Annotated in this window: 109 protein-coding genes and 1 tRNA gene (1 of these 110 running past the window's edge); 75 read left to right on the top strand and 35 right to left on the bottom strand. The window is 61.1% G+C overall.

Annotation, left to right across the window (positions count from 1 at the left end; genetic code table 11):
- From BLP10_RS00550 to BLP10_RS00515, 8 genes are all read left to right on the top strand, one after another.
- Window positions 1-576, top strand: the 3' portion of a protein-coding gene (locus BLP10_RS00550) for an ABC transporter ATP-binding protein (RefSeq protein ID WP_091128090.1). The gene continues 549 nt to the left of window position 1, outside the view; the window shows 576 of its 1125 coding nt (coding positions 550-1125); its start codon lies off the left edge, out of view; it ends in the stop codon at window positions 574-576.
- A 57-nt stretch (window positions 577-633) separates the two neighbouring features.
- Window positions 634-882, top strand: a complete 249-nt coding sequence (locus BLP10_RS00545; RefSeq protein WP_091128086.1) for a twin-arginine translocase TatA/TatE family subunit — start codon at window positions 634-636, stop codon at window positions 880-882.
- A gap of 61 nt (window positions 883-943) precedes the next feature.
- A complete protein-coding gene (tatB, locus tag BLP10_RS00540; protein WP_091128083.1) occupies window positions 944-1483 on the top strand; it encodes a Sec-independent protein translocase protein TatB in 540 nt (179 codons plus the stop codon).
- Window positions 1483-2289 (top strand): twin-arginine translocase subunit TatC, encoded by an 807-nt coding sequence (gene tatC, locus BLP10_RS00535; RefSeq protein ID WP_091128081.1) that lies wholly within the window; start codon window positions 1483-1485, stop codon window positions 2287-2289. Before tatB ends, tatC begins: the two co-directional genes overlap by 1 nt.
- A 103-nt stretch (window positions 2290-2392) precedes the next feature.
- On the top strand, window positions 2393-3754 hold the full coding sequence (gene serS / locus BLP10_RS00530; RefSeq protein ID WP_091128078.1) for a serine--tRNA ligase: 1362 nt from the start codon (window positions 2393-2395) through the stop codon (window positions 3752-3754).
- 1 nt (window position 3755) lies between these two features.
- On the top strand, window positions 3756-4517 hold the full coding sequence (gene surE, locus BLP10_RS00525; RefSeq protein WP_091128074.1) for a 5'/3'-nucleotidase SurE: 762 nt from the start codon (window positions 3756-3758) through the stop codon (window positions 4515-4517).
- Between the two features lie 10 nt (window positions 4518-4527).
- The gene (locus tag BLP10_RS00520) at window positions 4528-5208 is read left to right on the top strand and encodes a protein-L-isoaspartate O-methyltransferase family protein (protein WP_091128070.1); all 681 of its coding nucleotides are present in this window, start codon (window positions 4528-4530) and stop codon (window positions 5206-5208) included.
- A gap of 124 nt (window positions 5209-5332) precedes the next feature.
- Window positions 5333-6394 (top strand): peptidoglycan DD-metalloendopeptidase family protein, encoded by a 1062-nt coding sequence (locus BLP10_RS00515; protein WP_091128065.1) that lies wholly within the window; start codon window positions 5333-5335, stop codon window positions 6392-6394.
- 238 nt (window positions 6395-6632) lie between these two features.
- Here the strand turns inward: BLP10_RS00515 and BLP10_RS00510 are convergent, their stop codons facing one another.
- Entirely contained in the window at window positions 6633-7508 is an 876-nt protein-coding gene (locus BLP10_RS00510) for an ATP-binding protein (protein ID WP_091128061.1), read from the bottom strand.
- Between the two features lie 274 nt (window positions 7509-7782).
- Here BLP10_RS00510 and yajC point away from each other — a divergent pair, with 274 nt between their 5' ends.
- The 5 genes from yajC to BLP10_RS00485 all read left to right on the top strand — a co-directional run bounded on the left by yajC (window position 7783) and on the right by BLP10_RS00485 (window position 11951).
- On the top strand, window positions 7783-8067 hold the full coding sequence (gene yajC / locus BLP10_RS00505) for a preprotein translocase subunit YajC (protein WP_244510371.1): 285 nt from the start codon (window positions 7783-7785) through the stop codon (window positions 8065-8067).
- 90 nt (window positions 8068-8157) lie between these two features.
- Window positions 8158-9765: a protein translocase subunit SecD gene (gene secD, locus BLP10_RS00500; RefSeq protein WP_091128056.1), complete on the top strand. Its 1608-nt coding sequence runs from the start codon at window positions 8158-8160 to the stop codon at window positions 9763-9765.
- 12 nt (window positions 9766-9777) lie between these two features.
- Entirely contained in the window at window positions 9778-10716 is a 939-nt protein-coding gene (gene secF, locus BLP10_RS00495; RefSeq protein WP_091128052.1) for a protein translocase subunit SecF, read from the top strand.
- Window positions 10717-10720: 4 nt separating this feature from the next.
- Entirely contained in the window at window positions 10721-11107 is a 387-nt protein-coding gene (locus tag BLP10_RS00490; RefSeq protein ID WP_091128049.1) for an Mth938-like domain-containing protein, read from the top strand.
- Between the two features lies 1 nt (window position 11108).
- Window positions 11109-11951 carry a phytoene/squalene synthase family protein gene (locus BLP10_RS00485; protein ID WP_091128046.1) on the top strand — a complete coding sequence of 281 codons (843 nt, stop codon included), beginning with the start codon at window positions 11109-11111 and terminating at the stop codon, window positions 11949-11951.
- A 128-nt stretch (window positions 11952-12079) separates the two neighbouring features.
- On the opposite strand, the gene trmFO is transcribed toward BLP10_RS00485, so the two are convergent.
- The gene (gene trmFO / locus BLP10_RS00480) at window positions 12080-13498 is read right to left on the bottom strand and encodes a methylenetetrahydrofolate--tRNA-(uracil(54)-C(5))-methyltransferase (FADH(2)-oxidizing) TrmFO (RefSeq protein WP_091128044.1); all 1419 of its coding nucleotides are present in this window, start codon (window positions 13496-13498) and stop codon (window positions 12080-12082) included.
- Window positions 13499-13578: 80 nt separating this feature from the next.
- Between trmFO and BLP10_RS00475 the strand changes: the two genes are divergently transcribed.
- A complete protein-coding gene (locus BLP10_RS00475; protein ID WP_091128036.1) occupies window positions 13579-14337 on the top strand; it encodes a glucose 1-dehydrogenase in 759 nt (252 codons plus the stop codon).
- A gap of 127 nt (window positions 14338-14464) precedes the next feature.
- Here BLP10_RS00475 and BLP10_RS00470 read toward each other — a convergent pair whose 3' ends face one another.
- From BLP10_RS00470 to BLP10_RS00455, 4 genes are all read right to left on the bottom strand, one after another.
- Window positions 14465-14620, bottom strand: a complete 156-nt coding sequence (locus BLP10_RS00470; RefSeq protein ID WP_091128033.1) for a DUF1127 domain-containing protein — start codon at window positions 14618-14620, stop codon at window positions 14465-14467.
- A 323-nt stretch (window positions 14621-14943) separates the two neighbouring features.
- A complete protein-coding gene (locus BLP10_RS00465; protein ID WP_091128030.1) occupies window positions 14944-15828 on the bottom strand; it encodes a calcium-binding protein in 885 nt (294 codons plus the stop codon).
- A gap of 185 nt (window positions 15829-16013) precedes the next feature.
- Window positions 16014-16295 (bottom strand): porin, encoded by a 282-nt coding sequence (locus BLP10_RS00460; protein WP_091128027.1) that lies wholly within the window; start codon window positions 16293-16295, stop codon window positions 16014-16016.
- Window positions 16296-16346: 51 nt separating this feature from the next.
- The gene (locus BLP10_RS00455) at window positions 16347-16895 is read right to left on the bottom strand and encodes a DUF2231 domain-containing protein (RefSeq protein WP_091128024.1); all 549 of its coding nucleotides are present in this window, start codon (window positions 16893-16895) and stop codon (window positions 16347-16349) included.
- A gap of 211 nt (window positions 16896-17106) precedes the next feature.
- Here BLP10_RS00455 and BLP10_RS00450 point away from each other — a divergent pair, with 211 nt between their 5' ends.
- Window positions 17107-18258, top strand: a complete 1152-nt coding sequence (locus BLP10_RS00450) for a GGDEF domain-containing protein (protein WP_091128021.1) — start codon at window positions 17107-17109, stop codon at window positions 18256-18258.
- A 23-nt stretch (window positions 18259-18281) separates the two neighbouring features.
- Here the strand turns inward: BLP10_RS00450 and BLP10_RS00445 are convergent, their stop codons facing one another.
- Window positions 18282-19091 (bottom strand): class I SAM-dependent methyltransferase, encoded by an 810-nt coding sequence (locus BLP10_RS00445; RefSeq protein WP_091128019.1) that lies wholly within the window; start codon window positions 19089-19091, stop codon window positions 18282-18284.
- Window positions 19092-19309: 218 nt separating this feature from the next.
- On the opposite strand from BLP10_RS00445, the gene BLP10_RS00440 reads away from it, so the two are divergent.
- The gene (locus tag BLP10_RS00440; protein ID WP_091128016.1) at window positions 19310-20104 is read left to right on the top strand and encodes a bestrophin-like domain; all 795 of its coding nucleotides are present in this window, start codon (window positions 19310-19312) and stop codon (window positions 20102-20104) included.
- Window positions 20105-20135: 31 nt separating this feature from the next.
- Here the strand turns inward: BLP10_RS00440 and uvrA are convergent, their stop codons facing one another.
- Both uvrA and BLP10_RS23805 read right to left on the bottom strand, forming a co-directional pair.
- Window positions 20136-23102, bottom strand: a complete 2967-nt coding sequence (gene uvrA / locus BLP10_RS00435) for an excinuclease ABC subunit UvrA (protein WP_091128012.1) — start codon at window positions 23100-23102, stop codon at window positions 20136-20138.
- Between the two features lie 213 nt (window positions 23103-23315).
- Window positions 23316-24524, bottom strand: a complete 1209-nt coding sequence (locus BLP10_RS23805; protein ID WP_091128008.1) for a calcium-binding protein — start codon at window positions 24522-24524, stop codon at window positions 23316-23318.
- A 243-nt stretch (window positions 24525-24767) separates the two neighbouring features.
- On the opposite strand from BLP10_RS23805, the gene BLP10_RS00425 reads away from it, so the two are divergent.
- Entirely contained in the window at window positions 24768-25292 is a 525-nt protein-coding gene (locus tag BLP10_RS00425) for a single-stranded DNA-binding protein (RefSeq protein WP_091128004.1), read from the top strand.
- A 93-nt stretch (window positions 25293-25385) separates the two neighbouring features.
- On the opposite strand, the gene BLP10_RS00420 is transcribed toward BLP10_RS00425, so the two are convergent.
- Window positions 25386-26411, bottom strand: a complete 1026-nt coding sequence (locus BLP10_RS00420) for a calcium-binding protein (protein ID WP_091128001.1) — start codon at window positions 26409-26411, stop codon at window positions 25386-25388.
- Window positions 26405-26587, bottom strand: a complete 183-nt coding sequence (locus BLP10_RS00415; RefSeq protein ID WP_091127988.1) for a hypothetical protein — start codon at window positions 26585-26587, stop codon at window positions 26405-26407. Before BLP10_RS00415 ends, BLP10_RS00420 begins: the two co-directional genes overlap by 7 nt.
- Here BLP10_RS00415 and BLP10_RS00410 point away from each other — a divergent pair.
- The 3 genes from BLP10_RS00410 (at window position 26586) to BLP10_RS00400 (ending at window position 28680) form a co-directional block, all read left to right on the top strand.
- On the top strand, window positions 26586-27698 hold the full coding sequence (locus BLP10_RS00410) for a M20 family metallopeptidase (RefSeq protein ID WP_091127985.1): 1113 nt from the start codon (window positions 26586-26588) through the stop codon (window positions 27696-27698). The two genes, BLP10_RS00415 and BLP10_RS00410, sit on opposite strands and share 2 nt — an antisense overlap.
- A gap of 98 nt (window positions 27699-27796) precedes the next feature.
- A complete protein-coding gene (locus tag BLP10_RS00405; RefSeq protein WP_244510336.1) occupies window positions 27797-28168 on the top strand; it encodes a GNAT family N-acetyltransferase in 372 nt (123 codons plus the stop codon).
- Window positions 28168-28680, top strand: coding sequence for an RNA pyrophosphohydrolase (locus BLP10_RS00400; protein ID WP_091127977.1), 513 nt, complete (start codon window positions 28168-28170; stop codon window positions 28678-28680). The genes BLP10_RS00405 and BLP10_RS00400 overlap by 1 nt, the downstream gene beginning before the upstream one ends.
- 28 nt (window positions 28681-28708) lie before the next feature.
- On the opposite strand, the gene BLP10_RS00395 is transcribed toward BLP10_RS00400, so the two are convergent.
- On the bottom strand, window positions 28709-28900 hold the full coding sequence (locus BLP10_RS00395; RefSeq protein ID WP_091127974.1) for a hypothetical protein: 192 nt from the start codon (window positions 28898-28900) through the stop codon (window positions 28709-28711).
- Window positions 28901-28930: 30 nt separating this feature from the next.
- On the bottom strand, window positions 28931-29569 hold the full coding sequence (locus BLP10_RS00390) for a MarC family protein (RefSeq protein ID WP_091127970.1): 639 nt from the start codon (window positions 29567-29569) through the stop codon (window positions 28931-28933).
- A gap of 69 nt (window positions 29570-29638) precedes the next feature.
- Here BLP10_RS00390 and BLP10_RS00385 point away from each other — a divergent pair, with 69 nt between their 5' ends.
- Window positions 29639-30493, top strand: a complete 855-nt coding sequence (locus BLP10_RS00385) for a protein phosphatase 2C domain-containing protein (protein WP_091127967.1) — start codon at window positions 29639-29641, stop codon at window positions 30491-30493.
- 1155 nt (window positions 30494-31648) lie between these two features.
- Window positions 31649-34342, top strand: a complete 2694-nt coding sequence (gene gyrA, locus BLP10_RS00380; RefSeq protein ID WP_244510370.1) for a DNA gyrase subunit A — start codon at window positions 31649-31651, stop codon at window positions 34340-34342.
- A 70-nt stretch (window positions 34343-34412) separates the two neighbouring features.
- Here gyrA and BLP10_RS00375 read toward each other — a convergent pair whose 3' ends face one another.
- Window positions 34413-34988 carry a hypothetical protein gene (locus tag BLP10_RS00375; protein ID WP_091127964.1) on the bottom strand — a complete coding sequence of 192 codons (576 nt, stop codon included), beginning with the start codon at window positions 34986-34988 and terminating at the stop codon, window positions 34413-34415.
- Window positions 34989-35274: 286 nt separating this feature from the next.
- On the opposite strand from BLP10_RS00375, the gene coaD reads away from it, so the two are divergent.
- The 7 genes from coaD to BLP10_RS00340 all read left to right on the top strand — a co-directional run bounded on the left by coaD (window position 35275) and on the right by BLP10_RS00340 (window position 39962).
- A complete protein-coding gene (gene coaD / locus BLP10_RS00370; protein ID WP_091127962.1) occupies window positions 35275-35775 on the top strand; it encodes a pantetheine-phosphate adenylyltransferase in 501 nt (166 codons plus the stop codon).
- A gap of 29 nt (window positions 35776-35804) precedes the next feature.
- Window positions 35805-36353, top strand: coding sequence for a peptidylprolyl isomerase (locus tag BLP10_RS00365; RefSeq protein WP_091127959.1), 549 nt, complete (start codon window positions 35805-35807; stop codon window positions 36351-36353).
- A gap of 52 nt (window positions 36354-36405) precedes the next feature.
- Window positions 36406-36867, top strand: coding sequence for a hypothetical protein (locus tag BLP10_RS00360; RefSeq protein ID WP_091127957.1), 462 nt, complete (start codon window positions 36406-36408; stop codon window positions 36865-36867).
- A 48-nt stretch (window positions 36868-36915) separates the two neighbouring features.
- Window positions 36916-37383 carry a peptidylprolyl isomerase gene (locus BLP10_RS00355; RefSeq protein ID WP_091127953.1) on the top strand — a complete coding sequence of 156 codons (468 nt, stop codon included), beginning with the start codon at window positions 36916-36918 and terminating at the stop codon, window positions 37381-37383.
- A gap of 63 nt (window positions 37384-37446) precedes the next feature.
- Entirely contained in the window at window positions 37447-38523 is a 1077-nt protein-coding gene (gene queA / locus BLP10_RS00350; RefSeq protein WP_091127949.1) for a tRNA preQ1(34) S-adenosylmethionine ribosyltransferase-isomerase QueA, read from the top strand.
- A gap of 57 nt (window positions 38524-38580) precedes the next feature.
- On the top strand, window positions 38581-39762 hold the full coding sequence (gene tgt / locus BLP10_RS00345; RefSeq protein WP_091127946.1) for a tRNA guanosine(34) transglycosylase Tgt: 1182 nt from the start codon (window positions 38581-38583) through the stop codon (window positions 39760-39762).
- 124 nt (window positions 39763-39886) lie between these two features.
- A tRNA-Lys gene (locus BLP10_RS00340) sits at window positions 39887-39962 on the top strand.
- A 183-nt stretch (window positions 39963-40145) separates the two neighbouring features.
- On the opposite strand, the gene BLP10_RS00335 is transcribed toward BLP10_RS00340, so the two are convergent.
- The 7 genes from BLP10_RS00335 to BLP10_RS00305 all read right to left on the bottom strand — a co-directional run bounded on the left by BLP10_RS00335 (window position 40146) and on the right by BLP10_RS00305 (window position 50217).
- Window positions 40146-41588 carry a porin gene (locus BLP10_RS00335; protein ID WP_175493709.1) on the bottom strand — a complete coding sequence of 481 codons (1443 nt, stop codon included), beginning with the start codon at window positions 41586-41588 and terminating at the stop codon, window positions 40146-40148.
- Window positions 41589-41744: 156 nt separating this feature from the next.
- Window positions 41745-43313, bottom strand: a complete 1569-nt coding sequence (locus BLP10_RS00330; RefSeq protein ID WP_091127941.1) for an aspartate:alanine exchanger family transporter — start codon at window positions 43311-43313, stop codon at window positions 41745-41747.
- A gap of 9 nt (window positions 43314-43322) precedes the next feature.
- The gene (pflA, locus tag BLP10_RS00325; protein ID WP_091127938.1) at window positions 43323-44144 is read right to left on the bottom strand and encodes a pyruvate formate-lyase-activating protein; all 822 of its coding nucleotides are present in this window, start codon (window positions 44142-44144) and stop codon (window positions 43323-43325) included.
- A 5-nt stretch (window positions 44145-44149) separates the two neighbouring features.
- Complete coding sequence (gene pflB, locus BLP10_RS00320; RefSeq protein ID WP_244510335.1) at window positions 44150-46495, bottom strand: formate C-acetyltransferase; 2346 nt, start codon at window positions 46493-46495, stop codon at window positions 44150-44152.
- 73 nt (window positions 46496-46568) lie between these two features.
- The gene (locus tag BLP10_RS00315; RefSeq protein ID WP_091129935.1) at window positions 46569-48215 is read right to left on the bottom strand and encodes an L-serine ammonia-lyase; all 1647 of its coding nucleotides are present in this window, start codon (window positions 48213-48215) and stop codon (window positions 46569-46571) included.
- A 234-nt stretch (window positions 48216-48449) separates the two neighbouring features.
- Window positions 48450-49289 (bottom strand): polyphosphate kinase 2, encoded by an 840-nt coding sequence (ppk2, locus tag BLP10_RS00310; protein WP_091127936.1) that lies wholly within the window; start codon window positions 49287-49289, stop codon window positions 48450-48452.
- Window positions 49290-49335: 46 nt separating this feature from the next.
- On the bottom strand, window positions 49336-50217 hold the full coding sequence (locus tag BLP10_RS00305; protein ID WP_175493708.1) for a bile acid:sodium symporter family protein: 882 nt from the start codon (window positions 50215-50217) through the stop codon (window positions 49336-49338).
- 283 nt (window positions 50218-50500) lie between these two features.
- Here BLP10_RS00305 and BLP10_RS00300 point away from each other — a divergent pair, with 283 nt between their 5' ends.
- From BLP10_RS00300 to BLP10_RS00230, 15 genes are all read left to right on the top strand, one after another.
- Window positions 50501-51607 (top strand): AraC family transcriptional regulator, encoded by a 1107-nt coding sequence (locus BLP10_RS00300; protein WP_244510334.1) that lies wholly within the window; start codon window positions 50501-50503, stop codon window positions 51605-51607.
- Between the two features lie 195 nt (window positions 51608-51802).
- A complete protein-coding gene (locus tag BLP10_RS00295) occupies window positions 51803-52576 on the top strand; it encodes a DUF2092 domain-containing protein (protein ID WP_091129927.1) in 774 nt (257 codons plus the stop codon).
- Window positions 52573-52872: a hypothetical protein gene (locus tag BLP10_RS00290; protein WP_091127933.1), complete on the top strand. Its 300-nt coding sequence runs from the start codon at window positions 52573-52575 to the stop codon at window positions 52870-52872. Before BLP10_RS00295 ends, BLP10_RS00290 begins: the two co-directional genes overlap by 4 nt.
- A 22-nt stretch (window positions 52873-52894) precedes the next feature.
- Window positions 52895-55072 carry a mechanosensitive ion channel family protein gene (locus tag BLP10_RS00285; RefSeq protein WP_244510333.1) on the top strand — a complete coding sequence of 726 codons (2178 nt, stop codon included), beginning with the start codon at window positions 52895-52897 and terminating at the stop codon, window positions 55070-55072.
- A gap of 131 nt (window positions 55073-55203) precedes the next feature.
- Window positions 55204-55656: a helix-turn-helix domain-containing protein gene (locus BLP10_RS00280; RefSeq protein ID WP_244510332.1), complete on the top strand. Its 453-nt coding sequence runs from the start codon at window positions 55204-55206 to the stop codon at window positions 55654-55656.
- Window positions 55657-55922: 266 nt separating this feature from the next.
- A complete protein-coding gene (locus tag BLP10_RS00275) occupies window positions 55923-56903 on the top strand; it encodes a phosphate acetyltransferase (protein WP_091127928.1) in 981 nt (326 codons plus the stop codon).
- A 3-nt stretch (window positions 56904-56906) separates the two neighbouring features.
- The gene (locus BLP10_RS00270; RefSeq protein WP_091127925.1) at window positions 56907-58115 is read left to right on the top strand and encodes an acetate/propionate family kinase; all 1209 of its coding nucleotides are present in this window, start codon (window positions 56907-56909) and stop codon (window positions 58113-58115) included.
- Window positions 58116-58132: 17 nt separating this feature from the next.
- A complete protein-coding gene (locus tag BLP10_RS00265) occupies window positions 58133-58642 on the top strand; it encodes a hypothetical protein (protein WP_091127922.1) in 510 nt (169 codons plus the stop codon).
- 36 nt (window positions 58643-58678) lie between these two features.
- Window positions 58679-61108 (top strand): DUF3141 domain-containing protein, encoded by a 2430-nt coding sequence (locus tag BLP10_RS00260; RefSeq protein ID WP_091127919.1) that lies wholly within the window; start codon window positions 58679-58681, stop codon window positions 61106-61108.
- Window positions 61105-61911 carry an enoyl-ACP reductase FabI gene (fabI, locus tag BLP10_RS00255; RefSeq protein WP_091127916.1) on the top strand — a complete coding sequence of 269 codons (807 nt, stop codon included), beginning with the start codon at window positions 61105-61107 and terminating at the stop codon, window positions 61909-61911. The genes BLP10_RS00260 and fabI overlap by 4 nt, the downstream gene beginning before the upstream one ends.
- Before the next feature lie 27 nt (window positions 61912-61938).
- Entirely contained in the window at window positions 61939-62196 is a 258-nt protein-coding gene (locus BLP10_RS00250) for a hypothetical protein (RefSeq protein ID WP_091127914.1), read from the top strand.
- 36 nt (window positions 62197-62232) lie between these two features.
- Window positions 62233-62715, top strand: coding sequence for a hypothetical protein (locus BLP10_RS00245; protein ID WP_091127911.1), 483 nt, complete (start codon window positions 62233-62235; stop codon window positions 62713-62715).
- The gene (locus BLP10_RS00240) at window positions 62708-63943 is read left to right on the top strand and encodes an HlyD family secretion protein (protein WP_091127908.1); all 1236 of its coding nucleotides are present in this window, start codon (window positions 62708-62710) and stop codon (window positions 63941-63943) included. The genes BLP10_RS00245 and BLP10_RS00240 overlap by 8 nt, the downstream gene beginning before the upstream one ends.
- Before the next feature lie 93 nt (window positions 63944-64036).
- The gene (locus BLP10_RS00235; RefSeq protein ID WP_091127906.1) at window positions 64037-64375 is read left to right on the top strand and encodes a phasin family protein; all 339 of its coding nucleotides are present in this window, start codon (window positions 64037-64039) and stop codon (window positions 64373-64375) included.
- Between the two features lie 250 nt (window positions 64376-64625).
- A complete protein-coding gene (locus tag BLP10_RS00230; protein ID WP_091127903.1) occupies window positions 64626-65069 on the top strand; it encodes a lipid-binding SYLF domain-containing protein in 444 nt (147 codons plus the stop codon).
- 12 nt (window positions 65070-65081) lie between these two features.
- Here the strand turns inward: BLP10_RS00230 and BLP10_RS23030 are convergent, their stop codons facing one another.
- Window positions 65082-65276, bottom strand: a complete 195-nt coding sequence (locus tag BLP10_RS23030) for a hypothetical protein (RefSeq protein WP_175493707.1) — start codon at window positions 65274-65276, stop codon at window positions 65082-65084.
- A 310-nt stretch (window positions 65277-65586) separates the two neighbouring features.
- On the opposite strand from BLP10_RS23030, the gene BLP10_RS23025 reads away from it, so the two are divergent.
- Window positions 65587-66303, top strand: a complete 717-nt coding sequence (locus BLP10_RS23025; protein WP_175493706.1) for a hypothetical protein — start codon at window positions 65587-65589, stop codon at window positions 66301-66303.
- A gap of 212 nt (window positions 66304-66515) precedes the next feature.
- Here BLP10_RS23025 and BLP10_RS00220 read toward each other — a convergent pair whose 3' ends face one another.
- The 4 genes from BLP10_RS00220 to BLP10_RS00205 form a co-directional block, all read right to left on the bottom strand.
- On the bottom strand, window positions 66516-67823 hold the full coding sequence (locus tag BLP10_RS00220) for an MFS transporter (protein ID WP_091127898.1): 1308 nt from the start codon (window positions 67821-67823) through the stop codon (window positions 66516-66518).
- A gap of 473 nt (window positions 67824-68296) precedes the next feature.
- Entirely contained in the window at window positions 68297-68743 is a 447-nt protein-coding gene (locus BLP10_RS00215; protein WP_091129920.1) for a hypothetical protein, read from the bottom strand.
- A 67-nt stretch (window positions 68744-68810) separates the two neighbouring features.
- Window positions 68811-69248, bottom strand: coding sequence for a hypothetical protein (locus BLP10_RS00210; RefSeq protein WP_091127895.1), 438 nt, complete (start codon window positions 69246-69248; stop codon window positions 68811-68813).
- A 207-nt stretch (window positions 69249-69455) separates the two neighbouring features.
- The gene (locus tag BLP10_RS00205; RefSeq protein WP_091127893.1) at window positions 69456-69881 is read right to left on the bottom strand and encodes a hypothetical protein; all 426 of its coding nucleotides are present in this window, start codon (window positions 69879-69881) and stop codon (window positions 69456-69458) included.
- A 393-nt stretch (window positions 69882-70274) separates the two neighbouring features.
- Here BLP10_RS00205 and BLP10_RS00200 point away from each other — a divergent pair, with 393 nt between their 5' ends.
- The 8 genes from BLP10_RS00200 (at window position 70275) to BLP10_RS00165 (ending at window position 77686) form a co-directional block, all read left to right on the top strand.
- Window positions 70275-70565 (top strand): hypothetical protein, encoded by a 291-nt coding sequence (locus BLP10_RS00200; RefSeq protein ID WP_091127889.1) that lies wholly within the window; start codon window positions 70275-70277, stop codon window positions 70563-70565.
- Between the two features lie 45 nt (window positions 70566-70610).
- The gene (gene cax / locus BLP10_RS00195; RefSeq protein WP_244510331.1) at window positions 70611-71756 is read left to right on the top strand and encodes a calcium/proton exchanger; all 1146 of its coding nucleotides are present in this window, start codon (window positions 70611-70613) and stop codon (window positions 71754-71756) included.
- Window positions 71757-71765: 9 nt separating this feature from the next.
- Window positions 71766-72194: a potassium channel family protein gene (locus BLP10_RS00190; RefSeq protein WP_091127884.1), complete on the top strand. Its 429-nt coding sequence runs from the start codon at window positions 71766-71768 to the stop codon at window positions 72192-72194.
- 311 nt (window positions 72195-72505) lie between these two features.
- On the top strand, window positions 72506-73210 hold the full coding sequence (locus BLP10_RS00185) for a L,D-transpeptidase (protein WP_425286928.1): 705 nt from the start codon (window positions 72506-72508) through the stop codon (window positions 73208-73210).
- Between the two features lie 260 nt (window positions 73211-73470).
- Window positions 73471-74727, top strand: a complete 1257-nt coding sequence (locus BLP10_RS00180; RefSeq protein WP_091127879.1) for an ABC transporter substrate-binding protein — start codon at window positions 73471-73473, stop codon at window positions 74725-74727.
- Between the two features lie 79 nt (window positions 74728-74806).
- Entirely contained in the window at window positions 74807-75685 is an 879-nt protein-coding gene (locus tag BLP10_RS00175) for a carbohydrate ABC transporter permease (protein ID WP_091127878.1), read from the top strand.
- 33 nt (window positions 75686-75718) lie between these two features.
- Window positions 75719-76531 (top strand): carbohydrate ABC transporter permease, encoded by an 813-nt coding sequence (locus tag BLP10_RS00170; protein ID WP_091127875.1) that lies wholly within the window; start codon window positions 75719-75721, stop codon window positions 76529-76531.
- 99 nt (window positions 76532-76630) lie between these two features.
- The gene (locus tag BLP10_RS00165) at window positions 76631-77686 is read left to right on the top strand and encodes an ABC transporter ATP-binding protein (protein WP_091127873.1); all 1056 of its coding nucleotides are present in this window, start codon (window positions 76631-76633) and stop codon (window positions 77684-77686) included.
- Window positions 77687-77870: 184 nt separating this feature from the next.
- Here BLP10_RS00165 and BLP10_RS00160 read toward each other — a convergent pair whose 3' ends face one another.
- From BLP10_RS00160 to BLP10_RS22715, 5 genes are all read right to left on the bottom strand, one after another.
- A complete protein-coding gene (locus BLP10_RS00160) occupies window positions 77871-79697 on the bottom strand; it encodes an ABC transporter ATP-binding protein (RefSeq protein WP_091127870.1) in 1827 nt (608 codons plus the stop codon).
- A 53-nt stretch (window positions 79698-79750) separates the two neighbouring features.
- A complete protein-coding gene (locus BLP10_RS00155) occupies window positions 79751-81187 on the bottom strand; it encodes an NAD(P)/FAD-dependent oxidoreductase (RefSeq protein ID WP_091127867.1) in 1437 nt (478 codons plus the stop codon).
- 78 nt (window positions 81188-81265) lie between these two features.
- Window positions 81266-81610 (bottom strand): RidA family protein, encoded by a 345-nt coding sequence (locus BLP10_RS00150; protein ID WP_091127865.1) that lies wholly within the window; start codon window positions 81608-81610, stop codon window positions 81266-81268.
- A gap of 99 nt (window positions 81611-81709) precedes the next feature.
- Window positions 81710-82333 carry a helix-turn-helix domain-containing protein gene (locus tag BLP10_RS00145; protein ID WP_091127863.1) on the bottom strand — a complete coding sequence of 208 codons (624 nt, stop codon included), beginning with the start codon at window positions 82331-82333 and terminating at the stop codon, window positions 81710-81712.
- 74 nt (window positions 82334-82407) lie between these two features.
- On the bottom strand, window positions 82408-82710 hold the full coding sequence (locus tag BLP10_RS22715) for a hypothetical protein (RefSeq protein WP_139165400.1): 303 nt from the start codon (window positions 82708-82710) through the stop codon (window positions 82408-82410).
- On the opposite strand from BLP10_RS22715, the gene BLP10_RS00140 reads away from it, so the two are divergent.
- From BLP10_RS00140 to BLP10_RS00125, 4 genes are all read left to right on the top strand, one after another.
- Window positions 82709-84400, top strand: coding sequence for a peptide ABC transporter substrate-binding protein (locus BLP10_RS00140; RefSeq protein ID WP_210183579.1), 1692 nt, complete (start codon window positions 82709-82711; stop codon window positions 84398-84400). The genes BLP10_RS22715 and BLP10_RS00140 overlap by 2 nt on opposite strands.
- Before the next feature lie 31 nt (window positions 84401-84431).
- Window positions 84432-85388 (top strand): ABC transporter permease, encoded by a 957-nt coding sequence (locus tag BLP10_RS00135; RefSeq protein WP_091127860.1) that lies wholly within the window; start codon window positions 84432-84434, stop codon window positions 85386-85388.
- Window positions 85385-86281 (top strand): ABC transporter permease, encoded by an 897-nt coding sequence (locus BLP10_RS00130; protein ID WP_091127858.1) that lies wholly within the window; start codon window positions 85385-85387, stop codon window positions 86279-86281. The genes BLP10_RS00135 and BLP10_RS00130 overlap by 4 nt, the downstream gene beginning before the upstream one ends.
- Window positions 86282-86398: 117 nt before the next feature.
- Window positions 86399-86752, top strand: a complete 354-nt coding sequence (locus tag BLP10_RS00125; protein ID WP_091127856.1) for a cupin domain-containing protein — start codon at window positions 86399-86401, stop codon at window positions 86750-86752.
- 434 nt (window positions 86753-87186) lie between these two features.
- Here the strand turns inward: BLP10_RS00125 and BLP10_RS00120 are convergent, their stop codons facing one another.
- On the bottom strand, window positions 87187-89049 hold the full coding sequence (locus BLP10_RS00120; RefSeq protein ID WP_244510330.1) for a C1 family peptidase: 1863 nt from the start codon (window positions 89047-89049) through the stop codon (window positions 87187-87189).
- A 341-nt stretch (window positions 89050-89390) separates the two neighbouring features.
- Window positions 89391-90308 (bottom strand): LysR family transcriptional regulator, encoded by a 918-nt coding sequence (locus tag BLP10_RS00115; protein ID WP_091127854.1) that lies wholly within the window; start codon window positions 90306-90308, stop codon window positions 89391-89393.
- 146 nt (window positions 90309-90454) lie between these two features.
- Between BLP10_RS00115 and BLP10_RS00110 the strand changes: the two genes are divergently transcribed.
- The 18 genes from BLP10_RS00110 (at window position 90455) to BLP10_RS00025 (ending at window position 109443) form a co-directional block, all read left to right on the top strand.
- Window positions 90455-91522, top strand: a complete 1068-nt coding sequence (locus BLP10_RS00110) for a PdxA family dehydrogenase (protein ID WP_091127852.1) — start codon at window positions 90455-90457, stop codon at window positions 91520-91522.
- A gap of 90 nt (window positions 91523-91612) precedes the next feature.
- Window positions 91613-92569, top strand: a complete 957-nt coding sequence (locus BLP10_RS00105; protein ID WP_091127849.1) for a Bug family tripartite tricarboxylate transporter substrate binding protein — start codon at window positions 91613-91615, stop codon at window positions 92567-92569.
- A gap of 168 nt (window positions 92570-92737) precedes the next feature.
- On the top strand, window positions 92738-93220 hold the full coding sequence (locus BLP10_RS00100; RefSeq protein ID WP_175493705.1) for a tripartite tricarboxylate transporter TctB family protein: 483 nt from the start codon (window positions 92738-92740) through the stop codon (window positions 93218-93220).
- A 47-nt stretch (window positions 93221-93267) separates the two neighbouring features.
- A complete protein-coding gene (locus BLP10_RS00095; protein WP_091129911.1) occupies window positions 93268-94758 on the top strand; it encodes a tripartite tricarboxylate transporter permease in 1491 nt (496 codons plus the stop codon).
- A gap of 49 nt (window positions 94759-94807) precedes the next feature.
- Window positions 94808-95887, top strand: coding sequence for an isocitrate/isopropylmalate dehydrogenase family protein (locus BLP10_RS00090; protein ID WP_091129907.1), 1080 nt, complete (start codon window positions 94808-94810; stop codon window positions 95885-95887).
- Between the two features lie 90 nt (window positions 95888-95977).
- Window positions 95978-96535, top strand: a complete 558-nt coding sequence (locus BLP10_RS00085) for a chromate transporter (RefSeq protein WP_091127844.1) — start codon at window positions 95978-95980, stop codon at window positions 96533-96535.
- Window positions 96528-97061 (top strand): chromate transporter, encoded by a 534-nt coding sequence (locus BLP10_RS00080; RefSeq protein WP_091127842.1) that lies wholly within the window; start codon window positions 96528-96530, stop codon window positions 97059-97061. Before BLP10_RS00085 ends, BLP10_RS00080 begins: the two co-directional genes overlap by 8 nt.
- A gap of 159 nt (window positions 97062-97220) precedes the next feature.
- Window positions 97221-97592, top strand: a complete 372-nt coding sequence (locus BLP10_RS00075) for a hypothetical protein (RefSeq protein WP_139165399.1) — start codon at window positions 97221-97223, stop codon at window positions 97590-97592.
- Between the two features lie 207 nt (window positions 97593-97799).
- A complete protein-coding gene (locus BLP10_RS00070; protein WP_091127836.1) occupies window positions 97800-99167 on the top strand; it encodes an ABC transporter substrate-binding protein in 1368 nt (455 codons plus the stop codon).
- Entirely contained in the window at window positions 99164-101068 is a 1905-nt protein-coding gene (locus tag BLP10_RS00065) for an ATP-binding protein (RefSeq protein WP_175493704.1), read from the top strand. The genes BLP10_RS00070 and BLP10_RS00065 overlap by 4 nt, the downstream gene beginning before the upstream one ends.
- Window positions 101065-102414, top strand: a complete 1350-nt coding sequence (locus BLP10_RS00060; protein ID WP_091127834.1) for a sigma-54-dependent transcriptional regulator — start codon at window positions 101065-101067, stop codon at window positions 102412-102414. The genes BLP10_RS00065 and BLP10_RS00060 overlap by 4 nt, the downstream gene beginning before the upstream one ends.
- 199 nt (window positions 102415-102613) lie before the next feature.
- Complete coding sequence (locus tag BLP10_RS00055; RefSeq protein ID WP_091127832.1) at window positions 102614-103936, top strand: ABC transporter substrate-binding protein; 1323 nt, start codon at window positions 102614-102616, stop codon at window positions 103934-103936.
- A gap of 70 nt (window positions 103937-104006) precedes the next feature.
- On the top strand, window positions 104007-105749 hold the full coding sequence (locus BLP10_RS00050; RefSeq protein WP_091127830.1) for an ABC transporter permease: 1743 nt from the start codon (window positions 104007-104009) through the stop codon (window positions 105747-105749).
- A gap of 28 nt (window positions 105750-105777) precedes the next feature.
- Window positions 105778-106875 (top strand): ABC transporter ATP-binding protein, encoded by a 1098-nt coding sequence (locus tag BLP10_RS00045; protein ID WP_091127827.1) that lies wholly within the window; start codon window positions 105778-105780, stop codon window positions 106873-106875.
- 13 nt (window positions 106876-106888) lie between these two features.
- Window positions 106889-107554: a phosphoglycolate phosphatase gene (gph, locus tag BLP10_RS00040; RefSeq protein WP_091127824.1), complete on the top strand. Its 666-nt coding sequence runs from the start codon at window positions 106889-106891 to the stop codon at window positions 107552-107554.
- Window positions 107555-107606: 52 nt separating this feature from the next.
- Window positions 107607-108236: a histidine phosphatase family protein gene (locus BLP10_RS00035; RefSeq protein WP_175493703.1), complete on the top strand. Its 630-nt coding sequence runs from the start codon at window positions 107607-107609 to the stop codon at window positions 108234-108236.
- A 110-nt stretch (window positions 108237-108346) separates the two neighbouring features.
- The gene (locus BLP10_RS00030; RefSeq protein WP_139165398.1) at window positions 108347-108715 is read left to right on the top strand and encodes a hypothetical protein; all 369 of its coding nucleotides are present in this window, start codon (window positions 108347-108349) and stop codon (window positions 108713-108715) included.
- Window positions 108716-109185: 470 nt separating this feature from the next.
- On the top strand, window positions 109186-109443 hold the full coding sequence (locus BLP10_RS00025; protein ID WP_091127816.1) for a hypothetical protein: 258 nt from the start codon (window positions 109186-109188) through the stop codon (window positions 109441-109443).
- 1289 nt (window positions 109444-110732) lie between these two features.
- Here the strand turns inward: BLP10_RS00025 and BLP10_RS00015 are convergent.
- Together BLP10_RS00015 and ftsH are read right to left on the bottom strand one after the other, a co-directional pair.
- The gene (locus BLP10_RS00015; RefSeq protein WP_091127810.1) at window positions 110733-111446 is read right to left on the bottom strand and encodes a Crp/Fnr family transcriptional regulator; all 714 of its coding nucleotides are present in this window, start codon (window positions 111444-111446) and stop codon (window positions 110733-110735) included.
- Window positions 111447-112304: 858 nt separating this feature from the next.
- Window positions 112305-113750: ATP-dependent zinc metalloprotease FtsH (gene ftsH / locus BLP10_RS00010; protein ID WP_091127807.1), on the bottom strand; the 1446-nt coding region annotated here is incomplete at its 5' end.

Raw genomic sequence — 113750 nt, 5'->3', positions numbered from 1 at the left:
GTGCTGCTCATGGACGAGCCATTCTCCAACCTCGACAGGCGCATGCGCGATGCGATCCGTGACGAGACCGTTGCAATCTTGAGGGAAACGGGGGCTACGACCGTTGTGGTCACCCATGACCCGGAGGAGGCCATGCGGATCGCGGATCGCATCGTGCTGATGCAATCCGGCACCATCGTCCAGCAGGGATCGGCGGAGGAGATTTATCGCCGGCCGGTCAATCTCTTCGCCGCGCGCTTCTTCTGCGATTTCAACGAGATCGAGGGCAACGTCCGCAAGGGGCAGGTGAGTTGCCCGGTGGGCGTATTCCCCGCGCCGGGTCTCGAAGACGGTCCCGCCATCGTCTGCGTGCGCCCTCAAGGCGTGAGGCTGAAGCCTCCGGGCTTCTGTCTGCCGGGACGTGTGGTGTCACGTCGCTTTCTCGGAGAGGTCGATTTGGTGCATATCGATGTTCCAGGTCTCGACCGGCCGCTCCAGGCCCGCGTTCACGATCCCGTTGACGTGAGAGAGGGACAGGATGTGGGCATCGAGGTTGAACCAAAGGATGTCCTTGTTTTCGCCGCGGCCGACGCATAGGTTGACCGCGAGTTCTTATTCCAAAGCCGCGCCTTGTTGAGGCGCAGGAGGATTGCCATGGGTGGCGCTAGTATTTGGCACTGGATCGTTGTGGGTTTGATCGTTGTACTGCTGTTCGGACGCGGCAAGATCTCCGACATGATGGGCGATGTCGCGAAGGGCATCAAAGCCTTCAAGAAGGGCATGGCCGACGACGATACGGCAAAGCCGGTGCAGCCTTCTGAGCCGGTTCGCACGATCGACCATCAGGCTGGCGCGACAGGCGCTCAGACGAATGCGGCGACGACGGATCACAAGGTCGGTTGAGTTCTTAGGTAGCGGCCACTTTCGTGGCTGCGGTGAGTAAAGGCAGGGTCGGGGCCACGCCATGTTGGACATGAGCTGGGGTGAGGTCATGGTGATCGGCGCCGTCGCGTTGATCGTGATTGGCCCGAAGGATCTGCCGCGCGCCCTGCGGACGGTTGGACAGGTCACAGGCAAGCTGCGCCGCATGGCGGCAGAGTTCCAGGGCCAGTTCAACGAGGCCATTCGCGAGGCCGAGCTTGACGACGTCAAGAAGCAGCTTCAGGGCGTGAACGACAGCGTCTCCAGTCTCAACAGCACGAGCTTCAACCCGATCCAGACGATCCGGGACGAGTTGAAGACCTCCATTGAGAAGCCGGTGTCCGAGGCGTCTGAACCTCCGGTGCCGCAGCCGACCGGCGACGCCTCGATCCAGGCTATCGTGGAAGGGCGCGCCCCTGCGCCGGCCGACCCACTGACCGAGCCGATGATCGACCTGCCGCCTCCGCCCATGGATGACCCGGCCGAAGCCATTGCCGAATCCCTGCGCCGTGAGGCAGAGATCGAATCCCAGAAAAAAGCCGCTGCTGCGGAAGCTCTAGAGAAACCGGACGCGAAAGCCTGATGACCACCGTTCCCGTCGAAGAGGATGAGGTCGAGTCATCGCGCGCACCTCTGATCGAGCACCTGACCGAGCTTCGCTCGCGCCTCATCAAGGCGATGATCGCGTTCGTCCTCATGTTCTTCATCTGCTTTGCGGGCGCGAAGTACATCTACAACGCGCTCGTGTGGCCCTATGTGCTGGCGGTCGGCTCCCCCGAGAAGGCGCATCTCGTCTATACGCACGGCCTTGAGTACCTGTTCACACAGATTCAGGTAGCGGCCTTCGGTGCGGGATTCCTGGCTTTTCCGGTCATCGCCGCCCAGATCTACAAATTCGTGGCGCCGGGCCTCTACAAGAACGAGCGGCGGGCCTTCCTGCCTTATCTGGTTGCGACGCCCATCCTCTTCGCCGTCGGTGCGGCCTGCGTATACTTCATCGCCATGCCGCTGCTCATGCGCTTCTCGGTCGGCATGCAGCAATTGGCGACGGACAGCGCGCCGTCCATCGAGTTTCTCCCGAAGGTCAGTGAGTATCTCTCGCTGATCATGACCCTGATCTTCGCCTTCGGCATCTGTTTCCAGCTGCCGGTGATCCTGACCCTTCTGGCTCGCGCCGGGATCATCGATTCGCAGTTCCTGAAGGACAAGCGGCGCTATGCCATCGTGATCGTTTTCGTGATCGCGGCGGTTCTCACGCCTCCGGATGTGATCAGCCAGTTCGCCCTTGCGGTCCCTACCTTGCTTCTTTACGAGGCGTCCATCTTCTCCGTCCGCATGGTGGAGAGGAAGCGCGCGGAAGCCGAGGCCGCGCGCGCGGCGGAAGAGTAGGGATTTCAAACCTCTCCGTAAGGCCGCTATCCTTGGCGTGAACAAAGGAGCGGTCTGTGCTAAGGCCAGGGCGCTTCATTCCAGCTGATCCGAGTCCAGTCCCATGCACGACATCCGTTCCATCCGCGAAAACCCCGCGGCCTTCGACAAGGGCCTCCTGAACCGGGGCATGGAGCCCCTGTCCGGGAAGCTGATCGCACTCGACGATGCCCGCAAGAGCGCGATTTCCGCCCTGCAGGCCGCCACCGAGCGACGCAACGCCATGTCCAAGGAGATCGGGCAGGCCAAGGCGAAGAAGGACGAGGCCCGCGCGCAGGAGCTCATGGCCGAGGTCGCCCGTATCAAGGAATCGATGCCGGCACTGGAAGAGGCCGAGCGCTTCGCGGAAAAGTCCCTGTTCGATGCCTTGGCCGCGATCCCGAACATTCCCAAGGACGATGTCCCGGTCGGAACAGACGAGACCGGCAACGTGGAGCGCCATCGCATCGGCACGCCTGCCACGATCAACAGCGCCAAGCAGCATTTTGAGATCGGCGAGGCCCTGGGCCTCATGGATTTCGAAACCGCCGCCAAGCTGTCCGGTTCGCGCTTCGTGGTTCTGAAAGGCCAGCTCGCCCGTCTGGAGCGTGCGCTCGGCCAGTTCATGATCGAGCTGCACACAAACGAGCATGGCTACACGGAAGTGAACCCGCCGCTGCTCGTGCGTGACGACACCATGTTTGGAACGGCGCAGCTGCCGAAGTTCGAGGACGATCAGTTCTGGGCCTTCCCCGGCAACTCTCTCGAACAGGCTGTCTCTGCTGCTCTCGACGGCCAGCCGCGCTCGACCGTGGAGAAGATGATCAAGGACAGCCGCTACGGCATGATTCCCACGGCGGAAGTCACACTCACCAATCTCGTGCGTGAGCAGATCCTCTCGGAGGAGGAGCTGCCCCTGCGCTTCACCGCGCTCACTCCGAGCTTCCGCGCCGAGGCAGGCTCCGCCGGTCGCGACACGCGCGGCATGATCCGCCAGCATCAGTTCGTGAAATGCGAACTCGTCTCGATCACGACGCCGGACACCTCCGCCGACGAGCATGAGCGCATGCTCACCTGCGCGGAGAACGTGCTGAAGAAACTGGAGCTACCGTTCCGCACCATGACGCTCTGCACGGGTGACATGGGCTTCTCCTCGACCAAGACCTACGACATCGAAGTGTGGCTTCCGGGGCAGGGCGCGTATCGCGAAATTTCGAGCTGCTCGGTCTGCTCGGATTTCCAGGCGCGCCGCATGAATGCCCGCTACCGCTCGGCCTCCGAGAAGTCCCCGCGCTTCGTGCATACGCTCAACGGTTCGGGCCTCGCTGTCGGACGTACGCTTGTAGCGGTTCTGGAGAATTACCAGAACGAGGACGGCAGCGTTTCTGTCCCGGCGGTTCTCCAGCCCTATATGGGCGGTCTCACTCGCATCGAACGTCAGGGCTGACATGCGTATTCTCTGCACCAACGACGACGGCATTCATGCTCCGGGGTTGAAGACCCTGGAGGCCATTGCCCGCCAGCTTTCCGACGACGTGTGGGTAGTCGCGCCCGAGACGGATCAGAGCGGCGTCGCACATTCGCTTTCGCTCAACGATCCCTTGCGCCTGCGCGAGATCTCCGATCGGCACTTCGCCGTGAAGGGCACGCCGACGGATTGCGTCATCATGGGCGTGCGCGAACTGATGCGTGAGCACAAGCCCGACCTCGTGCTCTCCGGCGTCAATCGCGGGCAGAACGCGGCGGAGGATGTGACATATTCCGGCACCGTCGCTGGCGCCATCGAAGGCACGCTTCTCGGCATTCCGTCCATCGCGCTGTCGCAAGCCTACAGCGCGGGAAATCGCAATGCGCTGAGATGGCATTGCGCCGAACGTCACGGCCCCAATGTCATCCGTAAGATTCTCGATGCGGGGATCGACAAGGGCATCCTCGTCAACATAAACTTTCCTGATTGCGAACCGGAAGACGTGCAGGGCACATCCGTGGTGAACCAGGGGCAGCGTACGCAGGAGTTGTTGCGTCTCGACGCGCGTTTCGATGGACGCGGCAATCCCTATTATTGGATTGCCTTCGAGCGCGGGCCCTTCACGCCCGGCAACGGCACCGATCTATGGGCGCTCGCCAACCGGCGCATTTCGGTCACCCCGCTTCGCATCGACATGACTGACGAGCCGACGCTCACGCGCTACGCGCAAGCCTTCGATTAAGGCAGGTGCGATGAGACAAGAGCCTGTCTACTCAGAAGCGGGAGGACGCAACGAGCAGGAGGCCATCGACGTCGCATCGTTTCTTCTGTCTCTGCTCGCCAAGGGAATCCGCAACACGGAGCTGCTGCGAGCCATGGAGCTCGTGCCGCGTGATGTGTTCGCGCCGCGCCGCTTCCGCGATCTCGCCCGCAGGGATATCGCTCTGCCGCTTCCCTGCGGACAGACCATGACCGCGCCCGGTACCGTGGCATTGATGCTGCTCGCGCTTGGGGTCGAGCCGGGCCAGCGCGTTCTGGAGATCGGTACGGGCACCGGCTATGTGACGGCTCTCCTGACGCATCTCGGCGCGGAGGTGACGACGGTCGAGCGCTTCAACACCCTTGCCGAAAGCGCCGCCCAGCATCTCAAGATCGTCGAGGCGAACAAGGTGAAGCTGGAAGTTGGCGATGGCCTTGCCGCTCGGGTGCGTGATCGGTTCGACCGTGTTCTTCTCAATGGGACATGGCCCGATATTCCCTCGACGCTGACGTCGCTGCTCGGTCCTAGCGGACGCCTCGTAGGAGCCTTGCCGCAGGAGGATGGGCCGCGTCTCGTTCAGATCGATCGCGCGCCGGACGGCGAGCATAGCCGGATCCTGGGGGCTCCCTTGCGCATTACCCGGCTCGCCACCGGCATTGCGGCGACACTCTGATCGAATCCAAAAAATTTCGCGACACGGTTACGACATTTTTCTTGGCGTCAACCGTTGCTTAACCTGAACAGCGTTTTAATAGCCCAATCGAGTTGCGTGCGGTTGGGGTATTTGAGTTATGCGTATGCGTGTTGTTTCAGGGCATTGGGTCGCGGTGTCGCGGATTGCTCTGGTGAGTTTGATCGGTTCTGCGGCAGCCGCCTGCAGCGGCGACAGCACGCGGTTCGCGGAGAACCCCTTCGCCAATCCTTTCGCCAATAGCGAACGCGTTGCGCCTGGGACGCCCACGGCTTCCCAACCCGCTCCATCCTATGCTGCGGCTCCGACCCCGTCCGTTCACGCGCAAGCACTTCCCCCGGTGCAGGCTCAGCCCCTGTCCCAACCCGCGCGCATGGCATCGGCTCCCATCTCCGCTCCGTCCCAGCAGCCGCGCCCCATCGCTGCGGCTCCCGCTCCCGCTCAGCCTAAGGTTCGCTTCGTCGACCAGACCAAGGTGGCAACCGGTGAGCAGCCCGTTCCGTCCTTGACGCCCAGCCGCGTCCGCCCTGGCATGACGGCTCCGATGCAGGCCCAGGCTCCCGCCCCGGTTCAGCCCAAGCCCGCTCCGGTGCAGCAGGTCGCGTCCGCCGTCAACGAGCCCCTCGTGACCCCGGCCCGGCCCGTCGAGCCTCAGAAGGTTGCAGCCATTGAGCCGCAGCCGATGAAGCCCGCTCAGGTTGCGCCGCAGGCCGTTCCTGCCGCGCCGGCTCCCGCGCCCGTTTCTCAGCCCGAAGCGAAGGCACCGGTGGCCGAGCCCGAGCAGACAGCAAGCCTGTCCGCCGGTAATTTCCGCTGGCCTGCCCGCGGCCGCGTCATCGCCGGTTTCGGCGCGAATGGCGGCAACGAAGGCATCAACATCGCCGTTCCGGAAGGCACGCCCGTGAAGGCCGCCGAGGCCGGTACGGTGACTTACGCGGGCAGCGAGGTGAAGGGCTACGGTAATCTCGTGCTCATCCGCCACGATAACGGGTTCGTCTCGGCCTACGCCCATAACGGTTCGCTCAACGTGAAGCGCGGCGAGCAGGTGAAGCGCGGCCAGGTGATCGCCACCTCCGGCCAGACCGGCAACGTGACCTCGCCGCAGCTCCACTTCGAGATCCGCAAGGGCGCGACCCCGGTCGATCCGATGAAGCATCTCGCGGACTAAATTTCGCGGCAAAAGTTTGGATTGGCGTTCGAGACCCGAAGCCGATCAAGGCGAGGGGACGGTGGAGCTCAGCCACCGTCCTTTTGTCGTTATGAAAATGTCAGATCGCACCAATCTCATCTTGAGGAGGCGCGTCAGCGCCGTCTCGAAGGAGGGTTCAGAGTGCACTGAAGCCCTCCTTCGAAACGCAGACTTATGTCTGCTCCTCAGGATGAGGTTGGGTGTTTCCAGATTGGCTTTAAATCGCCTTGCCCAGCCGACCCGCCAGATCCTGAATGAACTGCCAGGCTGTGCGTCCCGAACGCGCCCCTCGCGTGGTGGCCCATTCGAGGGCCTCGGCGCGGATGGTGTCGCGGTCGGCTTCAAGGCCGAGATGGTCCACATATCCGAAGATCATGTCGAGATACTCGTCCTGACTGCACTTGTGGAAGCCGAGCCACAGACCGAAGCGGTCGGAGAGGGACACCTTCTCCTCGATGGCTTCGCCCGGATTGATCGCGGTGGAGCGCTCGTTCTCCATCATGTCGCGGGGCAGCAGGTGGCGGCGGTTGGACGTGGCATAGAAGATCACGTTGTCCGGCCGCCCTTCGATGCCGCCCTCCAGCACCGCCTTCAGGGACTTGTATGAGGTATCGTCCGCATCGAACGAAAGATCGTCGCAGAAGACGATGAAGCGGTGAGGGTCCGCGCGCAGCAGGCCCATGAGGTCGGGCAGGGTCTCGATATCCTCGCGGTGGATCTCGATGAGCTTGAGGGGGCGGGCGTCCTTGGCCTTCGTGGCGTTGATCTCCGCATGGACTGCCTTCACCAGGGAGGACTTGCCCATGCCCCGGGCGCCCCAGAGCAGGGCATTGTTGGCTGGAAGGCCCCTGGCGAAGCGCCCCGTATTCTCGGCAAGCTGGTCACGGACCCGGTCGATTCCCCGGAGTAAGGTCATCTCGACCCGGTTCACCTTCGGGACGGGAGCGAGGCGTCGCCCCGCCGCATGCCAGACGAAGGCGTCCGCCGCCGCAAAATCGGCCTGAGGTGAACCCGCAGGTGCCAGACGCTCCAGGGCGTCGGCGATGCGCTTCAGGAGGGCCATGGATTCGGGGGAGGTGAGGTCGGCGGGCATGGGGATCCGGCTTCAAGAAACGGTGAGAAGGCCGTGCTTAGCGCAAAAACCGCCCTCCGGTCCATGGAAGAGCCGCAATTGCACCTGCAGGAGCCTTGGGAAAGGCTTCTAACTTCATTGATTTCGCGGAGTCGATGGGTATAGTCCGCCCACTTCTAATCCCGTATGGCGCGGGTAGGCCCTCAAGGATGCCTGCCTCGCGCCTTTATCCATGGAGAGCCGCTTGTTCATTTCACCTGCTTTCGCACAAGGGGCCCCCGCTGCCGGGGGCGGAATGGATGCCATCATCCAGTTCGTCCCGTTCATCCTGATCTTCGTGATCATGTGGTTCCTCATCATCCGTCCGCAGCAGCGCCGGGTGAAGGCCCACCAGGAGATGATCAAGAACGTGCGCCGCGGCGATACGGTCGTCACCTCCGGCGGCATCATCGGCAAGGTCTCCAAGGTTCTTGAAGATTCGGCCGATATCGAGGTCGAAATCGCCGACAACGTGAAGGTGAAGGTGGCTCGCACCATGATCGCCGAGGTCCGCTCCAAGAGCGAGCCGGTGAAGGCGTAAAATCATGACCGGCCCTCGGGCACGAGCCCTTGAGGGCCGGTTCGCCGCACCGCATGTGCGGCAAAGCGTTTGAGAAAGGTTGAGCGGACGATGCTGCGCTTCTCGAAGTCGAAGATCATCACTACCCTGGCGGTCATCTTCATCGGCCTGCTGTTGGCAGTTCCGAGCATGATGTCCCGCGAGCAGCGCGAGGCATATCTGAATGCGGTTCCAAGCTGGGTGCCGTCCTGGCTCGTGCCTTCACGCGCCATCGTGCTCGGCCTCGACCTGCAGGGCGGCTCTCACGTCCTCCTCCAGGTGGACGAGGCGGATCTCGTGCGCGGTCAGATTACCCTTCTGCGCGATGACGTCCGCCGTATCCTGCGCGACACCCGCGTCGCCTCGCAGAACGGCATCCAGACGATTCAACGCGGCGTTCAGATCCGCGTGCCGAACGCCGCCGACCGCGAGCGCCTGATGCCGCGCCTGCGCGAGCTGGCGCAGCCGATCAACAACGCCGTTCTCGGCCAGACCGGCAATGCCAACATCGCCATCAACGAGACGCCCGACGGCGCGATTGCTCTGACGTTGACCGATGCGGGCATCAACGAGCGCGTCCGCCGCGCGGTCGACCAGTCCATCGAAGTCATCCGCCGCCGTATCGACGCCACCGGCACTGTGGAGCCGAGCATCCAGCGTCAGGGCGCGGATCGCGTTCTCGTCCAGGTGCCCGGTCTTCAGGATCCGCAGCAGTTGAAAGCGCTGCTCGGCGAGACCGGCAACCTTGAATTCCGCCTGCTCGCCCAGGGCGGCGCCACCGATGTGGACATGCTTCCCATGCGCGATGCGGGTGGCCAGCGTGTTCCCGTGGAACGGCGCGTGATCGCCGAAGGCGGGGACCTGACGGACGCTCAGGCCGCGTTCGATACGCAGACCAATCAGCCCATCGTCAATTTCCGCTTCAACATCCGCGGCGCGCAGCGCTTCGGCCAGGCGACGACGGAGAACCTGGGGCGGCAGCTCGCTATCGTTCTCGATAACGAGGTGATCTCCGCGCCCACGATCCAGTCGCCCATCACCGGCGGATCGGGCCAGATTTCGGGCAGCTTCACGGTCGAGCAGGTGAACAACCTCGCCGTGCTGCTGCGCTCCGGCGCACTGCCCGCCAAGCTCACCATCGTGGAAGAGCGCACCGTGGGCCCCGGCCTCGGACGCGACTCCATCGAGGCCGGAAAGATGGCGACTTACGTCGCCGGCATCTTCGTCATCATCTTCATGTTCGCCACCTACGGCGTGTTCGGCCTCATCGCCAACATCGCGCTGATCGTGCACGTGGGCCTGATCTTCGGCCTCATGTCGGTGCTCGAAGCCACGCTGACGCTTCCGGGTATCGCCGGCATCGTGCTCACCATCGGCACGGCCGTGGACTCGAACGTGCTGATCTACGAGCGCATCCGCGAGGAGGTGAGGGCAGGCCGCTCTATCGTCTCCGGCATCCAGGCCGGTTTCGACCGGGCCTTCGCCACCATCGTGGACTCCAACAGCACCATGGCGATTGCCGCCGTGATCCTGTTCTTCCTCGGCTCCGGTCCCGTGCGCGGCTTCGCGGTCGTGTTCATTCTCGGCATCCTCACGACGGTTCTGACCGCCGTTACCCTGACGCGCATGATGATTGCGCTCTGGTACCAGTGGATGCGTCCCAAAGTCCTTCCGTTCTAAGGAGTGAGTATCGTGCGCCTCATTCGCCTCTGGCCCGAAAACTCCCACTTCGACTTCATGCGCTTCCGGCGCTTCTCGTTCCCGCTGTCGGCTGTGATCTCCATCGCCACGGCAATCATGCTCATGACCGTCGGCCTGAACTTCGGCATCGACTTCACGGGCGGCACGCTCATGGAGATTCAGGCCAAGTCCGGCCAAGCCAACGTCGCCCAGATCCGCCAGACCGCCGAGGGCTTCGGCTTCGGCGATGTGGAGGTGCAGGAATTCGGCACGGCGGGGGAGGTTTCGCTGCGCTTCCCGACGCAGCCCGGCGGTGAGGCCGGGCAGGCGATGGTGGTGCAGAAAGCGCGAGACACGTTCGGAGCGGAGTACGATTTCCGCCGCGTCGAGACGGTGGGCCCGCGCGTGTCGGGCGAGCTCGTCCAGTCCGGCACCATCGGCGTCGTTCTCTCGGTGCTCGCGGTTCTGTTCTATCTCTGGTTCCGGTTCGAGCGCGAGCTTGCGGTGGCATCCATCATCGGCACGCTGCACGACATCGTGCTCACCATCGGCTTCTTCGTGATCACCCGTCATGAATTTAACATGACGTCGATCGCGGCGATCCTCACCATCGTGGGCTACTCGCTCAACGAAACCGTGGTGGTGTTCGACCGTACCCGCGAGCTCATGCGTCGCTACAAGACCATGCCGACGGAAGAGCTGTTGAACCTGTCGATCAACCACACCATGTCCCGCACGATCATGACTGCCGCAACCACGGCGCTGTCGCTGCTGGCCCTCGTGCTCTTCGGCGGTCAGGCGATTCAGGGCTTTGCCCAGGTCATGCTCTACGGCGTGGTGATCTGTACGTATTCGGCAATCTGCATCTCCTCGCCCATGCTGATCTATATCGGCCTGCGCGGATCCGAGACCGTGAAGGTGCCGGAGGGCAAAGCCGCAGCTGCGGAGTAAGATCATGAGCGGTGGCCGCCTGTATGACGGTTTCGTCCCCGGACGTTACCAGATCGATGCCTACGGCAATGGCGGCTTCCGCTTCGCTGACATGTCCCATCGCGGCTCGATCCTCGCGCTGCCGTCGGGCATCAAGGCTTGGCCTGTCGCTTACATCGGGGAGCTGACGGACGCCGTGCTGGAGCCGATCTTCGCCGAAGCGGAGGAGATCGAATTGCTGCTCCTCGGCACAGGCGTCGACGTCGCGGCCATTCCCTCAAGTCTGCGCCAACGCTTTCGTGAGGCGGGCATCGGCCTGGATGTGATGCAGACGGGGGCCGCCGCGCGCACCTACAACATCCTTCTGGCGGAGAACCGGAAGGTTGCCGCTGCCCTCATCGCAGTCGCTTAAGATGGCCGATCCCCAATCCAACTTCGCCCATTGCGAAGCGCTCGTGCGCGAGGCCGATCCCGATCGCTACTTCGCGAGTCTTCTCGCGCCAGCGGACAAGCGCCCTTACCTTCATGCGCTCCACGCGTTCAATTTCGAGGTCGCGCGCGTGCGGGAATCCGTGCGCGAGCCCATGCTTGGCGAAATCCGCCTGCAATGGTGGCGCGATGCGCTGCAGGGTGAGGCGAGGGGCGATGTGCGCGCCAACCCCATCGCCGCCGCGCTCGACGATGCTATCGTCAAGTTCCGTCTGCCCCGGCAATCGCTCGTGGATCTGATCGACGCCCGCATGTTCGATCTCTACGACGATCCCATGCCTTCCTTGAACGATCTCGAAGGCTATTGCGGTGAGACATCTTCGAGCCTCATCCAGCTCTCCAGCATCATCCTGAATGACGGCAAGGATCCCGGCACAGCGGATGCCGCGGGCCATGCGGGCGTGGCCTATGCCATCACCGGCCTGCTGCGGGCCTTCCCCATCCATGCGCGGCAGGGGCAGCTCTATATCCCCGTCGATATCCTCTCGCATCACGGCGTCGTGCGTGATGACATCGTGACAGGACGCGGAGGGCCGGGGCTGAAGGGCGCGTTGGCCGACATGCGCGCCATCGCGCGCCGCCATCTCGATCAGGCACGATCCCTGCGCCCGACAATCCCACCCGCGGCGAAACCGGCCTTCTCCCAGCTTGCGCTGGTCGAGCCTTACCTGAAGGCGATGGAAAAGCGCGATTACGATCCGCTTCATACGCCGGTGGAGATTTCGCAGATGCGGAGAATCTGGGCGCTCTGGCGCGGGCCGTTTTAAGGACAGGCGCTAGAGACTCAACGGTGTCATCCCCGCGCTGGCGGGAATGACAATGATGGTTCCGCGTAATTCTCATGATGCGATCCCGGGTTCTGCTCCGCAGCCCCGGGATGACATGCAGGCAGCGTTTACTCCGCAGCAGCTGGCATACGCGCTGCCGATAGCCACGCCGCGAGATCCTCCCGTGCGCGGTCCGTGAGCATCTTCTTCTTTGCAATCGCCTTGGCCGAACCGCGCAGGCGCTTGCCGTCTTCTGCCTTCGGCGCGGCATCGAGCGGCGGGAAGAGGCCGAAATTGACGTTCATCGGCTGGAACGAGCGCGGGCCTTCGTCGATGGTCTCGATGTGGCCGCCGGTGATGTGGTTGATGAGCGCGCCGAGCGCCGTGGTGTGCGGCAGCGGTTGGATCGGATGGCCGAGGCGCTCCGCTGCAGCGAAGCGGCCGGTCATGAGGCCCACCGCCGCGCTCTCCACATAGCCTTCGCAGCCGGTGATCTGGCCTGCGAAGCGCAGGCGCGGCATGGCCTTGAGACGCAGGGTCGGGTCGAGGAGCTTCGGCGAGTTGAGGTATGTGTTGCGGTGAATACCGCCGAGGCGGGCGAACTCCGCATTTTCGAGGCCCGGGATCATGCGGAAGATGTCGCCTTGCGCGCCGTATTTCAGCTTCGTCTGGAAGCCCACCATGTTGAACAGCGTGCCCAGTGCATTGTCCTGGCGTAGCTGCACGATAGCGTAGGGCTTCTTGTCGGGATTGCGCGGATCGGTGAGGCCGACCGGCTTCATGGGGCCGTGACGCAGGGTCTCGCGGCCACGCTCGGCCATCACCTCGATGGGCAGGCAGCCGTCGAAATAGGGAGTGTTCTCCTCCCACTCCTTGAACTCGGTCTTGTCGCCCTCGATCAGCGCGTCGATGAAGGCGTCGTACTGCTCCTTGGTCATGGGGCAGTTGATGTAGTCCTTGCCTGTGCCGCCGGGCCCGACCTTGTCATAGCGCGACTGGAACCATGCGATATCCATGTTGATGGACTCGCGATAGACGATGGGCGCAATGGCGTCGAAGAAGGCGAGCGAGGTCTCGCCGGTGAGCTTGAGGATCGCCTCCGCCAGCGCAGGCGAAGTGAGGGGGCCGGTGGCGATGATGACGGAGGACCATTCCTCCGGCGGGATGCCGCCGATCTCGCCGCGTTCGATCGTGACGAGCGGATGCGCTTCGAGTGCGGCGGTCACGGCATCGGAGAAGCCGTCGCGGTCTACGGCTAGCGCGCCGCCTGCGGGCACTTGATTGGCGTCGCCCTTGGCCATGATGAGCGAGCCCAATGTGCGCATCTCCTGATGCAGCAGGCCGACCGCGTTGGTCTCGGCATCGTCGGAGCGGAAGGAGTTGGAGCAGACGAGCTCGGCCAGCCCCTCCGTCTTGTGCGCATCGGTGCCGCGCACGGGGCGCATTTCGTGGAGAATGACGGGAACGCCAGCCTGCGCGATCTGCCAGGTGGCTTCCGAGCCGGCAAGGCCGCCGCCGATGACGTGAATGGGTTCGATTGTGCTCATGGTCATTCTCCTACGCGGCTTTGTTGACTCCCACAGGAGCCCTGGTCAAGCTGAGCCGATGCTTTTGAGAAGGTGGTGTCATGCAAGCTAAGCGGCCGGTGGTTCTTATTACGGGCGGCAGTCGGGGCATAGGTGCGGCGATAGCGCAGCTCGCGGCCGCCCGCGGCTATGATGTGGCCATCACGTATCGCTCGGAGAGCGCAGCCGCGGATGAGGTCATCGAAATCTGCCGGGCGGCAGGCGTGGAGGCGCTCGCCTTCCAGGGTGATGTTGCCCTCGAAGCGGATGTGCTGCGCATTTTCGACGAGGTGGAGGAACGTCTCGGCCCCATCTCGCACGTGGTGAACAATGCGGGCATCACAGGCAAGTCGGGCAAGCTCGCGGAGACGTCCGCCGAGACGATCCAGACTTGCATCGACATCAATGTGACGGGTGCGATCTATGTGGCGCGGGAGGCTGCGCGGCGCTTGTCGCAGAGCCGCGGTGGGCAGGGCGGTTCCATTATCAACATCTCCTCCGTGGCAGCCGTGCTTGGGAGCCCGAACGAATATGTCTGGTATGCCGCCTCGAAGGGAGCCATCGACTCTCTCACCGTCGGGCTGGCGCGGGAGTTGGCGACGGAGGGCGTGCGGGTCAATGCCGTCTCTCCCGGCATGACGCGGACCGATATTCACGAGCGCAGCACCCAGGATGTGGGGCGGCTCCAGCGGCTTTTGCCGTTCATCCCCATGAAAAGGATCGGAGAGCCGCAGGAGATCGCGGAGGCGGTTCTGTTCCTGATGTCGGACGCCGCGTCCTACATCACAGGGGCCATTCTGCCGGTGACGGGCGGACGCTAGCTTCAGGCTGCTGCCCCGTTTCTAGGCAGGAAAGCCTCTTTCGATGGCATCGCAAAAAACAGGGTCCTGAAAAAGAAAACGCCCGCTTGAGGCGGGCGAGAACCTTATGCTGCAGTGCAGCTAAATATTAGGCGACGGCATGCTCGCGAGCGATGCTTTCGATCTGGAAGCGGGAGATGCCGAGATCGTCGAGCTCGCGGTCCGAAAGCATGGACAGCTCACGGACGGTGTCGCGATAACGCATGTAGGCGCGGACTTTAGAGAGGATGTAGGACACGAACATTGGAAACTCCTTCAGTTAGCCGGCCCCTGTGACCGGCGGCCTTTGTTCTTGCTGTGTGCAATGCAGCATATAAGGGAGGGCGCTGCGAAAGAGGAGTGGTAATAATGTAGGTCTGTTATGCTTTAGTAGCATAGCGCCCTAATGTGCCGTTAATGGAGGTGAGTTTCTGGGAATGCCTTCCGATTGGGCATCCAAAACTTCCGCGAGGCTCCCAGCCTTGGCTTGGTATGAACCTCTCGCGGCGTTCCTCGCGCAGGCAAAGCCCCACAATGGAAGAGCCCCGACAGTGCCGGGGCTCTCACGCTTGGGCAGGAGCGGTCGCTCTAGAGAACGAAGAAATCGGCTTTCGAGATGCCCAACCCTGCGTTCAGTTGGGCAATCTTGATGGCGGCAATGCCACCTTTCCCATCGGCATCGTAGAGCAGAGCGCCGGTGCCCTTGTCGTAGATGATGCGATCCGTCGAATCCGCAGCGGCTTTACCGATCCTGAAAGCGGAGCCGGATAGCCAGCCATCCGGGCCGAGCTTCGTGAAAATCCTGTTGTCGAGCGCGATGGTGTCATCGGCAGGCTTGAAATCCGTGATCCTGTCGACGTTGTTCCGCGAGGGCTTCGCGTCGAACACGAAGTAGTCCCGGCCAGCGCCGCCGGTGAGGGTGTCATTGTCGAGGCCGCCGCTGAGGTAATCGCTGCCGCTGCCGCCGTTCAGAACATCGCGCCCGGTGCCGCCATAGAGATCGTCGTCTCCATGCCCGCCGTAGAGCTTGTCGCTTCCGGCGTCGCCGAAAAGGATGTCATCGCCGCCATAGGAATAGATCTGGTCGTTGCCGTTGCCGCCCCGGATCACATCCGCATAGTCGTTGCCGTAGAAGATGTCGTGGCCGGCGTTGAGCACCATGTACCAATCGTAAGCGTCAAGCTCGTCGGTATTGGTGTAGAGGTTCAGGTCCTTGATCAGAAGAACATCGGACCCGAAATTTTCATAGAGCAGATCGTGGATGACGATGTCGTAGCCGTTGCTGGAATACCAGGCGGTGTATTGATCGATCACATCGCTGCCGTTCACATCGAAAACGGCCGTGTAGCCATCGTCATAGGTGTTGACCGTTTCGATAAAGGGGTCGACCCCCACGAACGACCACCCGGACGGGCTGGTGCTCGACATGTTGAAGCCGACGCCGGCGGCATTGAACGCTTGAAAGATTGCCATGGTAGCCCATCCCGTTGAGTAACCTGATAACCTTAAGCTGAAGGAATGAAGCTGAACTTAAGCTGCACAGGCTCGACAGGCGTTTTTCAGCGTTAACGCTTCGTTACCGAGGCCAAGTCTTCCATGGGGAGGCTGGTTCGTTGCGAGATGCGCCGGACGTGGGGATGCTCGGAAGCGGCTGATCCTCAGCGCTGAACGCCCTGCACCCTGATGAAGGCGCGGACGGGTCCGTATTCGGTCTGCTTTCGCACATCCAATTGAACGCGTCCGCTTGCCTGGTTCGAGACGGTATCCTTTTTGCGGGTGCCGGAGCGAAGGATGGTGTCTGCGCGGACGCGGCCGCCGATGCGCACGCAGGTATCGGAGCTTTGCAGCATGGCGAACCCGGGAGGGCATGATGACGCTGCCAGGGCGGAGCCGCCTGAAGCCAGCAGGATTGCCGATAGGATGGGGGCCATGTGCTTCATGGCTTCCAGTCTAGCTGCTGTAAGCCATGAAGCAAAGATGAAAGGATATTGTTAAAGCGGGCCGGTGCCGGTACGCCGGTTATAGACCTCGGAGGTGCGATCCACTTCCACATGGTGGAACTGCTCGACCTGCGGGCTGTCGTCCTGGATCGCGCCGATGCGGTAGCGGTAAGCCATTTCACCGCCCAGCCAGCCGCTGAAGAGCAAGAGCAGGGTCTGGAGGCCGGAGAGCCAGATACCCCAGTCCTGAACGCCCGCTGCCGGGTCGCCCAGGCGAACGCCCACATTGATGAGGGCGACGCCCACGACCACGAGGTTCGCGATCATGTGGGCCCAGGAGATCCAGAGATTGCGCACGCGGTCAATGGAAACGAAATCGATCAGGCCCGGCACAGCCGCGACAAGCGCCGTCACGATGCCGCCGATGAGCAGCCAATAGGAGGCTTCGGCCCAGAACGGATTGCCGGTGCTCATGAAAGCAATATCGGTTGCGAAGGCGCCGATCAGGAAGGCGACGGGAAAGACGATCAGCATGTGATGGAGCGGGTGCCCGGCAATTGCTGCCGTGCTCTCGACCCCGTGACGGTGATGGCGGCCCATGAAACTCTCCCTATGAAGTATCGTGAAGAAAATGCCGCGCTTAAGGCTTCGGTTCCTGTACTAACTCTGGTTGCATAGACTATGTTTCATCGGTCCTGGGTCTGGACATCCGAAAGCTAATAGAAGATAGCACTAGCAATCATTCCCTAGGGTAAGGGGTGGCTAACCCTTTTACTGATGCACCAGACACCGAATCCTTGCAGCCTTCCCGATGACCCTAGACCCTGCCACCCTCAGCTTCGCCTTTGTTTTGCTCGCGGTCGTTCTCGGCGCATTGCTGCTGTTTTCCTGGAAGCTCAACCCTAAGGTTCATGCGCTTTCGTTATGGGGGGCGGCCTTTTGCCTCATCGCGGGTGGCTTCGCGGTAGCAAACATGGGCAGGGCGAGCGGGTCCTATTCAGCGCTGCTCGTCGGAAATGCACTGGGGCTGTTGTCGTACACTGCGCTTTACGGAGGGTGCAGGATGTTCAACGGCCGGCAGGGATTTGTCCCCGCCATGCTGTTTGGCCCGGTACTGTGGCTGGTGGCTTACCCCTTCATCTATGACGAGCCTCAATACCGTCTGATCATGGTTTCGCTGCTGACTGGCGCTTACGCTTGGGCCAGCGCATGGGAGCTTGCGCGTTATGCCATGCAGCCGCTCGCCTCGCAGCGTGTCGCCATTGCTCTGCTGATCCTCCTAGGCTTGCTGAACATCCTGAGGTCCGGGCTCGGTGTTTCTCTCACCTCGATCTCGTGGATCGACGCGTTGGCGGGCCGCTGGTCTTCGGAGATGGCACTGTTCCTGGTGGTCTTCACCCCGACACTCGCTTTCATTTTTCTCTCCATGGCCAAGGAAAGCGTCGAACTCGGCTACAAGCGGGCTGCCTACATCGACCCTCTGACAGGCATTCCCAATCGGCGCGCCTTCATGCTGCATGCCGACCAGGTGCTGAGGGATGAGGAAGGCAGGACTGTCAGCTGTCTTGTCTTCGACCTCGACAATTTCAAAAGCATCAACGACCGCTATGGTCATGAGGCTGGGGACAGAGTCCTGACGATGTTCGGGACGATCCTGGCCAACCATCTTCCGCACAAATCATTCGGGCGCCTGGGCGGCGAGGAGTTCGCCGCCATTCTGCCGATCGGGATGGAAGAGGCGACGGATCGGGCCGAAGCGGTAAGGTCGGCTTTTTCCAAGGCAGGGAAGGCCATGCTCGGCCCTCACGCTCAGGTTACGGTCAGCGTCGGTTGCTCCACATCAAGCCAAGCGACGGTCCAGGCCCTGCTGCAGGAAGCGGACCTTGCCCTCTACCGCGCGAAGAACACCGGGCGGAATGTGGTCATCTCGGCCCGCTCGCTGACCGCTCCGCAAGAAACGTGATGCTAGGATAGCCGCGAAGGCGGCTATCGATGGGTCGTGACGACGAGAGCCCTCATGCGGTTCTCGATGCTGCCATCGCCGAATTGCTTTACGAGCGCCTGGGTCATCGTCTCCGTGATCTCATCGAGACGCCCCGGCGCGCGGGCCTCGAGTTCTCCGCGAAGAGGCGTGCCCTGCGTGAGTCCCATTGCGATGTCGCGTGCCGTGGGAGCGCTCGTCACCTTGTCGATCGCTTCGATATGGACGTACTCGAAGCCCGCACGCTTGAGGTCTTCTACGATTCGATCCTCCTCGAAGTACCCGAAGGGCATCCGCTCGAAGAAGCGCGGCGGGTCGTCGGGAAACATTTCGACGGCCTGATCGGAGACGATCTTGCTGAGCTGGTTCTTTTCCAGGCTGTCCCAAACATTGAACAGGAAGCGACCTCCCGGCTTGAGCACGCGCCGCGCCTCCCGGAAAGCCGCCTGCTTGTCGGGAAAGAACATCGCGCCGAACTGGCAGACCACCGCATCGAAGGAGTTGTCCTCGAAGGGGATCGCCTGCGCATCCGCCTGGCGCCAGGTCACGTTGGGCGCCTGGAGCTTGGTCTGCGCCAGATCGAGCATGGCCTGATTGAGATCGGTGGCAACGATCTCGACCTTGGGCGGAAGCGTTTTGACGAGAGCCCGGGTGACGATCCCGGTGCCTGCTGCGGTCTCGAGAATTCGACCGGGCGCGACATCCTTGAGCCGTGCCGCAAGGTCTTCGGCAAAGGGCTGAAAGAGAAGAGATCCGAGATATTGTTCATAGATGGCAGGGATCGAGCCGGCAAAGGCTACATCGGTGGCGCTCATGGCCTCCTCCACCGTGAATGAAGCGCCATCATCCCGCCGAGAGGACAGCCGGGCAATAGTCTCAAAAGGGGCATTCGCGCATGAGGTTTCACCGCTGTCTTGCAAGGATTTGAGAGCAGCGCACCGTCGCGGATACGCCAAAAAAGCCATGGCTCCATGGAGCTCGGCATGCTTTTTTGCAGCAAGGGGCTGCCGGCCCCTGCGGCAGGGAGGCGCGCGTGACGTCCATTCTGCAATTGCCGGCATGGTTGGGAGCCATCCTCGCGATGCTGGCTGCGGTTGCGGCATCGGCCTTGCCGCTTGCCATCGTTCGCAGGAGGCTTCGCGACGAGATGTCTCCGTCGGCCCGCGAGGTGGCGGAAACGGTTGCCGTCCGCATCGGCACCATTCACGCCCTGATCCTGGCGCTTGTTTTCGCCGATGCCCAATCCACGTACACGAACTTGCAACGGGACGTCTCGCAGGAAATCGCGACGATCGAGCATCTGGCCATGCAGATCGACCAATGGAACGGCCCTGAAGCGAACCTTCTGCGCAGCGACCTTGCTCTCTATGTCGGCGCCGTCATGCAGCACGAATGGCATGCCGGAGCGCGCCCTCACGGCAGCAAGGAAGCGGCGCAGGCCTTTCACGAACTGGATATGAGCATTCTCGACCTAACGGCGGATACGCCGCGGCAGCAATCTCTCCGCACCCGCATGATCACGAACGCAGACGATCTCCAGGATCACCGGAAGGCGCGGCTTTCGCTGCTTCACCGTGGCCTGTCCAGCCTGTTCTGGTGGATGGCATTGACGGGGTTCGGCATCATCGCGGGTTTCTTCCTGGTGTTTCCGGCGACCCCCGTGCACATCGCCATTCTCTCCGTCTATGGAGCCTATACCGGTCTTGCGCTCTATTTCATCCTCGCACTGAGCCATCCCTATGCGGGCCCCGCAGCCATCGATACGACCCCTTACCAAGTGCTGCTCGATGAAGAAATAAAGGCGCCGAGGGTGACCTCGACGCCTTAGGATTTCGGCCTTCAGAATATGCAGGAAGCGGCTATTCAACCGCTTCCTGACGCATTGTCTTCTTCGGCTTCTTCGGAGCCTCCTTGGCGGGGGCTTCCTTCTTCAGGGGCCTGCGCTCCAGCACTTCCTTGAGGAAGCGGCCGGTGTGGCTTTCCTTGGACTTGGCGATGTCCTCGGGGGTACCCTCGGCGACGATCTGGCCTCCGCCGCTGCCGCCTTCGGGGCCCATGTCGATGACCCAATCAGCGGTCTTGATGACTTCGAGATTGTGCTCGATCACCACCACCGTATTGCCCTGTTCCACCAGCTCATGCAGCACTTCCAGGAGCTTCGCCACGTCGTGGAAGTGCAGGCCGGTGGTCGGCTCGTCCAGGATGTACAGCGTGCGGCCGGTGGCGCGCTTCGACAGCTCCTTCGAGAGCTTCACGCGCTGCGCCTCACCACCGGAAAGGGTGGTGGCCTGCTGGCCCACATGCACGTAGTCGAGGCCGACGCGGGCGAGCGTCTGCATCTTCTCGCGGATCGACGGCACGGCCTTGAACAGCTCGCGCGCTTCCTCCACCGTCATGTCGAGCACGTCGGCGATGGACTTGTCGCGATACTTCACCTCCAGCGTCTCGCGGTCGTAGCGCTTGCCTTTGCAGACATCGCAGGTGACGTAGACGTCCGGCAGGAAGTGCATCTCGATCTTGATCACGCCGTCGCCGGAACAGGCCTCGCAGCGCCCGCCCTTCACGTTGAACGAGAAGCGCCCCGCCTGATAGCCGCGCGCCTTCGCCTCGGGCAGGCCCGCGAACCACTCGCGGATCGGCGTGAAGGCGCCGACGTAAGTGGCCGGGTTCGAGCGCGGCGTGCGGCCGATGGGCGATTGGTCGATGTCGATGACCTTGTCGAGATGCTCGAGCCCCTCGATGCGCTCATGCGGGGCAGGGTGCTCCAGCGCACCGTTGAGCTTGCGCGCAACAGCCTTGTAGAGCGTGTCGATGACGAGCGTCGACTTGCCGCCGCCGGACACACCGGTGATGCAGGTGAAGGTGCCGAGCGGGATGCTTGCCGTCACGTCCTTGAGGTTGTTGCCCTTCGCGCCGACGACCTTCAGCATGCGCTTCGGATCGCGCTTGCGGCGCTGCGCCGGAACCTTCACGGACATCTCGCCCGTGAGATACTTGCCCGTCAGCGATTTCGGGTTCTTCATCACCTCGTCCGGCGTGCCTTCGGCGACGATCTGACCGCCATGGATGCCGGCGCCCGGCCCAATGTCGAACACGTAATCGGCCTGCAGGATCGCATCCTCGTCGTGCTCCACCACGATCACGGTGTTGCCGAGATCGCGCAGGCGCTTGAGGGTGCCGAGCAGGCGCTCGTTATCGCGCTGGTGCAGGCCGATGGACGGCTCGTCGAGCACGTAGAGAACGCCGGTGAGGCCCGAGCCGATCTGCGAGGCGAGGCGGATGCGCTGGCTCTCGCCACCCGACAGGGTGCCGGAGGAGCGGGCGAGCGTGAGATATTCGAGGCCCACATCGACGAGGAAGGTCAGGCGGTCGCGGATCTCCTTGAGAATGCGGCCCGCGATGTCATTCTGCTTCTTGTTCAGCTTCTTCGAGAGGCCGCCGAACCATTCGTGGGCGTCCTTTACGGACAATGCGGTCGCATCGCCGATGTCGGAACCGGCGATCTTCACCGCCAGCGCTTCGGCTTTAAGGCGCTTGCCGCCGCATTCCTCGCACGGCGTCTCGCTCATGAAGCGGCCGATCTCCTCGCGCGCCCAGTCGCTCTCGGTTTCCTTGTAGCGGCGCTCCAAGTTCGGGATCACGCCCTCGAAGGGCTTGCGAACCTCATAGGCGCGCATGCCGTCGTCATAGGCGAAGCGGATGGCTTTCTCCGTGCCGTAGAGGATCGCCTCCCGCACGTCCTCCGACAGCTCGGTCCAAGGCTTCGTCATGGACGACTTGTAGTGCTTGGTGATCGCTTCCAGCGTCTGCCCGTAATAGGGCGAAGTCGACTTCGCCCACGGCATGATGGCGCCGCGCTTGAGCGACAGCGTCTCGTCCACCACGAGCGCCTCGTCGATGCGCATCTCGTGACCAATGCCGCCGCAGGTGGGGCAGGCGCCGAAGGGGTTGTTGAACGAGAACAGGCGCGGCTCGATTTCCGGAATGGTGAAGCCGGAGACAGGGCAGGCGAACTTGGAGGAGAAGACGATGCGCTTGGGCTTGCCCTTCTCGTCCTTTTCATCCGCATATTCGATGACGGCGATGCCGTCGGTGAGCTCGAGGGCGGTCTCGAAGGATTCCGACAGGCGCGCGGCGATATCGGCGCGCACCACGATGCGGTCCACTACCACGTCGATGTCGTGCTTGAACTTCTTGTCGAGGGCAGGGGCCTCGTCGATGGCATAGTACTCGCCGTCGATCTTCAGGCGCTGGAAGCCCTTCTTCTGGAACTCGGCGATTTCCTTGCGGTATTCGCCCTTGCGGCCGCGCACGACGGGGGCCAGCAGGTAGAGGCGGGTCTTTTCCGGCAGGTCGAGCACCCGGTCTACCATCTGGCTGACCGTCTGGCTCTCGATGGGAAGGCCGGTGGCGGGGGAATAGGGAATGCCGACACGCGCCCAGAGCAGGCGCATGTAATCGTAGATCTCGGTGACGGTACCCACCGTCGAGCGCGGGTTCTTGGAGGTGGTCTTCTGCTCAATGGAGATGGCAGGCGAGAGACCGTCGATCTGGTCCACATCCGGCTTCTGCATCATCTCCAGGAACTGGCGCGCGTAGGCGGAGAGGGACTCCACATAGCGGCGCTGCCCCTCGGCATAGATCGTGTCGAAGGCCAGCGAGGATTTGCCAGACCCGGACAAGCCCGTGAACACCACGAACTGGTCTCGAGGCACCATCAGGTCGACGTTCTTGAGGTTATGCTCCCGCGCGCCACGCACGGAGATCACACGCGCATTCGGGTCTCCCGCCTTGGCGCGGTTGAACAAATCGTCGAGTTTAGCCATGGCCTAGCTTCAAGCCTTGTATGAGGGGAAGGCGGCCATCAGCGGCCGGTTCCGGGATATGTGATGCCTGACCTGCCGATGCAATGCGGCGGATGATTCCAGGTGTTTGATCCTAGAACAAAGAGGGTACGGCAAGCAAGCGGAGCCTTGTTTAGCGTGCTGCAATAGAAAAAGGCCCGCCGATGGCGGGCCTTTCAAGGTGGATAGCGTGGGTTAGGCTACGAAGACGAAATGGGAGGCGTTGAGGACAGCCTTGTTGGCCAGCGTCGTCACGAGTTGAAGATCGTAATTCAGCCCGACCCCATCGGCATCATAGTAGAGCTTGCCGTCGTCCGTGTCGTAGAAGAACTGAGCAAAGGTTGAGGCGGGTTTCGGATCGGCTCCGGAAACGACCGGGTTGGCCTTGTCGAAGACCGGCGCGACATATTTGTTCAGATTGTAATCGAAGTATCGGAAGTCGCTCATCTTGATAAGGAAGTAATCCTTGCCCGAGAAGTCCGCGATCGTGGAGCCCGAATTCCTCGACAGGGTGAACTGGTCGTCTCCCGCGCCGCCCACGAGAGTTACATTGCCATAGCCGCTCAGCTTGTCGTTTCCTGTGCCGCCATTGACGATGAATCCGCTGCCTGGGCTGCTGTCATAACCGTAGGCCCAAAGGGTATCATTCCCCGCGCCGCCGTTGATGACCCCGCCTTTGCCTTCACCGGAAATCCGGTCGCTGCCCTTCGAGCCTGTAACGACGCTTCCGATATCCATATCGTCGATGCTGACTGAAACCTTTTCGAACTGTCCGGCCTTGATGCCGCCATGACCGATATCGGCTGCCTTCTTGCCAGTGATTTTCGAGAAATCGATCAGGTACTTGGTGAGAGCGATCGAGCTTGAGTAGATTTGGACATTGAGAACATCCACACCCTTGCCGCCAAGGGCATAGTCCCCGTCATCGACTATCACTCTGTCGTTGCCGTCGCCGCCCAGGAGCCGGTCTTTCCCCGCTACGAAATCTACGCCGTAGGTATATTCACGGCCATCGAGAAGGTCGTTTCCTGCGCCGCCGGACAAGTTATCGTTGCCGAGCCCGCCAAACAGATCATCGTTGCCCGCACCACCGTCAAGGCGGTCGTTGCCTTCATCGCCGGACAGATAGTCGTTGTCGACGCCGCCATAGAGCCAATCATTGCCTGCGCCGCCATAGATATAGTCATCGCCGGCATCGCCATAGAGCTTATCGTTGCCCATTTCGCCATAGACGTAGTCGTCGTCGTCACCGCCCTTGAGGCGGTCATTGCCATCGGCTCCGTAGATGTAGTCGTTGCCGGCGCGGCCCTCGAAAGTGTCGTTGAACATCGAGCCGAAGAAATCGTCTTCTCCTCCGGTGCCCTTGATAGCTTTGGTTTTTTTGGTCAGGCGATAGGTGGTCATGGGTTTCCTCCAAAAGATGCTTTTTTAAATGTCATAACATTGCTTAATCCGCAACCGGGAATTGCACCCTCTGGAGCCTTTTAGCGGCTGAGGAGAAGTTCAAGACAACTCTCCTTCTTCCGTATGGAGAAGGAGCGGGGCGAAATCTAATCTGGGGACAGGTTTGCTCAGAATGGTCCGTCCGACTTGCCGCCCGGCGCCCTTGGCCCCAGAACACCCTCATGTGATTGAGGAGAGGCTCGGATGGCAGGCAGTGTGAACAAGGTGATCTTGGTGGGCAATCTGGGTCGCGACCCGGAGGTGCGCCGCCTGAACAACGGCGAGCCGGTGGTGAACCTGCGCCTGGCCACCTCGGAGAGCTGGAAGGACAAGGCGACCGGGGAGCGCAAGGAAAAGACCGAGTGGCACTCGGTGGTGATCTTCAACGAGAATCTGGCGCGGGTGGCCGAGCAGTATCTGAAGAAGGGCTCGAAGGTCTATGTCGAGGGCCAGCTGCAGACGCGCAAGTGGACGGATCAGAGCGGGGTGGAGAAGTACACCACCGAGGTGGTGCTGCAGCGCTTCCGCGGCGAGCTGACGATCCTGGACGGACGCTCTGGCGGCGGCGCGTCGGAGTATGGCGACGAGGAGGGCGGCGGCCAGATCAGCCGCGGCGGCGACTTCGGCCGCTCATCCCCCATGGAACGCAGACCGGCTCCGGCCCAGAACCAGGGCGGCGGTGGCGGTGGATCGCGCTACAACGACCTCGACGACGACATTCCGTTCTAGTCCCGGGTTTTGTTATCTTGAAAATTGCTGACGGCGCGGATCAGGCGATCCGCGCCGTCATCGTTGATGTCGGGTGTTCCCAGGCCTTGTTCGCTAAAGGATGAAATCGGCTCCCGTGAGGCTTGATGCCGTGATGTTCTCCAGCCTGATGTAATGGCTGGAGCCTGACAGCAGGATGACCGTGTAGCCACTGCGCTGGCCAATGGAGATGTCATCGAAGCTGGGAATGCGCCAAGCGCGTAGATCAATCTGATCGATGCCGGGTTCGTAGAACCAGATAGTATCCTTGCCGGATGCAATGTCGAACGCGAACACATCCCGGCCGCCGCCGCCATCCATCGTGTCGTTGCCGCGGCCGCCATTGAGATAGTCGTTGCCAAAGCCGCCATACGATGAGTCACCGTACAGACGATCATTGCCGTCTCCGCCATATAGCGTGTCGTTGCCATACGCGACGCTAGTGCCGGCTGTCTGAGCGTCGCCGTAGATGGTATCGTTGCCCGTTCCACCATCAATGAAATCCGAGCCGCCTCTCGCCTGGCCGTTGAGGATGACCGCGTCTCCATAGAGACGGTCGCTATTGCTGCCTCCATAGATGCGATCGTTGCCGCCGATGACGAGGCCGTACATCGCGAAGGCATCGCCATAGATGTGATCCGTGCCGCTTTCGCCATAGAGCGAATCGTGGCCTGCGATGGCGGAGTCCGTCATGAATTCCGCATCGCCATGGATCTCGTCATTGTATGAGCCGCCATATATCCTGTCGTTGCCGGCAACGGTGAAGCTGAACATCTCACGCGCATCGCCGAAGAGGGTATCGCTGCCATGATCTCCGCGAATGTAGTCGTTGCCACCGCGCGCGTAGCTCTTCATCGAGAGTGCATCGCCATAGATCGTGTCCCGGTCGTTGCCCCCTGAAATCCAATCCGCTCCACCACGTCCACGGCCACCCAATGTGACCGTGTCGCCGTAAATCGTATCGACCCCTTTATGGCCCAGGATCTTATCTGGGCCGCCCACTCGTGTGGAAATCAGGTTTCTGACATCGCCGTAAAGGCGATCCGCCCCGTCCGTGCCTTCAAGAAGGTTTCTGCTGAGAGTGCCGACTTTGACTACCATTTTTCAAAAATCCTTTTTGGGCCATGCTTTCGACCAATAAATAATATAACGTTAAAAATAAGGCCTGTCGCTGCGTCAAGTGCGCCTTGCGTGGCGACCGGCAGAAAAACCGCCGCCTTGATGTTTGCCCAAAGAGCCCTTACCCAGCCATCAGCCCATACAGTCAGCGATGCCATGACCTCTCATTCCCTCGACACCCTCTTCACCTGGATCCGTACCGAAAGCCCGACCCATGACGTGGCCGGGGTGAACCTGATGATGGATCTCGTGCTTGATCAGATGAAGGATGCGCCGGTGGCCATCGAGCGGATCAAAGGAGAGCAGGGACTCGGCGACGCGCTGATCCTGCGCGCCGGACCGCAGACGGACGAGCCTGCCATCCTGATCATGTCGCATCTCGACACGGTGCATCCGGTCGGCACGATCCAGAAGGATTTGCCGCTGCGGATCGAGGGCGACCGGCTCTACGGCCCCGGCGTCTACGACATGAAGGCCAGCGCCTGGTATTGCCTGGAGGCCTTCAAGGAGGTCGCCCGTAAGGGCACGGCAGCGCGCCCGATGATCTATCTGGTCACGCCGGACGAGGAGATCGGCTCGCCCATGACGCGGCCGATCATCGAGGATCTCGCCCGCCGCTCGGCTTATGCCCTCGTGACGGAGCCCGGACGCGACGGCGGCAAGGTCGTCACCTCACGCAAGGGCGTGGGGCGCTTCGACGTGCATGTGGAGGGCCGCCCGGCCCATGCGGGCTCGCGCCATGCGGACGGACGTAACGCGATCTATGAGGCCGCGCGCCAGATCCTCGCCATCGAGGCGATGACCGACTACGCCCGCGGCGTCACGACGACGGTTGGCATGGTGTCCGGCGGCACGGCGGTGAATACGATTCCCCAGCACTGCAGCTTCCCCGTGGACCTGCGCGTGGAGACCGTGGCCGATGGCGAGGCGCTGACCAGGGCGATCCTCGGGTTGAAGCCCCACAACCCCGATTTCAAGCTCACCGTCACCGGCGGAATGAATCGCCCGCCCTACGAGCGGACGGAGGGCACGTCGAAGCTGTTCTATCACGCCAAGTCACTTGCCGCCGAGATCGGCTTCGATCTCGTGTCCGCCCCCAAGGTCGGCGGCGGTTCGGATGGCAACTTCACCGCGGCGCTGGGCGTGCCGACTCTCGACGGTATCGGCATCGACGGGGACGGGGCTCATACGCTGCAGGAATACGGCGTCATTTCCTCCATCGCTCCTCGCCGGGAACTGGTGAAGCGCCTTCTGGAGACGCTGCGCTGATCGCGATTTCCGATCTGCGGGAGAGGCCGGAATTCACCGGCGCCGTTGCGGATCGCGTCTGGCGCGCCTTCTGGAAGGATAAAGGGCATCCGCTCGAGTTGCTCACAGGGCTCGTGCAGCAGAGCCTTGGGGCAGGGGACATTCCCACGTCTTTCGTCGCGCATGATGGCGAACAGTTCCTCGGAACCGTTTCGCTCATCGTCTGCGACGAAGAGGCAAGGCCGCAATATACGCCATGGATCGCAGCCCTCTGGGTCGAGCCCGAGCATCGCCGTGGCGGCATCGGAGCCTCCCTGGTGGACAGGGCCGCGGAATTCGCCTTCGGCACAGGCGCATCGCGGATTTATCTTCTCTCGCGCGAACGCCGGCGCGCCTATTATGAAGGCTTGGGCTGGACGGTTCTCGAGGCCGATGCTCCCGAGCCGGGCTTGCACATTCTGGTCAGGGATTCAGGCAAGGGGCTTGCGTGATGGAGCCGAGTACGGATGCGCAGTACCGCCCTAATGTGGGCATCGCACTCTTCAACGGAAGCGGTCAGGTGCTGATCGCGCGTCGCCTCGGCGACGATGGCCCTGAAATCATTGCGCCGGGGCATGAATGGCAGATGCCACAAGGCGGCATCGATGAAGGTGAGGATCCCCTGACGACCGCTTGGCGCGAGCTTTGGGAGGAGACGAGCGTCACGAACGCGGTTCACCTGGGCGAAACGCCGGATTGGCTGACCTACGATTTTCCGCCCTATGACGGCCCGCCGCATCGTCTCTCAAGATTCCGGGGACAGCGACAGAAGTGGTTCGCGTTTCGCTTCACAGGCGAGGAGCGCGAGATCGATGTCACGCTCGCGCACGAAGGCGCGCCGCAGGAATTCAGCGAATGGCGATGGGCCGAGCTTGCGGAGACGCCCGCGCTCGTGGCGCCGTTCAAGCGCAAGATCTACGAACACGTGGCGCAAGCCTTCAGACCGTTCGCAACGCCGCTCTGAAGGCAGGTCGCCAGGCGTTTGAACCGCCTCAGGCCTCGTCCGCTTCGTCCGGAAGAGCGAGTTCGGGATGCTTCTGGATCAGTGCCTTACGGTCGGCGGCGAGGGCATCCCATGTGCGTGCCATTTCCAGAAGCTGATCGCGCTGCGGTCCTTCCGGGACCTGCCTGGCGAGAACGCGGCATTCCTCTGCGTGCTTGCGGTATTCGGATGCTTTCTTCACGTCGTTCCCCTCGTATGACAGCCTTTACCTTTACAACGCGGCAGGGCGCAGGAGCGCCACCACGCCATCGATGATGAACTGCACCGCAAGCCCTGCGAGGATCACGCCGAGCAAGCGGCTCAGGACGATGTTGCCGGTCACACCCAGCATGCGCGACACCCGCTCGGCCGCCAGGAATACGACGAAGCATGAAGTCACGCCGAGCGCGATGAGAACCAGCAGAAAGCCCAGATAAACCGGATCGCCGCTGGCCCGTCCAGCCAGCAGGATGGTTGCCGTCAAAGCGCCGGGACCGGCCATGAGCGGAATGGCAAGAGGGAAGGCAGCAACATTGCGGATGTGATCCTCGGTGATGGCAATGTCGGCGGTGTGCTGCTTGCGCTCGTTGCGTCGCTCGAACACCATCTCGAAGGCGATCCAGAACAGGAGCAGACCGCCGGAGATGCGGAAGGCCGGGATGCCGATGCCGAGGAGCCGCAGGAGAACCTCGCCGCCGAGGCCGAAGAACGCCAGGATGCAGAAGGCGATGATCGCCGCCCTGATCGCGACGCGTTTGCGCTCGTCGGCATTCATGCCCCGGGTGAGGGAGATGAAGATGGGCGCGAGCGCCGGTGGGTCGAGAGTGACGAGAAGGGTCACGAGAGCGGCGGAGATATAGTCGAAGAGCATCGGCTGGACCTTGAAGACAGCTTTGCTTTATGGGGTGTCTGAACGGTTTTGGCGAGAGGGGCTGCAACGATGTTCACGATTTTGGACCGGATCAGCTGGCCCGGCCATCCCGACAAGGCCAATGAGGACATCTGCGGGGCGTCCCAGGATTGGGCCTGGGTGATCGACACCTCGATCTTTCCCGGCACCGCTCCGGTCATGCATCCCAAGAGCGATGCGACCTGGCTCGCCACCTTCGCGGACGAGCGCCTGTCGAACCTCGCGCCTCATGCGGAGGACGGCCCGGCCTTGATCCGGTACGTGATGGAAGAACTCCGCACCGCCTATCGTGCCGTTGCCCCGGAGGAACGGCACGAGTATTTCGTGTCCTGGCCGCTTGGGGCCATGACCCTCGTTCGCAGAAGGGAAAAGACCCTCGATGCCTGGACGTTCGGAGACACCACGGCCTTCGTTCGGCAACCCGATGGAACGGTCCTGACGCTGGGGGATGCTCCCGGGCTGCGTGACGCCGAATCCGCCAAGGCTGCCGAGTTGATGCAGGCGGCAGGCTCCCGCCCCACCGACATTCTCGACGAACCGGTCTTCCTGGCATGGCTGGGAGAGCGCCGCGAGCGGCAGAAGAGAAGCGGCATCCCGGCGGCACTCCTCAGCCTCAACCCAAGCGCTGTCGACCGCTTGAGGCATGAGAGCGTGTCCTGCGAGGACGGCACCACGATCCTCCTCGCCACCGACGGCTTCTCGGCCCTGGTCGACCTCTACGGAGCCATGGAGGCCAAGGCGATGATGGAGGCCGCCATCGCTTCAGGCCTGGAGCCTTTGGTTCAAAGGGCGCGGGAGATCGAAACGCAGGTCGATCCGGACGGAAAACTCTATCCGCGCTTCAAGCAGAGTGATGACACGACGGCGCTTTTGCTCAGGGTGTAAAAATTTTCCTCGCTCCTAAGGGGAGGGGCCGCGGGTGGAGCGCAAAGTCGGAGCGCGACCCGTCATCCAGAAAGCCCGACAGCCCGACAGCATCCCCTCTCCCGGGTGGGAGAGGGGCAGGGGGTGAGGGAAAGCCCTCTCCGGACAAGGCAGTCCCTCACCCGGAGCTGCGCTCCGACCTCTCCCACCCGGGAGAGGTCTTCCCGTGTCTAGCTGGTTTGAGCGCTCACCCGGTCGGTCGACCCCCACCCCTGCCCCTCCCCGCAAGGGGGAGGGAACCCGTGCCTTACCCAAGCACAGCAGCGGATGTTATGTTCTTACTTTGTTCTTGACTTTGGTCCTAACCTCGGCTATAGCTGTGGGCATCCGGCTCCAGGAGGGGCGCGCTCGCGAGGCGTCGTGAATGAGGGGAGCCGGAACGGTCCTGTGCAGGTGCTGACGCAGCGTCTGTGACGGGAGGCCCATCGCTGCAAGATGCGATGTCCGCCTAAACAAACCGTGCGCGAGGAGCCGTCGGGTTCTTCACACACTAGACACACGAGCCGGACGCCTCCTCGCGCCCTCCCTCGACCATCACCCTCGGAGCCACGCGCTCGCGAGGACACTCCCGCTTGCTCTTTGATCCAATGCCCATGAATGCCTTACTGCGTGGGAGGCGCGGGACGATGCTGCATAGGCTGCAAGCGAGTTCCTGGGCTCCAAGAGAGGACGAAAGCCATGGAGCTTGTGGCAAAACGCCGAAATTTAACAGAGATCAAGGAAATCAAGAGGTTGTCGGCGGCACCTCAATCTCATTCTCAAATCCGCCTTCGAGGAGGGAAAAGTGCCGCGGCCGGGGCGGGATGCGCCCTGTGCGGCGAGGGCCTTGTAAGTAATTGAAAATAAAAAGGCTTTTTTGCCTTTTCTTCTCTCTGGATAACCGCTCAAAAAACTTGAAAAACCTGCCGTTCTCCCCCATCTAAAGACTTGAATTTCAATTGGATTCGCGAGGCTGCCTGACGGCTTGACGAAGCGGCATCAAAAGCCGCCTCTCGCGATAAGGGCAGACCGTTTTAAGAAAGACCAACCTTGACCGATCCGAACGATATCCGCTCCGGCGGCCCCGGCGGGGACCAGCCGGCCAGCGACATCAAGCCGATTTCCATCGTCGACGAGATGAAGCGCTCCTATCTCGATTACGCCATGAGCGTGATCGTGAGCCGCGCTCTCCCTGATGCCCGCGATGGTCTCAAGCCCGTGCATCGCCGCATCCTCTACTCGATGCACGAGAACGGCTATACGCCCGACAAGAAATACGTGAAGTCCGCCCGTATCGTCGGTGACGTGATGGGTCAATACCATCCGCACGGCGACAGCGCGATCTACGACGCCTTGGTGCGCATGGCGCAGGACTTCTCGCTGCGCCTCATGCTCGTGGACGGGCAGGGCAATTTCGGTTCTGTCGACGGCGATCCTCCGGCGGCCATGCGCTACACCGAGTCCCGCCTGTCCAAGGCGGCGATGCCGCTCCTCGACGACATCGACAAGGACACTGTCGATTTCTCCCCCAACTACGACGAGTCCAAGGACGAGCCGTCGGTTCTGCCGGCGCGCTTCCCGAACCTGCTCGTCAACGGCGCCGGCGGCATCGCGGTCGGCATGGCCACCAACATGCCTCCCCATAATCTGGGCGAGGTCATCGACGGCTGCCTGGCCTATATCGACAATCCCGGCGTCTCCGCCGAGGAACTGATCGAGATCATCCCCGGTCCGGACTTCCCGACCGGTGCGCTGATCCTCGGGCGCTCGGGAGCGAAGTCCGCCTACACGACGGGCCGCGGCTCCATCATCATGCGCGCCAAGTCCGAGATCGAGGAGGTCCGCAAGGACCGTGAGGCGATCATCTTCACCGAGATCCCGTATCAGGTGAACAAGGCCTCGCTGATCGAGAAGATCGCCGAGCTCGTGCGCGAGAAGAAGATCGAAGGCATCGCCGACCTGCGCGACGAATCCGACCGCGACGGCATGCGCATCGTGGTCGAGATCAAGCGCGATGCCATGGCGGACGTGGTGCTCAACCAGCTCTACCGCTACACGCCGCTGCAGACGAGCTTCGGCGCCAACATGGTGGCGCTCAACGGCGGCCGTCCCGAGCAGATGACGCTCAGGGACCTGATCGCCGCCTTCGTCGATTTCCGCGAAGAGGTGGTCTCCCGCCGCACCAAGTTCCTGCTCAACAAGGCGCGCGAGCGCGCTCACGTGTTGTGCGGCCTGGCGATTGCGGTGGCGAACATCGACGAGGTGATCCGCCTCATCCGCACGTCGCCCGATCCGAACACCGCGCGCGAAGCCCTCATGGGCCGCGACTGGCCGGCTCACGATATCGCTCCGCTCATCGCGCTGGTGGACGATCCGCGTCACAAGATCAACGATGACGGCACCTATCGCCTGTCCGAGACGCAGGCCCGCGCGATCCTCGACCTGCGCCTGCAGCGTCTGACCGCTCTCGGCCGCGACGAAATCGGCGACGAGCTGTCGAAGCTCGCGGCCGAGATCTCGGACTACCTAGAGATCCTGCGTTCGCGCGCCCGCATCATGGGCATCATCAAGGACGAGCTCGTCGAGGTCCGCAATACCTTCGCCACTCCGCGCAAGACGCAGATCGTGGACTGGGATTCGGACCTAGACGACGAGGATCTGATCGCCCGCGAGGACATGGTCGTCACCGTGTCCCACGCCGGCTACATCAAGCGCGTGCCGCTTTCGACCTATCGGGCGCAGCGCCGCGGCGGCAAGGGCCGTTCCGCCATGTCGACGAGGGACGAGGATTTCGTCACCCGTCTCTTCGTGGCGAACACCCATACGCCGGTGATCTTCTTCTCGTCCGAAGGGCAGGCCTACAAGGAGAAGGTGTGGCGCCTGCCGCTCGCCGCCCCGAACGCCAAGGGCAAGGCGCTGGTGAACATGCTGCCGCTCAAGCAGGGCGAGCGCATCAACGCCATCATGCCGTTGCCCGAGGACGAGGCGTCCTGGGACAAGCTGGACGTGATGTTCGCGACGTCACGCGGCACGGTTCGCCGCAACAAGCTGTCGGACTTCGTGCAGGTCAATCGCGGTGGCAAGATCGCCATGAAGCTCGATGAAGGCGACAGCATCATCGACGTGCAGATCTGTTCCGAGCACGACGACGTGCTGCTCACCACGGCCAAGGGCCAATGCATCCGCTTCCCGGTGACGGATGTGCGCGTGTTCAAGGGCCGCGACTCCATGGGCGTGCGCGGCATCAACCTGGCAGAGGGCGACGACATCATCTCCATGGCGATCCTGCGCCACGTGGAAGCGACGGGCGAAGAGCGCGCCGCCTACCTCAAGATGCGCCGCGCTGTCATGGGCGAGCAGTCGAACGGCGATGCCGATGCCGGTGGCGACGATGCGGAGGAGACCGAGAACGGAAACTTCTCGCTCTCGCAAGAGCGCTACGCGGAGATGAGTGCGCTGGAGCAGTGCATCCTGACGATCTCCGAAAAGGGCTACGGCAAGCGCACGCTCTCCTACGAGTACCGCATCACCGGACGCGGCGGCAAAGGCATCACGGCCATGGCGGTCAACAACCGCAACGGCAAGCTCGTCGCCTCGTTCCCGGTCGAGAACGCCGACCAGATCATGCTCGTCACCGATGGCGGCCAGCTGATCCGCGTGCCGGTCGACGGCATCCGAGTCGTCGGCCGCAACTCGCAGGGCGTCACTGTCTTCTCCACGCGCGACAAGGAACGCGTGGTCTCGGTGGAGCACATCGAGGGTGAAGAGGGCGAAGACGATGAGGGTGACATCGAAGCCGGGGGCGATATCGCCGAGGGCGGCGAGGAATAAGACCTCGCTTCAATCCTCTCCCGAGACACATGAAAAGGGCGCCTATCGGCGCCCTTTTCTTTCAGGCTTTTTACTTGAGCAAACGCGCATATTCCGATGCGAACTTTTCAGCCAACTTCTCTGCATTCCGAGCGGAAGTAGTATAGCGGATCTTCACAAAGTGCTTTTTGGCAACCGTAATGAAGATGAATGAATCGCGCGTCGTTCCTCTTTGTGTGATCATCAAGTGCGCTTTGGCGTAAGGATTGGCGTCCGCTTTTGTTATGAGCTTGGCTTCCTGATAGCTGCCGGCTGAGACAGCAGTCTTGATGTCGTCCAGGGCCGAATCCCTTTGCTCGATGGAATTCTGACGGGCATTCGACGATGTCAGGTCATATCCTAAATCGTAGATGAAGATATCGACCCAACCTTCGCCTGGGGTTTCATAGCGAACGCTGAAGCCGAGGCCGGGAGTTCCGTAATCAGTCTTCAGACCACGCACGAGCCCGGCGAGCTTAGCAGGGAAGGGATAGCCATCGATCTGGACCACCTGCGCTGGAATCGGGCTGCGCGCAACCTCGGCTGCGGCCTGAGGGATATAGGCAGGGATCAGGAACAGACTGAGACAAAAGCTCCATGAGCTTAACAAGCGCAAGAAACGTGACATTGGACCCCCAAGTTTCCCGCAATGTAACTCAATTCATATGCGGGAGGGAGTCCTGTTCGTGCGGAACTATTCAAGGGCTGCAATTCAGCCCAAAACCACGTAGGCGCTCGAGACGGCGGCCGGGGCCAGAACGGCAACCGCGGTGGCGATGACGACGATGAGACGAACCATCATGGGAGGGCTCCTTAACCTTTCGTTAGGATGGTTATAGAGTGGCCCCTCAGGCTCGGCCGTGCGCCAACGCACGGCTTGCCCCCGGACTATTATCCCGCTACCCCTTGAGCCTATGAAACGCACCGCGCTCTATACCGGCAGCTTTGACCCCGTCACCAACGGCCATCTGGACGTTCTGCGTCAGGCTTGCGCCGTAGCTGACAAGATCATCGTGGCCATCGGCGTCCACTCCTCCAAGGCTCCGATCTTCGCCGCCGATGAGAGAGCGGAGATGCTGCAAGCGGTCTGCGGCCCGGTGCTGCAGGAGAGGGACGTCGCCCTTGAGGTCGTGACTTTCGGCGACCTGGCCGTGGATGCCGCCCGTCGGCATGGCGCGAGCCTGATCGTTCGCGGCCTGCGCGATGGTACGGATTTCGATTACGAGATCCAGATGGGGTCCATGAATGCCGCCATGGCCCCGGAAGTTCAGACAATTTTCTTTGCGGCCTCGCCTCCGGTCCGCCCGATTACCGCCACGCTTGTCCGGCAGATCGCCGCCATGGGGGGCGACGTCTCGCCTTTCGTGCCGGGCCTTGTCGCGGAGCGACTCAAGGCCAAATTCAAGCGGCCATAAAGTTTCCATCTCAAGGGAGAATCCAAACCATGAAGCGTTTGCTCGCAGCCTCTGTGCTCGTGCTGGCCGGCCTCGTTCCGGCCTTCGCCCAGCAGGCCAATGATCCGCAGAACACGATCTTCCTCGACACCAAGGACGGCCGCATCACCATCCGCCTGCGCCCTGATCTCGCGCCCAAGCATGTTGAGCAGATCAAGACGCTGACGAAGCAGGGTTTCTACGACGGCGTCGTGTTCCACCGGGTCATTGAGGGCTTTATGGCTCAGACCGGAGATCCCACGGGCACGGGCACTGGCAAGTCAGACCTGCCGAACATCCCTGCAGAGTTCACCAAGACCCAGTACAAGCGCGGCTCGGTCGGCATGGCCCGCTCGCAGAGCCCGAACTCCGCCAACAGCCAGTTCTTCATCTGCTACGAGGGCTGTGGTCCGCTGACCGGCCAATACACGCTCTTCGGCGAGGTCGTCGCCGGCATGGACGTCGCCGACAAGATCAAGAAGGGGAACTCTGCCGCCAACGGCATGGTCACTAACCCCGACAAGATCGTGAAGATGCAACTCGCTGCCGACGCGAAGTGAGTGCATGCCTTTGAGGCTCTCAACGGAAGCCAAGCGATGTTTCGTTGGTCTTATGCTTCTCGCAGCAAGCACTTCTCCGCTTGCCGCACGAGGATTGTCGCTGCTCGACGATCCTGCGGAGGAGCAGAGGAGATACGAGCCGTTGCCGAGCCTGCCTGAGAGCCTCAACGGCATCGTGCGGCCGCAGAAGGATGCTCCTGAAGTTCCGCGCATCGACCGGATACGCGACGTCTTCAGGGCAATCCAGGCCTGCTGGCGACCGCCCCGGGGCAGCGGATATTCGGGGCAGGAGCTGACGATCCGCCTGAGCTTCAAGCGCAGCGGCGAGGTTCTGGGTCTGCCGAAAATCACTTACTACAGGGCAGGCAGCGAGCCTGAACAGCGTGAGCCTTTCACGCGTTCCGTTCGAGAGGCATTCGTGCGCTGCACGCCCCTCCCATTCACGGATTCCTTGGGCGGCGCCGTTGCCGGGCGCCCCTTCGTCTTCCGTTTCGTCGATTCTCAGCCTATGTGACTGGGCGGAATATACACCACAACCGAACACATCGTTCAGGAGAACAAGATGGCCGATCCGGAGAACACCCTCATCCTGGAGACCACCAAAGGCCGTGTGGTCATCGAGTTGCGCCCCGATCTGGCCCCCGGCCATGTCGAGCGCATCAAGACCCTGGCTCGCCAGGGCTTCTACGACGGCGTCGCCTTCCATCGGGTGATCGAAGGCTTCATGGCCCAGACCGGCTGCCCCCACGGCACCGGCACCGGCGGTTCCGACCTGCCGGACCTGAAGGCCGAGTTCAATGCCGAGCCGCACGTGCGCGGCACCGTCTCGATGGCGCGAACCAACTTTCCGCACTCGGCAAACTCGCAGTTCTTCATCTGCTTCGACGATGCCCGCTTCCTCGACAAGCAATACACCGTTTGGGGCAAGGTAACCGAAGGCATGGAGAACGTGGACAAGATCAAGCGCGGCGAGCCTGTGAAGGATCCGGATCGCATCGTTTCGATGAAGGTCGCTGCAGACGTCGCTTAAGACAAATGACGATCTGTCGTCCCGGACCGCCTTCCGCGCCCGGGACGACAGACAGAAAGCTCCATGCGCGTCGACCTTTTCGATTTCGAACTGCCTGAGCAGAACATCGCGCTCCGCCCTGCGGAGCCGCGGGATGCCGCGCGCATGCTCGTCGTGCGGCCCGAGAGCCGACTTGAGGATCGGGTCGTCCGCGACCTGCCGGATCTGTTACAGCCGGGCGACGTGCTGGTGCTCAACGATACCAAAGTCATTCCATCCCGGCTCTATGGTCTGCGCGTGCGCGAAGAGACCGCGGCGCGTGTCGAGATCATGCTGCACAAGCGGGAGGGAGCGGATCGCTGGCGCGCTTTTGCACGCCCGGCCAAGAAGCTCAATGTGGGTGATCGCATACGCTTCGGTGAGCAAGCCGATAGCACGGCCTGCGAACTCGTGCGGCTCGACGCGGAAGTCATCGAGAAAGGCGAGGGCGGCGACGTAGCACTTCGCTTTTCGTTCTCCGGCCCCTTTCTTGACGAGGCCATCGCCCGTCTCGGCGAGCTGCCGCTGCCCCCTTACATCGCAGGCAAGCGCGCCACGGACGAGAAGGACAGAACCGATTACCAGACGGTCTATGCCAAGGACGAAGGCGCAGTCGCTGCTCCCACGGCCGGCCTGCATTTCACCGATGAGCTGTTCCGCCGTCTCGACGAGCGCGGGATCGCCCGACATTTCGTGACGCTGCATGTCGGCGCGGGAACCTTCCTGCCCGTGAAGGCGGACGACACCGACGAGCACCGCATGCATGCGGAATGGGGCACGATCACAGAAGCGACTGCGCAAGCTCTCAACCAGGCACGGGCGCGGGGAGGGCGGATCGTGGCAGTCGGCACCACCTCGCTGCGCCTGCTCGAGAGCGCCGCCCGCGAGGACGGGACCATCGCGCCTTTCTCCAGCGACACGGCGATCTTCATCACCCCCGGCTACCGCTTCAAGGCGGTGGACGTTCTGATGACCAATTTCCACCTGCCGCGCTCGACCCTGTTCATGCTCGTTTCCGCCTTTGCAGGACTGGATTGCATGCACGCGGCTTATGCTCACGCTATTGAGACCGGCTATCGCTTCTATTCCTACGGCGATGCGAGTTTGCTCTTCCGGCGTTGACGCTCCATCTCTGCCCTTCGTGCCCGCGAGGGCTCAAGCCGATCCCATGAGGACCGAATGACCACCGATCAGTTCACCTTTACCGTCAACAAGACAGACGGCATGGCACGCACCGGCGAGATCCGGATGCCGCGTGGCGTCATTCGCACGCCAGCGTTCATGCCCGTGGGCACGGCGGCCACCGTGAAGGCCATGTATCCGGACCAGGTGAAGGCGCTGGGGGCGGATGTGGTGCTCGGCAATACCTACCACCTCATGCTCCGTCCCGGGGCAGAGCGAGTGGCGCGACTCGGCGGGCTGCACAAATTCATGAACTGGCCCTATCCGATTCTGACCGACTCGGGCGGTTTCCAGGTCATGTCGCTGGCGGCCCTGCGCAAGGTCGACGAGACCGGAGTGACCTTCCAATCCCATATCGACGGCTCGAAGCACTTCATGTCGCCGGAGCGCTCGATCGAGATCCAGGGCCTCCTTGGCTCCGATATTCAAATGCAGCTCGATGAATGCGTCCGCCTGCCGTGCTCCGACGAGGAGGCCGAGCGAGCTATGCGCCTATCCCTGCGCTGGGCAGAGCGCTGCCGCATCGCTTTCGGAGAACAGCCGGGCAAGGCCATGTTCGGGATCGTCCAAGGCGGCGCCGTGGAGCGGCTTCGCATCGAGAGCGCTCGGGAACTCGCGGCTTTGGACCTTAAGGGCTATGCTATCGGAGGCTTGGCTGTCGGCGAGCCTCAGGATGTGATGCTGCGCATGATCGAAACGGTCGAGCCGCACATGCCTAAGGAAAAGCCCCGCTATCTCATGGGTGTCGGTACGCCCGACGACATCGTGGAAGCCGTGCGCCGGGGGGTGGATATGTTCGATTGCGTCATGCCCACCCGCGCCGGGCGTCACGGACAGGTCTTCACCAAACATGGTCGCATGAACCTGCGCAATGCGCGCTTCGCTGAAGACACCCGTCCTCTCGACGAAAGCTCGAAATGCACGGCCTCGAATACCTATAGCCGAGCTTACCTCCACCATCTTGTCCGCTCGAACGAGATCCTGGGCATGATGCTGCTGACCTGGAACAATTTGGCTTACTACCAGGAACTCATGGCGGGCCTTCGCAAGGCCATCGCCGAGGGCCGCCTCGAAGATCATATCGGCGAGATAAAAGAGGGATGGGCCAAGGGCGAGCGGGACGGCAAGGCCGAGATCGGACACCATGCCGACAACATCGCGACCCCTGCAGAGGGTTGAGAGAACTCTCCCGTTCTCCGTGGAAAAATGGCCTTTGATGTGTGGAGTTGAGAATTTCAGTCTTAAACCGGGGCTTTTCGATTGACCCATCGCCGAAGAGCCCCTATTTCGGGCTCACCCTCAGGAGCGCGTAGCTCAGCCGGTAGAGCATCTGACTTTTAATCAGAGGGTCCTGGGTTCGAGTCCCAGCGCGCTCACCAAACCTTTTCAAGCACTTGAATGCTGAATAGGTTTGGTCTGCTTCCCGGAAACCTGGACCTGGGAAGAGATAGGAAGCAAGCTCGACTGAGTGGGCTTTTCTCCTGCTATCGCATCAGTTCAACCACAGCTTGAACCCTTACTGCCGGAATCAGCGAAAATAATCCCTCGACGGTCTAAAGCACTCAGAAGTCGCGCTGGACGCGCAGGCGTCCCTCCCAGTTATCTTCCGAACCGGCTGATCGGAAGGTGCCGGTCGGAGCGCCGGAAGCCGTCGTGAGCGGGACGGCTATGCGTTGGCGGGGATCAAGTCTGATGTAGAGTGCTTCGACGCCGATCTGGAAGTTCTTTACCGGTGTCCAGATCACGTTGGCACCGACGCGATACTCGTCGAAGTCGACGAGACCTGTGGTCGTGCCGGCCGATCCATCGGCAAGCGTCGCAGCCGTTGTCGGTACCTCGTATCGCGCGCCTCCGGGCGCATCGAAGCGCATCCAGGATCCGAAGATGTTGGTCTGCCAGGTCGGGCTCCAGTTGTGATTGAGGCCGCCTGCAATGGCGTAGGCCTTGTTGGTCTTGAACTCGCCCGTGAACGGGTCGACAAAGGCATCCGTGAAGGGCAGTGCTAAGGAACCGGCGCTGATGAAGCCATTGTTGATCGCGCCCGCCTGACCGGCATTGAGATAGCCGATCGCCCCATCCGTATAGGCGGCCGAGAGCCATACGGTATCGCCCTCTCCGAGAGCCGGCACGTTCACATAGCCATGAGCCCCTAGCGCGAAGCCGTATTCCGTGTCTGCAAAGGTCGGATTGGGCAGGCCGGTGATCGGGTTCAGCACCGGTACGACGACCCCGCCCACCGTCGCGAGACCCGCCGACACATCGCGGATCTGGTGCAGGGCGGCGGAGAGCTGCACCTCGCCCCAGGTGCCGGTGTAGCGAAGGTTGCCGACGACATCCGGCATTCGCTCGCCTGCATAGGTCGAGGCAATCGGCGCAAAGACCGGACTTGTCGCCCCTGCACCGAACAAGGGAAAAAAGAGTTCGTTGTGAATCCTGCGCTCGGTCCCATCCTCAAGAGACAGAGTGGCCGAGAAGCCATTGCCGAATGAGAAGGTGTAGGCCAGCAGGTTCACCTCGGCGTTCGAGGGATCATCGAAGCGCAGATCGCCGAAGTTCGGGGCCGGTAGGTCTGGGCTCGTGAAAAACGAAACCGCACGACCGGCGGTCAGGCCGCCGAACTGGATGAAGGCCTGGGAAATCTCGGGGCTAGTGGAGCTGAACTCGTAAGCACCGGTGTTCCGGGTCATCTCCATGCGGATGTAGGTGCGCAGCAATCCGTAAGCCGTGGCTGTGCGGGCATCGAGGTTGATGCGGCCGCGGGCTCTAAAGCCGATCGCGTCCTGTGAACGCTCGAATGGTTCGAGATAAAGATACTCGGCGCGAACACGGCCGCTGACACGCAGGCAGGTCTCGGTTCCCGGAATGTAGAAGAAGCCGTCTCCGTGCGTGGAGCAGATTCGCACATATTCGACGGGGGCTGCGGTTTTCGCAGGAAGGTCGGCGGCTTGCGCGCTGCCGGTTATAATCGCCGCGCATCCAAGCAACAGAGTTCGGACAGACGCCATGGTGTAAACTCCAAGACTAAGCCCAGCCGTGCTGATGAACGATGAAGCAAGCGGGTAAACCGCGTCAAGTAAGCCTTCAAAGACTCGGGTCTGAGAACCCGAAAATTTCTTTCGACGTTGCTGAATGGCACCAGCCATCACGTGGTCCTTGTTGACTCAACTCAGGAGAACTTGGACGGCGATGATCTTCACGATGGTCATGCTCGGAAAGCAGATCGCATAGCCGATGTCCGTCCTCTCGGTCGGAGCCAGCCGCCCTGCGGCGACGACGATAGCGGGATTTCCGGTCGAGCCGGCGCAGACGCCGAGAAGATCGTCGAAAGGGATCTGCATCAGATATCCGCCGACCAGCACGATCAGGACCAGCGTGAGAAGCACGGCAGCGCCGCCGAGGAGGATCTGAACGCCGTTTGTGGCGACTGTCTGCACGAAGGGGCTGCCCGCGCCGATGGCGACCGATCCGATGAACACCGACAGGCCGAGGTTGCGCAGGACCAGGTTGGCAACCACCGGGATCTTCCAGCCTAGCGGTCCGGTGCGGCCGAGCCAGCCCAGAATGAGGGCCATGACGAGCGGTCCGCCGGCCACGCCGAGGCTGAAGGTGCCGCCACTTGGCAGGGGAACCGGGATCATGCCGAGCAGGAGACCCAGCGCGATCCCGACGCCGATTGAGACGAATGACAGTTCGGCATTGCCCTTGATGCTGTCGCCGAAGTGACGCTGGATCTCGGCCTTCCGGTCGCTGGGAACCGCCGCCACGATCAGGTCGCCGAACTCCAGCATCAGGTCGGCGGACGCCATGATGTCGCTGTCTCCCCGGCGGATATGAGAGATCAGGACGGGAAAGTCAGGAAGCGAGAGCTCATGCACATGCTTTCCAACGAAGGCGGCTTTCGACACGTAGACGCGCACCACGTCATAATTCGCCCGGTCACGGCTGATGCGCCCAGGATCCTCGTGCCCGATGGCGGCTTTTGCCCGCTCGATGCCAGCCGGAGAGCCGACCAGTAGCAGCCCATCCCCCTCATGAAGGACGGTTCCGGGCCTCGGCGGCGCATTCATGTGCTGCTGGCGTACCGCGACGATCTTGACGTCGGCCGGCAGAACGGAGGAGATCTCCTCGACCGTGTGGTCCTCGGTGGCTGCCTCGAGTGTCAGCTCGGCGATCCGAACATTCTGCGTTGGAGCCTTGAATACGGGTTTGAGCCAAGCCGCCATCATGGTCATCAGGACGATCGGCCCGATCACTCCGAAGGGATAGGACACCGAGTAGCCAATGGCGGGGTCTTGGTTGCCTGCTGCCGCGAGGGCTGCCTGGAGGGTGGGCGTGCTCGTGCCGGAACCGGCGAACAAGCCGGCCGCCGTAGCCATCGAGATGCCAAGGGGGCCTGCAAGCGCCATCGCGACAAGGAGCGACGCGATCACTCCTGCCGCTGCTAGGGCGATGTACTTGAGACCAGGCCCTTTGAGGCTCGCAAAGAACTGCGGGCCGTATTGTATGCCGACACCGTAGACGAACATCACGAGGCCTAGCGTGCCGACCAGCCCCGGAGGCGCCGCCTTCGGGGTGATGGCGCCGATGATCAGGCCGGTGAACAGAACAGCGCCCGCACCGAAGGAAACGCCGGCAATCGAGATCTGCCCGAGGGCATAGCCCGTGGCGATGGCGAGGAACAGCGCCAGCAGGGGCGAGGCTTCAAGCAGCGTGCGGAGGAGATCGAGCATCGGCTTCCCTCATCTTGCGCGGCAACCTGCCTCCCGGAACTGCCCAAGCACCCGCGCCACCAAATCAGGGGAGGGCATAGGAGTGTCGGAGAGCTGGTAGTTCAGGCCCATCGCCTTCCACTTGAAGGCTCCCATCTGATGAAATGGGAGGACCTCGACCCACTCGACGTTGCGCATCGGGGCGACGAAGCGGGCGATGCCTTCGACATTGGCAGGGGCGTCGGTCAGTCCTGGCACGAGCACGAACCGCACCCAGACCGGCTTGCCAATGGCGGCGAGGCGTTCAGCGAACTGCAGGGTCGGCTTGATGTCCTGCCCTACGACACGGCGGTAGGTCTCCGGATCCCAGGATTTGATGTCGAGCAGCACGAGATCGACCTGACGCAGATACTCGTCGTCGGCGCGCGTGCCGAGAAAACCCGACGTATCCAGAGCCGTATGGAGGCCCATTGCCTTGGCGGCGGCAAAGAGGCGCTTCGTGAAGTGCGTCTGAACCAGCGGTTCCCCACCGGATATCGTCAGTCCTCCGTCCATGGCCCGCAATGGCGCGGCATAGGCTGCGAGCGCAGTTTTGGCGCGCTCGAACGAGACGCGTGTGCCGTCTTTAAGGTGCCAGGTATCCGGGTTGTGGCAGTACAGGCAGCGCAGCAGGCAGCCGCTCATGAACACGACGACCCGGATTCCGGGGCCGTCGAGGGTGGATCCGGTTTCGTAGGAGTGGATCCAACCGAAGTCACCTCGAGGATCATCAAAGGTGGCCGTCTCTGGAGCGTCCGGAGAGCGCGCCTGTTGCAGGTCGTACCGGCTATGGGCCCAAGGCTCGTCGGCCATGCTTCTCACCCATCTCCATGGAAGGTGCGGCTGATCACGTCCATCTGTTGCTCGCGCGTGAGGCGGACGAAGTTGACCGCATAGCCCGAGACCCGGATCGTCAGCTGCGGGTACTTGTCCGGGTGCTCCATCGCATCGATCAGGGTGTCGCGGTTGAGAACGTTGAGGTTCATGTGGAACCCGCCTTGACCACAATAGGTATCGAGCACCTTCACCGCCTGCTTGATCTTCTCGCCCTGGTCGAGGCGATTAAGGCTCGGCGTGATCGACACGGTGTAGCTGATGCCGTCCTGTGCATCGGCATAGGGCAGCTTGGCGACCGACAGGCATGAGGCGAGCCATCCATGATTGTCACGCCCGTGCATCGGGTTTGCGCCAGGAGCGAACGGCTCGCCAGCCTTGCGGCCGTCCGGCGTATTGCCCGTATGCTTGCCGTAGACGACATTGCTCGTGATGGTCAGCACCGACTGCGTGTGGACGGCATTTCGGTAGGTCGGATGCTTGCGGATCTTTCTCATGAAGGAGGAGACGAGATCGGCCGCAATGGTGTCGACGCGATCATCGTTGTTGCCGTATTGCGGGTAGCCGCCCTCGATCTCGTACTCGACGATCAATCCGTCATCGCGGCGGATCGGCTTGACCTTCGCGTGCTTGATCGCCGACAGGCTGTCCGCGACAACCGACAGGCCGGCAATGCCGAACGCCATCGTGCGCAGGATCTGCTGGTCATGCAGCGCCATCTCCAGACGCTCGTAGTAGTACTTGTCGTGCATGTAGTGGATGCAGTTCATGGCGTGGACGTAAGTTCGTGCCAGCCACTCCATCATGGTGTCGAACTTTGCCATGACGTTATCGTAGTCGAGGACGTCGCCGGAGACGGGGGAAGCCGCTGGGCCGACCTGCTCGCCGCTGACCTCATCCCGTCCGCCGTTGATGGCGTAGAGAAGGCACTTGGCGAGGTTTACCCGCGCTCCGAAGAACTGCATCTGGTTCCCGATGCGCATGGCCGACACGCAGCAGGCAATGCCGTAATCGTCTCCCCAATAAGGACGCATCAGATCATCGTTCTCGTACTGGATGGACGAGGTCTCAGCCGAGACCTTGATGCAGTAGCGCTTGAAGCCATCGGGCAACTGCTTCGACCAGAGCACCGTCATGTTGGGCTCCGGGGCGGGGCCCAGATTCGTGAGCGTATGAAGCATCCGGAAGCTGGTTCGCGTGACAAGGGGACGGCCGTTCAGATCCATGCCGCCGACGCATTCGGTGGCCCAGTAGGGATCGCCCGAGAACAAGGCGTCGTAGTCGGGCGTGCGCAGGAAGCGGACGATGCGCAGCTTCTGAACAAGCTGGTCGATGAGTTCCTGGGCGCCCGCTTCATCGAGAGCGCCGCTCCTCAGGTCGCGTTCAATATAGATGTCGAGGAAGGATGAGATGCGGCCAATGGACATGGCCGCGCCATTGGCCTCCTTGATCGCTCCGAGATAGCCGAAATAGGTCCACTGCACGGCCTCGCGCGCATCTGCCGCTGGACGTGTGATGTTGAACCCGTAGTTCTTGGCCATCTCCGCCAAGTCGGCCAGGGCACGCATCTGCTCGGCCAATTCTTCGCGCTCGCGGATGACATCGTCGGTCGGCCACTTGGCGTCGAGAAGCGCCCGCTCGCCGCGTTTCGCCGCCAGCAATTTGTCCGTGCCGTACAAGGCCACTCGGCGATAATCGCCGATGATCCTGCCGCGGCCATAGGAGTCGGGCAGGCCGGTGATGATGTGGCTGCGCCGGCATGCCATGATCTCAGGCGTGTAGGCATCGAAGACGCCGTCATTATGGGTCTTGCGGTACTTGGTGAAGGTTTCGTGCACGATCGGGTCAGGCTCGAACCCGGCGGCCTTCAAACCGGCTTCGACCATGCGCAATCCGCCATACGGCATGATCGCGCGCCGGAAGGGCGCGTCGGTCTGCAATCCGACGATGACCTCGTTATCGCGGTCGATGTAGCCGGGTGCATGCGAGGTCATGGAGGAAGGTATCTTTGCATCGACGTCGAGGACACCCTTGCGGATTTCCTCCTGGAAGTACGGTTGCAGCTTTGCCCAGACAGCCTTCGTACGTTCACTGGGTCCGGATAGAAACTCCTCGTCCCCGTCATAGGGAGTGACGTTGCGCTGGATGAAGTCGCGGACGTCGACGGTGTTCTGCCAGCGTCCAGGCACGAATCCAGTCCATTCATGCACCGAAGCGGAGGCATCGGATGCGGGGGAGGCGCCAGCTCGGTGCCTTGAAGCCGGCTGCTCTCCGACATGTTGCTTCCGCGTCTTCCCAGACCTCTGCGCAGCAATGGCTTCACTGGGCATGATGGCCTCCTTCGGCAGCGTTTGGGACCTTCGTTGAACGCATCTTCAGCCGCTTGTGCAGCCGTTGCGAACCTCAGCAGAGCACCAGGTTCTGGGCCAAACCTGCCTCGCTCGTTTCCTTGTACTTCGGGTTCATGTCCTTGGCGGTGTCGGACAGCGTCTTGATCGTCGTGTCCAGATCGACACGATGTCGGCTAGCGATCTCGTTGGTGGCGATCATCGCGGCCGTCCAGGCCTTCACGGCCCCGAAGGCGCAGCGCTCGATGCAGGGCACCTGCACGTAGCCGGCGACTGGATCGCATGTCATGCCGAGGTGGTGTTCCAGGGCCGACTCGGCTGCATTCTCGATCACTTGCGGCGGCTGGTTCAGCACCTGCGTGATCAGAGCGGCCGCCATCGCGGAGGCGACACCGATCTCAGCCTGACATCCACCTTCTGCCGCGGCCAAAGTCGCGTTGTGCTTGCACAGATAGCCGATGGCCAAGCCGGCCAGCAAACCTTCCCGGATCTTGTCCATCGGCACCGCGCGGTCGCTTTGGGTCAGGGCGTAGACGACAGCTGGCATCACCCCAGCCGACCCGCCGGTGGGAGCCGTGATCACGAGATGGCCACGGGCATTCTCCTCGGAAGCCGCCAGGGCGAAGGCCGAGACCAGACCGATGGCGCGGTCGCTCATGTAGGTGTCGTCCATCGCCCGCTCGTGGACCGTGGCGGCCTTGGAATGAAGCTTGATCGGCCCAGGCAAAACGTCATCCTTGTAGGACAGACCGGTCTTCACCGTGGCGATCATCGCGTTGGCGATCTTGTCCAGGAACGCGTTGATTTCTTCCTCGCTCTTGCCGGACACGGCGATCTCGTTCGCCATCATGACATCGGCAACCGAAAGGTTGTTGGCCTCGGCGTGCTGGCGCAACTCCTTCATCGTCGCGTAAGGATACTTCGGCTGCCCTTTCTTAGGCGGCTCGTAGCCCTTCCACTCGATGAACCCGCCGCCGACCGAATAGTACTCCTGCTCGTAGAGAACCTTGTCGCCGGCCATGAGGCGTGCCGTCATGGTGTTCGGGTGAGGGAAGTCCCCCTTTGGCGCATCGTAGACAATGTCAGCCAGCGAGAGGTTGAACGTTTTGCTTCCGAGCTTCACCGGATAAGTCTGGTCCGGCTTGGCAATCATCTCGTCGAGGAAGCGCGGGTCCACGGTGGCGGGTTCCTTGCCCACGAGGCCCGCCAGAGCGGCACGCTCGGTGCCGTGCCCCTTGCCGGTGGCGCTCAAGCTGCCGAAGAGGTGAACCTTGAGGCCGCTGGCCTGTGCGAGCTGATCTGAGGGCAATTTCGTGCAGCGCTGGTAGAAGTCGTAGGTGATGCGCATCGGTCCGATCGTGTGCGAGCTTGAGGGGCCGGGGCCGACCTTGTAGAACTCGTCCGCAACAGTCATGACCGGCCCTTTCGACGACTTGACGACGTCGAGGTCGGGTGACAATGCCGAGCTCATCTTGAGGCCGGCATCGCCTCCTGCAGCTTCCTTCTTGGCCTGCTGCGCGGCAGCCTCCGTGGCGGCCTGCTGTGCGCGGGCCTCAGGAGCCCATGTCGTGCCGGTCATTACTGCTGCTGCGCCTATGGCAGCATGGCGTATGAGGAACGCCCGGCGGTCGATGCCTGACGGGAGGGTGATCGGTTCGGGCGATTCCGGAAACAGCTCGTCGTCCTTGCTGGAGCGAGTCATGAGCGCGTCCTCCTGCTCAAGCAACGGAGGCGCATCAATCTTGAGGCTCCTCCGCCCTCGTTCTGATGTGAAGCAGAATCTTTCTTCCTTCTGACAGCATCCTATGTCTGTCTGGGGCATGTGCTTGACTGAAGAGGACAAGCCTTTGACTGTTTAGGACAGCAGGTCTTCAAACATCGCCAACCGGTTCCGTGAATAGGACCGCAACTTCAAACTCATCTTCCGAGAAAAGCGTCAGTACCGTACCGGTACGATGTTATTCGAGGGCAGCCTAGTCTCGGCACCCTTCGGTCGCGGCTCCGCTTTCGGCACATTCGGGAGTTCGACTTTCACCTTCTTGTACGGGATCTGGCTGAGCATGTGCGCGATCAGATTGAGGCGTGCCCGGCGCTTGTCATCGGATAGAACGATGTACCATGGGCAGGCGGATGTGTCGGTGGCACGCAGCATATCCTGGTAGGCCCTCGTGTAATCCCACCAGCGCCGCACTGACTCGGTGTCCATCGGGCTGAGCTTCCAATGCTTGATGGGATCTTTGATACGATCGGCGAAGCGACGGCGCTGCTCGTCCTGGCTCACGTCGAGAAAGTACTTGAGCAGGATGATGCCGTTGTCCACGATCTCCCTCTCGAAAGACGGCACGAGGCGCATGAACCGTTCGTACTCATCCGTGGTGCAGAAGCCCATCACCCGTTCGACGCCAGCCCGGTTGTACCAGGAGCGGTCGAACAGCACGATCTCTCCGGCAGCCGGGAAGTGGGCGATGTAGCGCTGGATGTAGAGTTGGCTCCTCTCGCGCTCGGTCGGTGCCGGCAGCGCGACATGCCGGAACACACGAGGGCTCACCCGTTGCGTGATGCGGCTGATCACGCCGCCCTTGCCAGCGGTGTCACGCCCCTCGAAGATCACGATGATCCTTGCGCCTGTCGCCTTGACCCAGGTTTGCAGGCGCACAAGCTCGACTTGGAGCTGTCTCAGCTCACTTTCGAACTCCTTCCGCTTCATGGGCGTGGGATCGGCGTCCGCATGATCGTCGGCAGCCTTGTTCGCCTTCATGACATCTTGCCGGCTCATCGTCGTGCTCCTTTCCGATTGCATTCCATGACACCATGGACGTCCATCATGGCGCGCTCGCCTGCCGGTCCGGCCGTAACTCATCCGATGTGCGCCGCCACCACAGGGTGAGCAGGAACGACCCGAGGAGTTGCAACAGGCCATAGACGACGACCGTTGCGACCACCGGCGTTCCCGCGAAGGTGCTGGAAGCGATCACCAAGCCAAGGCCGACATTGCGGATTGAGGTTGTAAGAGCCATCGCCTTACGATCCGCGCTCCACCGGCCGCCGGCACTCCATCCGGCCGCAAGGCTGAAGCCCAGCAGGCTCAGCATGCCCATCATCCTCCCAGCTCGGACATCCAGCAGCTGTGGGAACTGAGACGTGAGGATAAGGACGAGAGCCGCTGCGTTGAGAACCTTGCCGACGGCGACAGCAGGACCTAGCCATCTCTTGGCCAGGTCCGGTCGTCGGTGGCTGATAGCGAGCCCGCAACAAAGGGGTAGAAGTTGTGTCACCATAATAGCTTCGACCATCGCAAAGGCGTGGAGCTGCAGGCCTGTCGCTTCCGTTGTGAGCGGGAGAAGAAAGAAGAGAAGCAGCGGCGCCACGACCACTGACGAGCCGGCTAGGATCACCATCAACCCAACAGCGGTTGCCGTGGCACCGCGAGCGAGGGCTGTCAGGGGAGGGCCATAAGGGGCCCCCGGGCACACCGCGAGAAGGAGAACTCCGACTGCGAAAGGCGGATCGCCGCCCACAAGGAGGATCAGGACAATTGCAGCTGCCGGGACGGCTACGTAATTGATCAGGCCAGCAGAGAGGAGTTGCTGCCCGTTTCCGGCGACACGGATGACGTCCGCAAGCCGGACGCCGAGCCCGGTGGCGAGCATCATCTCGATCAGGGTGACAGCGACGAGAACACTGATCAGCCGGTCCAGGCTCATCCGCATCCCTCCCTAGCCCGCCGCATCGGCCGAGCAGTGCTGGCCATCATGGCGTTGGTTGATCAGGCGGGCTTGACGGTTTGGGACAGACCCTTGACCGGATCGGACAGCGCGGAAGTAGCTTCCGTGAAATAGCCCCAATCTCTGGTTAAGCTGTGCGGTGCCTGAGAAGACTCTGGTTTTCGGTGATGCGTTCAGTTGCTGCGACCGTGCGATTTCGCACCGTGCAGTCGCGCAAGACCCATTAGCTTTCAGTGACGCTTGAGAATACGGCGAGGCGGCCATGACGATGATCAGAAGCATCGTGCCTCCGTCCACGAGTATCGGTCGAGAGAGCTCCTCAACAATTCCGCCAACGGTTCTGGCGGGCCCCGGGCGAACGCTGCCGCCTGGCTACATTCACCTGGGTGTCGCTAAGGAGATAGCCCCGACCTTGCGCGATTTCGGCATCGATCCCGATCCGATCATCCGCGAAGCGGGGCTCGACCCGCATCTGTTCGACGATGGCGCGAACGTGATCCCTCATGCGGCCCTGGGCCGGCTGCTCACGCTGAGCGTGGCGCGTACCCGCTGCCCGCACTTTGGGCTGCTGGTCGGCCAGCGCGCTACGATCCTGTCGCTGGGCATGGTCGGGCGTCTGATGCAGCACTCGGAGACCGTGGGCGATGCCATGCGAGCGCTCGTCTCCAACCTGAGCATTCAGAACCGAGGCTCCGTCCCATCGTTGATGATCATCGGCGACACGGCCCTGTTCACGTTCTCGATCTACCAGCCGAAGGCCGAGAGCGCGGATCAGATCTCGGACGGATCCCTAGCCGTCGCGGTCAACGCCTTGCGTGCCTTGTGTGGTCCCGACTGGAACCCGACCGAGGTTCTGCTGCCACGGGTCGCGCCACCTGATCAGGAACCCTACCGACGCCTCTTTCGGGCTCCCGTTCGCTTCAATCAGGAGACGGCCATCATCGTCTTTCCGACCAGTGATCTGAACTGCCGGATTCCCGGCGCCGACCCCGTTATGCGGGCCCTGCTGGAGGAACGGATCCAACAGATGAAAGGCGCCCAGAGTTCTCTCCTTTCAGACGACATCCGGCGCCTGCTGCGAACCCGGCTGACGAGCAAACACTGCTCGGCAGACGACATTGCCGATCTGTTGGCGATGCACCGGCGCACCCTCAGCCGTCGCCTCAAAGGGAGCGGTATGGGATACAGGGCCATTACGAACGAAATCCGCTTCGAGATCGCCCGCCAGTTGCTGCAGGATACCGCAGTGCCGCTGGGACAGATCGCGGCGGCGCTGGGCTATTCCGAGGCGAGCGCCTTCACCCGCGCCTTCCGGCGCTGGTCGGGCCGGACCCCCACTGCGTGGCGTGGCGAAGGTCATCCGGGCTGACGCGCCGACGGTCAAAACTGTCAAGAGATTGTCCCCACCGGTCAAGCACAGGATTCCGGTGGACCTAGAGTGATCCGACCGGCTGCCGATCCCATAAGCAGCAGCTCGGACGCTCCGCGGCTGTGCTCGCGCGGGATGGTCAGGGAGGATCGCACGATGAACCGAATGATCTGTTTGCGTCTTGGTGGTGTGCCCATGAAATCCGCGTTGGGCCTTCTCGCAGGCATGGCCGTCATTGGCGCATCTGCGTCTGCCGCGCGGGCGGAGGACGGTGCCGCTCAGAACATCCTGAAGGCCATGTCGGACTACGTCAGTCGTCAGGAAAACCTGTCCCTGAAGTACGATGCCGATGTCGAGGTCGTGACACCGGCCGTCGAGAAGATCCAGTTCAGCGCCTCAGGCGATGTCACCATGAACCGTCCGAACAAGTTCCGTGTCAGCCGAACCGGCGGCTACGCCGAGGTCGAGTTGATCTCTGACGGTTCCACCGTGACGGTCTTTGACCGCGGCGGCAAGAGGTTTGCCCAGGTGCCCGCCGCCGGTACTTTCGACGAGGTCGTTGACCGGCTCCGGAACGAGGCTCCGGTCGAAATTCCAGGGGCCGATCTTCTGCTGTCGAAGCCCTATGAGGAGCTGATGGCTGGGGTGCTAGAGGCCAAGCACATTGGTCGCGGTGTCGTGGAGGGTGTCGAGTGCGAGCATCTCGCCTTCCGCAATCTCGATACCGACTGGCAGATCTGGGTCGAGGTGGGTGACCGGCCGGTGCCCCGCAAATACGTCGTCACCAGCAAGGCGGTCGGTGCAGCGCCTCAGTACACGCTACGGCTCCGAGACTGGAAGACCGGCGTCAGTCAGGCACAGGACGCCTTCTCGTTCAAACCGCCGGAAGGCTCCAGCGGTGTTGCGATTACCATGCTCAACGACATCGATGACATCCCGGCCGGTGTCGTTCTCGGAGGTGCAAAATGAACATTCTCATATACGTGGGTCGTGCTGCGCTCGCGCTCATCGCCGGCGGTGCTGCTCTGCTCTGGAGCGGTGATGGTTTCCTTCCGTCCGGGCCGTTCATCAGTCAAGCGGAGGCGAGGGTGGGGCGCCCGGCGACGCCCATGAGCTATGCCGGCGTGGCGCGGCGGACCACTCGCCGGGCTGTCGCCTACGGAACGGCTGCAGGAGCCGCCGCTGCGGGGACATACTACTATGCCGCTCCGGGATGCCAGCAGGTTGTGAACGCCTACGGCCAGATCGTTTACCGCTGCCCGTAGCCAGCCATGATTGGAGCAGACGGTGGATGTAAGACGTCTCCAGGTCGTGGCCGGCGCCCTGTGGGGGCTGATGATCCTGACGGTTGTGTTTCGGGTCGGAGCCAGTCCCGCCTGCGCGCAGCCCGCCGCGGCTCCGGCTGCGCCGCCGCAGGTGCAGGAGCTTCTCAAGCTCCTGGATGATCCGGCCACCCGGACCTGGATCGATCAGCAGCGACAGTCAGCGGCTCCGCCACGCGAGCCCACATCCTCCGAGCCGCAAGGCATGGATTCCCAGATGCTGGCAACGCGGGTCGAGGCGTTGCGGGCGCATCTTGCCGCTCTTGCGGCGGCGGTGCCTCGTCTCCCTCAGGAGGCTGCGCGGGCCGCGGATCTGCTGGCACAGGAGCTTCGCAGCCGATCGCTCCTTGATGTCATGATCCTCATACTCGGCTTTCTTGGCCTCGGCGCCGGAGTCGAGTGGCTGTTCCGGAAGGCCACGGTCACTGCGCACGACCGCAGCGTCTTCCGTCCCGTGCAGACGGCGGCTGAACGTGTTCGAGTGACAGTCTCACGCATGGCGTTTGGCTTGGCCCATGTGGCTATCTTCGGCATTGGGAGCATCGGCGCGTTTCTCGTTTTCGATTGGCCGCCTCTGCTCAAGCGGATCGTGCTTGCCTATCTGTTCGCAGCTCTTCTGCTGCGGCTTGCTCTTCTGGGTGGTCGGATCCTGCTCGCGCCTGAGCCGGTGGGCTACCACGATCCCGCAGCTCTGCGTGTCATTCCCATCAATGATGGGGCTGCCCGATTCTGGTATCGCCGCCTGGTGCTGTTCGTCGGTTGGTTCACGTTCGGCTGGGCGACGGTCGAACTCGTGCATGCTCTCGGGTTTTCTCCCGACGGACGCAGGCTGGTCGCGTATGTCCTGGGCCTCGGCCTCCTGGTGCTGGCGGTCGAAGCCGTCTGGAGATGGCCGCTGTCCACCACTCTCGAGACTGAAAAGGCCGAACATCCTCCCCGGCACCATGTCCTTGGAACGTGGCTGCTGTCGCTCTACCTGGTCTTGCTGTGGGGATTGTGGGTTGCCGGACTGATGGGTCTGTTCTGGCTCCTGATCGTCGTTGTCGTGCTGCCCCAAGCGGTGAAGATCATGCAGCGTTCCGTCCGTCACTTGCTGCGGCCCTCTGAAAATGCGGAAGCCGACAATCAGGCCGGGTTGAGCGCTGTTTACCTGGATCGAGGCATCCGGGCGCTCCTGATCGTCGCGGCAGCCCTATTCCTGGCAGAGATTTGGAACGTTGATCTGGTCGAGTTGACCAGCCGCGACACGGTTGGAACCCGGCTGGTTCGCGGCGCGCTCAGCAGCATTGTCATCCTGCTCGTTGCGGATCTCATCTGGCAGATCGTGAAGACGCACATCGACCTGCGCCTGTCGCGCCTGCAGGCTGAGGCTCCTTCCGGCAGCGAGGCCGCCCTCAGTCAAGCACGGGTCAGAACCTTGCTGCCGATGTTCCGGATGGCGGCCTTCATCATTCTGGCCGCCGTAGCAGTGCTGATGACTCTCTCGTCCCTCGGAGTGGACATCGGCCCGCTGATCGCAGGCGCAGGCATTTTTGGCGTCGCCATTGGCTTCGGCTCGCAGACGCTGGTCAGGGACATCATCAGCGGGATCTTCTACCTGCTCGATGATGCCTTTCGAGTCGGGGAGTACATCCAGAGCGGCAGCTACAAGGGCACCGTGGAAAAACTGGGCTTCCGCTCGGTGAAGCTGCGGCACCATCGCGGTCCTGTTTTCACGATCCCGTACGGACAACTTGGGGCGGTAGAGAATATGAGCCGCGACTGGGTGATCGACAAGCTGACCGTCGGCGTATCCTATGATTCCGACTTCGACAAAGCGAAGAAGCTGATCAAGCAGATCGGCAAGGATCTGGCGGAGGATCCCGAGTTCGCGCCTCACATCATCGAGCCGCTCAAGATGCAGGGTGTCGAGCAGTTCGGCGATTACGGTATCCAGATTCGCCTCAAGATGATGACCAAGCCCGGCGAGCAGTTCGTTATCCGTCGCCGGGCCCTGGCACTGATCAAGAAGGCCTTCGACGAGAACGGGATCAGGTTCGCGTTGCCCACCGTGCAGGTGGCAGGCCGCGACGAGGCCGAGCCCGCCGCTGCCCGGCAGGCTCTTAAACTCGTCAAAGGAGCTCCACCCGAAGAGAGTGCATAGCTGAAGATCACGCCCGCTTTCCCGAACTGTCAAAAGAAAGTCCAAAGCGGTCAAGCAAGCGGATCGTGAGCGGATAAGATGAGTTCGGTTCTGCAGCGGCAGACCTGTCGGGAAGGGGAGAAGCGATGGAGATGCCATCCACCCGCAGGGCAGACGAGCCGGCACCAAGCGATTCCGGCCCGCTCACTGCGGATCTGCGCCGACTGCTTCGGACCGAACTGTTGAGGGATACCTGTTCCGCCGCTACGGTCGCCCGTCTCTTTTCGATGCACCGCCGCACGCTGACCCGACACCTGCGCACCGAGGGACTCGCATTCCGACAGGTGGCGAATGAGGTTCGCTTCGAGATCGCATGTCAGTTGCTGCAGAACACCGACATGGCGCTCAGTCAGGTTGCTGCAGCCCTCAAGTACTCAGAGCCGAGCGCCTTCACGCGGGCCTTCCGACGCTGGTCAGGGCAGACCCCATCGGCGTGGCGCGCCAGCCATCCCCCAGCCCTGAAAGTGCGGTTGCGAAAGGCGCACCGCTCTCGCGCGGATCGAGACTCCTGCAGCCTGCCGAGCCAGTCGGACAAGTGTATCTGATCTGACCATCGGCCTCTTTCAGGAGGAGGCGGACAACTCCGCTGCTCCTATTCCAGACCAAGCAAGACAGAGGCGGCGCTCATTTCCAGCCGGGCAGTCCCAAACTGTCAAAACGTTGGCTCATCGGGTCAAGCAGCGAATGCCGGGTGGATCATACTCGTCTCACCAAACAAGCCGGACAACCGCGACACCGGGCACGGGAGCCGATCCGGCGGCATGGGCGACCCATTAGGGCCGCCCACTGGCAGCACAGCGCGGAGGCAATCATGACGGTTGCGGTTTCAGCCCCAAACACGTCTCAGCAGGGACAGCGGCGGCACGAGAAATACGACCGGCTCATCACAACGGCCCAGTCGCTTCCCAAACTGAAGGTGGCCGTAGCTCACCCTTGCGATGCGGCCTCCATGGGTGCGGTGTTCGAAGCGGTCGAGCTCGGCCTGATCGAGCCGATCCTGGTGGGACCGCCAGACAAGATCCGCGCCGCTGCTGCTGCCCTCAACAGGGATATGCCTCCTGTCCGGATCGTCGAAGCCACGCACAGCCATGCGGCGGCCGACAAGGCGGTTGAGCTCGTCAAGGCTGGAGAAGCCGAGGCCCTGATGAAAGGCAGCCTCCACACGGACGAGCTCATGGGCGCCATAGTTCGGCGCGAAGGCGGCCTGCGGACCGCGCGCCGCATCAGTCATTGCTTCGTCATGGACGTTCCCGGCCATGAGACTGCGCTCATCATCACGGATGCGGCGGTGAACATCGCGCCGACGTTGGAGGACAAGGTCCACATCGTGCAGAATGCCATAGACCTTGCTCGCGCTCTCCGGGTCGATCCAGTGCGCGTTGCGATTCTGTCGGCAATGGAAACCGTCAATCCGAAGGTGCCCTCGACCATCGAGGCGGCGGCCTTGTGCAAGATGGCTGACCGCGGGCAGATCACCGGCGGCATCCTCGACGGTCCGCTGGCCCTCGACAATGCAATCGATCTTGGTGCCGCGGCGATCAAGAAGATCCAGTCGCCGGTAGCTGGCCAAGCCAATGTACTCGTCGTTCCCGATCTCGAAGCCGGCAACATGTTGGCCAAGAGCCTGACCTTCCTGGCCGATGCGGATGCAGCTGGCATCGTGCTCGGCGCCCGCGTGCCGGTCATCCTTACAAGCCGGGCCGACTCGACGATCACGCGACTCGCTTCCTGCGCCGTAGCCTCGCTCGTGGCCGACGCGCAGCGCAGGCAACTCGCCCTTCCGGAGATCTGAGCCATGACGCCCGTCCTCATCGTCCTCAACGCGGGATCATCGAGCCTCAAGTTCCAGGTCTACGACATGCTCGACGGCGCGGAGCCGCAGCTCGTGTGGAAGGGGCTCTACGAAGGCCTAGGGGACACCGCGCATTTCATTGTCAAGGACGCCGACGGGACGATCCTCGAGGAAAAGACATGGGTCGGGGGCAACCAAACTGGGCACGAGGAGGCGCTGATGCACCTCGTCTCGTGGCTGAGCCAGTTTCGGGAGGAGCGCAAGCCCGTGGCCATCGGGCATCGCGTCGTCCATGGCGGCGAGACCTTCTCTGCTCCGGTGCTGGTTGACGAATCCGTCGTCCAGCGGCTTGAGCTGCTGGTGCCGCTCGCGCCGTTGCATCAGCCGCACAACCTCGAGCCGATTCGGATCGTGCGCCGGCGCCTGCCGGGGATGCCGCAGGTTGCCTGCTTCGACACCGCCTTCCACCAGACCCAGTCCGACATCGCCACCTTGTTCGCCCTGCCGCGCGAGATGCGCGAGAGCGGCGTGCGGCGCTACGGCTTCCACGGTCTCTCCTACGATTACATCTCGTCCGTGCTCAAGGACTATGAGCCACGCCTTGCGGAGGGGCGGGTGATCGTCGCCCATCTCGGCAATGGCGCCAGCCTGTGCGCACTCAAGGATGGCGTCAGCGTCGCAACGACCATGGGCTTCTCGGCCCTCGATGGACTTCCGATGGGAACCCGCTGCGGCGCCATCGACGCAGGCGTCGTCTTCTACATGCTGCGGGAAATGAAGCTCAGTCCGGATGAGGCCGAAGGCGTGCTTTACAAGAGATCGGGATTGCTTGGCGTGTCCGGCCTCTCAAACGACATGCGCGTGTTGCGGGGCCATGCCGCGACCAATGCCGATGCCAAGCGTGCCATCGACATGTTCGTGTATCGCATCACGCGTGAAATCGGCTCACTCGTCGCAGCTCTGGGCGGCATCGACGGTCTCGTCTTCACGGCCGGTATCGGCGAGAATGATGTGGCGACCCGCGCTGAGGTAATGGCCGGTCTTGCCTGGACTGGACTCACACTCGATGACGCCATCAACCGCACCGGAGGCCCATGCATCTCTTCCGGAGACGGCCCCATGGCGTGGGTCATCCCCACTAACGAAGAACTCGTGATCGCTCGGCAGACGCGAAGCGTGCTCGGCGGCATGCAAGCCAAACTCGCATCCTGAACAGGGAGGTTGTTGTCATGGAAACGTTGAAGACCAGGCCAGACGAGAAGGCCCGACAGGAGCTTGCGGACGAGACGTTCATGTCGGCTGCGGATCTGCGGACCTACATGACCGAGATGCAGATGGCGAAGGCGTCCAAGTCGCTGGACGGCATGGACCGCGCCGAGAAGGCGCGCCAGGACCTGATCAAGCGGATGGCCGAGCCCATCGACCTGACGCCGGAGCGCCTGAAGGACATCCTGCAGCCGTTGAAGGCGAAGCTGAAGGCGGCGGCGGAGCGGGGTCAGACCGAGCTCATGGTGATGCGGTTCCCCAACACGCTGTGCACCGACCACGGCCGCGCGATCAACAACTCTGATCCGGCATGGCCCGACACCCTCACCGGGAGGCCGCGCCAGGCCTACGAACTGTGGCGCGACCAGCTCCGGGATGCCGGATTCAAGCTCAGCGCCTTGATCATCGAGTGGCCGGGCGGGATGCCAGGGGATGTCGGCTTCTTCCTCAAGTGGGGCGATACAAAACGCTGATCCTGTCCTGCAACCTTCGTTAGGTGGACGATGGCAATGCAAACTGCAACGCAACGGGTCGAACCAAAGGTCGAGCGCAGCGAGGACCGTGTCCAGTCAGGGTTGGAGCAACTCGCCCAAGCGCAGACGAAGGTCACGGAAGTCTACCAGGAGCGGTACGCGCAGGCCGCGCAGCGCTATCTCGATGCGGTGAGGGCCGCGAGCGAGCCATTGCGAGATGAGCCGTTCCGTGTGACGTCGCCGCTGGATGTCTTGCGTGATGTCAGCTCCTACTGGGTCGACTTCACCCAGCGCTCGATCCTGTTCTGGGACACGCTGCGCCAGCGTGGCAACAACTGGGTCGAGCACGAGAAGGCGGGCAAGCCGCCGCTGCTGGACTTCGACTGGCAGATGGTCGCAGATGCGCGCACCTTCGAGCGTCCTGTGAACTACGCTCTCGTGCGCATCGTCCCGCCGGAGGGCATCCAGACCGATCCCGAACTCCGACCCTTCGTCATCATCGATCCACGGGCGGGCCATGGTCCTGGCATCGGCGGATTCAAACAGGACTCGCAGGTCGGCGTAGCACTCAAGGCGGGGCACCCGGTGTACTGCGTGATTTTCTTCCCCGAGCCGATGCCTGAGCAGACGCTGGCGGATGTTTCTCGCGCTGAGGCCGAGTTCCTTCGCATCGTCGGCGGCCGCCATCCGAAGACTCGCAAGCCTGTCCTGTTCGGCAACTGCCAGGGAGGATGGGCATCCATGCTCGTCGGCGCTATGGAGCCTGACCTGGTAGGACCCATCGTCATCAACGGTGCGCCGATGTCGTACTGGGCGGGCAACGACGGCGAGAACCCGATGCGCTATGCCGGCGGCATGCTCGGCGGCGCCTGGCCTGCGCTCCTGGCCAGCGATCTCGGCGCGGGCACGTTCGATGGCGCCTACCTCGTCGAGAACTTCGAGTACCTCAATCCGGCAAACACCTACTTCGACAAGTACTACACGCTCTTTTCGAAGATCGACACGGAGCCGGAGCGCTTCCTGGAGTTCGAGCGCTGGTGGGGCGGGTTCTTCCTGATGAACAGGCAGGAGATCCGCTGGATCGTCGAGAACCTGTTCGTCGGCAACAATCTGGCCGATGGCGATGCCGAATGGTCCGAGGGACGCGCCTTCGACCTGCGGGCGGTCAAGTCGCCGATCATCCTGTTCGCATCACTCGGGGACAACATCACGCCGCCGCAGCAGGCTTTCAACTGGGTCGCCGACCTTTATCCGACCACGGAAGCTCTCAAGGCGAACGGGCAAGTGATCGTCGGTCTGATGCACGAGAGCGTTGGCCATCTCGGCATCTTCGTCTCTGGGTCGGTCGCCAAGCGCGAGTACACCCAGATCACCGACCTGATCGGCTACATCGAACATCTGCCGCCCGGCCTTTACGGAATGCAGGTCGAGGAGCAGAGCGACAACGGAAGCGTGCGCTACGACGTGCTTCTCACCGAGCGTCGGGTCGAGGACCTTCAGGTTCTGCAGAGATACAGCCGCAAGGACGAGATGCCATTCCAAGCAGTCGAGAAGACGTCGGAAGCGCTCGTCTCCGCCTATGAGACCTTCGTCCATCCTGCCATGACGGCAACCGTAACACCCACTGGAGCGGCCATGAGACGGGCCATGCACCCGCAACGGGCGCAGCGCTGGGCGGTGTCCGATCTTAATCCGTTCCTGTGGCCGCTGAAAGGCATGGCGGACATGGCGCGGGCGAACCGGGTGTCACGCAACAGCGATGGCCCGATGACCATGATGGAGCAATGGACCGCCGCTGTGACCTCCGCTTCATGGGACCTTTATCGAGACCTTCGCGATGCAACGGTCGAGAACACATTTTTCCGCACCTACGGTCCGGCTGGCATCGGCATGGCCGTGGAGGAGAAAGAGGCTGTTCCTGAGGAGCTCAACGATGTGCGGAATGCTCCGCCGGTGAAGGATGCGCTGACGCATATCGAGGAGGGCGACGCGACGAGGGGCATGGTCCGGGCGGCGCTCCTATTGATGAAGGCCGGCACAGGCCGACGCAGGCTATCGACCATGAAGCGCGCGCGCGAACTCGTTGGCAAAGAGATCGGCTTGCTCGATATGCCGGCGGAGGTTGCCCAGGCGATCATCCGTGAGCAGTCCTATATCGTCGACTTCGAACCGGTAAAGGCGCTCACCGCGCTGCCGAAGCTCCTGCGCACCTCCGCGGATCGGCGCAGGCTGCTCGATCTGCTCGACCGCGTCGAGGGCCGGATCGAGGCCAACGAGAAGCAGGTCACGCTGATGAGCGAGATCCGGCGCCTCCTCTCCGACGGTGACACAAGCCGCAAGACGGAAGCCGAGCCGATCACCGTGACGCTGGCAGACGGTAAAGCAGAGGTTCGTTCTGAAGCGATGGTTAGGCAGAGATCCGCCCGTCATGCACGCGACACCCGACGCACGAGGGCGAACCCATGAACGATGAACCGGCCAAAGTGGCCAGGACCGCTGTCCAGTCGAACATCCTCCACGGGAGGCGTGCTCTTGTCATCGGCATCGCCAACGAACATTCGATTGCCTATGGCTGTGCTCGGATCTTTCGCCAGCTCGGGGCTGAGCTCGCAGTCACGTATGTCAACGAGAAGGCAAAGCCCTATGTCGAGCCTCTCGCCAAGGAGCTCGGAGCCTCGATCTTCGCACCATGCGACGTGGCTCAGAGCGGACAGCTCGAGGCTGTCTTCGAACAGATCAGCGCGACTTGGGGAAGCCTCGACATCGCGCTCCATTCCATCGCGTTCGCGCCGAAGGAGGATTTGCAAGGACGGCTCGTCGACAGTTCCAGTGAGGGGTTCAAGGTGGCGATGGACATCTCCTGCCATTCCTTCATCCGCATGGCGCGACTCGCCGAACCGTTGATGCGCGAAGGCGGAACGCTTCTGGCGATGAGCTATCACGGCGCGAATAAGGTCGTTCCGAACTACAACCTGATGGGTCCGGTGAAGGCGGCGCTGGAGAGCGCCGTCCGCTACCTTGCCTATGAGCTCGGTGACAAACACATCCGGGTGCATGCCGTGTCGCCAGGACCGTTGAAGACGCGGGCGGCCTCTGGCCTCAAGGACTTCGACGTCCTGCTGTCCGAGGCCATCGAGCGCGCTCCCATCGGCGAATTGGTTGACATCGACGATGTGGGTCTTACGGCCGCCTATTTGGCGACGCCATTTGCGCGGCGGCTCACCGGGATGACCATCTATGTCGACGGCGGACTCAGTATCGTGGCGTGACAGGTCCAACGATTACGGGAGGTTTCAATGACCTTCATCCCTTTCGCATCGGGTTGGCGTGCAGGCATCGCGGCATTCCTTTTCCTGCTGGCTGGCGGCGTTATGGCCCAGGCGCCAGATTTGCAGACTCCGCAATCGCAAGGACAAAAGCCACGCCAGTCGGTTCAGCAGCAAAAAGACCCGCAGAGTTCCGCAAGTAAAACTCAGGCCGAGGCGGACCGAAGGTTCCGCGAAATGGACCGCCGGCTGAACCGCACTCTGCGCAGCGTCTGCAACGGGTGTTAGCGAAAAGCCGACCAGGAGGAGAGTGGGAGAAACGATATGAGCGTGTCACTTAACCCAGCGGCCCCTCATCACCTGCCGGTCTTCATCACCGCGCCCGGCGGAACCGATGTTCTGCTGGTGGCCGTGGCGGTGTTCCTGTTGCTCGCCGTGCTGGCGGTAGGGCTGCTGTTCCTGCGCCTGCACACCCTGCCGGAACGGATCGCCCACAGAGGCCACAAGCTGCAATTCGAGATCGTCGCCATTCTGGGCCTGCTGGCGCTGTTCACGCACGTGCATCTGTTTTGGGTGGCTGGGCTGCTGCTCGCTCTGATCGATATTCCCGACTTCGGCAATCCGCTGCGTCGCATCGCCGGATCGCTGGAAAAAATCGCCGGCATTCCCCCGGGCGAAGGTGCTGGCGAAGCTCCGGATGAGATCGGCGCTGCTCGCCCGGCCATTGAAGAATCGACTGAAAGTGCCGTCGAAGTGCCGAAAACCATCACTTTGCCCCGCATGCCGAAGGAGCGAACCCATGCTTGAGCTTCTTCTCTGCTCCCTGTTGACGATCCTGCCGGATTATCTCTACCGCCGCTATGGCCAAGGCAAGCGCATCGGTAAAGAGATTACCCTCTACTCGGTCTGGTTCGAATTGCGTTGGGGCATCGTGTCGTGCCTGATGCTCACCATCGGGCTGATCACGGTAGTCTTCTACAATCATCCGTCGACCACGAACGCCACTGCATACTTCCGCACTATTCCCGTTCTGCCCGAGACCAATGGGCGTGTGGCCGAGGTCTATGTCGATGGTGTCAGCGGCGAGGTTAAGCAAGGCGCGGCGCTCTTCCGTCTCGACAGCTCCAAGCAGGAAGCGGCCGCAGAGACCGCTCGCCGCAAGATCGCCGAAGTCGAAGCCGCGCTCGTTGTCGCGAAGACGGATATCCAAGCTGCCGAGGGCAAGATCGTGGAGGCCCGGAGCGCCTACCAGCAGGCGGTGGATGAACTGGAGACCAAGCAGGAGATCTACCGGCGCAACCCTGGTGCCGTGGCGACACGCGATATCGAGAAGCTGCAGGTCGCTGTGCAAGGCCGTCAGGGCACTATCGATGCCGCCACTGCGGCCAAGCAGCAGGCCGAGGCGCAGCTCTCCACACTGCTTCCCGCACAAAAGGCCAGCGCCGAAGCTGAATTGGCACAGGCTGAGGTGGACCTCTCGAAGACCGTCGTCCGGGCAGGAGTGGACGGGCGGGTCGAGCAGTTCACGCTGCGGGTGGGCGATATCGTCAATCCACTCATGCGCCCGGCCGGAGTTCTGATCCCGGAAGGGGCCGGACGGGGACGCCTGCAGGCGGGCTTCGGGCAGGTTGAGGCGCAGGTGATGAAGGTCGGGATGGTGGCCGAGGCCACCTGCGCGTCGAAACCCTGGACAATCATCCCAATGGTGGTCACCGGGGTTCAAGACTATATCGCCGCGGGTCAGATCCGCAGCGGCGAGCAGTTGCTGGACGCGCAGCAGGTCGCGCGGCCGGGAACCATCCTGGCTTTCCTGGAACCGCTCTACGAAGGCGGGTTCGACGGGGTCACCCCCGGCAGCAGCTGCATCGTCAATGCCTATACCAGCAATCATGAGGAAATCATCGCGCCTGAAACCAGCGCGATGCGAGGGCTCGTCCTTCACGCGGTGGATGCTGTCGGGCTTGTGCATGCCATGATCCTGCGCATCCAGGCGCTGCTCTATCCCATCCAGACTCTCGTGCTCGGTGGGCACTGACAGCAAGATAGACGGCAGGCTTCGCCCTCTGCCGTCTGGAGCAGGCGAGGGGCAATCCCTCAATGTCGGAGAAGCGTTCAAGGAGGACGATCCATGGCCACCATGTCAAAAAATTCAGGAACATCGGATACGCTGCGAAGCGGTGCTATTTTTACTGTATCAGACGACAGGACGCGCGCCCTGGCGAATGCCACGGAGACGTGGTTCGCCGCAGCCACCGAATGCCAGCGCGAGATGATGAGCTTCGTGTCGATGCGTCTGGAGAAGGACGCTGAGACCACCCGTGAGATGATGGGCTGCAGAAACGTCGCAGACGTGACTGCTATCCAATCCCGCTGGATGGAAGACACCCTGCGTGACTACAATTCCGAGATCGGCAAGTTGATGACCATCTGCACCAAGTCCCTGAATGGTGACGGTCGGACCAGATGATGGGTTCCAGCCATCGTGAAAGCCGAGCAGCCAGAGAGCTGAACATCGATTGGCTGGCATCGGTCCTGAAATGCCAAGCCGATGTCCTCTTGTGTCAAGCGCTAAGAGGGTTCGCGGTCTAAAAATGCGCAGAATCTGAGAGGCTCGCGTGACCGTGCATTCGGGCGACGGGCTTTTCACCAAAGGCTGGGCACTCGACAGGTTCCGGATTCGCCTCAGCCTATGAGAACGTGAGACAAGGGAGAGATCGATGCTCACAATCCGCAGCACTCTTCGTTATGGTCTGGTTACCCTTGCAGTGATGTTCGCATCAGGACCGGTGGCACCAGCATGGGCCGCGACAGGGACGGTCTACGTCGAGATCGCGAAAGCCGGGTTCATCGTCGGTGTCGGCGGCGGCAAGGGCACGCTCGTTTTTCAGGGACGACGATATCCGCTGAGTATCGGCGGCTTGAGTTTCGGCGCAACGATTGGGGCCTCGAAGGCCGATCTGACCGGACGCGCCTACAACCTGCGCCGGGCTTCCGACATCGCCGGTACATATACAGCCGTTGGCGTGGGAGCCGCCGCTGGCGGTGGCGCATCGAGCATTCGTCTGCAGAATGCGAGAGGTGTCGTCCTCGAGCTGCGGGGCCGCAACATTGGTCTGGAGCTGAACGCCAACGTAAGCGGCATCGAGGTCAGCCTGCGATGAGCCTCAGCAGCCTCAGCGGCCTGAAATCGCCTCCCTGACGTGGACCAGCTTGTTGAGCTTCTGCTGGTCCACGCCGAGTTCGCCGGCCCACTCACAGAGAGCAGAGTTGTAAAGCCGGGCGAGGAAGCGTGTCGGGTTGTCGGCGCTGCCCTTCAATCTCACGAGCTCGTTCAGGGCTTGCCTCAGCATCGTACGGTCCACCGCCATGGCCTCACCTGTTTCCCAGTTTTCGAAGCAAGCGAATCTGCGGTTAGTGCGCCCAGCCGTCAAAGGCTCAAAAGGCTTACGGTCCGCCTTCGATCCGCGCTTATCTTGAGTTCCCTGAAGCCAATACCTTGGTACCCCTGGCGAAGGCGCCGACGGCGGTGAGGGCCTCGCAACGTCTCTGGGTCTCAAAATGCCAAGCGCTTGTCCCAGACGATCAAGCACGTTCTCCGGATGGGAGCACAATGGTGGCTCAGTCCGGACAGCCTGCCTCGATTCATTCGGTGCACCTGTCGGAAAGCGGAGGATCATCATGAACAAGCTACTCTTGGCTCTGAGTGCCCTCGCAATAGGTGCTCTTCTGATCCCGGACGTTGCCGAAGCCCAACGCGGCGGACGCGGCGGTGGCGGCTTTGGAGGCGGAGCCCGTATGGGCGGGGGTGGATTCGGTGGTGGCGGAGGCGCCTTCCGGGGTGGGGGAGGCTTCCGCGGCGGCAGCTTCGGGGGAGGGTCCAGGATGTATATTCCTGGGAGCACTGGGAGCTTAAGAGGCGGGGCGATAGCCGCACGGCCCGGCGCACCGAGCCGCGTGGCCGGCATCCAGCCAGGAACCAGGGGCTTTCGTCAGGCCGCGATCAGCAATCCTAGCGGCCGTTTCGACAACCGCCCTGGCAACAGAGGCGACTACTTCGGCAATCGTAATGATTGGCGGTACGGCGTACGCCCGCCCGGCACGTGGGGCGGACGCTATCCCTACTATCGTGGGCGGTACCCCTATTATGGCGGCTACTATGGGCGCTATCCGTACTATGGAGGATGGGGACTGGCCACAGGAGCGGTTATCGGGGCAGCGGCCACGTATCCGTATTATGGCTATCCATACTCTACGTACCAAACGCCAGTGGCATCGGCCGCCGGCGGCTACTGCGTGACGCCAGCTCGAACCTGCGCTCTGACCAATCCCGCGCCCATCGGAGTCGGCTGCTCCTGCCGCACTCCGGGCGGGCGGGCCCGTGGCACTGTGCAGTGACCGCTTCGCACTAACGGACCACCTCCGAGCTGGATGACCATTCGGTTCCTCAGAGGCTGCGGATCACAACGGTTTCCTGGTGTCGGAAAACTTCCGGCACCAAGCTGTGTGCCTATGTCTGGGAACAGCAGTCTTGCCGGTCTGAGAGCGATGGTCTCGAATGGTCCAAGACACTTACAATTCGGCATAGGATTCGCGACACAGGTAAGCCGCTATGCTGGATTGGTTTCGGCCTGGGGATTATGCGGATTTCCAACCCGGTCGGCTTCCGGATCAATCAGCACAAATCCCACAAGCGCTCCCAGAATGACCAGAGCTCCCGCGATCAGGAGGGCTGTGCGGACCCCGTCCGCCGGATGAGCGCCGACGTCAACCATCATTCCTGTGACCACCGGGGCGAGGGGGCCAGCCAGCGTCGTGATCGCATTGGTGACACCGAGGACCGCCCCGCGCCGTTCGACCGGAGTGACCTCGGCAACCAGGACCGGTCCAAGCACGAACATCACGTTGCAGAGGGAGAAGGCGATCACGGTGCATACGATGACCCCCAGCGACCCTTCTGATTGGGCCAAGAGGATGACGATCAGACCAGCAGCGAGGGTGCTTGCGCACGCCACCGATCCGCATGCCAGCCGACTCGAGGCGCCGCGCCGCTTCAGACCGTCGGACAATATCGATATGCCAGGAAGAAGCACGATCTGACCGAGGGACACAAGCATCATGATCCAACCGGCCTGGGCCGGCGTGTAGCCGTAGGCCTGGGTCAGAAATGCCGGCAGCCAGACGACGGCCAACGTCAGTAGCCAATAGGCGCAGAAGCCGACAACTTGGACGCCGACAACCGTCCGGCACTTGAACAGGCGGCGGTAGGACAGATGGGCAGCAGATTCTCTGGAGCTGACGCGATCCGGAGTGACCGGGCCCTCGCGAGCCACCAGCAGCCATGCGACGCACCAAGCCAAGCCAATCGCTCCGAGAAAGCCGAAGGCGGCATGCCAGGACCACGCGGCAACAATGGTGACAATCAAAGGCGCCGCGATCCCGTTGCCAGCCAAGGCGCCGATGGCGATGAGACTGGTCGGGACAGCACGGCGTTCGTTCGGAAACCATTTGTAGGCAGCATGCAGCGCAACCGGGTAGGCAGGCCCTTCGCTGAAGCCGAGGGCGACCCGGTTTACAATTAGGGCTGCCACCGACACCGACAGCAGCATGGGCAACTGGCACAAGGACCAGATCAGCGCCAGCGCAGCCAGCACCCACTTGCTGGCGACGCGGTTCACCGCGAACCCGCCGATCACGCCTCCTACTGAGAAGAGGGTGAAGAAGCTCGTTGCGATGAGGCCGAATTCGGTGTGGCTCAACCCCAGTTCCTGCATGATTGGGACTGCGGCAAGGCCGAGCACCGCCCTGTCGGCGAAATTGATGAGCATGAACAGGAACAGCAGGCCCACGACGATCCAGGCATGGGTTCGATCCGCTCCTTCAGCCGCGAGCGTCGTCCGCGGGCGCACCTGCTCCATGGCCTCGCCCCTTCGTTGTCGGAATGTGAGAACTTGCCACAACCGTGCCATTGGCGCCATGGCCGTGGCTCCAGGCCAAGGCCCGCGTCCACGTCTGAGCCATGGAGCAGGGGATGTCAGGCCTGGCGCAGGAAGATCTCGAGGCGCCTATGCCCAGCAGTCAGGACACGATGGTCAGGCTCAACAGGCCAAAGCCGAGGAGCAATTCGCGCGCCATGTGTCGTGACGTGCGGTCAGTGGATCTTGCGGATCGGCTTCGCCCACTCTCGTTGGCAGAACACTGCTTGGGTGTGTGAGCTACCGCGTCGTCGCGATTTGTATGATGTGCCTCCCGACTTACGGCTTGGCATGGGCGAACGCGCCAGACGCCGACTTCACTGACACCATGGCCTGTAGTCATGGTCGGTGACGCCGCGTCTGAACGCGAAGAAGCGCGGTCGAGGGACTGGCCAGCTCCGACCTGCGGCACATCCTTACCAGTAGCGGCGGTAGGCCACGCGTGGTCCGACGTAGCGTGGGCCGTAGTAGCCCCGGTATGCGCCATAGTAGCGAGGTCCGTAATAACGGGGTCCATAGTAGACGCGTCGCGGGTAGTAGCGTGGGCCGTAATAAACCGGGCGCGGGTAATAGTAACGCGGCGCGTAGTAGCCGGGCCAGGGTCCGTAATAGCCATAGCCATAGGCTGGATACCCATAGCCGTAGGCTGGGTATCCATATCCATAGGCCGGGGCAGTGGCGGCCGCGGTGATCAGGCCCCCGAGGATGGCCCCGCCGACCAGCCCAGCCGCGACAGCCCCGCCGCCCCAGCCGTGATGATGGTGATAATAGCCGCGGTAGCCGCGCCCGTACTGAGCATCCGCAGTTCCGGCACTGCCGGTTACGATCAGGGCGGCAGCGGCGAGAGTTGCAAGTTTCCTCATGTCAGCCTCCATAGGCTTATGGTCTGCCCCCGCTATCGTTTCACATCACGCGCCGTCAGCATCGCGGCTACCGTCTCAGCCGCGACTTCTGTGTTGCACCGCCCTCTTCGCCGCCACCGGGAACCGTGTTGAGGCATAACCTGACCTGATTGTCGTCCGTGTCGCGCATGGTCAGGCAGACCTCCGCTTCTTCCAGGCAATCGGCCGGGTTGCCGTAGCGGATGCACAATTCCTCGCTTTGAGTCCGGATGGTGTTGATGAGGCCATAAACGAAGTTGCCGGCCCGGTCGGGCGGCGTCATCGGTTTGCGCGCCTCTGACTTGGTGCGCCCGGACCGCTTGGAAGCAGGCACGGTCGACTTTGAACCGATCTCGGACGCCAGCTGCGCCTGTCCAGGCATGGGATCATCCGCCAGGGCTGCAGTGGCGGAGAGGGACAGGCCCAGCAAATTCGCCGCCAGAACAGATACAATCCGTCTTTTCCGCACTGCCCTCACACCGATCATGGTCGCTCTCCGCTATGGTGCCCGATGTCGGTTCGCGTGAGCAGCCCATCAAAGGGGAACAGGGATAGGGCTGCGTCGCTCGCATGGCATCAAAGTACATCAAGCCGTCGGCTATGCTTGACCGCTTGGGACATGGCGTTGACACTTTAGGACGCGTTGTCGGCATTGCTGCAGAGGCTGGAACACTAACCGAAGCCGCTATTGCCGTTATCGGGAGCAGCGCTGATACGAAGTGCCGGTCGTGTCCTGCTCGTTGAAGTAGCGTTTAAGCGAGCCGTCTGGCTGAGTTGCCATCAGAACCCTGACCTCGTTGCCCGCCACGGCATTGGTGCAGCCGAGGACGAGACGCTGACGGTCTCCGGCTGGCCTGACCGATTTGATGCGGCACGACGCCTGGGGCGTTCTGAGGCGGTTGCCGGAGACGATGAAGGCAGGCGCGAAGATATCGACCGGCTTTTTGAACGTGGTCCCTTTCCCGGCTGATGAGTAAACCTCCGCACAATCCATGCCGCCTGACAGCCAGGCACCTTGGTATCCCGAGGGGCCTCCCTGCGCCATCGCGCCCGACACAGCTGCTGACGCGGCGATGCCAAGGCCAACCCCGGCGGTGCGGATGAATTCTGCTACTCGCATCGTGTCCTCCTGCCAACTAACATCCGTTCATGATCGTCCTGGTTGGAATCCTGCCGGCCAGGAAAGATCACTGTAAACGGGGCAGGGGGGCATGCTTGACTGGCGAGGACAATCTCTTGGCAGTTTGAGCCAGCGGTGCTGGGTTTATTGCCGCTTCTTTTCGGCTCCGGCGCGTTCCGTCGAAGTAGTGTTCGCCGCCGCCTCGACCCGACGATGCGGCATCAATCAAACCCATGGCCGCGAGGATCTTTGCAGATTGGGACAAAGTCGGCATCTCGTCAGAGTGCCATCCTGAGGGGTGCGTTTCCGGTCAAAACTGTCAAGAGATTGTCCCCTCCGATCAAGCACGATGGTCCGGGTGGGCTAGGGTGACGCTGAAAGGCAGAGAAGTCCATGAAGCCTCTTCTGGTGTCCATCGTTCTTGCCGGTTTCGCCACAGGCGCCATCGCACAGTCAGGCCCAACGACCCTTGGCATGACCTGCGCCCAAGCCAGAGGGATTGTGGCCTCGCAGGGTGCAGCCGTGCTGCGCACCGGTCCGACAACCTATGACCGCTATGTGCGCGATGGGACCTTCTGCGCGCTCCAGGAAACCGCACACCCGGCCTGGGTGAGGACAGCCGATATTCCGCAATGTCCGGTTGGTGGAGTGTGTCGCTCCGTCGGCATCGACAACGGGCCGTGAGGGGGAGACCGGCAGGCCTGCACACGAAGATCAAGGGGAGGGATCATGAGGGACAATCCGTATCCCACCGCACGTCCGATGCCCGAGGCATCCCTGTTCAGGGCATTCCCGATCAGGCCGTCTCTCCTGTGGCTGTTGGTCCTTGCGCCTGTCGCAGCCTTGTTCGACCACGCCGACGCCATCCCGGCCAGCGTAGTGTTCTTCTGCGCGGCTCTGGCCATCGTGCCGTTCGCCAAGCTCATCGTTCAGGGCACCGAGCAGGTCGCCGTCCATACCGGGTCGACGATTGGAGGACTCCTTAACGCCACCTTCGGCAACCTGCCGGAGCTGATCATCGCCATGGCAGCTCTGCGGGCAGGCCTATTGGAGATGGTGCGCGCTTCAATCGTCGGGGCGCTGCTCGCCAACCTGCTTGTGGCCCTCGGAGTATCTTTCCTGCTCGGCGGCCTGCGGCACCACAACCAAGAGTACAATCCGAACGCGATACGGGTCTATTCATCGACCATGGTACTGGCCTGGATCAGCCTCGCGCTTCCGAGCGCCTTCCACCGGGCCCTGGATTCGGAACCTCACCTTGGCGTTCATGCCACTCTGGATCTCGTCGTGGCAGTCGTACTGCTGGGCCTGTATGGGCTCTTCCTATTGTACTCCCTGAGAACCCACCCGGAGACCTTCGCCGAGCTGAATGCGCCTTCTGAGGAGAAAGGCGGGAAGCATCCAAGCCTCAGGTTGGGTATCGCGACCCTGTCGATCGCCTCTCTCGGCGCTGCTTGGATGAGCGAGATTCTCGTCGGTGCCGCCGAACAAGCCGGGCACACGTTGGGCATGTCGCAGATGTTCATGGGCGTGATCGTGCTCGCACTCGTCGGTGGTGCAGCGGAGTCCGGGTCGGCCATCGCCATGGGTCGGGCCAACCGTCCCGATCTCAGCATCGGTATCGCCTTGGGGAGCTGCGTGCAGATTGCGCTGTTCGTCGCGCCGATCCTGGTGCTGGTTGCACCCGTCATGGGACAGCCCCAGTTCCGGCTGGTGTTCTCCCAAGCCGAGATGTGGATGCTATTCGGGGCAGTCCTGCTCGGGGCAACCGTGACCACGACAGGCCGGTCCAATTGGTTCAAGGGCGCGCAGCTGATCGCGCTCTATTTGATTATCGCAACCATCCTGTACTTGATCCCGGCGGCTGCGCAGTAGGGCAGGGCAATGTTGCTGCAGCTTCTCCTCGGTGGGGCGGTCAGCCTAGGCAACATCGCCATCCATGCCGCTGTGATGACAATTGTCGTAAGCACTGCCCGCCGGGCGCTGAAGTGGGGACGGGGCCGGCCCCAAGTTTGGCTCGCCGCCGTCATGGTCTCAACCGTTGGGATCCTTATGGTCGCGCATGTGGGCGAGGTGATGGTGTGGGCGCTCGCCTATGCGATCCTGAATGTCGCTCCCCCCGGCGCCGATGTGCTCTACTTCGCATTCGTCAACTATGCGACCCTCGGCTATGGCGACGTGGTGCCGTTGGAGCGCTGGCGCCTGCTCGGCCCAATGGCGGCAATGAACGGCGCTCTCCTGTTCGGCTGGTCGACGGCAGTCATCTTCGAGGTGCTGAGGCAGTCCATGGGCATCCGCAATCGGAATGACTAACTCTGAATGTGTGAAAAGGCATGAGATGCCGCCGCGATATCATCAATGCCAATGGCCGGCTTTGTTGATCTATTGCCGCGATGCCGAGTCAAACCACGGAGGTAGACCCGTTGAGCGCCACGTGAAGTGAGATAGTGAGGCCAGGTGTAGCTTTCCGAATATTGTCCATGACAGGCTCCGCACAGCGGAGGCTCGGTCTTGCCAATCGAGCCGTGTAACGGCAATCTCAGCTCAACAAGAAGTTCAGCGGGTGGTTGCCGGAGCATTGTCTCGTCGGGCAACAGAACAAGGGAAACGGCCACATCATGACCATGAACAGCGCGAAGACTGTCTCCAGCAATAGAGACGATGCGACTTTGCTCGAGTGCCGGGTAGGGCTTCTCAGCCGCCGGTCGTTTCTTACTGGCTCGGCCGCTGGTATCGGCGCATTGGCACTGGCCGGTTGCGTGACATCCGATGGCATGAGCGTCGCCGAGGCTGCAAAGGTCTACGGGCCGGTGCCTAACGAGAAATTCCCGATCCCGGCAATCGATGTCAGCAAGGTCGATCCGAAATATTATCGCCGGACCGTTCGCTATGAAACCAAAGAGGCACCCGGTACAATCATCGTCGATCCCAGCAATTACTATGTCTATCGCATTGAGGGCGACGGGAACGCCACTCGCTATGGCGCCAATGTCGGGCGCGACGGATTCCGGTGGAGCGGGGAGGCTTATGTTGGGCGCAAGGGCGAGTGGGCAACATGGACTCCGCCCAGGGAGATGATCAAGCGCCAGCCGGAGGCGGCCAAATGGGCCCGCGGCATGCCCGGCGGACTCGACAATCCGCTCGGCGCGCGCACGCTTTATCTCTATCAGAACGGCGCCTACACGCTCTACACGATCTATGCCAGCCTCGATGCTGAATCGATTGGCAACGGCATCACAAGCGGCTGCGTGGGCCTGCTCACGCAGGACATGATGCACCTGTACGACCAAACGCCGGTCAAGACGAAGGTGATCGTCCTGCCGGCTTGAGCCACGGCGCTCGCCTTCTCCAGTTGCGCATGGAGCGGGATTGCGGGAACGCCGAGGGTGGGCCTCGGCGATGCAAGGGAGGCCCCGGCGCATATTCATAACATTGTTTCATTTCGTCGGCCGTGGCCTGCCCGTCGGTAGCGACGGCACTCCCGCATGCTGCAGTCGCAGAGCAAAGGCGCTGTCAGATCCTGTCGTCACCTGATATAGACACTGACGTTACGCAATCTGACGGATGTATCGGTCCGATGGGAGGAACAATGAAAACGACGTTGAAGCTCGGCTTGGCCATGGCCGTCACGATGGGTCTGAGCGGCGCAGCGCTGGCCCAGACGAAGGAGATCCGCGTCCTTCTGGCTAACCATCCGTATGGTGAGGTTCTCAAGGCCGCGATCCCGCAATTCGAGCAGCAGAGCGGCATCAAGGTCAATGTCGAGAGTCTGCAGGAAAGTCAGCTCACGACCAAGCTGACCACCGAATTCGCCACCAACTCGTCGTCGGTAGACGTATTTATGACGCGTCCGCTGCAGGACGGAAAGCTCTTCGCCAAGAACAAGTGGTACGAGCCTCTGGGCGGTTACGACTTCTCGGATTATCCGGCGAACACAGTGAGCATCGTGACCTATGACGGGCAGCCGAACATCGTGCCGCTGGTCACGGAATGGCAGGTGTTGTTCTACCGCAAGGACCTCCTCGAGGCCGCCGGCCTGAAAGTGCCGACGAATTTCGACGAGCTGACCGCCGCTGCGGAGAAGCTCAACACCGGAGGCCTAGCGGGCTTCGCATCCCGCGGGAAGGGTGCTGCGGCCGTTACCCAACTCTCCACCTTCGTCTACAATTTCGGCGGCAACTATCTCGACAAGGGTGTGGCGGTCTTCGACTCCAAGGAGGCGGTTGACGGGATTCGCTATTACGGCAAGCTCGTCGGCAGCTACGGCCCTCGCGGCGTGACCTCCATGTCGTGGGAGAATATCCTGCCGCTGTTCCAGGCAGGTCGCATCGCCATGTGGACAGACGCGTCCGTGTTCTACGGCCAGCTCACTGATCCGGCGAAGTCGTCGCTCGGCGCAGACAAGATCGGCATCGCCAACGTTCCAGCAGGGCCCAAGGCGAACTCCCCATTCTACGTGACGTCCTGGGGCATTGCCATGGCAAGCCAGTCGAAGAAGAAGGATCTGGCCAAGACCTTCCTTGAATGGGCGACCAGTAAGGAACTTGCCGCCAAGGCGATGGAGGCGAACATCACGATGGCGCGGACTTCGGTCTGGGAAGACAAGGCCGTTACCGCCAAGGTCGATCCCGGCCTCGTCGAGACGCGTGCCTTCGTGGCAAAGAACGGTAATCCGTCGGACCGGCCCTTCATGAGCGCCGTGGGCGAAGCCCGCGACCTGATCGGCGAGATCATCATCGAGTCGATCAACACGAAGGGCGAGTCTCCGCAGATCGACCAGATGGCGAAAGATCGTGCGGTCAAGGTGAACACGCTGCTGCGTGACACGGGCGAATACGGGCAGTAATGCTCTAAAAGTGCCGTGCCGCTTGGAAAGCGGCACGGCACAACCTGAATCATCCGGCTACTGCAACTCTCGGAAAGTCATGACTCAGAACAGCTATACGGACAGCAATATCCGCTGGATCTATCCTCTGCCGGCGATCCTCTTCGTTGCGCTGCTGATGGTCTTTCCTGTCCTCTACACCACCTATATCAGCCTGACGAACTGGACTCTGACCTCGGGTACGGCACCGTCCTTCATCGGCCTCTCCAATTATGGTCAGGTGCTGCTCGAGCCGCGCTTTCTGCAGGCCCTGTGGCGCACCTTCGTCTTCACGTTCTCCGCCGTGGCCGTCGAGGCAGTTCTCGGAGTCGCAGCTGCCCTGCTGCTGAACCGTGTCTTTGTTGGGCGGAGCGTGGTGAAGCTCCTGCTCTTGCTGCCTCTCGTTGCGACGCCAGTCGCCGTGGGCATCGTATTCAACCTTTTCTATGATCCGACGATCGGTCTGGCCAATTACGTTCTGGAATCTCTTGGGCTGCCGGGCAGCTCCTGGATTTCCCATGCCGACACGGTCCTGTTCTCCCTGGTGCTGGTCGATGTGTGGCAATGGACGCCCATGATCACGCTGATCGTGCTCGCCGGCCTCGCTTCTCTCTCCGACGAACCGGCTGAGGCTGCACGGATCGACGGCGCGAACGAGTGGCAGATCATCAGGCTCATCACGCTTCCGATGGTCATGCCGGTCATCGTCACGGCTGTAATCCTGCGCCTGATCGACGCTCTCAAGACCTTCGACATCATTTTCGCGATGACAGGCGGAGGTCCGGGCTACGCCTCGGAGACGCTCAACCTCATCGGCTACAAATACAGCTTCGAGTATTTCCGCATGGGTCAGGCCGCCGTCATCCTGATGGTGCTCTTTCTCATCGTGCTCGCGTGCAGCGTAGCGATCACACGCCTCGGCAAGCGCATCGAGCGTTAAGCAACGGCACTCAGCGCAGGATAAGAATATATCATGAAGGCAGTTGGACTCAGAATCCTGTTCTACCTCGCAGTGGTCTTGCTGGCCCTGATCGTGCTGCTTCCCTTCCTGTGGATGCTGATCTCCTCGCTCAAGACCCAGATCGACATCGTCGCCTGGCCGCCGAAATTCATCTTCAGCCCGACCCTTCAGAACTACTACAAGGTGTTCGGCGAGCAGGATTTCATCCGATATTTCATCAACTCGACCATCGTCGCGGTCTTCGCAGTGGGCGTATCGCTCTTGCTTGGACTTCCGGCCGCTTATTCCATCGCCCGTTTTTCTCAGCGTCGGCTCGCGATGGTTATCCTTCTGGCGCGGTTGATGCCGGGCATCTCGTTCCTGATGCCTTGGTACATCATTTTCTCCCGCCTTGGCCTGATGGACAGCTACGTGGCTTTGGTGCTGAGCCACGTTCTCATCACACTGCCCATCGTCGTCTGGATCATGTCGAGCTATTTCGAGACCATTCCCCTTGAGCTCGAGGAATCGGCGATGGTCGACGGCGCGTCGCGCCACTACATCTTCCTCAAGATCATTCTTCCCTTGTCAGGACCCGGCATCATAACGGCCACGACTCTGTCCTTCATCTTCTCGTGGAACAACTTTCTCTTTTCCCAAGTGCTCAGCATGGAAAAGACCAGGACCCTGCCGATCGCCGTGTTCAACTTCCTCTCCTATGCCGACATCGACTGGGGCGGGGTCATGGCAGCCTCTGTTGCGATCATGGCGCCTGCCTTGGTCCTGACTATGATCTTCCAGCGTTATGTCGTGAGCGGGCTGACCATGGGAGCCGTCAAGGGATAGTCCGACGCAGACTTCTCCCGATGGCTCGTCTTCCACTCCGACCAGCGGCGGTTGCAAACATGACTACATGCGCTGATGCGACAGCTAAGGATAAATAAAATGGCTTCACTCCAGATCGTCGACGTTCGAAAGGCCTACGGCCCGACGCGGGTCATTCACGGCGTGGATATTGCGATTGATGATGGGGAGTTCGTTATCCTGGTCGGGCCCTCGGGCTGCGGAAAGTCGACGCTCCTGCGCATGATCGCAGGGCTGGAGAGCATCACCGGCGGCGAGATCCGCATCGGTCCTCGGGTCGTCAACGATGTGCCGCCGAAGGATCGCGACATCGCCATGGTGTTCCAGAACTATGCGCTCTATCCGCATATGACGGTGGCGGAGAACATGGCCTTCTCGATGAAGTTGAGGAAGGCACCGAAGCCGGAAATCGAGAAGCGCGTCAGTGAGGCTGCCGAGATTCTGGGCCTAACCAAGCTGCTCGACCGCTATCCGCGCCAGCTCTCCGGCGGCCAGCGCCAGCGCGTGGCCATGGGCCGCGCCATCGTGCGCGATCCGCAGGTGTTCCTCTTCGACGAGCCGCTCTCCAATCTAGACGCCAAGCTGCGTGTGCAGATGCGCACCGAAATCAAGCAATTGCACCAGCGCCTGAAGACAACCACCGTCTATGTCACCCATGACCAGATCGAGGCCATGACCATGGCCGACAAGATCGTGGTGATGCATGACGGCGTTGTCGAGCAGATCGGCGCACCGCTTGAACTCTACGACCGCCCGGCGAACCTGTTCGTTGCCGGCTTCATCGGTTCACCTTCCATGAACTTTTTGAAAGGCCACCTGCAGGGAGGACGTTTTGTTTCGGACAGCGGCATCGCGCTGCCGGTAGCGAATGCGCCGGCTGCCTCGGATGGTAAGCCGATTATCTATGGTATCCGGCCGGAGCACTTCATCCTGGACGACACGAACGGGTTGTCCGCTGAGGTGTCGGTCGTAGAGCCGACAGGATCGGAAACACAGGTCTTTGCGAAATTCGCAGGCTCCGATGTCGTCGGGGTTTTCCGCGAGCGCGTCAATGCCAAGCCCGGTCAGCAGATTCGTGTGATTCCCGATCCCAATCTTGGGCATCTTTTCGACGAACAGACCGGCAAGCGCATCTGACCGCAGAAACATAGCTGTCATGTGCCTCCACAGGGCTGAGGCTCGCGCGCTCGCGCGATCCAGGCTCGACGGTAGACGCAACGCGACCGATCACTGTGTCGGATGACTGAAAGACTGCAAGTCGATTGTCATCCGACACGAGTAGCTCGCATTCGGCGCTAGGACTTGTGCATAATAAGGCAGTTTAAGAAGCCCATTCCTGACCCCACATCATCACGCTGTGCCCAGGCGATACTTCTCGGTATTGCCGGGGAGAGGGGACATAATCGGCTGCCCGGACCGGGCTACGGATCTCGGAATTAGAGACGGACTTTTTTGTATGTCTCTGCTCGGGATCGGCAACCGGCACAGCCTCAAGCAGCCGCTTGGTATAAGGGTGTTGTGGATTACCGAAAATCGCCTCGCGCGGTCCGATCTCGACGATCTCTCCGAGGTACATCACGGCCACACGGTGGCTGACACGTTCGACCACTGCCATATCGTGCGATATGAAGAGGTAGGCGAGCTTCATGCGTGCCTGGAGGTCAAGCATAAGATTGACCACCTGCGCTTTCACGGAAACATCAAGAGCCGACACAGACTCATCCGCAACGATTACGCTCGGCTCAAGGGCGAGTGCGCGCGCGATGCAGACCCGCTGCCGCTGGCCGCCGGAAAACTCATGAGGAAAGCGTTGAGCCATGTCCGGCGACAGCCCAACGTAATGCAAGAGTTCCGCCACCTTCTCACGGGCCTGCGAGCGACTGGCGAGGTTGTTTATGAGTAGCGGAGTGGCAATTGCGTCTCCGACATTCATGCGAGGATTGAGACTGGCAAAAGGGTCCTGAAAAATCATCTGAATCCGCTTGCGCCGCTCACGCAGAGCCTTGGCATCAAGCTGGAGAAGGTCTTCGCCGTCGAGAAGCACCGATCCGCCCATTGGTTGCTGCAGGCGCATGACAGATCGGCCGGTCGTCGATTTGCCGCAACCGGATTCACCGACGAGCGCGAGCGTTTCTCCGCGCTGCAGGCTGAAGGAGACATTCTCAACTGCGTGAACTCTGCCCTTTACCTTGCCGAAAAGGCCTGACCGGATTTCAAAACGGGTTGTCAGATTGGATACCTCGAGCACAGGCCGTTCGGAGGAGGCAACCGTGTCCGGTGTTTCGACAGGTACATCCGACTCGCCAGTGGTCTTGTCGACTACGGGAAAGCGCATCGGCCGCGCCCGGCCTTCCATCGAGCCGAGCTTCGGCACGGCCGATAGAAGCGAACGGGTATAAGGGTGTTTCGCCCGCGCGAAGATATCATCGGTGCTTCCGGCCTCAACCGATTCCCCATTGTACATCACAACGGTGCGGTCTGCGATTTCCGCCACGACGCCCATGTCGTGCGTGATGAAGAGGACGGACATGCCCTCTTCCTTCTGAAGCTCCTTGATCAGTTGCAGGATCTGCGCCTGGATCGTCACATCGAGAGCGGTCGTCGGCTCATCGGCGATCAGGAGTTTAGGCTTGCAGGCTAAAGCCAGCGCGATCATGACACGCTGGCGCATGCCGCCGGAGAAGCGGTGCGGATAATCATGGAAGCGGGACTTTGCGGAAGGAATGCGAACTTTCTCCAGCAGTCTGATCGTCTCGGCCTCAGCCTGGGCCCGCGACAGGCCGCGATGCAGGATCAGCGCTTCAGCGATTTGGAAACCCACCGTTAGGACCGGGTTGAGCGAGGTCATCGGCTCCTGGAAGATCATGGCGATCTCGTTGCCTCTGATGTCTCGCATCTCCTCGTTCGACAGCGTCAGCAGTTCCTTGCCGCCTAGCTTGATGCTGCCTTCGATCCGGCTGTTGTTCGGCGGTGTCAGTTGCATAATGGACAGCGCAGTGACGCTCTTGCCGGAGCCCGACTCGCCGACGACCGCGAGAGTTTCCCTTTCCGCCACGTCGAACGAAACATTGCGTACGACCGGCCTCCACACTCCATCGACGCGGAAAGCCGTGGTCAAGTTGCTGACGGAAAGGATCGGTTGGTTCATGATACCCTCACGGTCTTGTTTCATCGACGCGGCAAGGGCGTCGACTCAGGAACTCAGCGGGTGCCAATGCGCAGCCCGAACACACGGGGGATGGCGGCAGCGGCCTGCATCAGCAAGTTGGCCTTCGCACCCCGCTCGTCGGCTTCTTCGGAACCGATGATGCCCCAGCGAACAAAACGTCCGCCTGCCGTACGGAATGGTTCCGGCGGCAATGAAGGGACTTCACGCGTGCAGAGCGGAAGCGTCGACCATTCGTCTTTGACGCCGAGGACGAGGGACGCCAGGCACTGTCCGCCCATATAGGTCGGGTTCACACCGTGACCGGAATATCCGCAGCCATAATGGACGCGAGTTCCCGGCACCGTGCGGAAGAAGGGCAAGCGGTCGGCTGAGATGTCGATGCCACCACCCCAAATCTTCGCGACGGGAACGTTGGCGAATGTCGGCAGCAGGCGACGCAATGCCCGTTCGGCACGTGCGCCTGAAGCCTTGTCATGAGTCAAGCCGGGATCGGACGTGCTGCCATTATAGCTGATCGGGCCGGACCCTGAGCCCATCAGAACGCGCCCATCGACCGTCTTGCGGAAGTAATGGACGAACATCCTCATGTCAGCGAGGCCCTCGTCTCCATGCCAACCCGCTTCCTCGATCGCCTTGGGAGCCGGTTCCGTCATCAGAGCGAAGCTTGAGAACACGGTGACATGCGGCTTCACGTCAGAACGGCGCGCGAGTTCGATATTGGTCGCCAGCACAACATCCCGCGCTAGGATCTGGCCGTTCGGCGTCCTCACGCGGTTCGGAGCCCCAGTATCGAGGCCTGTCATTGGCGTGTTCTCGTAGATGGCTACGCCAGCTTCAATCGCAGCCTTACGCAGTGCACGCGCCAGCCGCGCGGGGTGGACATTCGCGCCTTCCGGCAGGAACAGGCCGCCACGGAATACCGGCGATTTGCAGCGCTGGGCGACCTCGGCAGGCGTTAGCGCATAGACGGTGTCCGGAACGCCGAGGCGCTTCGCGGTAGAGATGTAATTAGCAATCTTCGCATCCTGACCGGCTGATGCGGATACGCGCATGTTGCCGGCTTCCCGCCACCAGACATCGCGGCCCGGAGCGGTCGCGAAGCGGCGGATCGCATCCTGGGCCTTGGTACCGGCGCGCGCGACGGCGAGAGCGCCATCCGCGCCGATATTCGCTTCCATGCCTGCAAGGGCGGACCAATATCCGTGAACCTTGCCACCATTCTTGCCGCTGGCGCCTGAGCCACACATGGAAGCCTCGATCAGGGCGATGGATAGTTCAGGTGCGCGCTCCTTCAGGGCGAGAGCGGTCCATAAGCCAGTGAAGCCGCCACCGACAATCGCCACATCCGCATGGACTTCACCGGAGAGGGAAGGGGATGGCGCAGCGCCTCCTTCTGCTTTCATAGCATCCGCGAACCACCAAGAGGGGTCGCCTGGGGTGACGCTCGGAACGCGGCTATCGAAGGACATACTGCACCTTGCTGAAATGAAAGTAAGAATCAGGATTGGATGCGCCCGCAGCCTCGACCGCGGGCGCTCATCATTCGATCAGACGAGGCCTTGAACCTGGATTTCGACCAGGATGGCATCATGCGCGAGGCGGGCCTCTACCGTGGCGCGGGCCGGCGTGCATTTCGGATCCACCCAGGCTTCCCAGGCTTCGTTCATTTCATTGAATGAGCTGATGTCCTTCAGCCATACATTGCCCGTCACGAGGCGCGTCTTGTCCGTGCCGGCGAGCGCCAAGTAGTGATCAATCTGTGCAAGAATGTCGGCGGTCTGTTCCCGGACGCCGCCACTGCGGTCCTTCGCAGTCAGGCCCGACAGAAAAACGAAACCGTTGGCGACAAGGGCCTTGCTGAGACGGCCGGTATTCTCGTGACGTTCGATCATGTCAAAATTGCTCCAGTTGGGATTGGCTTATGCAGCCGTATGCACGGCGACATTCTTGGGGGAGGGCGGAAAGACTTCAGGCAATGGCAGTCGCCGGCCTTAAAGGTGCTTGTCCTGAATATTGATGATCCAGATCACCTTCGCCTCGATGTCATGGCGGTTCTCCAGCTTATGCGGGAGCGTGCTCTTGAATTGGAAGCTGTCACCGTCCGAAAGCTCGGCGACCTCGTCTCCGACCGTCAGCTCGATGCGGCCTGACAGAACGTAGCCGCCTTTATCGCCGGGGCCGCTCAACATCTCTTCGCTTTCCGCCCCAGGAGGCAGCGTCAATATCATGAAGCGTAGGTTCTCACTGCTGTTGGGCGAAAGGAGTTCCTTGGTGAGAAGCATCTTTCCGGCAACGATGCGCGGACGGTTGTCCTTGCGCCGCACGAAACTCAGGCTGTTGGGCGAAGGGCTCTGAACATCCTCGAAGAATTGCCAGAGGTTCACACCAAGGGCCGTACGGATCTTCACCAAGGTGCTGATTGAGGGGCTCGATGCTTCGCGCTCAATCTGACTGATGATGCCCGAAGAGACGCCGGCCTTGGCGGCAAGCTCAGCGATCGTCAGCTTCCGCTCTGTGCGCAGCTTGCGAAGTCTCTGCCCGATACCCTGCGATTGTTCGTCAGTGAGATCGGCTTCCAGATCAAAACTGGTCTTCGGATCGGAGGATGGCGACATGGCTCATAAATCCAAAATATTGAATATGACCCATACTCGCTAGCGGTGCATCCCGCAACAAACTTTAGTGGCGCCTAGTCCATTTTTTGTGTCAGTGCTTTCAATGCCTTGGATTTGACCATTCCTCCGGATGAATAATCGACTGGAGGGGCGACGATCAATATCTTGACGTCCTGTGCATTATAATGAATTGTTTGACGCAAGGGCAGGTCGGGCCGTGCGGCGTTTCCATGGAAGGTCGCGTCATACAAACGCTCGGCGCCCATTCTTGAGCGAGTGAGGCAATAGCGAATGCCATAGCCCGCTTTCAATCCGTCGCATGGGTCCGATGAAGCAATTGCTTCGCAACAGAATAAAAGGGAACGGAGAAACAGCATGTCAGATCGTTTCAAGGGCAAGAGCGGGTTTGAGCTAGCAATGCCGGCACTGCGTCGGCGCGACTTTCTCAGCCTGAGCGCTGCAGGCATTGCCGCATCCGTTGGGTTCGGCGCTCGCGCGCAATCGGGTACTGCCGTTCCTCCGCCACCCAAAGCCCCAAAAGGTCAGGTGGTCATTGGCCTTTCACAGGAGCCGAAATCATTCAACCCGCTGATGCCGGGCGTAGAGGTTGACGAAGTCGTTTGGACCAGCGTGTTCAGCTCGCTCTGGATGGCGGCTCCCGACGGTACGCTGGTGCCTGATCTTGCAGTGGCGGTGCCGAGCGAGGAAAATGGCGGCATCAGTGAAGGCGGGCTCGCCTGGACGGTGAAGCTGCGCGAAGGCGTCGTCTGGCATGACGGCGCGCCTTTCACGGCTGAAGACGTCAAGTATTCTCTCGAGCTGATCATGGCGCCCGGTTTCAAGAGCCGCACACGCGTCGGCCACGAACTCGTTCGCGACATCGTCGTGAAGGGCCCGCATGAGATCTCCTGGCGTATGGAACGCGCCTTCGCGCCGTATCTCGCCCAGCTCGCCAACACGCAGATCGTCCCCAAGCACATTCTGTCGAAGGCCGAGGATCCCAACACCGCCGCCTTCAACGGCAGCCCAATCGGAACCGGCCCATTCCGGTGGAGCGAGCGTCGTCCTGGCGACAGCATCACCTTCGTCGCCAACGAACGTTACCATGGCGATGGGCCTTATCTCGAAGGCGTTGTCCTCAAGTACATCCCCGACATGACCGCGCTTTATGCGCAGTTCAGGACCGGACAGGTGGACTTCGTTCCGATCTCGGGCATTCCCGCAAATTATTATGAGGAAGCCACCAAGCTCTCCGGACGCAAGGTCGCGGTCGCTCCGAGCGGCAACATCGAAGTCATCATGCCCAACCTAGAGCATCCGGCTTTCACCGAGAAGGCAGTGCGCCAAGCTCTCTATGCGAGCATGAATAAGGAGGCGATCGTCGATGCGCTCTATTACGGAGTGCCAAAGCCGACGGAATCTTACTCGCCGCGCGAGTCCTGGGCCTTCAATCCCAATCTGCCGAAGCATGAATACAGCATCGACAAAGCAAACAAGATCCTGGATGAAGCGGGTTGGAAGCGCGCCGGGCGCGGTATCCGAGAGAAGAACGGCAAGCGACTCGAATTCGCCCTTTCCACCACGACGGGCAATGCTCTGCGCGAGCAATGCCAGCAATTGATGATGCAGGATTGGCAACAGATCGGCGTGTCGATCAAGATCAACAATATGCCAGGCGCCGTGATCTGGGGCGACTTCTACGTACGCTCGCAGTTCGAATGCCTGCTGGTGGGTACAGCCTTCCGCACCGGCGTCGATCCTGACCCTGCACCGCGTTTTGCCAGCGACGCGATTCCGGTCAAGGGCGGCAGCGGTGGAAATTATATGCAATGGGTGAACGCCGAAGCCGACAAGCTGATGAAGGAAGGACAAGCGACCTTCAATCAGGAGAGGCGTAAGGAAATCTACTTCAAGGTCCAAGAGATCGTCCGGGAGGAACTGCCCATCCTGCCGATCTTCCAGTACGCGCCCCTCGAAGGCATCAAGGACGGCCTGATCGGCTATCAGCCCAACATCAACCAGCGTCAGAATGCCTGGAACCTGGGCAGCTGGTACTGGGCCCGCTGATTAAAATCGGTCGCGTTAGGAGCAATACCCCGTGAGCGGATTTCTCATCCGTCGCCTGCTGCAGGCGGTCGTGCTGCTGTTCATCGTCTCGATGATCGGCTTCGCAATTCTGCATTTGGCGCCCGGCGGCCCGCTTTCGCAATTTGCGGCAAGCGGAGATATGACTCAGGCTGATTTGGACCGCTTGTCGGCCCAGCTTGGCCTTGATCGGCCACTGCCGGTGCAGTATGTCGAGTGGCTCTGGCGGCTTCTCGGCGGGGATTGGGGTGTCTCCTATCGCGACCAACAGCCTGTTCTGAGGATCATTGCGGCGCATATCGGCCCCACAATGGAACTGATGCTGAGCTCTACGCTCTTGGCCATGCTGCTCGGCGCATGGATCGGCATCCTTGGAGCGATCAAGCGCTATTCGCTGTTCGACAGCCTTGCGACGATCGGTGCCATGATCGCACTCTCGATACCGACCTTCTGGTTCGGGCTCGTGATCATCTATGTCTTCTCCGTCGGGCTTGGCTGGCTGCCTGCCGGCAACCGGTACACGGTGGGAGACGGATCGTTCTTGAACCGTCTCCATCACCTGATCGGTCCCTGCATCGTGCTCGCGCTCGTCAGCACGGCCGTGTGGAGCCGTTATATGCGCTCTTCCATGCTGGAGGTCATCAACCAGGATTATATCCGCACGGCGAGAGCTAAAGGCCTGTCCGAACGCTACATCCTCGTGAGACATGCCCTGCGCAATGCTCTCCTGCCGATGATCACGATCACGGGCCTTCAGGTGCCGACGCTCCTCAGCGGAGCACTCGTCACGGAGACTGTCTTCACCTGGCCAGGGATGGGGCGGCTCTTCCTCGATTCCATCAGTTATCGCGATTATCCAACGATTATGGGCATCCTCATGCTGACGGCAATCATGGTCCTTCTCGGAAGCCTGATCGCCGACGTTCTCTATGGCGTCGCCGATCCTCGCATCGAAAGGAACGGGCAATGAGCGTCGTGACCCCAACATCGCCTCAAGCGGTTGCATCGTCTCCGCGCTCGCGCTGGAACTCTCCTGCCATCCGCCGTTTCCGGCGTCACAAGCTCGCTGTGTTTGGGGCAGCTACGATCACCCTCATGGTCGTCGCATGCGTCTTCGGACCCATGCTGCTGCCCTACAACGATACCTATATTGATATCCGCCAGCGGTTCGCGCCTCCCTTCTCTGGATCGCACATCCTCGGCACGGACCCACTAGGTCGGGATATTCTCGCACGTCTTCTCATGGCGGGCCGGATCTCTCTGTCAGTCGGGTTTTCGGCTATGGCCGTCAGCATAGCGATCGGCATCTGCGTCGGCGTTATTGCCGGCTTCTATCAAGGTGTCGTAGGCGCGGCGCTGATGCGCTTCGTCGATGCAATGCTATGCTTCCCTTCGATCTTCCTCCTATTAGCCATCTCGGCCCTGATAGAGCCTTCTGTTCCTTCCATCGTTCTCCTGATCGCGATGACGTCTTGGATGGAGGTAGCCCGTGTCGTCGAGGCCCAGATCCGCTCGCTCCGCACGCGCGATTTCGCCGTGGCCGCAGTGTCGATGGGGGCCAGCAATACGCGCATCATGTTCCGTGAGCTATTGCCGAACGCCATCGCACCTATCGTCGTTGCCGCGACACTGAACGTGGCCCATGCCATTCTGGCCGAGAGCTATATCAGCTTCCTGGGCTATGGCATCCAGCCGCCGACACCAAGCTGGGGCAATATGCTGGAAGGTGCGCAGAGCTACCTTACCAGCGCCCCCTGGCTCGCTATCCTGCCCGGAGCAGCCATCACGCTTGCAGTAACCAGCTTCAATTTCATCGGGGACGGATTGCGCGATGCGCTTGACCCAAGACTGGACCAGCGATGACTTGTCTGAATGCAAGACTTCCCTCGTCCCGGAGACGAGCAGGAGAGCTTTCGGCAAAGCGTCTGAAGCAGTGCTGATCCCATCGGTATTCACTCTCATCAACAGAACGGAGACGACGTGTCAAATCTCACATTCTTCAAGCTCGATGACCTTGGTGAAGCCCGTGATGGCGAGCCCCTTTCTGGGCGGCTGATTGATGGTAATCCAAGGTTCAAGACCTGGGACATTGAAACCTCTCCAGATGGTCGCGTCAGTGCAGGAGTGTGGGAAGCGTCACCTGGCGCTTACCGATCAATCAAGGGAAACACGTGGGAGTTCTGCTCCATTCTATCGGGTGTTTCCGAACTGACCGAAGACGGCAAGCCGACCGTGCGCCTTCAGGCAGGCGATACATTTGTGATGAAACCTGGCTTCGAAGGCACATGGCGCGTGATCGAGACCACACGCAAGCTCTGGGTCACCCAAGACTGAATGTCATAAGCTGGTGCCACAAAGACGCTCCGGTGTATGGGAAGGCTCGGCGAGCCCGTTGGCAAGAGACATGCCGACGCTCAATTCTTACCTCGGCCCAGCACCGTGGCGCAGGCGCGCCCGCTTCTTGCGACAGCAATGTAGCGGGTGCGAATTTCGTACGGCTTTGCGCACATCTAGAAAAGGCTGTGCATCAGCGCTGTGTCAGCAAGGACTGTTTCTGGGACACGTCGGAACTGGCTTGAATATTGGCTCCTGCAGTGAATAGCGGGCGTTCGCTAAGGGCACGGAGTCGGCAGAAGTGTCCCCGAGCCAACACTTGTAGGTCGCTTTAAGTGATGTGGTCAGTGCGCTATATCGGGGGCATCTTTCATGATGTGCGCCCTGATACTACGATATCATAAGAACTCACTCACAAACACGATCTCAGGCGACTAATAACCAGTCAGTTCATCGGCCTTTGGGGGATACGGTATAGGCTTTCCAAGAATCCTCGACATGATTGTCTCGAGAGTTGCGGGATCGTTGTCGAAGCCACCATGTGAGAGAGACGCCGTTTTCGCCCTGCCGCCAGTCGAGTAAGCGATCTCGAGCTTCGAGTGGGAGGGCATCTCTGGCGCATAGGCCTGCATTCCGGCAATTGGCGTGTTCGGCATTTGCTCATAGGCCCGAGAAACGAGATAGAGCAGAGAGCGGCTGTAGGACGGCAACAGAGGAACATTGGCGGACACGGTGTCGTTCTGCTCCAGTTGATCGGTCAGATTGTAGAGGTAAATCTTATCCTGCAGTTTCATCCCGGCTTTGCCGGTCAGATACGGCTCATAGTGATCCTTGAAGAATGCGATTGTGCAAGCCGGAGCCATCAGGTGGATCGTTCCTAGTTCAATCTTGTTCAGGTTGAACCGTTCCAAGGAGGAGAGCAGGTAGCCAAGCATGTTTGCGCCGGCGCTATGCCCGACGAGGTGGAGCTTGGGGCGTCGGCGAGCTTTATCGAGGCCGGACATCAAGGGTGACAATCCCTTGAACCCACCATCATACTCGGATCCTGGGCTGAAGGACATCAGCGCATCCTGTTTCATGTTTCGCCACGCGTAGGAACCAGTCTGCTTTCCGATGCCGGCCTCGAAGAACCAGTCGGACAACGCACCTCCAATACGGCCGACGGCTGGCGACCGTGATAGTTGGCCGAACACTTCGTCGATGAACCCCGAGTCCCACATGAGATGGAAATTGTAGAGGCGATTCCGGCCAAATATGTTGTTCCGCTTCCAGGTCGCAATACGCTGAGCTTCGGCCCCAAGCGAGTTCAGGCCGCCATGCGCATAAATGATGAGGTGCTCGTAGCCGAGATTGTCGTTCGCGTCGGCTTTGGTCAGGCGCTCGACAGTCTCCTGCATCTCAGTCTCTGTCGGCGAGCCATACTTTCCAGACGTGACGAGAAGTCCATCATCAATGTTAATGAAATGTCCGACGATATCGCCTCGTGTCGGATCATTGTAACTGAACAGACCCGTTGTACTCGTGGGCGTTGCGCTTGGAGCAGCCCCGAAGGCAGCGGGCGCGCGGACACCAAGCTGCAGAACCCACGCATCCATGATCGTGTTCGCCCAATCCGCATAGGTCCACTTGGCAATACCGTTCACTCCCCAATCCGGCCCCCAGGAATTCAAGACCCAGAAACCTGTGTCGTCGTATCCCACGATGGCGAAGGCATGGCCTCCAACGGGATCGCCACCGGGCTGGATGAGATCGTCTTTCGGGCTCTCCCAGCGCGAATGAATCTGCGCCGATGCGTAGATCACTCCAATTTCATTGAGCGCCGCATGGTAGTCGCTGATATCGGGCTGGAGACGGAAATAGGCGCCAAGCCGTGTTTCCCGCGCTTCCTTCGCCATAGCATAGGTAAGCGCCCAATCCTGGATCCCGGGCTCATCCGGCGCGATGGCATCAGAGCAGACACCGTTCTGGTAAAAACCTTTGATCGCTCCTCGCAGGCTAGACCCTTCATAGGCCGTGCCGTCCCATTCGTCGTTGCGCTTCGCCATCTCATAGAGCATGCGCGAACTCACCGGTTCTGGCCGTGCGGGACCGATTTCGCGGCACCGCAGGAAATCGATCACATGCGCCAGGGCAAAACCCGTGCAGCTTGAGTCCTGGCCTTGATCCCGCACGGGAAAAGCTATCCTCGGATAGATGCCGGAGTGAAGAGCTCTCAAGTGGGGAAGGTAAATACGGTCCCGAATGTCGGGCATATCGGGGAGGATATCGAGCACATGAGGTCCGAGTTTCTTGCGCACGCCGGCGAATTCGCGATTGCCAACACGGATCCCAGTGGGGACCGATGTCGATGTGCCTGCGTCGGTGGGGACGTTGTCAGCTATCGCTGTGAGAGCGGACTGGGGCGCATTGCGGATCCGGGCGGGTCGGGATGAAACATCCGTCCGGTTTGTTTCAAGCGATCCTTTACCGGAGTTTGATCGGGTTTTTGCTCGTGTCATGGCATCACCGCGGAAGTCGCCCCCAACACCATCATCTCACGCTCAAGCATAACCGTCGACCTGAGAAACTTGATTGCCCCAGCGAATGGTTTTTCCATGATCGATTGTTCCGACCCAGATGGGACTTTCCTTCTTGCCTTCTACCGTGACAATCGAGAGGCATATTTCCAGAAGGTCTCAGCCGAACTCGTGAGCCGTGCGCGTGGCCGAAATAGACGCACTTCGACGGAGATGTCCCATTCGGGTCCGCCTGCGCGGACGAGACGCCCGGCCTCAAGGTCGGGTTCCACGAGGCTGCGGATGACCCAGGCGATGCCAGCGCTGCTCTGCGCCATCTCGGCCAATAGGACTGCAGGTCCGATAAAACCCGGCTGAAGAAACGCGGGCTGCTCCTTGGTGGCGAGCGAACCCGTGACGATCCGGCCAATTCCCGACCCAGGGTGATACGTGAGGTGGGGGAGGGGTGTTTCAGTCGTGCCCGGCAATGCGAAGCGCGGCTTCAGGGCGTCAGCCTCATCTGGCGCGCTCACCGGCACGATTATATCCTCGCCGATGGAAATGGATTGAAAGCGCGAGGCTTGGAGCCTAGTCGGTGCGAGCACATGGTGGTGCGCAATCAGAAACTGTGCCTCACCGTCGATCAACATACGCTCGCAAGACGCCATATTCGCCGAGATCAGCTGCAGGTTCATGCTGGTGGCAGCTTCGGCCTGCACCTGGCGGAACCAGTGCGGGAAGAAAGTGATGGATAGCGCGTTTGTGACGGCAAAGCGCAGAGACTCGATCGCTGCGTGGGCCTCCTCCAACACGCGCTCCCGGCCCGCCGCAACACGATGCAGAATATCCTCGGCAATAGGACGAAAAGCTGCGCCTGCGCGTGTCAGCACCACGGTATGAGTGTTGCGCTCGAAGAGGGAAGTCCCGAGCCAATGCTCTAGTGCGCGTATGTGTCGGCTCAAGGCAGGTTGGGTGACATTGCGCTTCTCCGCGGCACGGGAGAAGCCGCCTGCGTCGATCACTGCAAGAAAATCCTTCAGCCAGCCAAGTTCAACTTCCATGTCGCTAACGTATCATTTCATGCCGGTTATGCATTACCCCGTCGAAACCATTGCGTCTATCAAAGTGTGAGCTACGGGTCGGAGCCATGTTCCGATCAACCTGATTTCTCAACAACAACAGATCTTTATCGATCTGGGATTTCAACATGACCTCTGCTCACGACTTCGCCAGCACTCGGCTTCAGAACGACAGCAGCGCTAAGCCGCGCATCGCATTGACCATGGGCGACTGTACGGGGATTGGTCCCGAGCAATGCGCCCGCATTCTTTCCGATGGTCGCATGAACAATGTTGCAAGAATCGTTCTGGTTGGCGACGCGCGCGTTCTGGAGCGTGGAATGCAGGATACGGGGGCGAGCTTCGAGGTGCGCCGAGTTTCCTCTGTCGAAGAGATAGATTGGAACGACGATACGGTTCCTTTGATCGATATGGGCAACACCGATCCGAGCACACTTCCACGCGGCTCCGTCTCACCAGAATCCGGCAAGCTGACAGGTGATACTCTGGCCCATGCCGTCGAGATTGCCAGCGAAGGGCATGTGGACGCAATTACATTCGCGCCTCTAAATAAGGCAGCGATGTTTGCAGGCGGGTGGAAATTTCCCGACGAACACAAGATGTTCGCCCATCTTTTAGGACATAAAACCTATTTCTCTGAAATGAACGTACTCGACGGTCAGTGGATGTCGCGGGTTACCGGGCACGTATCGCTTCGCCAGGCCATCGAAGAGATCACTCCGCAATCTATCTCCGATGCTGTCATGCTAGTGGATGAGATGCTGCGCAATGCAGGCATGGAGAACCCGCGAATCGCGGTAGCTGCGCTCAATCCCCATGCTGGCGAAGGCGGTCTTTTTGGGCGCGACGAGATCGAGATGATCGGCCCTACCGTGAAGGCGTTGATCGAGAAGGGGATCAACTGCTCCGGACCTTATCCTGCGGACACAGTCTATATCAGAGCGTTCAAAGGCGAGTTCGACAGCGTGGTCGCCATGTATCACGATCAGGGTCAGATCGCTACGAAGCTCAAAGGCTTCAACCGTGGCGTCACCGTTACTGCCGGTCTGAAGACAATCTTCACCACTCCGTCGCACGGCACGGCTTTCGATATCGTTGGAAAGGGCATCGCGACCACCGGCGCATTGGAATCCGCGATCACACTCGCAGCGACGCTCGCGACCAACCGGGCGCGCCGGGCACAAGCAGGGCGCTGACAATATACGAACACAGAAGATCACCGAGTAAGGTGGCGCATTTTAACTGGGTTGCCGCATGACGGCATTGAAACAACCACGGAGGAAGACATGAAGAAAGCTATGACAATCGTCGCTGCGGCAGCATTCGCACTTGCAGGCGCCGGTCCGGCTCTTGCTGAACTTAAGCGCCTGGAGATCACTGCTCCCGCAGCTGCTGGCGGCGGATACGATCAGAATGCACGCATCATGCAGCAGATTCTTCAGAAGGAGGGCCTCGCGTCGGGTGTCCAGGTTACCAACCAGCCAGGTGCTGGCGGTACCATCGGCCTTGCCAACTACGTTAATAATAAGAAGCGCACACCCACTCTCATGACGGGCGGTCTTGCGCTCGTGGGTGCCATCATTACCAATAAATCCACCGTAACATTGGACGATACCTATCCGTTGGCTCGGTTGAGTGCTGACTATCAGCCAATCGTCGTTGCAGCGGATTCTCCGTACAAGACGCTTGAGGATCTCATAGCCAAGTTCAAAGCCGATCCGGGCTCGATCTCCTGGGGCGGTTCCGGTCCTGGTAGCACGGACCATATGCTCTATGGCCTTCTTGCGAAGGCTGCGGGCGTTGAACCGTCGAAGATCAACTACGTGGTTCTCACCTCAGGCGGCGAAATGCTGTCGGGCGTCATGGGCGGCCATGTGACCGTCGGCACGGGTGGGTACAGCGAGCTTTCTGCTCAGATCAATACTGGAAAGGTACGTGCGCTCGCCATCTCCTCGCCGGAGCGGATCCCAGGCATCGACATTCCGACCTTTAGGGAGAAGGGCTACGACGTGGACTTGGTGAATTGGCGCGCGGTCTTTGCGCCCAAGGATCTCAAGGCAGAGGAAAAGCAAGAGCTCGAGCAGGCCATCGATAAAATGGTCAAGACCGAGGATTGGAAGGCGGCAGTCAAGCAACGGGGATGGAGCGACGTTTACATGCCCGCCGCCGAGTTCGGACCTTTCGTCAAGAAAGAGCATGCTCGAGCCGAGAGCCTGTTCAAGGAACTCGGTCTCCTGAAGTAGCTCTAGGCTACCGGGCTCACCCGAAGTGGGCCCGGTTCTTCTCCTATACCGGTTTGATCGTCGGCTGATGCCTTTCGTCATTCTGCATTGCCGGAAAAGGAGACCTGTCAGCGGTATAAATGCTGGGAAGATCATCGATGCACGATGATAATCAACGGAGGTCGACCGATGAACTCAGCTGCCAAAATCCAAACTGGGAAACTCGTTCTCGGAACAATCCTGTTTCTTCTCGCCATCCTCGTGGCAAAGGAGACGTTCTCGCTCACGCCTCCGACACAACAGGCAACGGTCGGGCCCGCCTTCTTCCCGCTGCTGGTTGCGTTTGGGCTCGTGATGAACGGCGCAGCTCTGTTCTGGCAGGCGCTACGCGGCAAAGCGAGTGAAGATCAGTGGATCCGTCACGACATGGCGCCAGTCCTGATCGTTCTGGCAGGGCTCGTCATCCAAATGGCTCTTCTGTCCATGGCAGGATGGATTGTGGGCACTACGCTGCTTTTTGCAACCGTCGCATGGGCCTTCGGCAGTCGCCGCACCATGCTTGATCTCACCATCGGGTTCGTGTTGAGCGCTGCGTCCTTCTACCTGTTCAACGAGATGCTTGGTCTTTCTCTGCCGCAGGGATGGATCGTCGACACGTTCATGAACGGTTGATCCTCTGTCCTACTTCCTTCGAACTATAGCGGGCATCTCGTGATATGATGGAAACGCTGCAACTACTCTTCCAGGGATTTGCCGTCTCTTTGGATCCCATGAATCTCCTTTGGGCGGCTGTGGGCGTCACTATCGGCACTGCTATCGGCGTGCTTCCGGGCATTGGTCCCTCGCTCACGGTGGCGCTCCTTCTACCCGTCACGAGCGCACTTGAGCCGACCGCTGCTTTCATCATGTTCGGTGGCATCTTCTACGGTGCCATGTATGGCGGCTCGACGACATCTATCCTCCTCAACACACCTGGCGAGTCGGGTGCCATCGTGACTGCCATCGATGGCCATGCCATGGCCCGCAAAGGGCGGGGAGCGCAGGCGCTCGCGACCGCGGCCATTGGCTCCTTCGTTGCGGGGACTATCGCCACTTTGGCCATGACATTCGTGGCTCCTGCCATGGTGTCGTTCGCACTTCTGTTCGGCCCCGCAGAATATTTCGGTCTCATGGTGCTGGCCTTCGTAACGGTCACGGCCGTCCTCGGCACAAATTTGGCACTCGGCATGGCTAGCCTCATGCTGGGGCTGACCCTGGGACTCGTTGGTATCGATAATCAGACAGGTGCTGCGCGCCTGACCTTCGGTATTCCGGAATTGCTCGATGGCATCGATGTCGTCATCGTCGCCGTAGGACTGTTCGCTATCGGCGAGGCATTATATCAGGCCTCACGCTACCGGTATGAGAAGGAAGAAATCTACGCGCTCAAAGGTTCTCTTTGGATGAGCAGAGAGGATTGGCGACGCTCGTGGAAGCCGTGGCTTCGGGGAACTATCATTGGTTATCCGATTGGCTCGTTGCCCGCCGGCGGCAGCGAGATCCCCACCTTCCTGTCGTATGTAGTCGAAAAGCGTCTTGCAAAGAATCCCGAGGAGTTCGGCCATGGGGCAATCGAAGCCGTAGCGGGACCCGAGGCGGCCAACAATGCCTCGGCTGCAGGCGTGCTCACACCTCTTCTTGCTCTCGGTCTGCCGACCTCTGCCACAGCCGCCATTATGCTTGCTGCGTTCCAACAATATGGATTGCAGCCGGGGCCACTGCTGTTCGAGAACGATCCTCAGCTCGTGTGGGGCATGATCGCAAGCCTCTATATCGGAAACGTGTTTCTGCTTCTGCTCAACCTGCCCATGGCAGGCGTGTGGGTGAAACTGCTGCTCGTACCCAAACCGTGGCTTTATGGCGGCATCTTGGCCTTTGCGACGCTCGGCGCTTACTCGCTGAACAACAACATCGTCGATCTCGTGCTTCTCTGGATCATTGGTATCGGCGGGTTCGGTATGCGTTTGCTCAATGTACCCGTCGCACCTTGTATTGTCGGCCTCATTCTGGGGCCTATGGCCGAGCAGCATTTCCGCCGTGCGCTCGCCATCAGTCAGGGCGACCTGTCAGTGTTCTACAATCCGATGACCCATCCACTGGCCGTGAGTCTTCTGGCGCTCGCTGCTGCCTTTCTTCTTGTGCCGTTGGTTCTGAGGCTGCGCCGGGCCTGAAACAGCTCCACCCTGCCATTCTTTACCATTGACGTTCTTGGAGTACGAAATGCCTGCCCCTCTCACAGTCGCTGTTCTGCCCGGCGATCACATCGGTCCAGAAATCACCCGCGCCGCAGTTCTGGCGCTTGAAGCCGCCAACGAGACCTATGGCCTGAACTTGCGCTTCGAGGAGCATATGGTGGGGCATGCGAGTCTTCAGGCGCATGGGACTACGCTCACCGACAATGTATATACGGCTGCCGTCGAGGCTGCAGGCATTCTCCTCGGGCCCTGTGACAATGGTGGCTATCCTGCGCCTAAGGATGGCGGCATCAATGTTCCCGGCAAGTTTCGCCATGATCTCGATCTTTATGCGAACCTGCGTCCTTCGCGCTCACATCGCAACGTCCCTCATGCGCGGCCCGGCCTCGATGTTCTGATCGTGCGTGAAAATTCGGAAGGCTTTTATCCGGATCGAAACATGTTCGAAGGCTACGGCGAGGTGATGCCGGTGGAGGGTGTGGCGATCTCAATGCGCAAGATTACCGCGCATGCTTCAAACCGCATCGCACGCAGCGCATTCGAATGGGCCCGGCGGCGGCGCAGCCATGTGACTGTCGTTACCAAGAAGCATATCTTTCGTATGACAGATGGGCTTTTCTACAATGAATGCGCGAAAGTCGCCGCCGAATATCCAGACGTGAGATGGAACTCATCCATTGTCGATGCCTTCAATGCCGATATTTACATGAATCCGGACCGCTACGATGTGGTGGTGATGACCAATCTATTCGGGGATATCATCTCCAATCTCTGCTCCGCACTCGCGGGTGGTCTCGGGCTTGGCGGTGGCGTCAACGCGGGCGTCAGCCACGCCATGGCCAACGCCTCTCATGGCTCTGCACCCGATATCGCAGGGCAGGACAAGGCTAATCCGATCAGTATGGTCATCTCGGGGGCGATGCTTCTTGGCTGGCTTGGACAGAAGTATGGAAGGGAGGACTTACTGGCGACCGAAAAGGCGATCGAGCGCGCCATCGACCGTGTTCTCGAAAGCCCAGAGACACGTACTATGGACGTGGGCGGTTATGCCTCCTGTAGTCGGTCCGCTGCCGCCATTGCGGATGCGATCCGACAAAAGATATAGGATCACGGAAACTGGGAGGGAGCCTGATGCACTCGATAAAGCCCCTTCAGGCCTCGCTGATGCTAGGCAAGGCTTGATCCCGGATATCTCATGACCCAGACCCCGGGCCCTGTTCCCCTCCTATCGCTATTTTTCGTGTTCTTCCGTGTAGGGCTTTTCAGCTTCGGTGGCGGGCTTGCGGGCTGGGTTCATCGCGAGGTAGTGGCGCAGCGCGGCTGGATGAGCGACGATGACTTTTTCTCCGGCTTAGCTCTTTCACAGATTCTGCCTGGAGCGAATGTTACCAATCTGTCGGTCTATATCGGCCAGCGGCTGCGCGGGCCAGCGGGGGCGGCTTGCGCTCTCGTCGGTCTTGTGATCGGTCCTTTTTTCGCGGTGATCGCCCTGGCCACCGCCTACGCCCAGCTTGCCACGATGCCTTGGATCCAGAACGCGCTTACCGGAGCGGCCGCGGCTGCCATCGGTCTTCTCCTTGTTGTGGCCGTCAAGGGCGCCCGGAACGCGAGCCGCAGGCTCGTGCCGTTTCTGATCCTGGTGGCGACCTTCGTTGCTGTGGGCCTTCTGCAATGGCCCCTGGTGCCTGTCGTGTTGGCGCTTGCCCCGCTGTCGGTCGCTTTTGCATGGTGGAAGGCATCCTCCAATGCGTGAGAGCGTGCTTTGGTCCCTGATCGTCGTCTTCGTGCCGTTCTCCTTGGTGTCGATCGGCGGAGGCCCCAGCATTTTCGCCGGCATTCAGCATCAATCCGTCGAAGTCTATCACTGGGTCACGGCGCGTGAATTTGTCGATCTCTTCGCCATCGCAAGGGCCGCGCCTGGTCCGGGTTCGATGCTCGTGACGCTGCTCGGCTGGAAAGTTGCAGGCTGGACCGGCGCGATCGTGGCAACGCTTGCATTGTTTGTTCCCTCATCTCTCCTTTGCTACGCCGTGACGAAGATGTGGAACCACTACCGCGGCCGCCATTGGCATACTGCCTTGGAAGAGGGCCTTGCGCCGATTGGGGCAGGACTGATCCTGGCTGGTGTGTTCGCCGTTTTCCGCATCGCAGGAGCGGGCATCATGTCCTGGGCAGTCGCAGGCATCTCGGCTGCGATCCTAGCATGGCGACCCAAGCTGAACCCGTTGATCCTGCTCGCTGGCGGCGCTGTCGCGTTCGCATTCTGGCACGGCATGTAATCTGTCCGCTAAGCTACGGAGGGGCGGCGGGTGATATTAAGCAGCTCCTGTTCAAGACCTCCGTGCGCTACCCTCGAAACCAACGGTTAACCTCAAAAGAGCATCATGTGCATACGTGAGTCAGGGACTGGGCGGGCCCTCATTCGGAGATGAATGCGCATGACTGAAAAGCCCCTCGATGAAGCCATCCAAGAAAAACTCAGCCTGATCTCTCCGACGCTGAAGGCGATACAGGCTGGTGGGGAGCAAGCCTATCTTGTTGAGCTTCAGACGCTCTTGAGAAAGAACCTGGCGAGCCTTCTAGCGCTTTTTGAACGCGATCCGGGTCTCGATGCCGCAACGACCGATCTTTATGCAGCTGCGGCCGCCATTGTGAAGGACACGACGGCAGCTTCTCAGCCATATGCTCGGAAACGGCGGCTGCTCCAGGAGGCGCAAATGCGGTTTAATGAAAGGATTGTATTGGCAACGCCTCAAGTGCGCAGATCGTCGGCCTCTTGGCGTCAGACCGAGCTTTTCCTGGCGGCATGAAATGGTTCGAGTCCAGTTGGGCCAATATCGACGACTGGACTCCTCCCATTCCACTCCATCACCTGAGAAGGCTGCTTTACCAAGGACTGAAGCTAAAGCTGCTCCATTGTCACGCTTATGAATATCTTCTGGCTTGAAGAATGACTTGCTCGTTTCGATCGTCTTTGGCCTAAGATACAGCGGACCTTCTGGACGCTGAACCTGTTTATGCTTCGCATTTTTATCGTTTGCCTTGCTGCGCTTCTTACCCAGGTGACTCTGGTGGGGACTGCCGTCGCGGCCGAAAAAGTGCGCATCCTCACATCCTTCCCGCCACAATTCTTCGAGCCGTTCCAGAGCGTCTTCAGGAAGCGCTACCCCGAGATTTCCCTAGAGTTCGTACAGCGCAAGACCACGACGGCGGTTGCCGACATTGTTGGGGAGAGGCACAAGGCGGACATCTTCTGGGCTTCTGCGCCGGATGCCTTCGAAATCCTGAAAAGGGCGAGCCGACTGACAGTGTTGAAACCGCGTGCCACGGGGGCGCCTGACCTTATTGCAGGCTATCCTGTGAACGATCCGGATCTGACATATCTGGGCTTCGCCCTGTCTGGCTATGGGTTCGTATACAATCCTAGCTACCTCAAGGAGCGAGGATTGCCCGTGCCCAAGGGCTGGAGCGATCTCGCAGCGCCTATTTATAGTGGGCACATCGGCATCAGTTCTCCGTCGCGGTCGGGCACGATGCACCTCATGGTCGAGGCGATTCTTCAAGTCTATGGATGGGATCGCGGCTGGGGCATCTGGTCCGAGATCGGTGGGAATCTCGCGACGGTGACGGCGCGCAGCTTCGGTGTCTCGGCGGGAGTCGCCCGGGGACGTTTCGGAGTCGGTCCATCAATCGACTTTCTGGCGAAGCCGGAAGGTATGCCGGAAGGATCGACCCGGTTCGCTCTTCCTGAAGAGACGCTGTTTGTGCCCGCCAGCATCGCGGTCCTGTCCGGTGCGACCAATCGTGACGGTGCAGAGCGCTTTATCGATTTCGTGCTGTCGCCTGAGGGGCAGGGCCTGCTCCTGAATCCTGCAGTCGCAAGGCTGCCGATCTCTCCAGCCGCCTATCCGGACACCGGGACGGCGGAGAACAACCCCTTCCAGCGCGAAGGCCTGTTTGCCAAGGGCTTGTTCGACGCGGGGCTCTCGGCTGCACGTTATGAGCTGGTCAATATCATCTTCGACGAGATGATAACCTTCCGGAGATCCGAGTTGGGGCGGATGTGGCGCTCTTTGCGCGCACTTGAAGCAACCTTGCTGGAGCGTTCCGACGCCGATGTGGCGAAGCTCCTGAGCGATGCGAGAAGGGCGCTGACGCGTCCGCCCCTTAGCGGAGCGGAGGCCATGGAGCTGGAACGCTGGAGGGGCCTCATGCGCGTAAGGCGCGGGCTTCCTACGCCGGAGCCTCAGGCCCAGCTTGAGGCCCGCATCAAGGTTCAGATCGAGGAGAATATGCAGCGGGCAGCACGCGCGTTAGCTGACGCGACGGCGATACTGGGCAATGCCTATCGGGACATACATGGCCAGGAGGTTGTGCGGCCATGATCCGAGCGAAACGACTTGGAATCGGCGGACGCCTCATCCTCGCCTTTCTTGCAGTCGGTGGGCTCGCGGTTGGTGCCTGCGTCGTGGGATGGCTGTCCTATGCTCGTCTGAGCGAGGAGCAGAACTCGGTTGCGAAAGCTCACCTCCCGGCTCTCGCGTTCTCTGCTCGCCTCGCCGAAGCCAGCGCGAGCGTGATCGCGAGCACACCCGATCTTGCGGTTGCAGAACGCCGTGAAGCCTATGACCGAATTCGCCAGACACTTGTCGAGCGTCTGGCCGCACTCCGTTCCGTTCTCAATGAGCGCAATGACGCGCACTCACTCTCGCCCGAGCTTCTTGTGGTAGCCGATGGCATCGAAACCAACCTCAAGGCCATCGACCAAGTCGCTGACCGACGTTTTCCCCTGCACGAGCGCTCACGTGAGATTGGCGAGGAGCTACGATGGCTCCAGGCGGATCTGATCGAGGAGATCGAGCCGCTCATCGATGATGCCCGTTTCAATATGGAATCGGCTATCGGCAGGGTCGCGCCGGGGGAGGCGGCGCAGGCGGGGCGCAGGACGTTGTTGGAAGAAAGCCGGAAGAGTGAAGCTCTCCTGACAATCAATGCCCATGCCAACCTGATCGTCGGTCTGCTGGGTCGCCTCGGAACCGTGCCGACCATTGAGGACCTTCGGGAGACGAGCAATTTCCTCGGTGAGATGACGGATCAGCTCGACCTGGAAACCAAGGCGCTCGCCACTTGGACTGACACGATCACCATCAGCCAAATGTCGACGCGTCTGCTCGCCATATCCGACCCGGCGTCCGGACTTGCCGCACTGAAGCGGGCCGAGCTCGAAGCCATCGCCGATGCGCAGGCCCTTCTCGCCGAGAACCGGCGTCTCGTGACCCAACTTGGCACGCTCGTGTCACAGGAGGTCAGCCGCACGGAAGCGATCGCACGCGGGGCGGCGGAGCGCTCTGCCGACGCTATCGTGATCGGGCGCAATCTCCTCCTGGCAATCGCTGTCGCTTCGCTCGCCATCACCATCGCAATCGGTTGGTTCTACGTTCGAAGGAATCTCGTCGCACGCCTTCAGGGGCTGACGCTCGCGGCGACGACCATCGCGAGCGGCCCCACAATGCCAGCTCTGCCGCCTCCCACCGACGATGAGCTCGGCGATCTCGCCAAAGCGCTGGCAGTCTTCAGGCAGACGCGAGACGATCTTGTCCAGGCAGCCAAGCTCGCCGCGCTTGGCCAGATGGCGGCGGGCATCAGCCACGAGCTCAATCAACCTCTCGCGGCGATCCGCTCCCATGCATACAATGGCGCCGTGCTGCTCCAGCGTGGTCGACCGGAGGAGGCGAGATCGAGCCTGGATCGGATCCAGGGCCTGACAGCCCGAATGGCAGAGCTGATCAAGCATCTCAAGCGCTTTGCCCGCCGCCCGGCGGCGGCCCTCGAAGCGGTGGACCTCCGTGCGGTTGTCGAAGGAGCCTTGAGCCTGTTCGAGCAGCGTCTCGACGAGGAAAAAGTTAGAGTGCGGATGAGCTTTCCAGAGATATCGCCGAGAGTTCTGGCTGAGGAGGTGCGGCTGGAACAGGTGATCGTCAACCTGATTTCGAACGCGCTCGACGTCCTTGAGGGACAGGCTGACCGTCACATCGATATCGGCGCCGAAGTCAGGGCTGACCGTGTCTGCTTGAGCGTGACCGACAACGGATCGGGAATCGCTGAGCAGCACCGTGCCAGCATTTTCGACCCGTTCTTCACCACGAAGCCCGCCGGGCTTGGGCTCGGCCTCGGCCTTTCGATGTCCTACAACATCGTGAAGGATTTCGGAGGAGACTTGATCTTGGCGACGACAGGCCCGACTGGCACGACCTTTGTGATCGATATGGTGGCGAGCAAGGCATGAGTTCAGAGGCGAAGGTCGTTTTGGTGGACGACGATCAGGAAGTGCTTGACGCTTACCGGCAAACGCTGGAGCTCGATGGGTTCGATGTTACCGCAGTTGGGTCCGCCAAGGCTGGGCTCAACATGCTGTCGCCTGATCTTTCGGCTGTAGTCGTGAGTGATGTTCGAATGCCTGGGCTTGATGGCTTCGGCCTTCTCGATGCCGTTCGCGCGATCGATCCCGATATCCCTGTCGTCCTTGTGACCGGCCATGGCGATGTGCCAATGGCCATCAAGGCGGTTCGGGCGGGCGCCTGGGATTTCATCGAGAAACCTGCCGATCCCGTGCGGCTCGTGGAGACAGTCAGGCGTGCCTCCGCGCATCGCAGCCTCATTCTCGAGAACCGAACGCTCAGGGCAGGGGCCACCGATCAGGACTCCATCGCCGGCCGGCTTGTCGGTCGCTCCGCCGCCATCGAACGGTTGCGGCGCACCCTTCAGACCCTTGCGGACGCTGAGGCCGACGTGCTCCTCCTCGGAGAGACGGGCACAGGCAAGGAGGTCGCTGCCCGCGCCCTTCACGATTTCGGTCGCCGGCGAAAGGGGAGGTTTGTGGCCGTCAATTGCGGCGCTATGCCGGAGACCATGATCGAGAGTGAACTCTTCGGCCATGAGTCTGGCGCCTTCACCGGTGCCCGTGAGCGACGGATCGGCAAGATCGAGCATGCGAGCGGCGGAACGCTCTTTCTCGATGAGATCGAATCCATGCCCATGCCGGCGCAGATCCGGCTGCTGCGAGTGCTTCAGGAGCGGACGATCGAACGGCTTGGATCGAACAAGGAGATCCCCGTCGATATTCGCGTCATCGCAGCTACCAAGGCGGATCTTACCGAACTCGCCGGTAAGGGCGCGTTTCGCGAAGATCTGGTCTATCGGCTGAACGTCGTCACGGTCCGCCTCCCGCCGCTTCGTGAGCGCCGGGATGATGTGCCCGTGCTCTTCACCCACTTTCTCCACCTCGCGGCTGCTCGCCAAGCCAGGGCGGTGCCATCACTGGACTCGTCATTCCTGGAGAGGCTCCAGCAGCAGGAATGGCCGGGCAACGTGCGCGAGTTGCGCAATGCCGCCGAGCGGTATCTCCTCGGCCTCGATGATGATGAGCCTCCTCAGCCGGAGCCGAGCCTCCATGGCGCGTTGACCCTTGAGCGGCAGATGGAGATCGCGGAGCGCCGCGTCATCGAGGAGACCCTCGCACGGTTCGGGTGGCGCATCGGCGCGACGGCGGAGGCGCTCGGGATTACCCGCAAGACCCTTTATTTGAAAATGAAGAAATACGACCTCGGGCGCCCAGAGGAGATCGAGGGCTGACGTTACATTCCTGACCCATGAGGGCAGGGAAGGTTACTGTTCTTTCCCATGCGTTAATCTGTTCGTCCGTTGCGTCTGGGGATTCCTCCTTGAAACGAATATTCTGCGATCCGGCATGGATTGGCACGTTTGTTGCATGGTGGAGTTCGGCCGCCCTCGCGCGGACCCAAGTAAAGAGCCATCATGTTGGAGGAAACTGATGCTACGCCATTCTGTCGCTGCAGCGGCACTGATCAGCACTGCCCTGTTCATGGGCCCTGCCTTCGCTCAGTCCGGCAAAGTCACCGTTGTAACATCGTTCTCAAAAGATGTGACTGATCCGTTCAAGCAGGCTTTCGAGAAGGCCCATCCGGGCGTGACCCTCGACGTGCAGAACCGTAACACGAACGCGGGCGTAAAGTTCGTCGAGGAGACGAAGGCGAACAACCAGGTCGATGTGTTCTGGGCCTCGGCGCCGGACGCCTTCGAGGTTCTGAAGGGTAAGGGTCTGCTCCAGAAGCACAAGCCGAAGGCTGAGGGCATTCCGGAAAAGATCGGCTCCTATCCGATCAACGATCCTGAGAATTATTATTCGGGCTTTGCGGCCTCGGGCTACGGCATCATGTGGAATGACCGCTATGCCAAAGCGAACAATCTGCCTGAGCCTAAGGACTGGCAGGATCTCGCCAAGCCGGTCTATCACGATCACGTAGCCATGGCGGCTCCCTCCCGCTCCGGTACGACGCACCTCACCATCGAGACGATCCTGCAGGGCGAAGGTTGGGAGCAGGGCTGGCGCACGCTGAAGGAAGTGTCCGGCAACTTCCGTCAGATCACGGAGCGCTCCTTCGGTGTGCCGGAGGCGGTTAATTCTGGTCAGGTCGGGTTCGGCATCGTCATCGACTTCTTTGCCTTCTCGTCTCAGGCCTCCGGGTTCCCCGTGAAGTTCGTCTATCCGACGGTAACCACCATTGTACCGGCCAACGTTGCTGTTATCGCCAATGCCCCGAATAAGGCTGGCGCCGAGGCATTCGTCGATTACTTGGTCTCTCCCGCTGGACAGGAAGTGCTGCTCGAGCCCAGCATTCGCCGCCTGCCCGTGAACCCGGCCGTCTATGCCAAGGCTCCTGCGGATTATCCCAATCCCTTCAAGGACACCTCCCTCGGCGCAAAGGTGAAGTTTGATGTGAACGTGTCCGAGAAGCGTACGAACGCGGTTGACGTTCTCTACGATCAGACCATCACCTTCCAACTCGATGCTCTCAAGGCTGCAACCAAGGCGATCCACGACGCTGAGACAGCGCTCGCCAAGAAGGACAATGCCGAGGGCAAGGCCCTGGTGAAGGAAGCACGCGATCTCGTGGCCGCCATGCCAATCTCCGAGCAGCAGGCTTCTTCGCCTGAGATCGCCGGTGCGTTCACCGGCGGCAAGGAGAAGGGCGCGCGTCAGGCCGAACTCGAGCAGCAATGGGCAGCCTTCGCCAAAGAGCGCTATCAGCAGGCTCAGGCCAAGGCAGAGCAGGCTCTGAAGCTCGCACGCTGACCGTTCCACTGGGCGGCTCGCAGAGGCGAGCCGCCCGCAATAGCCCATTTCGGACTCGAGGAGAGCGTCCATGGCTGGCGCCACGACCGCCGGGCGAGCGCATGCGCCGTCCGCGTCTTCCAAATATTTCAGAAAGCTGTCGGCGACGCCGGGGCAGATCGCCCTCGCGCTAGGAATTGCCGTATTTCTTGCCTTTTTTCTTATCGTCCCAGTCGGAACGGTGATCTATGTCGCCTTCACTGAAAAAGGGACCGGCGAGTTCACTCTCGTCAACTTCCTCGATTTCGCGCAGACGGATCTGTTCATCCGCTCGTTCTGGAATTCTTTCTACGTGTCCGCGATGTCGGTCGTCGTCGCGTCGGTTCTCGCGCTGCCGCTGGCCTACATCACCACACGGTTCGAATTTCGCGGTGCGATGCTGATCCAGACGCTGGGCTTTCTGCCGCTGATCATGCCGCCTTTCGTGGGCGCGGTCGCGATGCTGCTCCTGTTCGGCCGCAACGGTACGGTGAACCTGCTTCTCAACGATTGGTTCGGCATCAAGATTCCCTTCATGGAGGGGCTGAACGGAGTCATCTTCGTCCAGGCTGTTCACTATTTCCCATTCATCCTGATCAATCTCTCGGCCGCTCTGCGGAACATCGACAGGGCCATGGAGGAGGCAGCGCAGAATCTCGGCAGCTCCGGCTTCCGGCTGTTCCGCCGCATCGTCTTCCCGCTCGCCATGCCGGGCTATATCGCCGGTGCATCGCTCGTTTTCGTCAAGGTTTTCGACGATCTCGCAACGCCGCTCCTGCTGAACGTCAAGGATATGCTGGCGCCGCAGGCTTACCTGCGCGTCACGTCCATCGGCATTGCCGACCCTATGGGATATGTGATTTCCGTGGTGCTGATCTGCATGTCGATCCTTGCCATGTGGATTTCTGCGCGCGCCATGCGTGGGAAGGATTACGCCACGGTGCAACGCGGCGGCGGCGGCTTGGCGAAACGCCAGATGCGCCCCTGGGAAAGCGTGCTGGCCTATGGGGCCGTTCTGCTGATCCTATTGCTGGTGCTGGCACCGCATATCGGCCTGCTGCTGCTCTCCTTTGCGACCATCTGGTCCTTCAGCCCGCTGCCGGATTCATTCACTGTCGCCCATTACGGACGGGTCTTCGGCGAGAGCTTCGTGTACGTGAAGAACACCCTGATTTATGCCTCCATCGCAGGCCTGATCGACGTGGTTCTCGGCACTGCCATCGCTTATCTGGTGCTGAGGACGAAGCTCATTGGCCGCGAATGGCTCGACTGGGCAGCGACGGCCGCCCTGGCGATTCCGGGCGTCGTGCTCGGCATCGGATACCTGAGGACGTTCTATGGAGTGCAGCTTCCCGACGGCACGCCGCTTGCGACCCTGTGGATCATGATCGTACTGGCGCTGGCGATCCGGCGTCTGCCCTATGCTTTGCGTGCATGCTACGCCGCTCTGCAGCAGATCTCGGTTTCACTAGAGGAGGCAGCAGAAAATCTCGGCGCTACCAAGGTTCGGACAGTGCGGCGTGTCGTGTTGCCACTTATGGCAGGCGGAATCCTAGCAGGCTTCGTCACGAGCTTCGCAACTGCGGCAGTGGAACTCTCGGCGACCCTGATGCTCGTCCAATCAAACGCGGATGCGCCTCTCGCCTATGGACTCTACGTCTTCATGCAGTCGGCGGCCGGGCGTGGTCCTGGAGCGGCGTTGGGCGTCATTGCCGTGTTGCTCGTCGCGTTGTGCACCTTCGCGTCCCACCTGATCATCGAGAAAAGCCAGAAGGCAAAGGCGGCCGGACGTTGATCGCGTCTGGAACCGAGGAAACGACCCTATGAACCAGTCTCTCTCCATTTCCGAATTCGACACCAAAGCCGTTGATGTCGACATTCGTAATGTCAATTTGTCCTATGGTGCCAACCACGTGCTCAAGGGCATCAACCTGCACATTCGTCCCGGCGAGTTCTTCGCATTTCTCGGCCCGTCCGGATGCGGGAAAACGACGCTGCTTCGCCTCATTGCCGGCTTCAACCAAGCCGATGGTGGCGAAGTCCTCGTCGGCGGCCGGGACGTATCGCATCTTCCCCCTTGGAAAAGGGATGTGGGCATGGTGTTCCAGTCCTATGCCCTTTGGCCGCACATGACGGTGAAGCGCAATGTCGCGTTTGGCCTCGAAGAGCGAAAAGTTCCTCGGGCCGAAATCGAAAAGCGCGTTGCGGCGGCGCTGGAACTCGTTGGGCTCGCACATCTTGCCGATCGGCGTCCGTCCCAGCTCTCCGGCGGCCAGCAGCAGCGTGTTGCGGTTGCCCGCACCATTGCCATCGAGCCGAAGGTTCTCCTTCTCGACGAGCCTCTCTCGAACCTGGATGCCAAGATGCGCGTGCAGGTGCGGCGAGAGCTGCGTGACCTGCAGCAGCGGTTGGGCCTGACGACGATCTTCGTCACGCATGACCAGGAGGAAGCAAACACGATCTGTGACCGGATCGCTGTCATGAACGACGGGATCGTGCAGCAGGTCGGAACGCCTATGGAGCTTTACGAGAAGCCCGCTAACCTGTTCGTGGCGAACTTCCTTGGTACGGCGAACATCCTTCCGGGCCGAGTGGTGCGCGAGGGAGGAGAACGCTTCTTCGACATCGACGGCGGCGTCCGACTGCCGATCCCGGCTCACGTGGCCGTGCCGGAAGGAGCCAAGCTCGTCTTCCGGCCGCAGCATGCATCGCTGGGCAAGGGCGGGCAGGGCGATGTTCAACTGCCGGGCACGGTTGTTCATAGCGAGTTCCTGGGCTCTACCCTGCGCTACGTTGTGAAGATCGGTGTCGCGGAGGTCTCCATCGATACCCCGTTCCATTCGGGAGAGGCGCTTCATGAGCCCGGCTCGCCCGTCGAGATCGGCCTTTCCCTGCGCTCGGCCCTCTGGCTAGCCGCCTAAGGTGTTACATCGCATGTCTTCTTTGAAAGCCATCATCTTCGACCTGGACGGAACTCTCGTGGACAGCGCATGCGACCTCCGGGACGCAGTGAACGTCCTCTTGGCAGAGGAGGGTCTTCGGCAACTCGATCTTGATGAAGTCAAATCCATGATCGGTGACGGAGCCGCCAAACTCGTGGAGCGGGCCGTCTCGGCGACAGGAGGAGACCAGTCGCGTCTGTCCGCTCTCGTCGCCCGCTTCCTCCAGATCTATGAGGCAGATGCTACGCGTCACACGCAGGCCTACCCCGGTGTCCCTGAGACGCTGGCGGGCCTGCGCCGGCTCGGCCTTCCGCTGGCGGTGGTCACCAATAAGCCTTATGGGGCCACCATCGACATCCTGGAGGCGCTCGGTCTGCGTGCTTATTTCGATGCGATTGTCGGAGGGGACACGCTTCCAGAGCGCAAGCCGCACCCAGCACCGATCCTGGCGGCATTGGGCCGCTTAGGCATCGCGCCTGAGGCGGCGCTCATGGTGGGGGACAATTACCACGATGTGCAGGCGGCTCAGGCGGCCGGCGTGAGGGCCGTCGCAGTTACCTACGGCTACAGCCACAAGCCCCATGCGGAACTCGGCGCGGAACGCCTGATCGATACGATGCCCGAATTGCTGCCCATCGTTGCGGACGCCGCCTCGTAAGAATCCATAAGGGCTGGCCAAGCGGCAGAATCCTATCCTGGAAATGTGGACAATGAGACTGATCCTAGTGCGCCACGGGGAGACCGTGTGGAACGCAGAGCGCCGTCTGCAGGGTCATGCAGACGCTCCTCTGTCTCTTCGTGGCATCGAGCAGGCGCGGCGTGCCGCGAAGTTTTTTGAGAGCAGCCCCCCTCCCAACCGTGTTGTGTCTTCCGATCTGAGCCGGGCAAGACATACGGCAGAACTTCTTGGATTTACCGGCTTTGCGACCGACGATCGGTTGCGGGAGATGGATCTGGGTGATTGGACAGGCCGATGGATCGAGCAGATCGAAGCGGCGGATCCAGGCGCCTACCGAGACTGGCGTCTCGGAACCTACACGCCGCCACGCGGGGAGGGGTGGAAGCCGTTTCGCGAGCGCGTTGGCGCGGCGCTGGGCGATGCCATAGAGCGGTCCGACGGCGATGTGATCGTCGTTGCCCATGAGGGAGTGGTCAGGGCAGCTTGCGATGTGCTGGTCGGTCTAGCCCCGTCCAGCCTGTCGCCCATCGCTCCGGCGGCCATCACCATCTTCGACATCAATCATTCGCTGCAAACTCGCAGCACTCGCCTTGTGGCACTCAACATCACTATGTCACCGGACGACTTGAGAGTGCAGGGGCTGGATCACGCACCCGTCTAGCAGACGAACAGTGGTGGGTGCCGTTGCAGTTAAGGATGTTCCCAGAATTGGGTACCGCTCCGTCATGGGCGCTGTCTAAACTCGCCTGAACCTTTCAGAGGGGTTTGGGCATGAAGAGGTTAGTGACGGCCGCCGGTCCTGTGGAGGTCGCTCAGATGGACGGATATCTGATTGAGGAACGCCTCCTCGATCAGATCATGATCCAGGTCATCGACAAGGGCGGTGGAAATCTGGAAATCGCCTTCCATGAGAGAGATCGGCGCTACCTCTCACAATTCTCCGCCGAACAGATGGCTGGATGGCTGCAGGAAGCCATGCTTCACATCGAGGCGGCATGTCCGCTGGAGACACCCGATGGGAAACCGGCTTGGATTGCTGATGAGGCAGTGCCGAGAGTGAAGTCGTCCATCAAGGCCATGCGACCTGCGCGACAGGAGCACGATCTTCCCGCGGGCCTGGAGTTCTTGCTGCGGACTTAATTCGTCTTCGCTTCTCTACAGATGAACCGAATGGCTATGCCGTCATTGTCTCATCGCTGAGGAATGTTGCTCCTCGGCATGGCCGGGTTGCGGCCCCATCAAACGAGAGTATGACAATGGCTCGAACCAGCAAGGACGATACTTCACAGCCGAACAGACGACGGAAGGCGCCTGAGAAATCGGCATCCAAATCCATCTCTCACTCCGCCACGAAGAAGGGAGCTGGTGCTTCCAAGCGCGCCCAGCCCAAAGCCATGGCGGGTTCCCGGTCTGCGACGAAGTCTCAGGCTGTTCCCAAGAAAGCGCGATCTTCCGCAGGATCGCGCACTGCTGCACGGTCAACTTCCAGCACATCGCGATCACGCTCCACGACACAAGCCCGCTCTCGGTCCCAAGGCGGCTTGCTAAATCCGATGGCATGGCTCTCCACGCTTGAGACAACGCTTACTTCACCGCAAGCGCGCGCAGTGATGGCGGAAGCTCTTCGGGCTGTCGCGAACGTGCTTGAGAAGCCGCAGGGCCAAAGCGCCGGAACACCAGAGGGGCGCAAAGCCGTGTCCGCTGCAGGAAGCCTCGGCGCCGAGATCGTTGCCGCTCCGCTGGAGGTCGCTGCGGCTGCTATTGGTGCGGCGGGTGAGGTCGTGACAAGCGCCCTTGGCGGATCGCTGAAAGGCGAGGGCGGTAACGGCGGTAGTCGGAAGGGTGGCCGCCGGCCTTCGACGCGATGAAGTCTTCAAAGGCCGGCGACTGGACGCCTTAAACTTCTGGCGATCCGACAGATCGGCTCTGTTCTTGAGGAAAATAAAAATGGCCGCCTTTAGAGGCGGCCTTCTTCTTGAGCAGAAGCGGGTAAAATTAGTTTCTTGATCCCGTGCGTCTTGCCCAGCGCGTGCGGTGTCGGTTTCACGCTGATGACGTCAGTCTGTCCCAAAGTCATTGAGGGAGACGGTTATCTAGGTTCGAGCGCTTCTTGCAAACGCAACCAATTGGTCATGCTGACCATGACCAGTGGAACACGTCGCACCGTGCAGGGCACCTAACATGAAATGGGCGCGTAGTAGCTGACGCCTCTGTGAAATATAAGCCCTACAGCTAACCCTCGGGTGTTGTAGACACGTCTTGCTCACCTACAGCCTCAAGGCTCTCCAAAGACACCCAGCCGACAATGGGATGAGGAACGGGGACGAGATAGGCTCTGTCAGCTTCAAGCTGCTCAACTCTGCAGGAAATCGCTCGCTGATCGCCGGGAGGTCGATATACGACGATTGAGCCGAGTTGTACCTGGGTATTGGATAGGCTGGTGCTAGGAACTGCACCTTGCGCCGGACCAGTTTGCTCTGAAGATGAAGTGGGATCTGCTGCCGATCTAAAGCGGTCTAAGGCGGCAATCGCCACACGGGCTCTGTCCTTGTACCTCTCGCTGACAACCCGGAGGAGCGGCCCTTCTGTTCTGCCAGGGTACCAGGAGGCGCCTCCCACTTTCGCGAGCTCCTTGGCAACCGCGTCAACTTCATCTTCTGTCATCGGATTTTCCCAGCCCTACATCCCAAGAGGAAGATAACAACTAGGTTGGCGACAAAGGATTAACAGACCTTGTCCTCATCGTAGCTGTGTAAGACGGGTAATGTTCGAGGTGTTCTTATACTTACAGGGCTAGAAGGAATAGCTCGATTTAAAGCGATATGAACATTTATAACGTTATGGAGCTGCCTAGCTGAACTAATGCGAGACTTAAAACCTTTGCCTCACTAGGCCGTCAGGTGCAGGTGGTAGATACATAAAAAGAAAGCGCCCCTCTGTTTGGGACGCTTCTGAGTTTGGCCCGTAGGGGCAATTACAGGGCCGATGAGGAAGCATTACGCTAGGTAAGTCGTGCCGTCTGTCGGGTAGCCGACCAACAACCCTCGAGCGGATGCCTAAACCCTGCGACCTGCCGTCGCCCCATAAGCACGTTCAAGAGAACTGCGTCCCGGTTCTACGTAAGCATAAAACGGTGAGACTTGCTGCTATGGTTGGTCTACCGGTTGGAGTTTCTGAGCGGCAGAAGCCTCAAGTATCGCTCGCGCAATGCGCCATAGCACTCGCATGCGGTATCCTCAAGGCGGGCTCGGTCGAGAATTGTGATCGTTCCTCGCCCTTGCGCAATCAAGCCCTTGTGCTGGAGAACGCGGGTCGTTTCGCTCACGGTCGAGCGCTGAACACCCAGCATCTCAGCGAGGAACTCATGGGTGAGTGGGATTTCGGTGCGACCTGTTCGATCCGCCGTACTGACGATCCATCTGCAACAACGTGACTCGACGCTGTGAGCTGTATTGCAGGCCACTGATTGCAACGTCATGACCATCAGGATTTCCGTATAGCGGGAGGCCATCTCCTGTAAGCCGGGGCGGGATGTAAGCGCCGCATGAAATTTTCTTCGGTCCATTTGCAGCATCGTGCCTGGAACCTGTACAACATATCGCCCAAACGTTTCGGTATGGATGCCGGCGAAAGGCAGTCCCAATATGGCTTCTCGGCCGAAGGTGGCCATTTCTGCAATCCGGCCATCTTTCATTTCGCAAACTAAGGAAACAATGGCTGTTACCGGGAAATAGACATGCTGCAGGACCTCGCCTTCATGGGCCAGAATTGCCCCCCGCTGCAATTCAACCTCCTTCAGGTTGGACTCTAACCACTCCTGGTCCGTGGGGCTTAAAGTGGCGATGAGATAGTTGCCGATGAGATCCGCCATATAAGGACCTTGTGTTCGTTATCGAACAACAGTCAGAGAATATGGATGTTGCCAGTGTCGCCCAAATCATCGCGGGCAGGCTAGGCTCGGTTATCTGTTGTCGAACTCACCTTCCAAGCTACGGTGTGTAGCAATAGGGCCTCAAGAATTCGGAGTTATTTCGGCAGACGCTGATGTCTGCCGGCATTCTCTTGGTTCGCCTCTTAAGAGTGCGCCTAGGCTCAAGGGGCGTCAATGATACCCTGGCGTAGGATCTAGGGCTTATCTCACCGTAACCGTGACTGGGTCTCCATAAAGGTTCATTACTTCTGTCCCTTTCTTCATGGCTTTGAAGCGGATCGCACGGGCTGGCACATTGCCTCCACAGGCGCGGCTGCTCCGCGTGCCGACGCCACCATCTGAGAAAGTGCCAAGTTGCGTTGGCGGTAGAGTCGATGTCGTCTGTTCCCAACTCGGAGCAGGGCTCCCACAAGCCCGACCGCGGTTTCCATGAATGATAGTCGATTGGCCAACCTTGAGTGAGACGTTCAAATTGGTCGGAATGTTCTGTGCTGTTGCCGGCATGGCAGTCAGTCCAATGATGACGACCGCACCCATTACAGAAACCGTTTTCATAGCCGTTTCCCTTAAAGCTTGGCAGGAAGCAGCATGATGCTTGATAGGGGCCCGTTCGGCTCGGAGATTTAGTAGAGAACGCTATAGCCCCAATGGCTTAAGGACGGTTGCAAGGAGCCAAAAGGTAGAAGCGCTCTATGAGCTTTTCGATGCGCTAGTGTTGGCGGGCCTTGGGCTCAAAAGAAAACGCGTGCCAGTGTCAGCTGGCACGCGTTCGTTGTGATTTTGGGTTGCTTAAACCGATCAAGCCGGCTTGGGGGCGCCTGCAGTGCCCACTGGGGGCACGGCGGGACGCGGGGCTTTGATATGAGAGGCAGGCGTATCACCGGAGTCTCGGATGGGGGGCTGTCCGTCGAGCAGGTTGCGGATCTCCTCGCCGGTCAGCGTCTCATACTCCAGCAATCCCCGCGCCAGAGCCTCCAGATCCGCCGCCTTCTCCGTCAGGATCCGCCGCGCATCGTTCAGACCCGTCTCCACCAGACGGCGCACCTCCGAGTCGATCTTCTGCGCGGTCGCCTCCGACACGTTCTGCTGACGCCCCATCTGCATCCCCAGAAACACCTCGTCCTGGTTCTCGCCATAGGCCACCGTGCCAAGCTCAGGGCTGAACCCCCACTTGGTCACCATCATCCGCGCCAGACGCGTCGCCTGCTCAATGTCCGACTGCGCCCCCGACGTCACCTTCTCCTTGCCAAAAATCATCTCCTCGGCAATGCGCCCGCCCATCATGATCGCCAGACGCGACGTCATCTGCTCAAAGCTCATCGACAGCTTGTCGCGCTCCGGCAGCTGCATCACCATGCCCAGCGCCCGCCCGCGCGGAATGATCGTGGCCTTGTGCACCGGATCGGTCGCCGGCACGTTCAGCGCCACGATGGCATGGCCCGCCTCATGGTAGGCCGTCAGGCGCTTCTCGTCGTCGGTCATCACCAGGGTGCGCCGCTCGGCGCCCATCATCACCTTGTCCTTGGCGTCCTCGAACTCCTTCATGGTCACGATGCGCTTGCCGCGCCGCGCCGCCAGAAGCGCCGCCTCGTTGACCAGGTTCATCAGGTCAGCGCCCGAGAAGCCGGGCGTGCCGCGGGCAATCACCTTCAGGTCCACGTCGGGCGCCAGCGGCACCTTGCGCACGTGCACCCGCAGGATCTTCTCGCGACCGGTCACGTCCGGGTTGGGCACCACGATCTGGCGGTCGAAGCGGCCCGGGCGCAGAAGCGCCGGATCGAGCACGTCGGGCCGGTTGGTGGCGGCGATGATGATGATGCCCTCGTTGGCCTCAAAGCCGTCCATCTCGACAAGAAGCTGGTTGAGGGTCTGCTCGCGCTCGTCGTTGCCGCCGCCCAGGCCCGCGCCGCGATGGCGGCCGACCGCGTCGATCTCGTCGATGAAGATGATGCAGGGCGCGTTCTTCTTGGCCTGCTCGAACATGTCGCGCACGCGCGAGGCGCCCACGCCCACGAACATCTCGACGAAGTCGGAGCCGGAGATGGTGAAGAAGGGCACGTTGGCCTCGCCGGCGACCGCGCGGGCGGTGAGCGTCTTGCCGGTGCCGGGCGGGCCGACGAGGAGCACGCCGCGGGGGATGCGCCCGCCGAGGCGCTGGAACTTCTGCGGGTCGCGCAGGAACTCCACCACCTCCTGCAAGTCCTCCTTCGCCTCGTCAATCCCCGCAACATCGTCAAACGTGAC

It is taken from the genome of Microvirga guangxiensis, assembly GCF_900102135.1.
GTDB lineage: Bacteria > Pseudomonadota > Alphaproteobacteria > Rhizobiales > Beijerinckiaceae > Microvirga > Microvirga guangxiensis.
The sequence above is the reverse complement of the archived record's forward strand: the minus strand, read 5'-3'. Positions and strand labels throughout refer to the sequence as shown.

Coding starts and splice junctions, on each gene's coding strand:
- BLP10_RS00545 (WP_091128086.1), top strand. CDS start 634: ATGGGTGGCGCTAGTATTTGGCACTGGATCGTTGTGGGTTTGATCGTT.
- tatB (WP_091128083.1), top strand. CDS start 944: ATGTTGGACATGAGCTGGGGTGAGGTCATGGTGATCGGCGCCGTCGCG.
- tatC (WP_091128081.1), top strand. CDS start 1,483: ATGACCACCGTTCCCGTCGAAGAGGATGAGGTCGAGTCATCGCGCGCA.
- serS (WP_091128078.1), top strand. CDS start 2,393: ATGCACGACATCCGTTCCATCCGCGAAAACCCCGCGGCCTTCGACAAG.
- surE (WP_091128074.1), top strand. CDS start 3,756: ATGCGTATTCTCTGCACCAACGACGACGGCATTCATGCTCCGGGGTTG.
- BLP10_RS00520 (WP_091128070.1), top strand. CDS start 4,528: ATGAGACAAGAGCCTGTCTACTCAGAAGCGGGAGGACGCAACGAGCAG.
- BLP10_RS00515 (WP_091128065.1), top strand. CDS start 5,333: ATGCGTGTTGTTTCAGGGCATTGGGTCGCGGTGTCGCGGATTGCTCTG.
- BLP10_RS00510 (WP_091128061.1), bottom strand. CDS start 7,508: ATGCCCGCCGACCTCACCTCCCCCGAATCCATGGCCCTCCTGAAGCGC.
- yajC (WP_244510371.1), top strand. CDS start 7,783: ATGGATGCCATCATCCAGTTCGTCCCGTTCATCCTGATCTTCGTGATC.
- secD (WP_091128056.1), top strand. CDS start 8,158: ATGCTGCGCTTCTCGAAGTCGAAGATCATCACTACCCTGGCGGTCATC.
- BLP10_RS00490 (WP_091128049.1), top strand. CDS start 10,721: ATGAGCGGTGGCCGCCTGTATGACGGTTTCGTCCCCGGACGTTACCAG.
- BLP10_RS00485 (WP_091128046.1), top strand. CDS start 11,109: ATGGCCGATCCCCAATCCAACTTCGCCCATTGCGAAGCGCTCGTGCGC.
- trmFO (WP_091128044.1), bottom strand. CDS start 13,498: ATGAGCACAATCGAACCCATTCACGTCATCGGCGGCGGCCTTGCCGGC.
- BLP10_RS00475 (WP_091128036.1), top strand. CDS start 13,579: ATGCAAGCTAAGCGGCCGGTGGTTCTTATTACGGGCGGCAGTCGGGGC.
- BLP10_RS00470 (WP_091128033.1), bottom strand. CDS start 14,620: ATGTTCGTGTCCTACATCCTCTCTAAAGTCCGCGCCTACATGCGTTAT.
- BLP10_RS00465 (WP_091128030.1), bottom strand. CDS start 15,828: ATGGCAATCTTTCAAGCGTTCAATGCCGCCGGCGTCGGCTTCAACATG.
- BLP10_RS00460 (WP_091128027.1), bottom strand. CDS start 16,295: ATGAAGCACATGGCCCCCATCCTATCGGCAATCCTGCTGGCTTCAGGC.
- BLP10_RS00455 (WP_091128024.1), bottom strand. CDS start 16,895: ATGGGCCGCCATCACCGTCACGGGGTCGAGAGCACGGCAGCAATTGCC.
- BLP10_RS00450 (WP_091128021.1), top strand. CDS start 17,107: ATGACCCTAGACCCTGCCACCCTCAGCTTCGCCTTTGTTTTGCTCGCG.
- BLP10_RS00445 (WP_091128019.1), bottom strand. CDS start 19,091: ATGAGCGCCACCGATGTAGCCTTTGCCGGCTCGATCCCTGCCATCTAT.
- uvrA (WP_091128012.1), bottom strand. CDS start 23,102: ATGGCTAAACTCGACGATTTGTTCAACCGCGCCAAGGCGGGAGACCCG.
- BLP10_RS23805 (WP_091128008.1), bottom strand. CDS start 24,524: ATGACCACCTATCGCCTGACCAAAAAAACCAAAGCTATCAAGGGCACC.
- BLP10_RS00425 (WP_091128004.1), top strand. CDS start 24,768: ATGGCAGGCAGTGTGAACAAGGTGATCTTGGTGGGCAATCTGGGTCGC.
- BLP10_RS00420 (WP_091128001.1), bottom strand. CDS start 26,411: ATGGTAGTCAAAGTCGGCACTCTCAGCAGAAACCTTCTTGAAGGCACG.
- BLP10_RS00410 (WP_091127985.1), top strand. CDS start 26,586: ATGACCTCTCATTCCCTCGACACCCTCTTCACCTGGATCCGTACCGAA.
- BLP10_RS00415 (WP_091127988.1), bottom strand. CDS start 26,587: ATGGCATCGCTGACTGTATGGGCTGATGGCTGGGTAAGGGCTCTTTGG.
- BLP10_RS00400 (WP_091127977.1), top strand. CDS start 28,168: ATGGAGCCGAGTACGGATGCGCAGTACCGCCCTAATGTGGGCATCGCA.
- BLP10_RS00390 (WP_091127970.1), bottom strand. CDS start 29,569: ATGCTCTTCGACTATATCTCCGCCGCTCTCGTGACCCTTCTCGTCACT.
- BLP10_RS00385 (WP_091127967.1), top strand. CDS start 29,639: ATGTTCACGATTTTGGACCGGATCAGCTGGCCCGGCCATCCCGACAAG.
- gyrA (WP_244510370.1), top strand. CDS start 31,649: ATGAAGCGCTCCTATCTCGATTACGCCATGAGCGTGATCGTGAGCCGC.
- BLP10_RS00375 (WP_091127964.1), bottom strand. CDS start 34,988: ATGTCACGTTTCTTGCGCTTGTTAAGCTCATGGAGCTTTTGTCTCAGT.
- coaD (WP_091127962.1), top strand. CDS start 35,275: ATGAAACGCACCGCGCTCTATACCGGCAGCTTTGACCCCGTCACCAAC.
- BLP10_RS00365 (WP_091127959.1), top strand. CDS start 35,805: ATGAAGCGTTTGCTCGCAGCCTCTGTGCTCGTGCTGGCCGGCCTCGTT.
- BLP10_RS00360 (WP_091127957.1), top strand. CDS start 36,406: ATGCTTCTCGCAGCAAGCACTTCTCCGCTTGCCGCACGAGGATTGTCG.
- BLP10_RS00355 (WP_091127953.1), top strand. CDS start 36,916: ATGGCCGATCCGGAGAACACCCTCATCCTGGAGACCACCAAAGGCCGT.
- queA (WP_091127949.1), top strand. CDS start 37,447: ATGCGCGTCGACCTTTTCGATTTCGAACTGCCTGAGCAGAACATCGCG.
- tgt (WP_091127946.1), top strand. CDS start 38,581: ATGACCACCGATCAGTTCACCTTTACCGTCAACAAGACAGACGGCATG.
- BLP10_RS00335 (WP_175493709.1), bottom strand. CDS start 41,588: ATGGCGTCTGTCCGAACTCTGTTGCTTGGATGCGCGGCGATTATAACC.
- BLP10_RS00330 (WP_091127941.1), bottom strand. CDS start 43,313: ATGCTCGATCTCCTCCGCACGCTGCTTGAAGCCTCGCCCCTGCTGGCG.
- pflA (WP_091127938.1), bottom strand. CDS start 44,144: ATGGCCGACGAGCCTTGGGCCCATAGCCGGTACGACCTGCAACAGGCG.
- pflB (WP_244510335.1), bottom strand. CDS start 46,495: ATGCCCAGTGAAGCCATTGCTGCGCAGAGGTCTGGGAAGACGCGGAAG.
- BLP10_RS00315 (WP_091129935.1), bottom strand. CDS start 48,215: ATGACTCGCTCCAGCAAGGACGACGAGCTGTTTCCGGAATCGCCCGAA.
- ppk2 (WP_091127936.1), bottom strand. CDS start 49,289: ATGAGCCGGCAAGATGTCATGAAGGCGAACAAGGCTGCCGACGATCAT.
- BLP10_RS00305 (WP_175493708.1), bottom strand. CDS start 50,217: ATGAGCCTGGACCGGCTGATCAGTGTTCTCGTCGCTGTCACCCTGATC.
- BLP10_RS00300 (WP_244510334.1), top strand. CDS start 50,501: ATGACGATGATCAGAAGCATCGTGCCTCCGTCCACGAGTATCGGTCGA.
- BLP10_RS00295 (WP_091129927.1), top strand. CDS start 51,803: ATGAAATCCGCGTTGGGCCTTCTCGCAGGCATGGCCGTCATTGGCGCA.
- BLP10_RS00290 (WP_091127933.1), top strand. CDS start 52,573: ATGAACATTCTCATATACGTGGGTCGTGCTGCGCTCGCGCTCATCGCC.
- BLP10_RS00280 (WP_244510332.1), top strand. CDS start 55,204: ATGCCATCCACCCGCAGGGCAGACGAGCCGGCACCAAGCGATTCCGGC.
- BLP10_RS00275 (WP_091127928.1), top strand. CDS start 55,923: ATGACGGTTGCGGTTTCAGCCCCAAACACGTCTCAGCAGGGACAGCGG.
- BLP10_RS00270 (WP_091127925.1), top strand. CDS start 56,907: ATGACGCCCGTCCTCATCGTCCTCAACGCGGGATCATCGAGCCTCAAG.
- BLP10_RS00265 (WP_091127922.1), top strand. CDS start 58,133: ATGGAAACGTTGAAGACCAGGCCAGACGAGAAGGCCCGACAGGAGCTT.
- BLP10_RS00260 (WP_091127919.1), top strand. CDS start 58,679: ATGCAAACTGCAACGCAACGGGTCGAACCAAAGGTCGAGCGCAGCGAG.
- fabI (WP_091127916.1), top strand. CDS start 61,105: ATGAACGATGAACCGGCCAAAGTGGCCAGGACCGCTGTCCAGTCGAAC.
- BLP10_RS00250 (WP_091127914.1), top strand. CDS start 61,939: ATGACCTTCATCCCTTTCGCATCGGGTTGGCGTGCAGGCATCGCGGCA.
- BLP10_RS00245 (WP_091127911.1), top strand. CDS start 62,233: ATGAGCGTGTCACTTAACCCAGCGGCCCCTCATCACCTGCCGGTCTTC.
- BLP10_RS00240 (WP_091127908.1), top strand. CDS start 62,708: ATGCTTGAGCTTCTTCTCTGCTCCCTGTTGACGATCCTGCCGGATTAT.
- BLP10_RS00235 (WP_091127906.1), top strand. CDS start 64,037: ATGGCCACCATGTCAAAAAATTCAGGAACATCGGATACGCTGCGAAGC.
- BLP10_RS00230 (WP_091127903.1), top strand. CDS start 64,626: ATGCTCACAATCCGCAGCACTCTTCGTTATGGTCTGGTTACCCTTGCA.
- BLP10_RS23030 (WP_175493707.1), bottom strand. CDS start 65,276: ATGGCGGTGGACCGTACGATGCTGAGGCAAGCCCTGAACGAGCTCGTG.
- BLP10_RS23025 (WP_175493706.1), top strand. CDS start 65,587: ATGAACAAGCTACTCTTGGCTCTGAGTGCCCTCGCAATAGGTGCTCTT.
- BLP10_RS00220 (WP_091127898.1), bottom strand. CDS start 67,823: ATGGAGCAGGTGCGCCCGCGGACGACGCTCGCGGCTGAAGGAGCGGAT.
- BLP10_RS00215 (WP_091129920.1), bottom strand. CDS start 68,743: ATGAGGAAACTTGCAACTCTCGCCGCTGCCGCCCTGATCGTAACCGGC.
- BLP10_RS00210 (WP_091127895.1), bottom strand. CDS start 69,248: ATGATCGGTGTGAGGGCAGTGCGGAAAAGACGGATTGTATCTGTTCTG.
- BLP10_RS00205 (WP_091127893.1), bottom strand. CDS start 69,881: ATGCGAGTAGCAGAATTCATCCGCACCGCCGGGGTTGGCCTTGGCATC.
- BLP10_RS00200 (WP_091127889.1), top strand. CDS start 70,275: ATGAAGCCTCTTCTGGTGTCCATCGTTCTTGCCGGTTTCGCCACAGGC.
- cax (WP_244510331.1), top strand. CDS start 70,611: ATGAGGGACAATCCGTATCCCACCGCACGTCCGATGCCCGAGGCATCC.
- BLP10_RS00190 (WP_091127884.1), top strand. CDS start 71,766: ATGTTGCTGCAGCTTCTCCTCGGTGGGGCGGTCAGCCTAGGCAACATC.
- BLP10_RS00185 (WP_425286928.1), top strand. CDS start 72,506: ATGAACAGCGCGAAGACTGTCTCCAGCAATAGAGACGATGCGACTTTG.
- BLP10_RS00180 (WP_091127879.1), top strand. CDS start 73,471: ATGAAAACGACGTTGAAGCTCGGCTTGGCCATGGCCGTCACGATGGGT.
- BLP10_RS00175 (WP_091127878.1), top strand. CDS start 74,807: ATGACTCAGAACAGCTATACGGACAGCAATATCCGCTGGATCTATCCT.
- BLP10_RS00170 (WP_091127875.1), top strand. CDS start 75,719: ATGAAGGCAGTTGGACTCAGAATCCTGTTCTACCTCGCAGTGGTCTTG.
- BLP10_RS00165 (WP_091127873.1), top strand. CDS start 76,631: ATGGCTTCACTCCAGATCGTCGACGTTCGAAAGGCCTACGGCCCGACG.
- BLP10_RS00160 (WP_091127870.1), bottom strand. CDS start 79,697: ATGAACCAACCGATCCTTTCCGTCAGCAACTTGACCACGGCTTTCCGC.
- BLP10_RS00155 (WP_091127867.1), bottom strand. CDS start 81,187: ATGTCCTTCGATAGCCGCGTTCCGAGCGTCACCCCAGGCGACCCCTCT.
- BLP10_RS00150 (WP_091127865.1), bottom strand. CDS start 81,610: ATGATCGAACGTCACGAGAATACCGGCCGTCTCAGCAAGGCCCTTGTC.
- BLP10_RS00145 (WP_091127863.1), bottom strand. CDS start 82,333: ATGTCGCCATCCTCCGATCCGAAGACCAGTTTTGATCTGGAAGCCGAT.
- BLP10_RS00140 (WP_210183579.1), top strand. CDS start 82,709: ATGTCAGATCGTTTCAAGGGCAAGAGCGGGTTTGAGCTAGCAATGCCG.
- BLP10_RS22715 (WP_139165400.1), bottom strand. CDS start 82,710: ATGCTGTTTCTCCGTTCCCTTTTATTCTGTTGCGAAGCAATTGCTTCA.
- BLP10_RS00130 (WP_091127858.1), top strand. CDS start 85,385: ATGAGCGTCGTGACCCCAACATCGCCTCAAGCGGTTGCATCGTCTCCG.
- BLP10_RS00115 (WP_091127854.1), bottom strand. CDS start 90,308: ATGGAAGTTGAACTTGGCTGGCTGAAGGATTTTCTTGCAGTGATCGAC.
- BLP10_RS00110 (WP_091127852.1), top strand. CDS start 90,455: ATGACCTCTGCTCACGACTTCGCCAGCACTCGGCTTCAGAACGACAGC.
- BLP10_RS00105 (WP_091127849.1), top strand. CDS start 91,613: ATGAAGAAAGCTATGACAATCGTCGCTGCGGCAGCATTCGCACTTGCA.
- BLP10_RS00100 (WP_175493705.1), top strand. CDS start 92,738: ATGAACTCAGCTGCCAAAATCCAAACTGGGAAACTCGTTCTCGGAACA.
- BLP10_RS00095 (WP_091129911.1), top strand. CDS start 93,268: ATGGAAACGCTGCAACTACTCTTCCAGGGATTTGCCGTCTCTTTGGAT.
- BLP10_RS00090 (WP_091129907.1), top strand. CDS start 94,808: ATGCCTGCCCCTCTCACAGTCGCTGTTCTGCCCGGCGATCACATCGGT.
- BLP10_RS00085 (WP_091127844.1), top strand. CDS start 95,978: ATGACCCAGACCCCGGGCCCTGTTCCCCTCCTATCGCTATTTTTCGTG.
- BLP10_RS00080 (WP_091127842.1), top strand. CDS start 96,528: ATGCGTGAGAGCGTGCTTTGGTCCCTGATCGTCGTCTTCGTGCCGTTC.
- BLP10_RS00075 (WP_139165399.1), top strand. CDS start 97,221: ATGACTGAAAAGCCCCTCGATGAAGCCATCCAAGAAAAACTCAGCCTG.
- BLP10_RS00070 (WP_091127836.1), top strand. CDS start 97,800: ATGCTTCGCATTTTTATCGTTTGCCTTGCTGCGCTTCTTACCCAGGTG.
- BLP10_RS00065 (WP_175493704.1), top strand. CDS start 99,164: ATGATCCGAGCGAAACGACTTGGAATCGGCGGACGCCTCATCCTCGCC.
- BLP10_RS00060 (WP_091127834.1), top strand. CDS start 101,065: ATGAGTTCAGAGGCGAAGGTCGTTTTGGTGGACGACGATCAGGAAGTG.
- BLP10_RS00055 (WP_091127832.1), top strand. CDS start 102,614: ATGCTACGCCATTCTGTCGCTGCAGCGGCACTGATCAGCACTGCCCTG.
- BLP10_RS00050 (WP_091127830.1), top strand. CDS start 104,007: ATGGCTGGCGCCACGACCGCCGGGCGAGCGCATGCGCCGTCCGCGTCT.
- BLP10_RS00045 (WP_091127827.1), top strand. CDS start 105,778: ATGAACCAGTCTCTCTCCATTTCCGAATTCGACACCAAAGCCGTTGAT.
- gph (WP_091127824.1), top strand. CDS start 106,889: ATGTCTTCTTTGAAAGCCATCATCTTCGACCTGGACGGAACTCTCGTG.
- BLP10_RS00035 (WP_175493703.1), top strand. CDS start 107,607: ATGAGACTGATCCTAGTGCGCCACGGGGAGACCGTGTGGAACGCAGAG.
- BLP10_RS00030 (WP_139165398.1), top strand. CDS start 108,347: ATGAAGAGGTTAGTGACGGCCGCCGGTCCTGTGGAGGTCGCTCAGATG.
- BLP10_RS00025 (WP_091127816.1), top strand. CDS start 109,186: ATGGCGGAAGCTCTTCGGGCTGTCGCGAACGTGCTTGAGAAGCCGCAG.
- BLP10_RS00015 (WP_091127810.1), bottom strand. CDS start 111,446: ATGGCGGATCTCATCGGCAACTATCTCATCGCCACTTTAAGCCCCACG.